110 protein-coding genes and 1 pseudogene (2 of these 111 cut by a window edge) are annotated in these 111,667 nt (G+C 71.4%); 45 read left to right on the forward strand and 66 right to left on the reverse strand.

Going from position 1 to position 111,667, the window contains the following annotated elements:
- The 3 genes from G569_RS0108125 to G569_RS0108135 all read left to right on the forward strand — a co-directional run.
- Positions 1–656, forward strand: the 3' portion of a protein-coding gene (locus G569_RS0108125; RefSeq protein WP_028063043.1) for an NAD(P)-dependent oxidoreductase. The gene continues 169 nt to the left of window position 1, outside the view; the window shows 656 of its 825 coding nt (coding positions 170–825); its start codon lies beyond the left edge, outside the window; the stop codon is at positions 654–656.
- The gene (locus tag G569_RS0108130; protein ID WP_028063044.1) at positions 635–1,174 is read left to right on the forward strand and encodes a nicotinamidase; all 540 of its coding nucleotides are present in this window, start codon (positions 635–637) and stop codon (positions 1,172–1,174) included. The genes G569_RS0108125 and G569_RS0108130 overlap by 22 nt, the downstream gene beginning before the upstream one ends.
- Positions 1,175–1,241: 67 nt before the next feature.
- Complete coding sequence (locus G569_RS0108135; protein ID WP_037495295.1) at positions 1,242–1,862, forward strand: protein-L-isoaspartate(D-aspartate) O-methyltransferase; 621 nt, start codon at positions 1,242–1,244, stop codon at positions 1,860–1,862.
- Between the two features lie 15 nt (positions 1,863–1,877).
- On the opposite strand, the gene G569_RS0108140 is transcribed toward G569_RS0108135, so the two are convergent.
- Positions 1,878–2,420 (reverse strand): TetR/AcrR family transcriptional regulator, encoded by a 543-nt coding sequence (locus G569_RS0108140; RefSeq protein ID WP_028063046.1) that lies wholly within the window; start codon positions 2,418–2,420, stop codon positions 1,878–1,880.
- An 11-nt stretch (positions 2,421–2,431) separates the two neighbouring features.
- On the reverse strand, positions 2,432–3,775 hold the full coding sequence (locus tag G569_RS46575; protein ID WP_053226035.1) for an MFS transporter: 1,344 nt from the start codon (positions 3,773–3,775) through the stop codon (positions 2,432–2,434).
- A 172-nt stretch (positions 3,776–3,947) separates the two neighbouring features.
- On the opposite strand from G569_RS46575, the gene G569_RS46580 reads away from it, so the two are divergent.
- Positions 3,948–4,493 carry an RNA polymerase sigma factor gene (locus tag G569_RS46580; protein ID WP_053226036.1) on the forward strand — a complete coding sequence of 182 codons (546 nt, stop codon included), beginning with the start codon at positions 3,948–3,950 and terminating at the stop codon, positions 4,491–4,493.
- The gene (locus G569_RS0108155; protein ID WP_028063047.1) at positions 4,490–5,143 is read left to right on the forward strand and encodes a hypothetical protein; all 654 of its coding nucleotides are present in this window, start codon (positions 4,490–4,492) and stop codon (positions 5,141–5,143) included. Before G569_RS46580 ends, G569_RS0108155 begins: the two co-directional genes overlap by 4 nt.
- Here G569_RS0108155 and G569_RS0108160 read toward each other — a convergent pair.
- A complete protein-coding gene (locus tag G569_RS0108160) occupies positions 5,140–6,156 on the reverse strand; it encodes a hypothetical protein (protein ID WP_028063048.1) in 1,017 nt (338 codons plus the stop codon). The genes G569_RS0108155 and G569_RS0108160 overlap by 4 nt on opposite strands.
- On the reverse strand, positions 6,157–6,759 hold the full coding sequence (locus G569_RS0108165; protein WP_157591896.1) for a hypothetical protein: 603 nt from the start codon (positions 6,757–6,759) through the stop codon (positions 6,157–6,159).
- A gap of 70 nt (positions 6,760–6,829) precedes the next feature.
- Here G569_RS0108165 and G569_RS0108170 point away from each other — a divergent pair, with 70 nt between their 5' ends.
- The 5 genes from G569_RS0108170 to G569_RS46590 are packed head-to-tail and all read left to right on the forward strand — an operon-like array spanning position 6,830 to position 12,872.
- A complete protein-coding gene (locus G569_RS0108170; RefSeq protein WP_028063050.1) occupies positions 6,830–7,966 on the forward strand; it encodes an aminotransferase class V-fold PLP-dependent enzyme in 1,137 nt (378 codons plus the stop codon).
- A 44-nt stretch (positions 7,967–8,010) separates the two neighbouring features.
- A complete protein-coding gene (locus G569_RS0108175; RefSeq protein ID WP_028063051.1) occupies positions 8,011–10,788 on the forward strand; it encodes an aconitate hydratase in 2,778 nt (925 codons plus the stop codon).
- A 60-nt stretch (positions 10,789–10,848) separates the two neighbouring features.
- Positions 10,849–11,340 (forward strand): RNA polymerase sigma factor, encoded by a 492-nt coding sequence (locus tag G569_RS46585; RefSeq protein ID WP_169542098.1) that lies wholly within the window; start codon positions 10,849–10,851, stop codon positions 11,338–11,340.
- Positions 11,337–12,161, forward strand: a complete 825-nt coding sequence (locus G569_RS0108185) for a hypothetical protein (protein ID WP_028063052.1) — start codon at positions 11,337–11,339, stop codon at positions 12,159–12,161. Before G569_RS46585 ends, G569_RS0108185 begins: the two co-directional genes overlap by 4 nt.
- A 30-nt stretch (positions 12,162–12,191) precedes the next feature.
- Positions 12,192–12,872 (forward strand): SDR family oxidoreductase, encoded by a 681-nt coding sequence (locus tag G569_RS46590; protein WP_053226038.1) that lies wholly within the window; start codon positions 12,192–12,194, stop codon positions 12,870–12,872.
- Here G569_RS46590 and G569_RS57500 read toward each other — a convergent pair.
- The 6 genes from G569_RS57500 to G569_RS0108220 all read right to left on the reverse strand — a co-directional run bounded on the left by G569_RS57500 (position 12,833) and on the right by G569_RS0108220 (position 18,535).
- A complete protein-coding gene (locus G569_RS57500; protein ID WP_157591898.1) occupies positions 12,833–14,431 on the reverse strand; it encodes a L,D-transpeptidase family protein in 1,599 nt (532 codons plus the stop codon). The two genes, G569_RS46590 and G569_RS57500, sit on opposite strands and share 40 nt — an antisense overlap.
- 34 nt (positions 14,432–14,465) lie before the next feature.
- Complete coding sequence (locus G569_RS57505; RefSeq protein ID WP_028063053.1) at positions 14,466–15,044, reverse strand: hypothetical protein; 579 nt, start codon at positions 15,042–15,044, stop codon at positions 14,466–14,468.
- Complete coding sequence (locus G569_RS64505) at positions 15,041–16,399, reverse strand: hypothetical protein (RefSeq protein ID WP_028063054.1); 1,359 nt, start codon at positions 16,397–16,399, stop codon at positions 15,041–15,043. The genes G569_RS57505 and G569_RS64505 overlap by 4 nt, the downstream gene beginning before the upstream one ends.
- A gap of 79 nt (positions 16,400–16,478) precedes the next feature.
- A complete protein-coding gene (locus tag G569_RS0108210) occupies positions 16,479–17,117 on the reverse strand; it encodes a response regulator (protein WP_028063055.1) in 639 nt (212 codons plus the stop codon).
- Positions 17,102–18,049 carry a HAMP domain-containing sensor histidine kinase gene (locus G569_RS0108215; protein ID WP_028063056.1) on the reverse strand — a complete coding sequence of 316 codons (948 nt, stop codon included), beginning with the start codon at positions 18,047–18,049 and terminating at the stop codon, positions 17,102–17,104. The genes G569_RS0108210 and G569_RS0108215 overlap by 16 nt, the downstream gene beginning before the upstream one ends.
- A 54-nt stretch (positions 18,050–18,103) precedes the next feature.
- Complete coding sequence (locus tag G569_RS0108220) at positions 18,104–18,535, reverse strand: universal stress protein (RefSeq protein ID WP_028063057.1); 432 nt, start codon at positions 18,533–18,535, stop codon at positions 18,104–18,106.
- Between the two features lie 77 nt (positions 18,536–18,612).
- On the opposite strand from G569_RS0108220, the gene G569_RS0108225 reads away from it, so the two are divergent.
- Both G569_RS0108225 and G569_RS46605 read left to right on the forward strand, forming a co-directional pair.
- Positions 18,613–19,668: a M42 family metallopeptidase gene (locus G569_RS0108225; RefSeq protein ID WP_037495302.1), complete on the forward strand. Its 1,056-nt coding sequence runs from the start codon at positions 18,613–18,615 to the stop codon at positions 19,666–19,668.
- Positions 19,665–20,345, forward strand: a complete 681-nt coding sequence (locus G569_RS46605) for a haloacid dehalogenase-like hydrolase (RefSeq protein WP_064750291.1) — start codon at positions 19,665–19,667, stop codon at positions 20,343–20,345. Before G569_RS0108225 ends, G569_RS46605 begins: the two co-directional genes overlap by 4 nt.
- Here the strand turns inward: G569_RS46605 and G569_RS0108235 are convergent.
- The 9 genes from G569_RS0108235 to ettA all read right to left on the reverse strand — a co-directional run bounded on the left by G569_RS0108235 (position 20,329) and on the right by ettA (position 35,233).
- Positions 20,329–22,287 carry a gamma-glutamyltransferase family protein gene (locus G569_RS0108235; protein WP_169542099.1) on the reverse strand — a complete coding sequence of 653 codons (1,959 nt, stop codon included), beginning with the start codon at positions 22,285–22,287 and terminating at the stop codon, positions 20,329–20,331. The two genes, G569_RS46605 and G569_RS0108235, sit on opposite strands and share 17 nt — an antisense overlap.
- Positions 22,288–22,358: 71 nt before the next feature.
- On the reverse strand, positions 22,359–23,789 hold the full coding sequence (locus G569_RS0108240) for a hypothetical protein (protein WP_028063060.1): 1,431 nt from the start codon (positions 23,787–23,789) through the stop codon (positions 22,359–22,361).
- On the reverse strand, positions 23,783–24,352 hold the full coding sequence (locus G569_RS0108245) for a hypothetical protein (RefSeq protein WP_028063061.1): 570 nt from the start codon (positions 24,350–24,352) through the stop codon (positions 23,783–23,785). The genes G569_RS0108240 and G569_RS0108245 overlap by 7 nt, the downstream gene beginning before the upstream one ends.
- Positions 24,349–25,212, reverse strand: a complete 864-nt coding sequence (locus tag G569_RS46610; RefSeq protein ID WP_037495305.1) for a MauE/DoxX family redox-associated membrane protein — start codon at positions 25,210–25,212, stop codon at positions 24,349–24,351. The genes G569_RS0108245 and G569_RS46610 overlap by 4 nt, the downstream gene beginning before the upstream one ends.
- A 52-nt stretch (positions 25,213–25,264) precedes the next feature.
- Positions 25,265–27,367, reverse strand: a complete 2,103-nt coding sequence (locus tag G569_RS64510; RefSeq protein ID WP_037495308.1) for a MopE-related protein — start codon at positions 27,365–27,367, stop codon at positions 25,265–25,267.
- Positions 27,368–27,473: 106 nt separating this feature from the next.
- The gene (locus G569_RS0108260; protein ID WP_084284473.1) at positions 27,474–29,675 is read right to left on the reverse strand and encodes a MopE-related protein; all 2,202 of its coding nucleotides are present in this window, start codon (positions 29,673–29,675) and stop codon (positions 27,474–27,476) included.
- A gap of 108 nt (positions 29,676–29,783) precedes the next feature.
- Entirely contained in the window at positions 29,784–31,973 is a 2,190-nt protein-coding gene (locus tag G569_RS0108265) for a MopE-related protein (RefSeq protein WP_084284475.1), read from the reverse strand.
- Positions 31,974–32,089: 116 nt separating this feature from the next.
- Entirely contained in the window at positions 32,090–33,535 is a 1,446-nt protein-coding gene (locus G569_RS0108270; RefSeq protein WP_028063065.1) for a COG1361 family protein, read from the reverse strand.
- Between the two features lie 42 nt (positions 33,536–33,577).
- Entirely contained in the window at positions 33,578–35,233 is a 1,656-nt protein-coding gene (ettA, locus tag G569_RS0108275; protein ID WP_028063066.1) for an energy-dependent translational throttle protein EttA, read from the reverse strand.
- A 104-nt stretch (positions 35,234–35,337) separates the two neighbouring features.
- Here ettA and G569_RS0108280 point away from each other — a divergent pair, with 104 nt between their 5' ends.
- The 3 genes from G569_RS0108280 to G569_RS0108290 are packed head-to-tail and all read left to right on the forward strand — an operon-like array spanning position 35,338 to position 37,734.
- Complete coding sequence (locus tag G569_RS0108280) at positions 35,338–36,063, forward strand: gamma-glutamyl-gamma-aminobutyrate hydrolase family protein (RefSeq protein WP_028063067.1); 726 nt, start codon at positions 35,338–35,340, stop codon at positions 36,061–36,063.
- A gap of 13 nt (positions 36,064–36,076) precedes the next feature.
- Positions 36,077–36,958: an ABC transporter ATP-binding protein gene (locus G569_RS0108285; protein WP_245602448.1), complete on the forward strand. Its 882-nt coding sequence runs from the start codon at positions 36,077–36,079 to the stop codon at positions 36,956–36,958.
- Entirely contained in the window at positions 36,955–37,734 is a 780-nt protein-coding gene (locus tag G569_RS0108290) for an ABC transporter permease (protein ID WP_028063069.1), read from the forward strand. Before G569_RS0108285 ends, G569_RS0108290 begins: the two co-directional genes overlap by 4 nt.
- Here G569_RS0108290 and G569_RS0108295 read toward each other — a convergent pair.
- Both G569_RS0108295 and G569_RS0108300 read right to left on the reverse strand, forming a co-directional pair.
- Positions 37,731–38,435 (reverse strand): ABC transporter permease, encoded by a 705-nt coding sequence (locus tag G569_RS0108295; protein WP_028063070.1) that lies wholly within the window; start codon positions 38,433–38,435, stop codon positions 37,731–37,733. The genes G569_RS0108290 and G569_RS0108295 overlap by 4 nt on opposite strands.
- Positions 38,432–39,304 carry an ABC transporter ATP-binding protein gene (locus G569_RS0108300; RefSeq protein ID WP_037495314.1) on the reverse strand — a complete coding sequence of 291 codons (873 nt, stop codon included), beginning with the start codon at positions 39,302–39,304 and terminating at the stop codon, positions 38,432–38,434. Before G569_RS0108300 ends, G569_RS0108295 begins: the two co-directional genes overlap by 4 nt.
- 113 nt (positions 39,305–39,417) lie before the next feature.
- On the opposite strand from G569_RS0108300, the gene G569_RS57515 reads away from it, so the two are divergent.
- Together G569_RS57515 and G569_RS46620 are read left to right on the forward strand one after the other, a co-directional pair.
- Complete coding sequence (locus G569_RS57515; RefSeq protein WP_053226043.1) at positions 39,418–40,557, forward strand: sensor histidine kinase; 1,140 nt, start codon at positions 39,418–39,420, stop codon at positions 40,555–40,557.
- Positions 40,554–41,155: pseudogene (locus G569_RS46620) on the forward strand (response regulator transcription factor). Before G569_RS57515 ends, G569_RS46620 begins: the two are co-directional and overlap by 4 nt.
- Here G569_RS46620 and G569_RS0108315 read toward each other — a convergent pair.
- Entirely contained in the window at positions 41,152–42,501 is a 1,350-nt protein-coding gene (locus G569_RS0108315) for an HD-GYP domain-containing protein (protein ID WP_028063072.1), read from the reverse strand. The pseudogene G569_RS46620 and the gene G569_RS0108315 sit on opposite strands and share 4 nt — an antisense overlap.
- Positions 42,502–42,975: 474 nt before the next feature.
- Here G569_RS0108315 and G569_RS0108320 point away from each other — a divergent pair, with 474 nt between their 5' ends.
- Positions 42,976–44,217 carry a J domain-containing protein gene (locus G569_RS0108320; protein ID WP_028063073.1) on the forward strand — a complete coding sequence of 414 codons (1,242 nt, stop codon included), beginning with the start codon at positions 42,976–42,978 and terminating at the stop codon, positions 44,215–44,217.
- Positions 44,218–44,221: 4 nt separating this feature from the next.
- On the opposite strand, the gene G569_RS46625 is transcribed toward G569_RS0108320, so the two are convergent.
- The gene (locus G569_RS46625; protein ID WP_053226044.1) at positions 44,222–45,607 is read right to left on the reverse strand and encodes an MDR family MFS transporter; all 1,386 of its coding nucleotides are present in this window, start codon (positions 45,605–45,607) and stop codon (positions 44,222–44,224) included.
- An 83-nt stretch (positions 45,608–45,690) separates the two neighbouring features.
- Here G569_RS46625 and G569_RS0108330 point away from each other — a divergent pair, with 83 nt between their 5' ends.
- On the forward strand, positions 45,691–46,221 hold the full coding sequence (locus G569_RS0108330) for a DUF3455 domain-containing protein (RefSeq protein ID WP_169542100.1): 531 nt from the start codon (positions 45,691–45,693) through the stop codon (positions 46,219–46,221).
- Here the strand turns inward: G569_RS0108330 and G569_RS0108335 are convergent.
- Positions 46,200–47,606, reverse strand: coding sequence for an FUSC family protein (locus tag G569_RS0108335; RefSeq protein WP_157591899.1), 1,407 nt, complete (start codon positions 47,604–47,606; stop codon positions 46,200–46,202). The two genes, G569_RS0108330 and G569_RS0108335, sit on opposite strands and share 22 nt — an antisense overlap.
- 19 nt (positions 47,607–47,625) lie before the next feature.
- Between G569_RS0108335 and G569_RS0108340 the strand changes: the two genes are divergently transcribed.
- From G569_RS0108340 to G569_RS0108350, 3 genes are read left to right on the forward strand one after another with little or no spacing between them, the layout of a single operon-like run.
- Positions 47,626–48,078 carry a MarR family winged helix-turn-helix transcriptional regulator gene (locus tag G569_RS0108340; protein WP_028063076.1) on the forward strand — a complete coding sequence of 151 codons (453 nt, stop codon included), beginning with the start codon at positions 47,626–47,628 and terminating at the stop codon, positions 48,076–48,078.
- 37 nt (positions 48,079–48,115) lie between these two features.
- Positions 48,116–48,622: a toxin-antitoxin system HicB family antitoxin gene (locus G569_RS0108345; RefSeq protein WP_028063077.1), complete on the forward strand. Its 507-nt coding sequence runs from the start codon at positions 48,116–48,118 to the stop codon at positions 48,620–48,622.
- 14 nt (positions 48,623–48,636) lie between these two features.
- Positions 48,637–49,497 carry a DUF4097 family beta strand repeat-containing protein gene (locus G569_RS0108350; RefSeq protein WP_028063078.1) on the forward strand — a complete coding sequence of 287 codons (861 nt, stop codon included), beginning with the start codon at positions 48,637–48,639 and terminating at the stop codon, positions 49,495–49,497.
- 149 nt (positions 49,498–49,646) lie between these two features.
- Here G569_RS0108350 and G569_RS0108355 read toward each other — a convergent pair whose 3' ends face one another.
- Complete coding sequence (locus G569_RS0108355; protein ID WP_084284483.1) at positions 49,647–50,087, reverse strand: Na-translocating system protein MpsC family protein; 441 nt, start codon at positions 50,085–50,087, stop codon at positions 49,647–49,649.
- A gap of 228 nt (positions 50,088–50,315) precedes the next feature.
- On the opposite strand from G569_RS0108355, the gene G569_RS46630 reads away from it, so the two are divergent.
- Both G569_RS46630 and G569_RS0108365 read left to right on the forward strand, forming a co-directional pair.
- Positions 50,316–51,110 carry a sigma-70 family RNA polymerase sigma factor gene (locus G569_RS46630; protein ID WP_053226046.1) on the forward strand — a complete coding sequence of 265 codons (795 nt, stop codon included), beginning with the start codon at positions 50,316–50,318 and terminating at the stop codon, positions 51,108–51,110.
- A gap of 4 nt (positions 51,111–51,114) precedes the next feature.
- On the forward strand, positions 51,115–51,627 hold the full coding sequence (locus G569_RS0108365) for a hypothetical protein (RefSeq protein WP_028063080.1): 513 nt from the start codon (positions 51,115–51,117) through the stop codon (positions 51,625–51,627).
- A gap of 15 nt (positions 51,628–51,642) precedes the next feature.
- Here the strand turns inward: G569_RS0108365 and G569_RS0108370 are convergent, their stop codons facing one another.
- Positions 51,643–52,671 (reverse strand): YciE/YciF ferroxidase family protein, encoded by a 1,029-nt coding sequence (locus tag G569_RS0108370; RefSeq protein ID WP_028063081.1) that lies wholly within the window; start codon positions 52,669–52,671, stop codon positions 51,643–51,645.
- 148 nt (positions 52,672–52,819) lie between these two features.
- Positions 52,820–54,262: a wax ester/triacylglycerol synthase family O-acyltransferase gene (locus G569_RS0108380; RefSeq protein WP_028063082.1), complete on the reverse strand. Its 1,443-nt coding sequence runs from the start codon at positions 54,260–54,262 to the stop codon at positions 52,820–52,822.
- A 119-nt stretch (positions 54,263–54,381) separates the two neighbouring features.
- Here G569_RS0108380 and nucS point away from each other — a divergent pair, with 119 nt between their 5' ends.
- Positions 54,382–55,050, forward strand: a complete 669-nt coding sequence (gene nucS, locus G569_RS0108385) for an endonuclease NucS (RefSeq protein WP_028063083.1) — start codon at positions 54,382–54,384, stop codon at positions 55,048–55,050.
- A 31-nt stretch (positions 55,051–55,081) separates the two neighbouring features.
- Here nucS and G569_RS0108390 read toward each other — a convergent pair whose 3' ends face one another.
- From G569_RS0108390 to G569_RS65895, 5 genes are all read right to left on the reverse strand, one after another.
- Positions 55,082–55,501 (reverse strand): secondary thiamine-phosphate synthase enzyme YjbQ, encoded by a 420-nt coding sequence (locus G569_RS0108390; protein ID WP_028063084.1) that lies wholly within the window; start codon positions 55,499–55,501, stop codon positions 55,082–55,084.
- Between the two features lie 15 nt (positions 55,502–55,516).
- Positions 55,517–55,927: a hypothetical protein gene (locus tag G569_RS0108395; protein WP_028063085.1), complete on the reverse strand. Its 411-nt coding sequence runs from the start codon at positions 55,925–55,927 to the stop codon at positions 55,517–55,519.
- A 114-nt stretch (positions 55,928–56,041) separates the two neighbouring features.
- Positions 56,042–57,049, reverse strand: a complete 1,008-nt coding sequence (locus G569_RS0108400) for a glycosyltransferase family 4 protein (RefSeq protein ID WP_028063086.1) — start codon at positions 57,047–57,049, stop codon at positions 56,042–56,044.
- The gene (locus G569_RS46635; protein WP_157591900.1) at positions 57,046–59,238 is read right to left on the reverse strand and encodes a glycosyltransferase; all 2,193 of its coding nucleotides are present in this window, start codon (positions 59,236–59,238) and stop codon (positions 57,046–57,048) included. Before G569_RS46635 ends, G569_RS0108400 begins: the two co-directional genes overlap by 4 nt.
- Before the next feature lie 81 nt (positions 59,239–59,319).
- The gene (locus tag G569_RS65895; protein ID WP_306764997.1) at positions 59,320–59,454 is read right to left on the reverse strand and encodes a hypothetical protein; all 135 of its coding nucleotides are present in this window, start codon (positions 59,452–59,454) and stop codon (positions 59,320–59,322) included.
- Positions 59,455–59,808: 354 nt separating this feature from the next.
- Here G569_RS65895 and G569_RS46640 point away from each other — a divergent pair, with 354 nt between their 5' ends.
- From G569_RS46640 to G569_RS0108425, 3 genes are all read left to right on the forward strand, one after another.
- A complete protein-coding gene (locus G569_RS46640; protein ID WP_245602450.1) occupies positions 59,809–60,672 on the forward strand; it encodes an acyl-CoA desaturase in 864 nt (287 codons plus the stop codon).
- Positions 60,673–60,811: 139 nt separating this feature from the next.
- Entirely contained in the window at positions 60,812–61,015 is a 204-nt protein-coding gene (locus tag G569_RS0108420; RefSeq protein ID WP_157591901.1) for a hypothetical protein, read from the forward strand.
- 3 nt (positions 61,016–61,018) lie between these two features.
- Positions 61,019–61,288 (forward strand): hypothetical protein, encoded by a 270-nt coding sequence (locus G569_RS0108425; protein WP_028063088.1) that lies wholly within the window; start codon positions 61,019–61,021, stop codon positions 61,286–61,288.
- 20 nt (positions 61,289–61,308) lie between these two features.
- Here G569_RS0108425 and G569_RS0108430 read toward each other — a convergent pair whose 3' ends face one another.
- The 4 genes from G569_RS0108430 to G569_RS0108445 form a co-directional block, all read right to left on the reverse strand.
- The gene (locus G569_RS0108430) at positions 61,309–61,578 is read right to left on the reverse strand and encodes a hypothetical protein (RefSeq protein WP_028063089.1); all 270 of its coding nucleotides are present in this window, start codon (positions 61,576–61,578) and stop codon (positions 61,309–61,311) included.
- A gap of 18 nt (positions 61,579–61,596) precedes the next feature.
- On the reverse strand, positions 61,597–61,794 hold the full coding sequence (locus tag G569_RS0108435) for a hypothetical protein (RefSeq protein ID WP_157591902.1): 198 nt from the start codon (positions 61,792–61,794) through the stop codon (positions 61,597–61,599).
- Positions 61,795–61,887: 93 nt separating this feature from the next.
- Positions 61,888–62,421 (reverse strand): hypothetical protein, encoded by a 534-nt coding sequence (locus G569_RS57520; RefSeq protein ID WP_028063091.1) that lies wholly within the window; start codon positions 62,419–62,421, stop codon positions 61,888–61,890.
- 12 nt (positions 62,422–62,433) lie between these two features.
- Positions 62,434–62,709: an MGMT family protein gene (locus G569_RS0108445; protein WP_028063302.1), complete on the reverse strand. Its 276-nt coding sequence runs from the start codon at positions 62,707–62,709 to the stop codon at positions 62,434–62,436.
- 15 nt (positions 62,710–62,724) lie between these two features.
- Here G569_RS0108445 and G569_RS46655 point away from each other — a divergent pair, with 15 nt between their 5' ends.
- Positions 62,725–63,585 carry a DUF1028 domain-containing protein gene (locus G569_RS46655; RefSeq protein ID WP_053226049.1) on the forward strand — a complete coding sequence of 287 codons (861 nt, stop codon included), beginning with the start codon at positions 62,725–62,727 and terminating at the stop codon, positions 63,583–63,585.
- On the opposite strand, the gene G569_RS0108455 is transcribed toward G569_RS46655, so the two are convergent.
- The 5 genes from G569_RS0108455 to G569_RS0108480 are packed head-to-tail and all read right to left on the reverse strand — an operon-like array spanning position 63,538 to position 71,231.
- Entirely contained in the window at positions 63,538–65,121 is a 1,584-nt protein-coding gene (locus G569_RS0108455) for a hypothetical protein (protein WP_157591903.1), read from the reverse strand. The genes G569_RS46655 and G569_RS0108455 overlap by 48 nt on opposite strands.
- 41 nt (positions 65,122–65,162) lie before the next feature.
- Entirely contained in the window at positions 65,163–65,909 is a 747-nt protein-coding gene (locus G569_RS0108465; protein WP_028063094.1) for a hypothetical protein, read from the reverse strand.
- Positions 65,910–65,969: 60 nt separating this feature from the next.
- Complete coding sequence (locus G569_RS0108470; RefSeq protein WP_028063095.1) at positions 65,970–70,256, reverse strand: multifunctional oxoglutarate decarboxylase/oxoglutarate dehydrogenase thiamine pyrophosphate-binding subunit/dihydrolipoyllysine-residue succinyltransferase subunit; 4,287 nt, start codon at positions 70,254–70,256, stop codon at positions 65,970–65,972.
- A gap of 9 nt (positions 70,257–70,265) precedes the next feature.
- A complete protein-coding gene (locus G569_RS0108475; protein ID WP_028063096.1) occupies positions 70,266–70,574 on the reverse strand; it encodes a hypothetical protein in 309 nt (102 codons plus the stop codon).
- A 3-nt stretch (positions 70,575–70,577) separates the two neighbouring features.
- Positions 70,578–71,231, reverse strand: a complete 654-nt coding sequence (locus G569_RS0108480; protein WP_245602451.1) for an NUDIX domain-containing protein — start codon at positions 71,229–71,231, stop codon at positions 70,578–70,580.
- 28 nt (positions 71,232–71,259) lie between these two features.
- Here G569_RS0108480 and G569_RS0108485 point away from each other — a divergent pair, with 28 nt between their 5' ends.
- From G569_RS0108485 to G569_RS0108495, 3 genes are all read left to right on the forward strand, one after another.
- Positions 71,260–71,601 (forward strand): hypothetical protein, encoded by a 342-nt coding sequence (locus tag G569_RS0108485; protein WP_157591904.1) that lies wholly within the window; start codon positions 71,260–71,262, stop codon positions 71,599–71,601.
- Between the two features lie 154 nt (positions 71,602–71,755).
- Positions 71,756–73,279 (forward strand): APC family permease, encoded by a 1,524-nt coding sequence (locus G569_RS46660; protein ID WP_053226050.1) that lies wholly within the window; start codon positions 71,756–71,758, stop codon positions 73,277–73,279.
- A gap of 67 nt (positions 73,280–73,346) precedes the next feature.
- Entirely contained in the window at positions 73,347–75,278 is a 1,932-nt protein-coding gene (locus tag G569_RS0108495; RefSeq protein ID WP_028063099.1) for a primary-amine oxidase, read from the forward strand.
- Here the strand turns inward: G569_RS0108495 and G569_RS0108500 are convergent.
- Genes G569_RS0108500 through G569_RS57525 form a run of 3 tightly spaced genes read right to left on the reverse strand, consistent with a single transcriptional unit; the run spans position 75,266 to position 78,088 of the window.
- On the reverse strand, positions 75,266–76,639 hold the full coding sequence (locus G569_RS0108500) for an ABC1 kinase family protein (RefSeq protein WP_028063100.1): 1,374 nt from the start codon (positions 76,637–76,639) through the stop codon (positions 75,266–75,268). The two genes, G569_RS0108495 and G569_RS0108500, sit on opposite strands and share 13 nt — an antisense overlap.
- The gene (locus G569_RS62355; RefSeq protein WP_028063101.1) at positions 76,639–77,343 is read right to left on the reverse strand and encodes a hypothetical protein; all 705 of its coding nucleotides are present in this window, start codon (positions 77,341–77,343) and stop codon (positions 76,639–76,641) included. The genes G569_RS0108500 and G569_RS62355 overlap by 1 nt, the downstream gene beginning before the upstream one ends.
- A gap of 10 nt (positions 77,344–77,353) precedes the next feature.
- Positions 77,354–78,088 (reverse strand): MBL fold metallo-hydrolase, encoded by a 735-nt coding sequence (locus G569_RS57525; protein ID WP_053226051.1) that lies wholly within the window; start codon positions 78,086–78,088, stop codon positions 77,354–77,356.
- A gap of 26 nt (positions 78,089–78,114) precedes the next feature.
- Here G569_RS57525 and G569_RS0108515 point away from each other — a divergent pair, with 26 nt between their 5' ends.
- On the forward strand, positions 78,115–78,489 hold the full coding sequence (locus G569_RS0108515) for a VOC family protein (protein ID WP_028063102.1): 375 nt from the start codon (positions 78,115–78,117) through the stop codon (positions 78,487–78,489).
- A gap of 2 nt (positions 78,490–78,491) precedes the next feature.
- Positions 78,492–79,994, forward strand: coding sequence for a Ppx/GppA phosphatase family protein (locus G569_RS0108520; protein ID WP_028063103.1), 1,503 nt, complete (start codon positions 78,492–78,494; stop codon positions 79,992–79,994).
- Here G569_RS0108520 and G569_RS0108525 read toward each other — a convergent pair.
- The 4 genes from G569_RS0108525 to G569_RS0108540 are packed head-to-tail and all read right to left on the reverse strand — an operon-like array spanning position 79,943 to position 83,949.
- Entirely contained in the window at positions 79,943–80,503 is a 561-nt protein-coding gene (locus G569_RS0108525; RefSeq protein WP_028063104.1) for a hypothetical protein, read from the reverse strand. The two genes, G569_RS0108520 and G569_RS0108525, sit on opposite strands and share 52 nt — an antisense overlap.
- Positions 80,504–80,510: 7 nt before the next feature.
- Complete coding sequence (locus G569_RS0108530; RefSeq protein WP_028063105.1) at positions 80,511–81,011, reverse strand: DUF1349 domain-containing protein; 501 nt, start codon at positions 81,009–81,011, stop codon at positions 80,511–80,513.
- Positions 81,012–82,424, reverse strand: a complete 1,413-nt coding sequence (pyk, locus tag G569_RS0108535) for a pyruvate kinase (protein WP_028063106.1) — start codon at positions 82,422–82,424, stop codon at positions 81,012–81,014.
- Positions 82,425–82,446: 22 nt separating this feature from the next.
- Positions 82,447–83,949, reverse strand: a complete 1,503-nt coding sequence (locus G569_RS0108540) for a hypothetical protein (RefSeq protein ID WP_028063107.1) — start codon at positions 83,947–83,949, stop codon at positions 82,447–82,449.
- Positions 83,950–84,025: 76 nt separating this feature from the next.
- Here G569_RS0108540 and G569_RS0108545 point away from each other — a divergent pair, with 76 nt between their 5' ends.
- Positions 84,026–84,979: a YihY/virulence factor BrkB family protein gene (locus G569_RS0108545; RefSeq protein WP_028063108.1), complete on the forward strand. Its 954-nt coding sequence runs from the start codon at positions 84,026–84,028 to the stop codon at positions 84,977–84,979.
- On the opposite strand, the gene G569_RS57530 is transcribed toward G569_RS0108545, so the two are convergent.
- Positions 84,976–85,842: a polysaccharide deacetylase family protein gene (locus G569_RS57530; protein WP_157591905.1), complete on the reverse strand. Its 867-nt coding sequence runs from the start codon at positions 85,840–85,842 to the stop codon at positions 84,976–84,978. The two genes, G569_RS0108545 and G569_RS57530, sit on opposite strands and share 4 nt — an antisense overlap.
- Before the next feature lie 193 nt (positions 85,843–86,035).
- The gene (locus tag G569_RS57535) at positions 86,036–87,436 is read right to left on the reverse strand and encodes a calcium-binding protein (RefSeq protein WP_157591906.1); all 1,401 of its coding nucleotides are present in this window, start codon (positions 87,434–87,436) and stop codon (positions 86,036–86,038) included.
- 59 nt (positions 87,437–87,495) lie between these two features.
- On the opposite strand from G569_RS57535, the gene G569_RS0108560 reads away from it, so the two are divergent.
- The 3 genes from G569_RS0108560 to G569_RS0108570 are packed head-to-tail and all read left to right on the forward strand — an operon-like array spanning position 87,496 to position 91,836.
- Positions 87,496–90,483: an ATP-binding protein gene (locus G569_RS0108560; RefSeq protein ID WP_028063109.1), complete on the forward strand. Its 2,988-nt coding sequence runs from the start codon at positions 87,496–87,498 to the stop codon at positions 90,481–90,483.
- A gap of 4 nt (positions 90,484–90,487) precedes the next feature.
- Positions 90,488–91,036 (forward strand): RNA polymerase sigma factor, encoded by a 549-nt coding sequence (locus tag G569_RS46680; protein ID WP_053226054.1) that lies wholly within the window; start codon positions 90,488–90,490, stop codon positions 91,034–91,036.
- On the forward strand, positions 91,033–91,836 hold the full coding sequence (locus G569_RS0108570; protein WP_157591907.1) for a hypothetical protein: 804 nt from the start codon (positions 91,033–91,035) through the stop codon (positions 91,834–91,836). Before G569_RS46680 ends, G569_RS0108570 begins: the two co-directional genes overlap by 4 nt.
- Here G569_RS0108570 and G569_RS46685 read toward each other — a convergent pair.
- Genes G569_RS46685 through G569_RS62360 form a run of 3 tightly spaced genes read right to left on the reverse strand, consistent with a single transcriptional unit; the run spans position 91,790 to position 94,160 of the window.
- The gene (locus G569_RS46685; protein ID WP_064750292.1) at positions 91,790–92,704 is read right to left on the reverse strand and encodes a carcinine hydrolase/isopenicillin-N N-acyltransferase family protein; all 915 of its coding nucleotides are present in this window, start codon (positions 92,702–92,704) and stop codon (positions 91,790–91,792) included. The two genes, G569_RS0108570 and G569_RS46685, sit on opposite strands and share 47 nt — an antisense overlap.
- 29 nt (positions 92,705–92,733) lie before the next feature.
- The gene (locus G569_RS0108580; protein ID WP_028063111.1) at positions 92,734–93,810 is read right to left on the reverse strand and encodes an aminopeptidase; all 1,077 of its coding nucleotides are present in this window, start codon (positions 93,808–93,810) and stop codon (positions 92,734–92,736) included.
- Positions 93,807–94,160, reverse strand: coding sequence for a hypothetical protein (locus G569_RS62360; RefSeq protein ID WP_028063112.1), 354 nt, complete (start codon positions 94,158–94,160; stop codon positions 93,807–93,809). The genes G569_RS0108580 and G569_RS62360 overlap by 4 nt, the downstream gene beginning before the upstream one ends.
- Positions 94,161–94,185: 25 nt before the next feature.
- Here G569_RS62360 and G569_RS0108590 point away from each other — a divergent pair, with 25 nt between their 5' ends.
- Both G569_RS0108590 and metF read left to right on the forward strand, forming a co-directional pair.
- Positions 94,186–95,178 (forward strand): MBL fold metallo-hydrolase, encoded by a 993-nt coding sequence (locus G569_RS0108590; RefSeq protein ID WP_028063113.1) that lies wholly within the window; start codon positions 94,186–94,188, stop codon positions 95,176–95,178.
- A 10-nt stretch (positions 95,179–95,188) separates the two neighbouring features.
- Complete coding sequence (metF, locus tag G569_RS0108595; RefSeq protein ID WP_028063114.1) at positions 95,189–96,097, forward strand: methylenetetrahydrofolate reductase [NAD(P)H]; 909 nt, start codon at positions 95,189–95,191, stop codon at positions 96,095–96,097.
- Here metF and G569_RS0108600 read toward each other — a convergent pair.
- Genes G569_RS0108600 through G569_RS0108610 form a run of 3 tightly spaced genes read right to left on the reverse strand, consistent with a single transcriptional unit; the run spans position 96,087 to position 98,774 of the window.
- Positions 96,087–97,073 (reverse strand): hypothetical protein, encoded by a 987-nt coding sequence (locus G569_RS0108600; RefSeq protein WP_028063115.1) that lies wholly within the window; start codon positions 97,071–97,073, stop codon positions 96,087–96,089. The two genes, metF and G569_RS0108600, sit on opposite strands and share 11 nt — an antisense overlap.
- 39 nt (positions 97,074–97,112) lie before the next feature.
- Entirely contained in the window at positions 97,113–98,432 is a 1,320-nt protein-coding gene (locus tag G569_RS0108605) for a GGDEF domain-containing protein (protein ID WP_084284494.1), read from the reverse strand.
- A gap of 45 nt (positions 98,433–98,477) precedes the next feature.
- A complete protein-coding gene (locus G569_RS0108610; protein ID WP_157591909.1) occupies positions 98,478–98,774 on the reverse strand; it encodes a hypothetical protein in 297 nt (98 codons plus the stop codon).
- Between the two features lie 49 nt (positions 98,775–98,823).
- Between G569_RS0108610 and G569_RS46690 the strand changes: the two genes are divergently transcribed.
- Positions 98,824–99,474, forward strand: coding sequence for a M48 family metallopeptidase (locus tag G569_RS46690; RefSeq protein ID WP_053226056.1), 651 nt, complete (start codon positions 98,824–98,826; stop codon positions 99,472–99,474).
- Here the strand turns inward: G569_RS46690 and G569_RS0108620 are convergent.
- On the reverse strand, positions 99,443–99,787 hold the full coding sequence (locus tag G569_RS0108620) for a hypothetical protein (RefSeq protein WP_028063118.1): 345 nt from the start codon (positions 99,785–99,787) through the stop codon (positions 99,443–99,445). The two genes, G569_RS46690 and G569_RS0108620, sit on opposite strands and share 32 nt — an antisense overlap.
- A complete protein-coding gene (locus G569_RS0108625) occupies positions 99,784–100,185 on the reverse strand; it encodes a hypothetical protein (RefSeq protein WP_053226057.1) in 402 nt (133 codons plus the stop codon). The genes G569_RS0108620 and G569_RS0108625 overlap by 4 nt, the downstream gene beginning before the upstream one ends.
- Before the next feature lie 104 nt (positions 100,186–100,289).
- Here G569_RS0108625 and G569_RS0108630 point away from each other — a divergent pair, with 104 nt between their 5' ends.
- Positions 100,290–101,861 carry a CHAP domain-containing protein gene (locus G569_RS0108630; protein WP_028063120.1) on the forward strand — a complete coding sequence of 524 codons (1,572 nt, stop codon included), beginning with the start codon at positions 100,290–100,292 and terminating at the stop codon, positions 101,859–101,861.
- Here G569_RS0108630 and G569_RS0108635 read toward each other — a convergent pair.
- The 6 genes from G569_RS0108635 to G569_RS0108660 all read right to left on the reverse strand — a co-directional run bounded on the left by G569_RS0108635 (position 101,798) and on the right by G569_RS0108660 (position 106,516).
- Positions 101,798–103,060 carry a GAF domain-containing protein gene (locus tag G569_RS0108635; RefSeq protein WP_028063121.1) on the reverse strand — a complete coding sequence of 421 codons (1,263 nt, stop codon included), beginning with the start codon at positions 103,058–103,060 and terminating at the stop codon, positions 101,798–101,800. The genes G569_RS0108630 and G569_RS0108635 overlap by 64 nt on opposite strands.
- A 44-nt stretch (positions 103,061–103,104) precedes the next feature.
- Positions 103,105–103,596: a GNAT family N-acetyltransferase gene (locus G569_RS0108640; RefSeq protein ID WP_028063122.1), complete on the reverse strand. Its 492-nt coding sequence runs from the start codon at positions 103,594–103,596 to the stop codon at positions 103,105–103,107.
- Between the two features lie 57 nt (positions 103,597–103,653).
- Complete coding sequence (locus tag G569_RS0108645; RefSeq protein WP_245602452.1) at positions 103,654–104,982, reverse strand: citrate synthase; 1,329 nt, start codon at positions 104,980–104,982, stop codon at positions 103,654–103,656.
- Positions 104,983–105,051: 69 nt separating this feature from the next.
- Positions 105,052–105,267, reverse strand: coding sequence for a hypothetical protein (locus tag G569_RS0108650; RefSeq protein WP_028063124.1), 216 nt, complete (start codon positions 105,265–105,267; stop codon positions 105,052–105,054).
- Between the two features lie 16 nt (positions 105,268–105,283).
- Entirely contained in the window at positions 105,284–105,556 is a 273-nt protein-coding gene (locus tag G569_RS0108655) for a hypothetical protein (RefSeq protein ID WP_028063125.1), read from the reverse strand.
- A gap of 24 nt (positions 105,557–105,580) precedes the next feature.
- Positions 105,581–106,516: a PfkB family carbohydrate kinase gene (locus G569_RS0108660; RefSeq protein WP_028063126.1), complete on the reverse strand. Its 936-nt coding sequence runs from the start codon at positions 106,514–106,516 to the stop codon at positions 105,581–105,583.
- Between the two features lie 38 nt (positions 106,517–106,554).
- Here G569_RS0108660 and G569_RS46695 point away from each other — a divergent pair, with 38 nt between their 5' ends.
- Positions 106,555–107,973 carry a DEAD/DEAH box helicase gene (locus G569_RS46695; RefSeq protein ID WP_037495335.1) on the forward strand — a complete coding sequence of 473 codons (1,419 nt, stop codon included), beginning with the start codon at positions 106,555–106,557 and terminating at the stop codon, positions 107,971–107,973.
- Positions 107,974–107,985: 12 nt separating this feature from the next.
- On the forward strand, positions 107,986–108,441 hold the full coding sequence (locus G569_RS46700) for a peptidylprolyl isomerase (RefSeq protein WP_053226058.1): 456 nt from the start codon (positions 107,986–107,988) through the stop codon (positions 108,439–108,441).
- Here G569_RS46700 and G569_RS0108675 read toward each other — a convergent pair.
- Complete coding sequence (locus G569_RS0108675; protein ID WP_028063127.1) at positions 108,434–109,282, reverse strand: TolB-like translocation protein; 849 nt, start codon at positions 109,280–109,282, stop codon at positions 108,434–108,436. The two genes, G569_RS46700 and G569_RS0108675, sit on opposite strands and share 8 nt — an antisense overlap.
- Positions 109,283–109,862: 580 nt before the next feature.
- On the opposite strand from G569_RS0108675, the gene G569_RS0108680 reads away from it, so the two are divergent.
- Positions 109,863–111,347: an aldehyde dehydrogenase family protein gene (locus tag G569_RS0108680; RefSeq protein ID WP_028063128.1), complete on the forward strand. Its 1,485-nt coding sequence runs from the start codon at positions 109,863–109,865 to the stop codon at positions 111,345–111,347.
- On the opposite strand, the gene G569_RS46705 is transcribed toward G569_RS0108680, so the two are convergent.
- Positions 111,344–111,667, reverse strand: partial view of an RNA polymerase sigma factor gene (locus tag G569_RS46705; protein WP_169542101.1) — the 3' portion only. Its footprint extends 162 nt past the window's final position; only the last 324 of its 486 coding nucleotides appear in the window; its start codon lies beyond the right edge, outside the window; it ends in the stop codon at positions 111,344–111,346. The genes G569_RS0108680 and G569_RS46705 overlap by 4 nt on opposite strands.

Below are 111,667 nucleotides of genomic sequence, written 5' to 3' on the forward strand. Positions count from 1 at the left end.
TCGTCACGATGCTCGCCGACGGGCCGACGGTCGCGAGGGTCATGGAGGGCATCGAGCTCAAAGACGACCAGCTCTGGTGGCAGGCGAGCACGGTCGGCGTGGACTGGATCGCCAAGCTCGGCGACCGGCTCGTCGACGGGCCGGTGCTCGGCACGCGCAAGCCGGCCGAGGACGGCGCGCTGACCGTGCTGGCGTCAGGCCCTGGCCGCGAGCAGTTGCAGGACGTCTTCGAGCCCGTGTCCGCGAAGGTCGTCGACCTCGGCGACGAGATCGGCACGGGCACGCGGATGAAGCTGGTGCTCAACACGTGGGTGCTGGCGCTCGTCGAGGGCCTCGCGCAGACGATCGCGCTCGCCGAAGGGCTGAAGATCGACCCGGAGCAGTTCCTGGAGATCATCAGCGGCGGGTTGATGGACACGCCCTACGCGCACATGAAGGGGCGGCAGATGATCGACCGGTCCTTCGAGCCGAGCTTCCCCCTGGCGCTGGCCGCCAAGGACGCCGGGCTGGTCGCGGAGGCCGCGAAGGCGGCGGGTCTCGAGCTCCCGCTGCCGGGGTTGATCCGGGACCAGATGGGCAAGGCCGTCGAGGCAGGCCACGGTGATCGGGACCTGGCCGCTACGTTCCTGGCCTCATGGCTCGAGCGCTCCTCATAATCGACTTCCAGAACGACTTCACTCCCGGCGGCGCCCTGGCGGTGAGCGAAGGTGACACGATCGCCCCGAAGATCAACGCGCTCGCCGCCTCCGGCGACTATGACCTCGTCATCGCCACCCGCGACTGGCATCCCGCCGACCACGGCTCCTTCCAGGCGCAGGGCGGGATCTGGCCCGTCCATTGCGTCGCGGGCACGCAGGGCGCTCAGCTGCATCCCGATCTCGACCGCACGAAGATCGACATCACCGTCGACAAGGGCCAGGCGGTCGACACCAACGGCTACAGCGGCTTCGAGGGGACCGACCTCGAAGAGATCCTGCGCGAGCGCGGGGTCACCCAGGTCACGGTCGTGGGCCTGGCCACGGACTACTGCGTGAAGAACACGGCGCTGGACGCACTCAAGGCCGGCTTGGAGGTGACCGTGGACTCGACGGCCGCCCGCGGCGTCGAGGTGCAGCCGGGCGACTCCGAGGCCGCGCTGGCCGAGGTACGCGCCGCCGGCGGCGTGATCGTATGACTCGGAGCCTGATGACAGGCCGCCGAGGCACCATGCGCAGGTTTCAGGCATCCCGGGGGTGGCAGCGATGAGCAAGCGCTTCGGCCCTGATCACCTGATCGCGCAGCTCCGCGCCCACGTCTCCGACGAGCGCGTGCTGGAGGCGATGCGCTCGGTCCCGCGCGACCTCTTCGTCCCCGACGAGCTCGCCGGCGAGGCGTGGGACAACGTCCCGCTGCCGATCGGCGCCGGCCAGACGATCTCCCAGCCGCTGGTCGTCGCCCGCATGCTCGAGCAGCTCGAGCTCAAGGGCGGCGAGCGCATCCTCGACGTCGGCACCGGCTCCGGCTACCACGCCGCGCTGCTCGCCCACCTCGGCTCCCACGTCTGGTCGGTCGAACGCCACCGCGACCTCTCCGACCAGGCCAAGCGCAACCTCGAGAAGGCCGGGATCCACAACGTCACGCTGATCGTGGGCGACGGCGCCCGCGGCCTGCCGGAGACCGCCCCGTTCGACGCGATCAACGTCGCCGCCGCCGCGGGACACGACATCCCGCAGGCGCTGGTCGACCAACTCGGCCGCGGCGGCCGCCTGATCGTCCCCGTGCAGACGGGCGACCAGCGCCTCTGGCTCGTGCACCACACGCCGGGCGGGCGCTTCGAGCGCACGGGCCTCGAACGCGTCCGCTTCGTGCCGCTCGTTTCCTAAAGGGGCCTGACCCCTTTAGGTTGTGAAGAGCTTCGGGACCGCGCGGCGGAGCGTCGCGGCGGCCGCGGCCTCGTCGAGGCGTCCCGCCGCCACGTCGTCCGCCGCGGCGTGCATCAGGGCGAGGAACCAGGTGGCGGGGACGTCGCGATCGAAGTCGCCGCGCTCGAGCAGGGCGTTCAAGCGCGCCAGCACCGGGCCGTGGAAGTCGTGCAGTGCCGCGCGCGACGGCGAGACGGCCGCCAGCGCCTCGAGCACGCGGGCGTGGCGGGCGACGGACGTCCACCACGCCTGGATGAGCCGGTCCAGAGCCTCGGCGGGCGGGCCGGATTCGGGGTCGGCGGCGTCAATGGCGGTGAGCGTCTGCTCCAGCGCGCGGTCCGCGACGGCCTCGAGGAGGTCGTCGCGGGACGGGAAGTGGGCGTAGATCGTCTGGCGGACGACGCCGGCGGCCTTGGCGATCTCGCCCAGGCCCGCGTCGGGACGGTCGGCCAGGACGAGCACGGCCGCGTCGAGGATCGCCGCGATGTTGCGTTCGGCATCGGCGCGGCGCCTGGTCACAGCCGGCCAACTTAGTGCACGAACGCCGTCGCGCTTCCGGGGGCGACGTCGGCGCGGCGCACGCCGACGAGCGCGAGCAGCGCCGCGGCCACGCAGAACACGCCCGCCGCGTTGAAGGCGTCGCCGCCGTTGAGCGCGATCGTGGAGAGCACCGGCAGGACGAGGGCGATGCCGATCTCGTGCGCGGTGCTCATCAGCCCGGAGACCAGCCCGGCCTCCTCATGGCCGACGCCCGACAAGCCGGTGATGAAGATCCCCGACGCGGCGAGGCCGATCCCGAGGTCGAGCAGGAGCAGGCCGGGGAGCACGTCCGCGACGTAGCTGCCGTCCGCCGGCAGGCCGCTCAGCAGCAGCGCTCCGCCCGCGCCGAGCGTCATCCCGCTCGCGAGCACGCCCTTGGCGCCGAGGTGGGCGATCAGATGCCGGCCGCCGTGGGCGGCGAGCACCAGCAGGACGGCGCCCGGGAGGAACTCGAGCCCGGTGCGCAGCGCGGAGTGGCCGAGCGTCTCCTGGAGGTAGACGGTGAGGAAGAAGAACGAGGAGAGGACCGTGCCCATCCCGACGACCATGAGCGCGAGCGCCACGACGGTCGGGCGGCGACGCAGCACACGCAGCGGGACGAGCGGTGCCGCCGCGCGTCGCTCGACGCCCACGAACGCGGCCAAACCGAGGGCGGCGAGCGCGAACAGCCCGAGCGTCTGCACCGAGATCCACCCTGCGTCGGGGGTCTCGACGAGCGCATAGATCAGCGCGACGAGGCCGGCCGTCGCCAGTGCGGCGCCGAGCACGTCGATGCGCCCGCCCACGGGCGTGTCGCGAGCGATCACCCGGCGCGCGAGCACCCCCACGACGATCCCCACCGGCACGTTGACGAGGAAGATCGCCCGCCAGTCGAAGAGCTCGGTCAGCGCGCCACCGACCAGCACGCCGACGGCGCCGCCGCTCGCGGCGACCGCCGCCCATGCCGCCAGCGCGCGGTGGCGCTCCGGGCCCTCGGGGTGCAGCGTGGTCACCAGCGACAGCGCCGCGGGGGAGAGCATCGCGGCGCCGACGCCTTGCGCCACCCGCGCGACGATCAGCATGGCGGGCGAGCCGCTCAGCGCTGCTCCCAGAGAGGCCGCGGTGAACACGCTCAGGCCGAGGAAGAACATGCGCCGCCGTCCGAACAGGTCGGCGGCGCGGCCGCCGAGCAGCAGCAGCCCGCCGAACGCGAGCGTGTACGCGGTGATCACCCACTGGAGATCGCCGGCCGCCAGGCCGAGATCGTGCTGCATCGACGGCAGCGCGATGTTCACCACCGTGATGTCGAGGATGACCATGAACTGGGCCGCGCAAAGGAGGAGCAGCGCCCGCATCGGGACCTCCGAACTCGAAGAACACTTACAGTGCTGTCCAAGTTAGCGAGATTGGACAGCACTGTCAAATTTCGCGCTGGTCACAGCGTGGGCGCCTTGCGGCTCTTGGTGAGTGGGGCCGATGGAGCAGCGGATACGTCACAAAGGTCGTTCGGTTCCTGTAAGGGGACCAATGGAGGACTGGTCCGACGAGCAGCTGCTGGCGGCGACGCCCGACGCGCCGTCGGCGTTCGCGGTCTTCTACCGCCGGCACGAGGGCGCGGTGTTGGGGTACTTCATGCGGCGCGCGAACAACGCGGAGCTCGCGGCGGACCTGACCGCGGAGACGTTCGCGGCGGCGCTGCTCGGCGCGAAGCGCTACCGCCCCGACCGGGGCGAGGGGCTCGCGTGGCTGTACGGGATCGCGCGGCACCGGTTGATGCGCTCGATCGAGCAGGGCCAGGTGGAGGACCGGGCGCGGCGCAAGCTGGCGCTGCCGCGGCTCGTGATCGACGACGACATGAGCGAGCGGATCGAGCGCCTCGGCGCGGAGGAGCGGGCGCTCGAGCTGCTCGAGCAGCTCCCGCCGGACCAGGCGGACGCGGTGCGCGCGCGGGTGCTCGAGCAGCGCTCCTACAAGGAGATCGCCGCGAGCGTGCGGGTCTCCGAGGCGGTCGTGCGCAAGCGGGTGAGCCGCGGGCTGCTGGCCCTGCGCGGGCTGGCGAAGGAGCGCTCGTGACGACCCTGCCCGCGCTCGAGGCCGCGCTCGACGAGGCCGCGCACCGGCTCTACGGCGCACGTCGCCGCCGCCGTCCGCGGCTGCACGCGGTCCTGACGCTCCCGGCCGCGGCGGCGTGCGCCGCCGCGCTCGTCCTCGCCCTGCCGGGCCGGGCCGGCGACGCCGCCCAGACCGGTCCCCCGCAGCCGGTGGTGCCGCCCGAGACGCTCGCGCTGTCGGCGGCCCTGGTGGCCGCACCCGACGCGCCCGAGTTCCAGATCGGCGACCCGGTCGTCGCCCACGCCGACCTGCCCGCGATCGCCGACGGCTACGAGGACGAGACCCCGTACCCGCCCGGCCACCGGGACACGTTCGACTGGCTCTCCACCGCCCAGGGTCCCTACGACATGGCCAGCGTCAACTCTGCGCGCGAGGTCCGCAGCCTGGTCGAGTTCAGGGCGGCGTGCATCTGGCTGCGCTTCTGGCTCGACAGCGACGGCGCCGCCCGCGAGGCCGCCGGCGCGATCCTCACCGACGCACCGAAGTGGCCGATGCTGCGCAAGCACCCCGGCAACTGGGCCGACGTCCCGCGAGCGCTCGGTGACCCGGTCGCGCTCACGGCCCAATACGAGAACGACTGCTCGCCCTGGCGCGACACCCAGGGCGGCTAGCCCCGCCCCGGCCAGGTGAAGTGGCGGCCGTGCAGATCGGCGACGCCGTAGGGCGGGTCGGCACCCGCTTTGAAGTACATGAGCAGCGACGGCTTCCCGTCGCCTGCGAACGAGTCGTTGAGCAGGACGTATTGCACGTCGGCGAGCTTCTGCTCGAGCACCTTGTTCGCCGTGCGCGCCATCCGGTCGATCGCCTCCGGCTCGATCTGCTCCCACGTGACCGAGGCGGTGGGCGCGCCGGTCTTGGCCGCCAGGTTGCGACCCGTGAGCTGGGCGTCGTAGCCGTAGTCGAGTGTCAGCGTCCGCCCGCCGGTGTCCAGGCCGAAGCTGACGCGATCGGGCCGGATGTCGAAGCCGGTCACGCGCGCGTCGGCCGGCGCCTCCTTCCGCGCCGCCGCGATCACCTTCTCGAGGTTCTCGGCCCGCAGCAGCGAGTCCGGTGTGGCGCCGATCCCGACCGGGTTCGGCTCGCCTGAGAGCCGCAGGCCACCGCCGTCGAGGTTGGCGATGAACGCGTCGGGCTCGCCGCCGTCCATGTCGACGTTCCACTCGCGGTTGTTGCTCTGGAAGTTCAAGGTCTCGACGAGCGCCCGCGCCTGCTTCTGCGCCTCGCGCACCATCACGTCGATCGCGGCCGGATCGAGCTTGGACACCGGCATCCAGGCCCGCAGGTCGGCTTTGTCGCCATCGGTGGCGCGCGAGCGCCCGGACGCGTCGATCTGGACGTTGCGTTCGATGTCGCCCACCTTCCCCGTGGCGTTGGCGGCGGTTCGCTCCACGCGCAGGTAGGAGATCCGGCCGTCGGGTCCGAGCTCGCGCTTCAAAGCCGCGACCACGAGCGCGAAGTTCTTGGACTCGAACAGGTCTCCGCCGCCGGGCGAGATCGTGGCGCCGTCGCCGAAGCCGAAGTCGTCCGTCTGGTCCTTCGGTCCGACGGCCTGCATGGCCACGAACGCGCCGTAGCAGCCCGCCAGGGCCGCCACCAGGCCCACGAGATAGGCGATGAACCGCATCTAGAGCTCCGCCAGGATCTGGTTGCGGCGTTCCTTGTAGGTCGCCTCGTCGAGCAGCCCGGACTCCTTGAGCTGATCGAGCTGGCGGAGCCGTGAGGCGATGTCGTCGGCGCTCTGCTTCGACGTCTTCGCCCAGGTCGGCGGCGGCCCGGCGAACGACACCGGCGGCTCCGTCATGACCTGCGCGGGCGCCCGGCGGCGGCGCTGCTCGCGCGCGACCGGACCGGGGAACGAGAGGACGGCCAGCGGCGCCAGGACCGCGATCACGATCTCCAGGCCGGGGCGGGAGTCGTCGTCGTTGAGGTCGACGATCCCCAGCACGACACCGGCGACGATCGCGATGACCCCCGCGAAGACCAGCCGCGCGACCACGCCGAGGCCGACGGAGGCGATGCCGGCGCCGATCAGCGCGACGAACGTCCCGAGGATCATCAGCATGATCATCGGGCCGAAACCGGTCGGGCAGGGCGGCCCGAACGAGCGCCCGTACGAGTCGGACCCGCAGTTGCCCATTTGGATCGCCTGCGCGATCCCGTAGACGAGGAACGTCAACCCGCCGGCGAAGAGGAGGTAGCCGACGCCCGTGCGCACGATCACTCTCATGAGGGAGCGATCCTCTTGGACGGAGCCCCCGGTGCGCAAGTAACCCGGAAGTCGAGGTTAAGGTCGGTCGATGGAGGTCACCCGCAAGCAGCTGCTCGCCGGGGGTGCGGCGCTGGCGCTCGCGGGCTGTGGGGCCAAGAAGGCGGAGAAGCCACAGGCCGGGCTCGACCCCGCGTACCGGCACTTCGACGCCTTCCTGTTCGCCGCGCACGACAAGCCCGTCCGCGACGCGATCGAGCGTCACCGCCGCGGGCTTGACGCCGGCGCGGCCGTCTACCTGCACGAGCACCAGGGCGAGTTCGAGCGCGCCGTCGCCGAGGCCGCCGCTCAGCACCTCGGGGCCGGGGCGAGCGAGCTGGCCTTCACGGACTCGACCACGATGGGCCTCGGGCTCGTGTACTCCGGTCTGCTGGAACCGGGCGACGAGGTCCTCACCACCACCCACGACCACTACGCGACCTACGAGGCCCTGCGGCTCGCGGGGGCGCGCGTCCACCGCGTCGCGCTCTACGACGACCCCGCGCAAGCGGGCGCCGACGAGATGCTCAGCCGGCTCACCGCGGCCATCACCCCCCGCACGAAGGTCGTCGCGCTGACCTGGGTGCACTCGAGCACGGGCGTTCGCATCCCGATCGAACAGCTCGACGTGGAGCCGATCCTGGTCGTCGACGGCGTCCACGGCCTCGCCGCCACCACGCCGCGCAAGGTCGGCGACATCTTCATCGCCGGCACCCACAAATGGCTCGGCGGACCCCGCGGCACGGGTCTGGTCTGGACGGAGGACTGGAGCCGGATCAAGGGCACGATCCCGAGCTTCGCCTTCAGCAGTGACCCCGGCCCGCGCTTCACCCCAGGCGGCTGGCACTCGTTCGAGCATCGCTGGGCGCTCGACGCGGCCTTCGGCGCCTGGCCGGAGGACGCTCCGCAGCGGATCGCGACGCTCGCCACCCGGCTCAAGGACGGCCTGGCGGAGCTCCCGAACGTCCGCCTGGTCACGCCGCGCGACCCCGCGGTCAGCGCCGGGATCGTCTGCTTCGAGGTCGACGGGATGGACGCGTCGACCGTCGTCGACCGTCTCGAAGCGCAGCGGATCCGCGCGTCGGTGACCCCGTACGCCGTCGAGTACGCGCGGCTCGGCACCTCGCTGCACGTGGACGCGGCCGACGTCGATGCAGCCGTGAGCTCAGTGAAAGCGCTTCGGGGGTAGGCTCAGAGGCACTTAATCCCACTCCGTCATCGGAGCTGAAATCAGTGTCTGAAAATTCCTTTGGCGCTCGTGCCGACCTCGAGGTCGGCGGGCGCTCCTATGAGATCTACCGGCTCGACGCCCTCCAGGAGAAGTTCGACGTCGCGAGGCTGCCGTTCTCCCTGAAGATCCTGCTCGAGAACCTGCTGCGCAACGAGGACGGCGTGGCCGTCCGCAAGGAGGACATCGAGGCGCTCGCCACCTGGGACCACAAGGCGGAGCCCTCCAAGGAGATCGGCTTCACGCCGGCCCGCGTGGTCATGCAGGATTTCACCGGCGTGCCCGCGGTGGTCGACCTCGCCGCGATGCGCGACGCGATGGCCGAGCTGGGCGGCGACCCGTCCAAGATCAACCCGCTGGTCCCGGCCGAGCTGGTCATCGACCACTCGGTCCAGGTCGACGCCTTCGGCACCCGCGACGCGTTTCGCATCAACGCCGAGCGCGAGTTCGAGCGCAACGAGGAGCGCTACGGCTTCCTGCGCTGGGGCCAGACGGCGTTCGAGGGCTTCGTCGTCGTCCCCCCGGACGTCGGCATCGTCCACCAGGTCAACCTCGAGTACCTCGCCCGCGTGGTCTTCGAGAACGAGGGCGTGCTCTACCCGGACACGCTCGTCGGCACGGACTCGCACACGACGATGATCAACGGCGTCGGCGTGCTCGGCTGGGGCGTCGGCGGCATCGAGGCCGAGGCCGCGATGCTCGGCCAGGCGATGTCGATGCTCATCCCGCGCGTGGTCGGCTTCAAGCTCGGCGGGAACCTGCCCGAGGGCGCGACTGCCACCGACCTGGTCCTCACCGTCACGCAGAAGCTGCGCGAGCACGGCGTCGTCGGCAAGTTCGTCGAGTTCTACGGGCCGGGCATCCCGAACCTCCCGCTCGCCGACCGCGCGACGATCGGCAACATGAGCCCGGAGTTCGGCTCGACCTGCGCGATCTTCCCGATCGACGCGGAGACGATCCGCTACCTCGAGTTCACCGGCCGCTCGAAGGAGCGCATCGAGATCGTCGAGGCCTACGCGAAGGCCCAGGGCCTTTGGCACGACGAGAACAGCGAGGAGCCGACGTACTCCGAGACGCTCGAGCTCGACCTCGGCGACGTCGTCCCGTCGCTGGCCGGCCCGAAGCGCCCGCAGGACCGCGTCTCGCTGACCGAGTCCAAGTCGGCGTTCCGCGGCGCGCTCGAGGACATCCTGCCCGAGCCGGAGCCCGCGACCGGCGTCGACGAGGAGGGCGAGGAGTCCTTCCCGGCGTCCGACGCGCCCGCCCACAACGGCAACGGCTCCGGCACCGACACCTCCGAGGCGCCGCACGACGGCACCCGCGTGCAGGTCGCCGAGCGCCTCTCCCACGCCGTCCCGCTGACGATGGCCGACGGCACCGAGACCGAGCTCGACCACGGCCACGTGGTCATCGCCGCGATCACGTCGTGCACGAACACGTCGAACCCGTCGGTGATGATCGCCGCCGGCCTGCTGGCCCAGAAGGCGGCCGCGCGCGGTCTGAAGTCCAAGCCGTGGGTGAAGACGTCGCTCGCGCCGGGCTCGAAGGTCGTCATGGAGTACTACGACAAGGCCGGCCTGGTCGACTCGCTCGAGTCGCTCGGCTTCCACCTCGTCGGCTACGGCTGCACGACCTGCATCGGCAACTCCGGCCCGCTGCCGGACGAGGTCTCGAGCATCGTCAACGCCGAGGACCTCGCCGTGGTGAGCGTCTTGAGCGGCAACCGCAACTTCGAGGGCCGGATCAACCCGGACGTGAAGATGAACTACCTCGCGTCGCCGCCGCTCGTCGTGGCGTACGCGCTCGCCGGGACGATGGACATCGACCTCACCGACGACCCGCTCGGGCAGGACGAGTCGGGCGCGGACGTCTACCTCAAGGACATCTGGCCCTCCGCCGAGGAGGTCGCCCGCGTCGTCGAGGAGTCCGTGCACGAGGAGATGTTCCGGTCCTCGTACGAGGGCGTGTTCGAGGGCGACGAGGCCTGGCGCGGCCTCGACATCCCCGAGGGCGACCGCTTCGCGTGGGACGAGCGCTCGACGTACGTCCGCCGCCCGTCGTTCCTCGAGGACATCCCGAAGGAGCCGGTGGCGCCGGAGGACATCGAGGGCGCACGCGTCCTCGCCAAGCTCGGCGACTCCGTGACCACCGACCACATCTCCCCGGCGGGCGCGATCAAGAAGGGCACGCCGGCGGCGCTCTACCTCAACGAGAACCGCGTCGAGCAGCGCGACTTCAACTCCTACGGCTCGCGCCGCGGCAACCACGAGGTGATGGTCCGCGGCACGTTCGCCAACATCCGCCTGCGCAACCAGATGGCGCCCGGCACCGAGGGTGGCTTCACCCGGCACATGCCGGACGGCGAGGAGATGTCGATCTACGACGCCTCGATCAAGTACATCGAGGACGAGGTCCCGCTGATCGTCCTGGCGGGCAAGGAGTACGGCTCCGGCTCGTCACGCGACTGGGCGGCCAAGGGCACGAAGCTGCTCGGCGTGCGCGCCGTCATCGCCGAGTCCTACGAGCGCATCCACCGCTCGAACCTGGTCGGCATGGGCGTGCTCCCGCTGCAGTTCAAGGACGGCGAGAACGCCGAGTCCCTCGGCCTGACCGGCGAGGAGTCCTACTCGATCGTCGGCATCGACGGCGGCGAGGCCAAGGAGGTGACGGTGCGCGCCGACGACAAGGAGTTCACGGCGCGGGTGCGCATCGACACGCCCAAGGAGGTCCTGTACTACCAGCACGGCGGCATCCTGCCGTTCGTGCTGCGCTCGCTCCTGTAGAACCTAAAGGGGCCTGACCCCTTTAGGTTGCGAATGGGCTCCTCGCGACCAAGACATGGTGTGAGCCCACCTGATCGCTTCGAGGCCATGTACCGCGCCCACTACGGCGCGGTCCTGGCCTACACCCGGCGGCGCACCTCTCCCGCGGATGCGGAGGAGGTCGCCGCCGAGGTGTTCACCGTGGCGCTGCGCCGGCACTCGGAGTTACGCGACCCGGTCCTGCCGTGGTTGCTCGTGGTCGCCCGCAACGCGCTGGCCAACCGCGCGCGTTCGCGCGAGCGGGCGCTGGCCAAGACCGAGGCCGCCGCTCACGTGACGGCGCACCACGCGCCCGACCACGCGGAGCTGCTGGGGGAGCGCGATGCCCTGCTGCGCGCGCTCGCGACGCTCTCCGAAGACGACCAGGAAGCGCTGCGGCTGGTCGCCTGGGACGACCTGCCGCTCGACCAGGCCGCCCGCGTCGCCGGCGTGTCCGCGCCTGCCTTCCGCATGCGCCTGACCCGCGCGCGCCGCCGCCTCGCGGCCGCACTGACCCCGGTGGAGACGACATGACCGACGAACTGCTCGACCGCATGCGCGCGCTCGACCCCGCGCGCGACACCGACCTCACGCCGCCCGACGAGCTGCTGTCGGCGCTGCTGGCCGACTTCCCGGAGCCACGCCGGCGTCGCCGCTTCATGCTCGCCCTCCCAGCCGGCGCGCTCGCCGCCGCGGCGGCCGCGGTGATCGCCTTCACCGGTGGCTCGACCCCCGACCTGGCGGCGCAGGCCTACGCGCAGACCAGCCAGGCCCGCGACATCCTCTACGTCCGCGCCCGCGTCGTCAGCCAGTTCGGCTCGGACCGCCTCGAGATGACGCGGGAGAACTGGCTGTACCGCGATCGCGCGCGCCGCCACGATGACGTCGGCGCCAAGGGCTGGAGCGACATGGTGCTCCGCCCCGACGGCTCGGTGCGCTTCCGCAATCGCGACGGTCAGGACGTCGTCAGCACCGACGCCGACGGCCCGGACGCCCAGAGCTGGCACCAGCAGCTGCAGCAGAACTTCGTCGCCGAGTTCCGCCGCAACTACCAGAAGGGCACGCTCGACCCCGCGGGGACGGCCGAGTTCGCCGGCAGGCGCGCGCAGGTCTACGTCGTCGACACGTCCGGCGTGGCGCCCGCGGTCCCTCGCTTCAAGATCCGTGAAGGCACCTGGACCGACCACCGCGAGTTCTTCATCGACGCCGACGACGGCACGCCGCTGGGCTCGATCCAGGAGTCGACCACCAAGACGCCGGGACAGCCGGCGATGACCTCGCGGGTGGTGGAGACCGTGGAGGCGATCGAGCACCTCGAGCCCACGCCGGAGAACCTCGCGAAATTGAGCCGGTGAGTTCGGTCATGCCGGGCCGTCTAACCCGGCATGACCACTTCGATCGTGACCGGGGCGAGCCGTGGGCTCGGCCTCGGCATCGCGCGGCGGCTCGTCGCCGCCGGGCATGACGTCATCGCCGCCGCGCGGACGGCGCCGGAGGTCGACGGCGCGCGCAACGTCGCCGCCGACATCACGAACGCGGACGACATCCGCGCGCTCGTCGAGCTCGCCGGCGACGTCGGCCTGCTCGTCAACAACGCGGCGGCGCTGCCGGTCCTGGACCCGCTCCAGGACCTGACCCTCGAGCGCTTCGTCCGCGGCTTCGAGGTCGACGTCTTCGGCACGCTGGCGCTGACACAGGCCGCGGTGCCGCGACTGGCGGGCGGGACCGTGGTGAACCTCATCTCGGCGCGGTTCGGCATCCCCGTTGGCGCCGCGCACCTGTCGATCTCGCCGGCGCAGGCGGCGCTCACCTCGCTCACCCGCAACCTCGCCGCGGTCCTCGCGCCCGCGATCGCCGTCCATGGGCTCGCCCCGTACATCACCCCGGCGGGCGCGGTCGGGCGGACGGCGGCGCCGGCGCTGGGCATCACCTTCGACGACGGCTTCCTCACCGCCGAGCAGGTCGGCGACGCGGTCCTGGCGGTGGCGGGCGAGCGCGAGAGCGCGCTCTGGACCGTCGACGCGACTCAGCTCTCGATGGTGACGAGCGTGCCGATCGGCGTGTAGGGATAGATCTTGGCCGCCGCCGCGAGCGGCAGCTCGACGCAGCCGACGCTCTGCGGCGTGCCGAAGGAGGCGCGGTCGAAGGCGTGCAGGGCGTCGCCGCCGTTGAAGTAGCTGACCCACTTGATGCCTGGGTCGCTGTAGTGCGAGCCGTCCGGGTTGGTGCCGCTCATCGTGGTCTCGGCGAGGTGCTCGAAGACCGGGAACGTGCCGAGATCGGTGGGCGCGGCGGCGACGCCGGTGTTGCCGGGCGAGCTGAAGATCTCCTTGCCGTTGTGCCAGAGATGGGCGACCTGCGGGCGCGAGTCGCGGTGCACGAACACGTAGTTGTAGCCGCCCGTGTGGGACGTCTTGCCGTCGACGGCGTCGGCCAGCAGCGCCTTCCACAGGTCGGGGCCGGGGAGGCCGTCGACGGTCAGGTGGTGCTCGTCCTGGAACATCATGATCGCGCCGCTGACGATCACGTTGCCGGTCTCGGGCTTCCACTGCTTCTTCAGCTCGGACGGCGTGTTGTCGAAGCGCCACGGGAAGTCGCCCTTGGGCGGGTCGGCGGCGGCGCTCTGCTGCGCGCGGACCGTCTGCGCGACGGCCGGGCCGTCGAACTTCACCGGCAGGTAGCCCTCGTCGGCCAGCAACTGGATCAGGCGCAGCGGCGAGGCGGGCGGGATCTTCCAGGTGACGGTGCGACCGGTCTTCAGGCCGCGGCCGGCGCTGTCGGCGACCGCGGCCGTGTGCGGCAGCGTCAGCTTGACGTCGCTGCCCAACGACGGCCCGGAGCCGGACGGCGTGAAGACGTACGTGTGGCCGTCGGGGTGCTTCCAGCGGCCGGCGACGCTGACCTTAGGCTGGGCGGCCTTGGCGGAGAACGTGACGCGCACCTGGTCACCCGGATCCAGGCGCCCGCCGGGCGCCGGGTTCACGAGCGCCACCGGACGCTTGGCGGGCGGGAAGTAGTGCACGGTCACGGGATCGCCGAGCTTCTCCCACGGACGCGCGGCTACTGCGACGCGCACCGTCCCCGCCCTGGCCTTCTCGGGCAGCTTGAGCGACGGCCCGGTCCCGCGGGCGGTGTGACCGGCGTACGACACGCGGGCGACCGGCTCGCTGAACGTCACCGGGACCGCCCCACCCGCCGGTTTGGTCACCCACGTCGAGGTCACCTTGGCCAGCGGCGCCATCACCGTGATGCGCTTGGTCGCGGTCTTGCCCAGCAGCCAGGCGTTCCAGCCCGGCCGGCGGATGGTGACGACGACCGTGACCTTGGTGCCGGGCGCGATCCGGTTGCGCGGCGTGAGCTTCTCGCCCGCACCGGTCAGCGCGACCGGCCGGCCTTCCGGGTCGGTGCCGTGGGCGCGCACCAGGCCGCCGCCGAACAGCTGGATCTCGTACCCCGCGAGCGCCTGCGGGTCAGGCGAGAGGGTGAGGCCCGACAGCTCGAGCACGGCGGTGAGGGCGAGCGCCACGACGGCGATGACGGCAAAGACGGCGACGACGGGCCAGCGGCGACGGCGGTGCGGCCGGCGTTTCCGGGCAGCCGGAGCTGGGGCGAGTCCGAGGGCCACGCACCCAAAGTAGGCGACGCGGATGAGAGCGTTCTCACAAAGCGGCGAGCTGCGAGCGCGCGATCGCCTGCAGACCCTCGTCCGGATCCTGCTGGAGCGCTTCGATCCGCCCGCGTGCGGCCGGCTCGCCCGCGTCGGCCAGGAACAGCAGCTGCTTGGCCGCGATCGTCCGCAGGACCCGGTTGTCGGAGTCCAGCGCGCCGTACACCGTGGCCGCGGCAGAGGGGTCCCCGAGCCGCGCCAACTCGCCGGCGGCCTGGATCGCGCCCGGCGCGCCCGCCCACGGGATCGCCGCCACCCGCGCCAGCTCGCGCTTGCCCTCGCTTGGGTCGAGCTTGGCCAGCCCGGCGGCCGCGTGGACCGCCAGCAGGTCGTCGGGGGAGGCCGCGAGCTCGCGCAGCCGCGGCAACGAATCTTGCAGCCCGCGCGCGCCCGCGAGCCGGGCGGCGGCGCCGACCAACAGCTCCGACGGCGAGTCCAGCAGCCGCTGCACCGACGCGTCGTCGTCCGGGCGTCCGTTCGCGGTCAACAACCGCTCCGCCCACGCGTCCTCGCGGTCCCGGTACGGGACGTCGCCGGGGGTCTCGGGGATCTCCAGCTCGGCGTCGCTCACGTGTACGTGCCCGCGTCGCCCTTGGTCTTGATCGAGTTCGCCCGTGCGCGGTACGCGGGGGCGCCGGCGCCGTACGCGCGAACCTCGGCGGGCTCGCCCATGCCGGCGACGATGGTCCGCACCACGCGGGCGGGGATCTGGTCGACCAGCGCCTGCACGCCGGCGACGTCGGTCGCCGTCTGCGAGGAGATCCAGGACACGGCGGAGGTCGCCGCTCCGGGGCCCTGGCTGCGCACGTCGTTGGCGTGGAACAGCTCGTGGGTCTGCGTCAGGTCGTTGGCCCAGAACTGCGTTCGCGGCGGGCGGCCGCCGCTGCTCGACATGTTCGGCGTCAGGTCGGTCGACACCGTGTTGTAGTTGGCGGCGGTGATGTCCGAGTCGGCGTCGCCCGAGATATCGGTGCGCCCGAGCGATTGGACGCCCCACTTGATCCGGTTCTCGATCGTGCCGCGCACCTGGTAGACGCTGGCGGTGAGCGTGATCGTGATCCCGGTCACGCGCACGTCGCCGAACCGGCAGATGCCGAACGCGTTGCCGGGCGGCGTCTCGCCGCCGACGACCGTGCCGTTGTACGGGATGATCCCGGCGATCGAGTCGCACGCGTGGATGTGCTCGAGCTCGGGCTTGACGATGTCCGGGATCGTGATGACCTGGCCGTCCGCCGGGCCCGCTGCGGCGCCGCCGGCCGCTGCGGCGGCGGAAGCCGCGCCGCCCGCGGGAGCGGCTGCCGCCGGGGCCGGAGCCGCGGCCCCGGCCGGCGCCGCGCCGCCTGGGGCGGCGTTCGCCGCGGCGGCCGCGCTCCCGGCGCCCGGCGTGGCCTGCTCGCCCGCCGGCGGAGCAGGGGCCGCGCCCGGCGCGGCACCGGCCTCGGGCACCTCGGCGGGCGTCGAGGGCTCGGAGCCCTCGGCGCGGTCCGAGGAGGCCGCGACGGGGATCGGCGGCGCCGCCGGGATCGGCCCGCGGCCGATCCCGATGTCCATCGAGAAGCTGTTGCGCTGGACGATCTCGCCGCCCGCGATCTCGCGCCCCTTGTCGAACTTCTCGCCGCCGTCGAACGCCGCGGCGGGCATCACGTCATGGCCGCAGCCGGGGCCGCACACGTGGGCCTGGCGCGCCAGCGTGTGCCCGCAGCCCGGCCCGCAGACGTGCGCGTCCATCATCCGCAGCACGGCGGCGTTCCCGGCGCCGGCTTGGAGCGCGCGCATCGTCGCGGCGCGGCCGTCGAGTCCCGAGCGCGCGAGCGAGGCGAAGGAGATGGGACCGGACGGCAGCGCCGTCCCGAACGCGGGCGCGGCCGCGGCGACGGCGGGCGTCTCGGGTGCGATCTCGGCCGTCGTGTCGCGCTGCGGCTCCATCAGTCCTCCTCACCGGGAAGTCGTCGGGCGGGAGCCTACGCGACCCTCGCCACCCGGCAAGGGCGAAAGGGGCAGACGATCAGGCTTCGATCAGCCCGTGGCGGATCGCCCAGCGGGTGATCTGCACGCGGTCGCGCATCCCGAGCTTGGCGAGGATGTTCTCGCGGTGACGTTCGACCGTCCGCGGGCTGATCACCAGCAGCGACGCGATCTGCTCGGTCGTGTGCGCCTCGGCGATCAGCTTGACCACCTCGCGCTCGCGCGGGGTGAGCGGGCTCTCGACGTCGTCCAGGTGGGCGCGCATCAGCGTCCGGATCGTCGGGGGCGAGAGGAACGGCTCGCCGCGCATCGCCGCGCGGCAGGCGTCGACCAGCTCCTTGTCGGCCACGGTCTTGAGCACGTAGCCCGACGCTCCGGCCTTCAGCGCCTGGAAGCAGAACTCCTCGACGTCATGCATCGAGAGCATCAGGATCCGCATGTCCGGACGGTGACGCAGCAGCTCGCGGGCGGCGTCGAGGCCCGTGCGCTTGGGCATCGCGACGTCGATCACGGCGAGGTCGACCGGCTCGCGCAGCCCGCGCTCGACGGCCTCGATCCCGTCGCCCGCCTCGGCCACCACGGTCAGGTCCGGCTGCGCCTCGAGCACCATGCGCAGGCCGCGCCGCACGACCGTGTGGTCGTCGGCGAGCAGGATCTTCGTCTTCAGCGGTACGGCCACAGGTCCAACCTCACTTCGGTTCCACGTTCGGGCAGCGCGCGCACCCGCAGGCGACCGCCCGCGAGCAGCGCGCGCTCCCGCATCCCGCCGACTCCGCCGTCCGTGGCATCCGCGTGGAGCGCCGGGATCCCCACCCCGTCGTCGGAGATGCGCAGCACGACCGCGCCGTCCTCCTCCTCGAGCTCCATCCGCGCCATCCCTGCGCGGGCGTGGCGAGCGACGTTGGTGAGACTCTCCTGCGCCACGCGGTAGACGGCGAGATCCTGGTCGGGGCTGAGGACCGGCAGGTCCGGCGGCAGGGAATGCCGCACGCGCAGCCCCGTGAAGCTGTTGGCGAGCGTCGTCAGCGCGCTGCGCAGGCCGAGCTCCTCCAGGGCGCCCGGCCGCAGCCCGCGCGCGATCTCGCGCACCTGCTCGACACCGGCGCGCGCCGCCTCCTGGACCTCCGCGAGGTCCTCCCCAAGGTCGGCCGGCGCGCGCCGGTGGATCTCCTCCAGAGCCAGGACGACGCCCGTGAGCGTCTGCCCGACCTGGTCGTGCAACTCGCGGGCGACGCGCACGCGCTCGGCCTCGGTGGCCGCGAGCGCGCGGCGCGCGCTGCCCTGGCGCTCGGCCTCGAGCCGGTCCAGCATCTCGTTGAAGGCCTCGGCGAGCTCGCCCACCTCGGCGGCGGGCTTGCGCATCGACACGCGGCGGCCGGGATCGTGCGGGTCGACGCGCCGCATCGTCCCGGTCAGGCGCTCGAGCGGGACGAAGATCCGGCGCAGCAGCACCACGTTGAGCCCGATCACCAGCGCGGTTCCCGCGATCAGCACCTCGATCTCGGCCGCCGTCGGCGCCGCGCTGACGCTCGCAGGGCTGATCGCGAGCACCACGACGGCGCCGACGAGCAGTGCGGCATTGACGATTACGACGCGCCAGAACAACGACATGACCTCCCAGTCTGGTTCGCGCGCGCCGGCCTTTCGATCCGGGCGGCTCCCCAATTAGGGGGTGGGGCTGACCACCACCGGGGTCTTGGCCGTCTGCAGGAACCCGCGATCGAACGCGGGCCGCGAGACCGGCTCGGCCGCCGGGTCCGCCTGCGGGCCGACGATCATCACGGGGCAGTTGGCGCGCTTGGCCACGCGGCGGGCGACGCTGGCCCGCCAGCGCAGGGCGCGCGTGCCGAGGACGATCAGCGCGGCGTCGTGGCCGTCGGCGACCGCGAGGATGCGCTGGACGGCCGGTCCGTGCTCGACGACGCGGAGGGTCTCGTCGCCGTCGGCGTGGAAGGCGGGGACGTTGGCGCCCCAGTGGCTTGAGGAGACGTGGGTGAGGAGCAGCGGCGCCCCGGCGCGCTGTGCGGCGGCCTTGGCGGCGGTCATCACCGTGGTCCCGGCTTCGGTGTCGTCGACACCACAGAGGACAACGCTCATACGCCTCAGCATGCGTCGCGTTTGCAGGGGACTCCATGGGGAGCGCTCCCCACTTCGGCGCTAGCATCCTGCGCTCCATGGCGCTGCCAGAGACCCTCCACAAGCTCCTGACCGCGGCGGGTCCGTCGGGGTATGAGCAGGCCCCGGCCGCGGTCTTCCGCGAGGCCGCGGGCGCGTTCGCCGAGGTCACGTACGACACGGTCGGTTCGACCGTCGCTCGCGTGGCCGGAACCGGCGAAGGCCGGTCGGTCGCGATCGTCGGGCACATCGACGAGATCGGCCTCATCGTGCACCACATCGACGACGACGGGTTCCTCTGGTTCACCGGCGTCGGCGGGTGGGACCCGATCATCCTCGTCGGCCAGCGGGTCGCGATCTCCACCCGCTCCGGGACCGTCCCGGGCGTCGTCGGCAAGAAGCCGATCCACCTGATGAAGGACGAGGACCGCAAGCGCGTCCCGCAGCTGAAGGACCTGCACATCGACATCGGCGCCAAGGACGGCGATGAGGCGCGCTCGCTCGTGCGCGTCGGCGACGTCGCGGTGATCGACGCGCAGCCGGTCGAGTTCCCCAACAACCGCTTCGTCTCGCGCTCGATGGACAACCGCATCGGCTGCTACGTCGCGCTCGAGGCCGCGCGGATCGTGGCCGAGGCGGGTGGTGCGCCCGGCGACGTCTACGCGCTGGCCGTGGCGCAGGAGGAGATCACCTTCGGCGGCGCCCGCACGTCCGCGTTCTCGCTGAACCCGGACGTGGCGATCGCGGTCGACGTGACCTTCGCCACCGACCAGCCCGGCCTGCCGGAGTCCGAGCTCGGCCGGCACAAGTTCGGCACGGGGCCGGTGCTCACGCGCGGGTCGACCCTCGATCCGACGGTCTTCGAGCTGCTCTATGACACGGCCGAGGCACTGAGCATCCCGTTCACCGTGACCGCCTCGGCGCGGGCCACGGGCACGGACGCGGACGCGTTCCACATCGCCCGCGCCGGCATCCCGTCGACCGTCGTCTCGGTGCCGCTGCGCTACATGCACTCCGCGGTCGAGATGGTCCAGCTCGACGACATCGTGAACGCCGCGAGGCTGATCGCGGAGTTCACGCTGCGCCTGCCTGCGGACACAGACTTCAAGCGCTGACGCTCCTTCTTCTCTTCGACATCGACGGGACGCTCCTGCAGCGGGCGTCCGTCGAGCACGGCCGCGCGCTGCGCGAGGCGGCGGGTGCGGTGCACGGGGTCACGCTCGACGGCGTCGTCGACTACGCGGGGCGCACCGACGCCGCGATCACCCGCGACCTCCTGACGCTCGCGGGCGTGGGCGGCGAGGCGATCGACGCGCGCTGGGAGGAGGTCAAGACCGCGGCTGCCGAGGTCTACGCGCGGCTCTGCCCGCCGGACCTGAGCGCGCTCGTGGCGCCGGGGATGAAGGAGCTGCTCGCGGAGCTCTCCGCCCGCACGCAGGACTTCCGGCTCTCGCTCGTCACCGGCAACCTCGAGCCGATCGCGCGGATGAAGCTCGGCCGCGCCGGCGTCGGGCACTACTTCGAGGCGCTGCGCGGCGGGTTCGGCTCCGACGACGAGGACCGCGGGCGGCTGCCGGCGATCGCGCGCGGCCGTGCCTCCGACCCGCCCTGGCCGCGCGAGCGGACCGTCGTGATCGGCGACACCCCGCACGACATCTCCTGCGCCCGCGTGGACGAGGTCCGCGTGGCCGCGGTCGCGACCGGGCCGTTCGCGGTGACCGAGCTGGCGGACGCGGACGCCGTCGTCGACGACGCCCACGCCCTGCTGCCCGTGCTCAGCGACTGGGTCTGACGACCGCCGCGGAGCCGCCGCCGCGGCGCACCGGCTCGGCGACCGCGATGAAGCTCAGATCGCCGCCATGGCCGCCGCCGCGGCCGTGCCGCGAGGACGTCCGGGCGCGGCCGGCGCCGGGATCGCCGTTGCCCGGGTCGTCGTCATCGCCACCGTGGCCGCCGTGGTCGTGGCCGCCACCGCCGTGGTGCCCGCCGTGGCCGCCATGGTCGTGGTCGCCGCCGTGATCGTGGCCACCGCCGTGATCGTGGCCACCGCCGTGGCCCGGCTTGCCGCCGTTCACGAACTCGATGCCGGTCGCGGCGCCGATCTCGTCACCCGCGGGTGCGCGGTAGGCCTCCTTGTAGGTGTTGAGCAGCGTCTGGCCCTCGGGCGAGTTCACGAACGCGGACTCGGCCTCGGTCGTGGCCGAGTTGCGCTGCGAGGCTCGCGGCGCGGCGACCGCGTCGGCCAGCGACATCTGCAGATCGATCCGGTTGACGATCGTCTGCAGGACGGTCGTGATGATCGACGCGCCGCCGGGCGAGCCGATCGTGAAGAACGGCTTGCCGTCCTTGGTCACGATCGTCGGGGCGATCGAGGACCGCGGGCGCTTGCCGCCGTCGGCGCGGTTGGGCGCGGTGATGGAAGCGGTGTCGAAGTCCGTCAGCTCGTTGTTGAGCAGGAAGCCGTAGCCGGGGACGACGATCCCGTTGCCGCCGGTCTGCTCGATCGTGAACGTGTAGCTGACGATGTTGCCGCTGGAGTCGGCGACGCTGACGTGGGTGGTCGAGCCGACCTTGTCCACCGTCGCCGAGCTGCCGGGCACGGGAGCGCCCGGCGGGGTGCCGTTCGGGACCGGGCCGGCAGGGGCGGTCGGACCGATCAGCGCCGCGCGCTGGGCGGTGTAGGTCGGGTCGAGCAGGCCGGCGACCGGATTGGTCACGAACGCCGGGTCGCCGAGCCACGCGTTGCGGTCGGCGTAGGCCAGGCGCGAGGCCTCGAGGTAGTTGTAGAGGACCCCGGCCTTGTCGGTCGCCGGCGGGCGCGCCTGCATGATCTGCAGCGCCTCCTGGCTCGTCGTCCCGCCTGAGGACGGCGGCGCCATGCCGTTGATCACGTAGCCGCGGTACGTGCTCGTGACCGGGTCGCGGCGGATCACCTTGTAGCTCTTGAGGTCGGACGCCTGGAGCAGGCCGGGGCGCCACGTGTGGTCGGCGGTCGGCGCCAGCGGCGGGTTCTGCGCCGCCTTGACGATCGCGTCGCCGATCGCGCCCTTGTAGAACGTCCGCTCGGTGCCGAAGCGGCCGAGCAGCTCGTACGTCTTGGCCAGGTCCGGGTTCGTGATCGTCGTGCCGACGTCGCGCGGGGTGCCGTCCGCGTCGAGGTAGATCGCCGCCGTCGAGGGGACGTCGTCGAAGTACGGCGCGTTCGGCGCGGTCTGGTTGAAGAACGTCGGGTCGACGGTGAAGCCCTTGCGGGCGACGCCCGCGCCGTAGCTCAGCGCACGGCCCAGCGAGTAGGTGCCGTAGCGGCGCAGGACGTACTCCCACAGAGCGGGCGTGCCGGGCACGCCGACGCTCAGGCCGCTGTAGCGGTTGATCGGGAACTGCGCGTCGGTCGGCGGCTTGCCGTCGATGAAGAACGAGTCCGGCTTCATCGTCGCCGGCGCCGTCTCGCGCGAGTCGAAGGTCGTGATCTTCCCGCTGCGCCCGTCGCGGATCGTCATGAATCCGCCGCCGCCGATGCCGCAGCTGTATGGCTCGACGACGCCGAGCACGCTCGCCGCGGCGATCGCGGCGTCGAAGGCGTTGCCGCCCCGGCGGAGCACGTCGATCGCGGCGTTGGTGGCGAGCGGGTCCACGCTCGCCGCCGCGCCGCCTGTGCCGGTGGCGGTCGGCTGCTTGTCCTGCGCACGCGCCGCGGGCGCCGACAGCGCCACGACCGCCATGGCCGCCCCCACTGGCAGCCAACGTAGTGCCTTCATGGTTCCTCCCAGTTGCCTGCGGGTCGAGTACCCCCTGGGGGAAGCGGCTAAAGATCGATTCGGAGGATCTCGGCGGTGGGGTTCGCGCCGCGTAGCTGGCGGACGCGGGTGACGTAGACCGCGGTGTCCGCGGCCGCGGTCGTGGTCAGCGTGTCGTGGACGCCCTTCGGCGGCCGCTCCCAGAGCGGCTTGTTGATGTGACCCTCGGCGGGGAAGCGCCCGGCCTCATGGCCCGAGTCACGGCGCGCGGTCGGCGTCGTCCCGTACAGGGCGCGGTCGCCGGAGACCTTGCCCGGGGCGAACGGGCCCGTCATGACCTGTTGACGCTTGTACGTCGCGCGCACATAGAACAGGCGACCGCCGAGCACCGACGGCCCGCGCAGCTCGGCCCGCGCCTCGCGCCGCAGGACCGTGCGCGTCCCGGTCGACAGGTCGTAGGTCTCGAGCCGCCCGCCGGCCTCGAACACCAGGATGCTGCCGGCCAGGCTCGGCCTGCCGACGTTGCCGAGCACGACCGCGGTCGGGGTCGCGGGCTGCGTGGGGTCCAGCGACGCGACGTACAGCGCGCCCGCCGCGCGCCATGCGACCCAGTACGTCGACACCGCGAGCGCGTCCGCGCCCGCGGCGGGGATCGTGGCGATGCCGTCGACGACGACGTTCGCCCCCACGATGTAGGCCAGCCGGCCGCCGCCGATGGCGGGATGGTTACCGGGCAGCGGCAGGACGCCGGCGGGCCCGCGGAGCTCCCCGTTCGCGCCTGGCTTGTGGAGCGCCTGGACCGCGCCGTCGACGCTGGGGTCGCTGTAGCCGACCGCCGTGACCTTGACCGCCGCTTGCGCGGGCGTGACGGCGAGGGCGAGCGCCGTGACCGTCAGCGCGAGCGCGTCGAGGAACCTGAGGCTGCGCAGGATGCGCGGGCGCTCGGCCATCGCCGCGTGCAGGCTCCCGCCGTTGGAAGGCGCCAGCGCGATCACCGGCAGCGCCCGCCCGGCGCCGAACGCGAGCCCGATCAGCACGCCGGTCAGCGGGTCGCCGAGCGCGACGCTGATCCCCGCGAGCGCCCACACGGCGAAGCTGAGGATGAAGGTCGTGAAGCCGAGCCCGAGCAGCACCCCGTACAGGCCCGCGGCGAGCGGCACCGGCATGACGCGGCGCCACGACTCCGGCACCTGCCGGCGCACCTGCGGCAGGATGCGCGCGCCGCGCGCCTCGAGCGCCGCGGCCGCCAGCGCGATCGCCGCGGCGACGAACGGCGCGTTCGCCCCGAGCTCGCGCCCGAGTAGCGCCAGCCCGCCGAACGTGACGACGCCGCCGACGAGCGCGCCGATCGCGAACGTCGCACACGCGATCGCGGTTGTCCGCAGTCGCCCCGCGTAGCCCTGCGGCGCGAGCGTCTCGACCATCGAGAACCCGCACGGCGACCACGCGCCCGTCACACCCGCGACGACCGCGGCGGCGACCACGATCGCGTTCAGCATTTGACCTTCGTGTCGTAGTACATGACGCAGAAGACCTTGCGGCCGTGGTAGCAGTAGCCCGTCAGCGCCTTGTCGCCGTTGACGCGATGCTTGACATAGCCGCAGCAGTCGACGAGCTTGCGCACCTTCCCGCCGCAGCAGCGGTACCAGGCGCCGTCGATGTGCGGCTTGAAGCCGTACTCGACCGCGGTCGCGTCGCACACGCGGGTGCGGGTCGCGTTGGGGAGCGGGGTGCCGTCGGCGTCGACGAGCACGTTGCCGTCCTCGTCGACCGGTGCGCCGGTGGCGTCGATGTAGCGGCCGAGGTCGTCGACCGGGCGTCCGTCGCGCGCCTTCAGCGGCAGGCCCTTGGCGTCGATCCGCGGGAGCCCGGTGGGGTGGTGGCAGCTGTCGGTCGTGTAGATGTGGCCGCAGAAGTGGTAGGCCTCGGCCTCGCCGGGCGCGACGAGGGAACCGACCGTGCGCGCGCCCGCGACGCCCATCACGGCTGCGCCGACGCGCGCCAGGAAGCCGCGCCGCGAGCTCGACTCGGCGACCGTGTCGGCGAGCTTTCCGCCGTTCATGCGCGGACCATGCGGCGCTCGGCGGCGGCGAGGACGGACTCGAGTTGCGCGCCGGTGTTGAACGTCCCCTTGGCCAGCACCGTCCCATCGCCGTCGAGGGCGACCGCGTACGGGCTGCCGGGGACGTCGGCGGCGGCCCACGCGTCGGCGTCGGCGACCTCGTCGAACCGCCGCAGGAGCACGCTCGGGTGGCGGCCGAACGCGTCGATCGCGGGCGACAGGACGCGGCACATGCCGCAGCCCTCGGAGGTGAAGACCGCGAGCCCGATCCGGCCCGGGCCGGCCGGGACGAGCGTCAGCCGCGCGCCGATCTCCGGTCCCTCGTGGTCGACCTCGAGCGCGCCCTTCGGGGCGACCGAGAGCCGCAGCATGCCGACCTCCCGCGCCAGCGCCAGCACGACGACCGCCAGGGCGATCAGGCCGAGGAACGCGACTGTGAGGCCGATCGCCAGCCATTCCTCGGTCGTCGGCTCGGTGCGCGGGAGCAGCGGCGCGAGCGCGAGCGCGGCGGCCAGCGCCGCGGCGCGGCCCGCCGAGGCCCTGCCGACCGTGCCCTTCGCTCCGAAGCACCCGCACGGCGCTCCGGTGCGCCCGCTGAGGATCGCGCCGACCTGGGCCGCGGTCGCCCCGGCCAGGAGCAGCGCGGCCGCGTTCGCGGCGAGCACGCTGCCCGCCGCGACTCCGACACCGAGGACGATCTCCGCCCCGCTCACGCCCGCCCACACCGCGTACGCCGCGCGCGGGTCGCGGAGGCCGTACGTGGCCAGCGCGGCCCGCGCCTGCGCGCCGCCCGCGAGCTTCAGCGCGGCGGCAGCGATCAGCGTGAGCCCCAGGGCGAGGCAGACGACGACGGAGACCATTGACCGCCGCGAAGCTAACAGGATCGGCGCGGGAGCCGACGCCGGTTCACCCTCACGTGCAGGTCTGGCGCACCCTCGTCTCCCCCGCCTTGACGCAGTACGGCACCGTCGTCGGGATCTTGCCCTTCTTGAGCACGAGCCGCGCGACCTTCGTGTTGAAGTTCGGCGCGCTCACCCAGACCTCGATCGTCTGCCCGGCGCGGAAGCGCCGCTGCGACTTCGAGAGCGAGCTGATGATGGTCGAGGCGCCCTTCTTGACCTTGCCCGCCTTCAGCGCCTTCGAGCGGAACGGGCAGCTCTTGCCCTTGCAGTAGATCCTGGCCTTCCAGCCCTTGGGGAACGCCTGTGTGACCTGCAGCGTCGTCAACGTCAACCGCGTGCCCTTGACGTCCCACTTGCTGACCACGCCGGAGGAGAGCGTCGGGAACGGCTCCGCCAGCCCGTCGCAGTTCTCGTCGAGGTTGTTGCCCTTGATCTCGGTGGCGCCGGGACGGATCGCGGCGTTGTCGTCGTTGCAATCGACGCCGGCGTTGAAGCCGTCGCGGTCCTTGTCGATCCCGGCCGGGTTCAGGGACGGCGAGACGACGTTGACCCGCACCGTCGCCGGCGGGCTGGCGACCCCGCGCGCCGGCGTCACGGCGCGGTAGGTGAAGGAGTCCACGCCCAGGAAGTTGCCGAACGGGTTGAAGAACACGGTGCTGTTGACGATCTCGCCGACCTGGCCGGCGGCGGGCGCGCCCACCTTCTCGATCGTCATCGTGTCGCCGTTGACGTCCGAGCAGTTGAGCAGGATCGACAGCGCGGTGTTCGCGGTCGTCGTCACGTCGACCGACTCGCACTGCGGCGCGAAGTCGCGAGTCAGCGTCGCGAGCATGCCGTAGTAGCTGGTCACGTAGACGTGCGGGGCGACCGGGTCGGTCGCGATCCGCATCCATTGGTCGGACACGAGCCCGAGGGTGAGGCACTGGCCTCCGCTGCCCGTCGCGGTGATGCAGCCGCGCGGACCCGGCCGCTGGGTCAGGGCGCTGGTCTCGGGGTCGCGCTTGAACGCCACCAGCGACTGAGAGCCGGCGCCCGCGGCGAGGACCTCGCTCCCGTCGGGTGTCACAGCGATGTCCCGGACGCTGGCCAGGCCCGCGGTCACCGGGGTGCAGCCGGGTGAGGCGCCGTAGCAGCCGGCCGCGACCAGCCGGCCGGAGGCCTCGCGCCGATACGCGGTCATTCCCGCCTCGCCGCCGACGTAGACCGAGTCGCCGCCCCGGGAGACCGTGGCGATGTAGCTGGTCGCCAGTCCGTCGTTGCCGTCGATGCAGCGCTGACCCGCGGTGCCGCTGGTTCCGTTCGAGCTGATGCAGGAGCCGGGCTGCTGCATCAGCGTCCCGTTGCCGGGATTGCGATTGAAGGTCGTGACCCCGCCAGGGGCCGTGAAGGCGACGTACACCTGCGATCCGTCGGGCGAGACCGCGGTCTTCCACCCGTCGCCGGCGAGGCCGTCCACGTTCGTGCAGTCGGCGACGTCGTTCTCGTTGAAGCAGCCGTCGAAGCGGGGCTTCTGCACGATCGTCGCGTTCTCCGTGCGGTCGAGCACCGCGAGGCCGTTGTTGCCGCGCACGTACACGTTGTGGCTGTCAGGGCTGACCGCCACGCTCTGGACCGACTGGCCGCCGGTCAGCGGCGTGCAGCCGGCCCCGGCACCGACGCAGTTGATGTATTGCAGGCCACCTGACGACGGCGTGCGCAGGAAGTTGAGGAGCGCGCCGTTGACCGTCGCCAGATAGACGTTCAACCCGTCCGGGCTGACCGCGACGTCCACCGCCCAATTGGGGTTGTCCGTGCCACCGACCTTCGTGCACGCCGCGCCGGAGTTCGTGGCGACGAAGCAGGCCTCGCTGCCGGGTCGCACCGACAGCACGCCCGTGCGCGGATTGCGGTCATAGATCTGCAACCCGGTGAAGGCGCCCGCGATTCCCACGCCCGCGTAGGCGTGGTTGCCGTCCGGGCTGATCGCGATTCCCACCGGGTTCGACGGCAGCCCCGCTGGGCAGCCGGCAAACGCCGTCTGTGCGAGGCACGCGTCGATGAACAGATCGCCGTCGGCGGCCCTCGCCTGGCTCGCACCCGTGCTCGCGATCACTGCGACGACCGCCGCTGCCACGGCGAGTCGCCTCCTACTCGAACCCCACATCAGCCCTCCGGATCCTTCCGCGCTAGCTCAGCCCCGGCGAGGACGGTACTGGCGCAGTTCGAAAAACGTCAAGCGTTCAGTTGCAGGTCTTCTTCGGCTTGGACTCGCCGGGGAGGACGCAGAACGGCTGCGTTGTGGGGATCTTGCCCTTTTTGAGCACGAGCCGCGCGACCTTCGTGTTGAAGCTCGGCGCGCTCACCCACACCTCGACGGTTTGTCCGGCCCGGAACTTCCGCTGCGCCTTGCTGAGCGACGAGATGATCGTCGACGCGCTCTTGGAGACCTTGCCCGCCTTGAGGTCCTTGGACTTGAACGGGCACTTGGAGCCCTTGCAGAAGATCCTCGCCTTCCAGCCCTTCGGGAAGACCTGCGTGACCTGCAGCGCGGTCAGCGTCAGGCTCGAGCCCTTCACGTCCCACTTGCTCGCGACGCCCGAGGTCAGGGTCGGGAACGGGTCGGCGAACCCGTCGCAGTTCTCGTCGATCCGGTTGCCCTTGATCTCGATCGCGCCCGGCCGGATCGCCGCGTTGTTGTCGTTGCAGTCCTGGCCGGCGAAGAAGCCGTCCTTGTCGGCGTCGATCCCGCCCGGGTTCGGCACCTGCGTCGGCGGCGGGTCGACGACGTTGAGCGTCGCCGTCGCGAGGTTCGAGGTCTGCGGCGGCGCCGTCGCGCGATACGTGAACGTGTCCGGGCCGACGTAGCCGCCGAACGGGTTGTAGAAGACCAGCCCGCCGGGATGGTCGATCGCGCCCAGGTTCGCCTTCCCCGGCGGATTCGGGACGGCGTAGGTCATCGGGTCGCCGTTGCGGTCCGAGCAGTTGAACGAGAACGCGAGCGAGGTGTCGCGGGTCACGGTCACGGACTGGTCCGGGCAGATCGGCGGGAAGTCGCGCTTGACGGTGACCGCCGCGCCCGAGCCGTCCTCGGACGTGCCGTACAGGTGATTCGCGCCGGCGAAGGTGACGTGGCCGTCGCCCTGGAGCGCGGTGTTGAGGACACAGCCCCCGGTCGCGGTCGTGACCGTGTTGTTGTCGAGCGCCGCGCCCGTGGTCGACACGCAGACCTCGTTGGTCGAGGTCCGCTGGGAGAGGTCGCCGGTCGCGGTGTTGCGGGCGAGCATCGTCAGGCCCTTGGGCACGGTCTCGATGCTGCCCACGAGGTCCTCCCCGTCCGGGGCGAGCGCGAGGTAGGTGAGCCCGGTGACGTTCTTGCCGGCGCTGCAGCCGCCGTTCCCGAGGTCGTTCACGCAGCTCCGGAAGGTCAGCAGGCCACCGTCGCCGCGGGTGAAGACCACCGGCCCCGCGGTCGTCGACACATACACGTGCCGGCCGTCCTGGCTCGCGAGCGCGGCGGCCGCGCCGGCCAGGCGCGCCATCACGGTGCACCCTCCCGCCGACGTGGTCCCGAAGCAGCTCTGGTTGCCGGGCTGCTGGCTGAGCGCGCCGTGGTTGACGCCGCCGTCGGTGTTGCGATCGAGCGTCACGACGATCGAAGCGCCGGCCGAGTACAGATTGGCGCCGTCCGGCGAGACCGAGAACTGGCGACCGCCGCTCGCGATCGCCGCCGACGTCGCGCAGTTCGCCGTCACCGCCGCGGTGATGCAGCCTGCGGTCGTGGTCAGCTGCGTGAGGTCGCCGTTCGCGGCGCGGTTGAACGTGGCGATCGTGCCGCTCGGCCCCGCATAGACCGTGCGCTGGTCCGGGCTGATGACGACGTCCCGTGCCCCGGTCAGCCCGCGCCCGGTCGTGCACCGGCCAGCGACGTTGTTCGACGCTCCATTCGAGCTGAAGCACTGTGCCCACGTCAACGAGCCGTTGCCGTCGCGACGGAACGTCGCGAGTGAGCCGTTCGCCACCGTCTTGTCGTCGTTGTAGTTCCACGACGCGACGTAGACGGACTTGCCGTCCTCACTGACCGCGATGCCGTCCGGGTTGTGCAACCCGCCTCTCACGCCCGTGCAGGTCGCGGTCGTCGTCGCCTCGTGCACGCAACCCGCGGCGGCGGCGCGCCGCGTCAGCGCCCCGGTGTCGGGGTTGCGGTCGAAGATCAGCACGGTGTCCGCGTTGAACGCCGTCCCGTACGCCGTCCTCCCGTCGGGCGCGACCGCGATGTTCCTCAGCCCACCCGCATCCGCGATCGTCGTGCACCCGGTCAACGCCGTCGCCCGCACACACGACATCCCCACCGGCCGCCAACTGTCCGCGAGGGCGAACGCGGGGACCAGGAAGCCGGCCCCGAGCACGACAAGAAGAACGAGACCACCCCTGACCAGCTTCATTGCGCCGGGACCGTAACCGGGCGCTTTAGCGCCCGCAAGCCCGATAGACGGACGGACGATGACGCCGAACGTCGCGGGCGCCGACCGAAGTCAGCGCCCAGACCTCGCTCAACTGCAGGTCTTTTGCACCTTCGACTCGCCGGGCTTGACGCAGAACGGCTGCGTCGTCGGGATCTTCCCCTTCTTCAGCACGAGCCGCGCGACCTTCGTGTTGAAGCTCGGCGCGCTCACCCACACCTCGAGCGTCTGCCCCGCCCGGAACTTCCGCTGCTTCTTGCTCAGCGACGTGATCACCGTCGAAGCACCCTTCGACACCTTGCCGGCCTTCAGGTCCTTGGACTTGAACGGGCACTTCGACCCCTTGCAGAAGATCTTCACCTTCCACCCCTTGGGGAACACCTGCGTGACCTGCAGCGCGGTCAACGTCAGGTTCGACCCCTTCACGTCCCACTTGCTCGCGACACCCGACGTCAACGTCGGGAACGGCTCCGCCAACCCGTCGCAGTTCTCGTCGAGGTTGTTGCCCTTGACTTCGATCGCCCCGGGCCGGATCGCGGCGTTGTTGTCGTTGCAGTCCTGGCCGGCGAAGAACCCGTCCTTGTCCGCATCGATACCGCCGGCCACAACCACCTGCCCACCCCCAGGCGGCGCAGGCGGAGGCCCAGCCACGTTGAGGCTCACCGTCGCCGTGTTGGAGACGACGTTGGGCCGCGTCGGAGTCGTCGCCCGGAAGGTGAATGAGTCGGCCCCGGTGAATCCGTTGAACGGGCTGTAGAACAGACTCGCGTTGTTGATCTCCCCGAGCAGGCCGGCGGCAGGCGCTCCGACCTTCTCGTACGAGAGGGCATCTCCATTCACATCAGTGCACGACAGCGGCACCGAGAGCGCCGTGTTGAATGCGACGTCGACGTTCGACGACTGGCAGACGGGCGCGAAGTCCCGATCGAACACGGCCACAGCGCCGGTCTGATTCGACCCCGCGTACAGGTTCAGGCCATCGTCCGCGACAGCGACCCCCGCGTACCCGGTCCCCGCGAACGGCGCGAACGTCTCGCAGAGTCCGCCGAGTCCGGTCGCGTGGACGCAACCCCGCGTGCCTGGACGCTGGGTCAGCGTCCCGTTGGCATTCCGTTGGAGGAAGGCGATGCCGCTGATGGAGTGCGAGACCAACTCGCTTCCATCCTTCGTGAATGCGAGGTTCACCGCATATTGGCCGACCGCTCGGCCATCCTTGCATCCACCTTCGGCGTTCTCGGTGACGCAGTCGAGGGTCGAGAGAAGCCCCGTCTCGAGGTTGCGTGAGAACGCGAAGACCCCGGCAGTGGCGCCGAGGTAGATGTATCGCCCGCTTGGGTCGATCGTGACCGCCAAGCCGTTCCCCATCGCGTCGTTCCCGTCCTTGCAAGTGTTGGCGACACCACTGGTCGAGCCGTCGGTGGTGATACAGCCGCCATCGGTCCCGACGCGCTGGAGAAGGCTGCCGTCAGAGAGGCGATCGAAGGTCGAAACGCCCCCGGGGCTCTGGATCGGGACGTACAACTGCTTCCCGTTGTCGTCCATGGCTAGTTCGAACCCGTTGCTACCGAGTCCGACGACGTCCTTGCACGTCGCGACCGCGGATTCGGTCAGGCAGCCGAGATCTCCGTTCTTCTGCGTCAGGGCCCCTGTGTCGACGTTCCGGTCGAACACGGCTAGACCGTCTGTGCCACGCACGTACGTCGAGCGCCCATCGGGTGACACGAGAACCGAGAAGAAGGTCGAGAGTCCGCGGACAGGAGTGCATCCCGGCACGCCGCCGAAGCATCCCGCGGCGCCCGCCTTCTGTGTCACCGCGCCAGTCGCCGCATTGCGATCGAACACCAGCAACGCATTCTGCGACGCCGAGTAGAGGTTCTTCCCTGCGCGGTCGATGGTCATGTTGTACGAGAACCCGGACCCCGTCACACCCGTGGTGCACTGCCCACTGTTGCCCGTCGTCGTCACGCAGGATCGTTGAGACAGCTTGCCGGTGGCCGGATCGACCGCATAGACAAGAACGCCGCTGCCGGCGGTTCCGGAACCCCACAGACCGACGTACAGGAAGTTGTTGTCCGGCGACAACGTGACGGCAAAGTTGTTGCTGCCCACTGTGCCCGCCGGACACGGGGCTGTGACCACACGCGCGAAACAGGAGTTGAAGTAGGCGTCTCCCTCGGCGGCATTGGAAGCTGCCGGGAGAGCAAGGCCGAGCAGCGTCGACGCTAGGGCGATTGCGAACGCCGCAGCCAACCTCCTCCGGAATGGGGTCGTGCTCGTCATCGCTCCTCCTGAGTCCTTCCGCGTCAGCGCCGTCCGTTCTGGATAGCGACGCTATCCGGGGGGTTTTCGCGCCGTCAACCCCGGATGGGCAGGTCACCCCACTGACTGGACGAGTGTTAGGTCACACAGGGGGTGCGGGTGCGGGAGTTTGGCGCGAGGCAGCGTTCGGTGATCGAGGGGCGGCGGTTGGCGCGGACCGTGAGGGTCTTGACCATGCCGAAGGCGCCGGGTTTGGTGACGGTCACCGTGAGGACCGTGCCGGCGCGCAGGGGCTTGCGGATGAATGGCTTGAGGGAGAGGACGCGCGGGGCGTTGGGCTTGGTGAACAGGCGAGTGGGGCAGCGTCGGCCCTTGCAGCGGACTTCGACGGTGGCGCCGGACGGGGTGCCCTTGACCTGGAGGCGGGTGAAGGTCGTGGATCGGGCCGCGGAGGGGAAGTCGAAGGCGATCGTGACCGCGATGCGGCTCGGGGGCGCCGCAAATGGCGGCGGCGGGACGAGAGCCGGAGCCGGCGTCGGCGCGGCGGGGGGCGACTGGGTGGGCGGGGCGAGGACCGTGATCGTGCCCGTGTTCGACCGGGTCAGTGGCGTGCCGTTGACGCCGGCGTTCGCCGAGCCGGTCAGCGTGACGCGGTAGTCACCGGGCGGCGTGCCGGGTGGGACGGTGACGGACACGGACGCCGCGGCGGTGCCGTTGGGCGGGACGACCAGCGTTCCCGGCACCGAGGCGGAGGCGGACGGCACCGAGGTGGTCGCGGACAGCGAGAGCGCACGGGCGCCGAGGCCGGCTCCGTCGGCGTTGCGGACCGCAAACCCGAGCGTCGCGGTCTCGCCGGGCGACACGGTTGCGGCATCGTCCGGGGGCGACACGCCGATGTCGCTCACGGCCTTGGTCAGATCCGAGGCGACGCCCCCGGCGAAGCCGGGCGAGTCGAAGCAGAGCGTGTGCGTCGTGTCGTTGCAGTTCACCGCCGCGGCGGGGCTCGCGCCCCCTGGGCCGGTGGCGCGGAAGCCGACCATCGGACGCCACCGGTACGGTCCGGCGAACGGCGCGCCGCCGGCACCGGGCGGAAGCGTGAACTCCGGCCGCAGCGAGGTGGTCCGGTCACCGGCGACCAGCGGGTCGAACGATGTCTCCGAGGAGAGGTAGCCCTCCCAGTGGAAGCCGGAAGCAGGCGGGAACGACTTTCCGAGCGCCGCGGTGTAGTCCGCATTGCGCGACATCGTCAGCTGCCCGTCCAGGCTGATGAAGCTCGCGGGCCCGACGCTGCCGTTCGGCACGCGGTAGCCGACCAGCAGCTGGCCGCGGCCGGCACCCTGCTCGTCGCCGTCGAAGCCGCCGTCGGGCTCGGCGGTCCCCTCGAACCCGCCGCGGACGGTCGGGTTGCACGAGCCGTAGGTGTCCTTGTCGCGGTCGGACACGCAGACGTCGACCAGGAGGGTCACGAACCCCGGCAGGCGGGTCTGCAGGGCGACCTGCTGTTTGATCGCCACGCACCCGCTGGACAACGCGGCGAGCGCACCGACGACGAGGACCAGCAGCAGTGAACGGGGTCGTGGCATCCCCCGCAAAGACGCGCCCGAGGGCGCGCCTATTCCTGACGCCTAAGCGCGGGTGAGCTTCTTGTAGGAGATGCGGTGCGGGCGGTCGGCCTCGGCGCCGAGGCGCTGGTGGCGGTGCTCCTCGTACGCCTCGAAGTTGCCCTCGAACCAGACGACCTGACTATCTCCCTCGAACGCCAGCACGTGGGTGGCGACGCGGTCGAGGAACCAGCGATCATGGGAGATGATCACCGCGCAGCCCGGGAAGGCGAGCAGCGCCTCCTCCAACGCACGCAGCGTGTCGACGTCCAGGTCGTTGGTGGGCTCGTCGAGGAGCAGCACGTTGCCGCCGCGGCGCAGCAGCTTCGCCAGGTGCACGCGGTTGCGCTCACCGCCGGAGAGCACGCCGACCTTGCGCTGCTGGTCGGAGCCCTTGAAGTTGAAGCCCGCGACGTACGCACGCGAGTTCAGCTCGCGGTCGCCGACCTTGATCGAGTCGTAGCCCTCGGAGATCTCTTCCCAGACGTTCTTCTCGGGATCGAGAGCGTCGCGGGACTGGTCGACGTAGGCCAGGTCGACGGTCTCGCCGAGCTTCAACGTCCCCGAGTCCGGCTTCTCCTCGCCCACGAGCATCCGGAAGAGCGTGGTCTTGCCCGCGCCGTTGGGCCCGATCACGCCGACGATCCCGGCCGGCGGGAGCGTAAACGAGAGATCCTCGATCAGGAGCCGGTCGCCGAAGCCCTTCTTCAGGTTCGCGACCTCGATCACCGTGCCGCCGAGCCGCTGCCCGGACGGGATGTGGATCTGGACCTCGTCGAGCTTCGCGTTGCGCTCCTCGGCCAACAGGGCCTCGTAGCGGTTCAGGCGAGCGCGCGACTTGGTGCGGCGGCCCTTGGGGTTGGTCCGCACCCACTCGAGCTCCTGCTTCAAGGTCCGCTGGCGGGCGCTCTCGGACTTCTCCTCGACCTCGAGCCGCTTCTGCTTCTGCTCGAGCCACGAGGAGTAGTTGCCCTTGAACGGGATCCCCATCCCGCGGTCGAGCTCGAGGATCCAGCCCGCGACGTTGTCGAGGAAGTAGCGATCGTGGGTGACGGCCACGATCGTGCCCTTGTAGTCCGCCAGGTGCTGCTCGAGCCACGCCACGGACTCGGCGTCCAGGTGGTTGGTGGGCTCGTCGAGCAACAGCAGGTCGGGAGCCGACAGCAGCAGGCGGGCCAGCGCCACGCGGCGCTTCTCGCCGCCGCTCAAGGACGTCACGTCGGCGTCGCCCGGCGGACAGCGCAGCGCGTCCATCGCCTGGTCGAGCATCGAGTCGAGCTCCCAGGCGTTGGCGGCGTCGATCTTGTCCTGGATGCGCGCGAACTCGTCCGCGGTCTCGTCGGAGTAGTTCATGGACAGCTCGTTGAAGCGGTCCAGCAGGTCGCGCAACTCCCGGACGCCGTCCTCGACGTTCCCGCGCACGTCCTTGGACTCGTCGAGCTGGGGCTCCTGTGACAAGAGCCCCACCGAAGCGCCCGGCGCCAGCGCCGCCTCGCCCCGGTAGTCCTTGTCGATCCCGGCCATGATCCGCAGCAACGTGGACTTGCCCGTGCCGTTGAGGCCCAGCACGCCGATCTTGGCGCCGGGGTAGAAGCTGAGATTGATGTCCTTGAGGACCGTCTTGTCCGGAGGGTGAGTCCGGCTCAGCTTGTACATCGAGTAGATGTATTCGCCTGCCATCGCGCCAGGCAGCATAGAAACCCGACCGTCGGGCGAATTCCGTCCTTAACAACTTGGACCATTGGTGGGTGCGGAATGTGGCAAGCACTGCCGATGATTCGGGCATGCGCCCCCTCATTGGCGTCACCACCTCGGAAATGCGGCCCAGCCGCCTTGCGACCACGCGCCGTCACGGCGAGCCTGCACACCCCGAGATGGCCTTGGGGATGACGTATCTCCGCACGCTCGACGCCGCCGGCGCGATCCCCGTCGTCCTGCCGCCGGTCGGCACGGACCACCTGCTTCCGCTGATCGAGCGCCTGGACGGCATCTGCCTGTCCGGGGGTCCTGACCTGGACCCCGGGGCGTACGGCGCGGACGAGCGGCACGTCGAGCTCGGGCCGACCGAGCCGAGCCTCGACGCCTTCGAGCTGAGCCTCCTGAAGCTCGCGCTCCCGCGCGGGCTGCCGATCCTGGCGATCTGCCGCGGCAGCCAGGCGCTCAACGTCGCCTGCGGCGGCACGCTGCACCAGCACGTCCCGGGCCACCGGCAGACCGAACTGGCGACGGAGGCCACGCACGAGGTGGAGATCGCGCCCCATACGCGCCTGCACCGCATGGTTCGAACCCGGACGCTGGGCGTGAACTCGTTCCACCACCAGGCGGTCGACCAGCTCGGCGAGGGCCTGCGGATCGCCGCGACGGCGCCTGACGGCACGATCGAGGCCATCGAGGGTGACGGCTTCGTCGTCGGCGTCCAGTGGCACGCCGAGACGATGGTGGCGCATATGCCGCTGTTCGAGGCCCTGGTTACGGCGGCTTCCCGTACCGAACTGCGCGCCGCCGCGTGACACTCTGGAGGGCGTGTCGGCCCTCACGTTGCGCGGCGTCGTCAAGCGCTTCGGCGATCTCACCGCTGTAAATCACCTGGATCTGGACGTCCCGGAAGGGACGTGCGTCGGCCTGCTCGGCCCCAACGGCGCGGGCAAGTCGACCACGATGCGGCTGCTGACCGCACAGGCGATCCCGGACGAGGGCGAGATCGTGATCCTCGGCCATCGGCTGCCGAAGGAGTCCAAGGTGGCGCGGGCGGCATGCGGCGTCGTGCCGCAGCTCGACAACCTCGACATCACGCTGACGGTCGAGCAGAACCTGCTCGTGTTCGCGCACCTGTACCGGGTCGAGCGCGGGGAGCGAAGGGCGGCGATCGAGCGCGCGCTCGCCATCGCGAACCTCACCGACCGCCGCGACACGAAGGTCGACAAGCTCTCCGGCGGCATGCGCCGGCGCCTGCTGATCGCGCGCGGCCTCGTGCACCGGCCGCGGCTCGTGCTGCTCGACGAGCCGACCGTCGGCCTGGACCCGCAGGTCCGCCAGGAGCTGTGGGCGCTGATCGACCTGCTGCGCAGCGAAGGCACGAGCATCCTGATGTCGACGCACTACATCGAGGAGGCCGAGCGCCTCTGCGACAGCGTGACGATCATGTCCCACGGCAGCGCGGTGGCCACGGGCCACCCGCGTGAGCTGGTCGCCGAGCACGCGGGCGCCGAGGCCGTCGAGATCTACGGGCCGCCGGCCAAGCTGGCCGAGGTCGAGCGCCAGGCGCGCGAGTCCGGCCTGAAGACGCGCCGGACCGGCACGAGCGTGTCCGTGCTCGGCGCCAACGGCAACGCCCCCGAGGGCGAGCGCCGGCCGACGAACCTCGAGGACGTCTTCGTGCTCCTGACCGGCGAGGAGATCGCATGAGCAGCAAGATCGGCCGCCTCGAGCGGCCGGCCCTGATGGGCGTCCTCGTCCGCGAGATCATCAACTTCAGCTCGTTCTGGCGTTCGAGCACCTTCAGCGCGACCGTCGAGCCGACGGTCTACCTGCTGGCGTTCGGGTTCGGCATCGGCAGCCTGGTCTCGAGCATCAACGGCCTCGACTACGTCGACTACGTCGGCACGGGCACCGTCGCCACCGCGGTGCTGTTCTCCAGCGCCTTCCCCGGCATGTTCGGGACCTTCGTCAAGTACAAGTTCCAGCGCACCTACGACGCGATCCTCGCCGCGCCCGTGGACACCGAGGAGCTGGTCACGGCCGAGGCGATGTGGATCGGCATCCGCGCCGGCACGTACGGCTGCGCGCCGATGATCGTCGCGATGTTCTTCGGCCTGGACCCGAGCTTCGGGATGCTGCTCGTCCCGTTCATCGGCTTCATCGCGGGCTTCGGCTGGGCCAACTTCGGCATCGCCGTCGCCGCGCGCATGCAATCGATCGACAACTTCAGCTACGTGATCAGCGCCGTGCTGACGCCGCTGTTCCTGGTCGCGGGCACGTTCTTCCCGATCGAAGGCCTGCCCGAGTGGGCCCAGGTGGTCGCGCAGATCAACCCGCTCTACCACCTGGTCCAGCTCGTGCGTGACGCGGTGATCTTCGGCCTCGGGGCCGCCGATCTCGTGCACCTCGGGGTGCTGATCGCGTTCGGCCTGCTGACGTGGCGGCTCGCCGTCCGCTGGCTCGCCGGCCGGCTGATCGACTAGCTCCGAGGCTCCCAGCGGAAGAAGCGGCGGGCGACGAGCGCGCCCGCCGCGGTCCAGCCCACCAGCGCCGCGCACGCCAGCAGCGGCATGCCGCCGCCGTCCCACGCGCCGCGGGTGAGCGCGGCGAGCGCCCCGCCCGGCGCGAGCACCTTCAGGACGGTCACGCCCTCGGCCGAGATCGCCCACGTCGCCCCCGCGATCGCGGCGAAGAAGAACGGCGTGATCGTGATCTGGGCGAGCTCGGCGCTCGCCGTGAACGCGGCGGTCGCCAACGCGATCGTCGCCGACATCGCCGCGCCGAGCACGAGCGCGGGCACGAGCAGCCACGGCCGGGGCGGCAGTGGGGCGCCGAACGCCACCGTGCACAGGACCAGGATCGCCGTCTGCGCCAACGCGAGCACGAACAGCGGCGCGAGCAGGCCCGTGAGGATCTCGGCGTCGCTCAGCTCCCCGCTGCGGAGTCGTTTCAACACGAGCTGGCGTTTGCGCGCCGCCAGCGAGGTGGTCGCCGTCGCGTAGACGCAGAACAGCAGCATCAGCACGAGCTGCATCGCGACGATGTTGCCCCAGGCTCCGTCGGTGTTGGTCGAGGCGAGGAAGACCCCGATCAAGAGCGGGAGCAGCAGCCCGGTCGCGGCGACGAGCCGGTTGCGGACGAGGATCCGGGCCTCGGCGCGCGCCAGGGTCAGGACGCGATTCATGCCGTCACCTCACGGAAGGCGTCCTCGAGCGAGCCGCAGCGGGCGTGCAGGCGCTCGAGCGTCACCTGCTCGCGGTCCGCCCAGGCCAGCAGGCGGCCCAGATCCGCCTGCAGGTCGTGGGTCTCGAGGATCACCTCGCCGAGCCGGCCCTCCACCCGCAGGGCCGCCAGCTCCGGCGGCAGCGCGACCTCGCGGAACGCGATCCGCGACGGGAGCCCCGCGGCGACCTCTCCGAGCGTCCCGTGGACGGCGAAGGCGCCGTCGCGCATGATCGCGACGCGATCCGCCAGCGCCTCCGCCTCCTCGAGATAGTGGGTCGTCAGCAGCACGGTCGTCCCGCGCGCCACCAGGTCCGACACGACCGCCCACGTGCGCCGGCGCGACTCGGGGTCCAGTCCGGTCGTCGGCTCATCCAGCAAGAGCAGCTCGGGGTCGCCGTGGATCGCCAGCGCCACCTCGAGCCGCCGCTGCTCGCCACCCGAGAGCTGCTCGACGCGCACGTCGCGCTTGCCCGTCAGCTCCAGCCGGTCCAGATCGGCCGCGACGTCCCCGCGCCGGCTGCCCAGCGCCGCCCACAGCTCAGCGGTCTCGCGCACGGTCAGCTCGCCCGCGAAGCCGCCCGTCTGGAGCATGATCCCGATCCGCGGGCGGACGGCGTCGCGCTCGCGCAGCGGGTCGTGGCCGAGCACCCGCACGTGTCCGCCGAACGGCCGGTGGTGGCCTTCGAGCGTCTCGACCGTCGTCGTCTTGCCCGCGCCGTTGGCGCCGAGCAGGGCGAACACCTCACCGCGCTCGACGCCGAACGAGACGCCGTCGACAGCCACGTGGTCGGCATACCGGCATTCCAATGCTTGGACTTCGATCACCATGCCGCCAGCCTCGCGGCGCGTCGTCGCGCCGGCTAGTGGCCGTGCGTCACCGGATCGTGTGCAGGTGTCATGACCTGCGCGGTAGGTGTCAGCCGACGGGCTAGATTCACCCCGTGGAAGGGACCGAAGCCGGCCTGCGCCTGATGCGGCGGGTGACCCAGTGGACGCTGATCGGCGTGGCGGCGCTGGCGATCCTCCTGCCGGCGGGCGATCTCGTCACCCGCGATCTCCCGCTTCCCGCGCTCGCCGGGCTCGCCGCCGGCCTGGCCTTCGTCGGCGTCGTCGAGTGGCGGCTGATGCTGGCGGGGATGGCGGGCTTCGAGGGCGTCACGCCGCCGGTGTGGCGCGTGGGCGCCGCCGCTGCGGTCGGGCTCGTTCTGTGGGGCGCGGCCGGCGCGGACGACCCCGCGCACTGGATGTGGGCGCTGCCGTTCGCGTCAGTCGTCGCCGGCTTCGCGTTCACGGTGCCCAGCCGGCGGCGCTACCTCGTCGTCGCGGGCGGGATCGCGGCGAGCTTCGTGGTCGGGTTCGCCGCGAGCGGCAACCCGTGGGCGGGCGTGTCCGGCGCATTGTGGGTCTTCACCTGCGCGCTGACGTGTGTCGCCCAGGTGTGGATCTGGGACGTGACGTTGCGTCTGGACCGGGCGCGCAAGGCCGAGGGCGAGGTCGCCGTGCTGCGCGAGCGGCTGCGGTTCGCCGGCGACCTGCACGACATCCAGGGCCACCAGTTGCAGGCGATCGCGCTCAAGGCTCAACTCGCGGCGCGGCTGATCGGCGTCGACGACGACCTCGCCCGCCGCCACGCGAACGACGCCCACGCGCTGGCGCTCGAGGCGCTTGAGGAGACGCGCGAGCTGGTGCAGGGCTACCGGCGCGTCGGGCTCGCGACCGAACTCGCGAACGCGGTGGGCATCCTCAAGGCCGCGGGCGTCGCCGCCGCGGTCGAGGGCACGCCTGAGGCCGTCCCGGTCGCGCTGCAGCCGCTGTTCGGCTCGCTGGTGCGCGAGGGGGCGACGAACCTGCTCCGTCATACGGTCGCCGAACGCTGCGAGATCGCGGTCGAGCGGGAGGGCGACGACGTCGTCGTCCGGATGGCCGACGACGGCGTGGCGCGGGCGCCGAGCGATGGCGACGGAAGCGGCGTCGCCGGGCTGCGGGAGCGCTTCGCCGCCGTCGGCGGGCGCGTCGACGCCGCGCCGCTGGCCGCCGGCGGCTTCGTCCTGACCGGCCGCGCGCCGCATCGGATCGCATGATCCGTCTGCTGCTGGCCGACGACGAGGACCTCGTCCGCGAGGCGCTCGCGACGCTGCTCGAGCTCGAGCCCGACTTCAAGGTCGTCGCGCAGGCGGGCGACGGCGAACGCGCGGTGGAGCTCGCCGCCGAGTACCAGCCGGACCTCGTCGTCCTCGACCTCGAGATGCCGGGGCTGGACGGCGTCGCCGCCGCGAGTCGCATCCTCGCGGCTCGCCGCGTCCCGGTCGTCCTGCTCACCCGCCACGCCCGCCCGGGCGTCCTGCGCCGCGCCCTCGCGGCCGGCGCCCGCGCGTTCGTCCCCAAGACCACGCCCGCGGATCGGCTCGCCCGCATCCTCCGCGACGTCCACGCCGGCGGCCGCTACGTCGACTCCGAGATCGCCGCGACCGCGCTCACCGAGGGCGCCTGCCCGCTGTCGGACCGCGGCTCGACGTCCTCCGCCACGTCCGTGACGGCGCCAGCGCGACGGCGATCGCCGAGCGCGTCCATCTCGCGCCCGGAACGGTGCGCAACTACATCTCCGCCGCGATGACCAAGCTCAACGCTCCCACCCGCGCCGAGGCGGCGCGGATTGCGTATGAAGAAGGGTGGATCTAGACCGGGGGACCCATGACGAAGGGCCCGTCGAGCACGCCGCGGACGCGACGCTGGACCTGCAGCTCGGTCTCGAGGTCGGCGATGTGGCCGAGGTGCTCGCTCTGGCGCCCGCGCAGCACCTGGGTGGCGAACAGCCACACGAGGCGCCCGTCGAGCTGGGTCCCGGCGACGTGGCGCAGCTCGGCCTCGGCCTCGGCCGCGGACATCTGCAGCCGGTAGGAGTCCGGCGCCGTCAACACGTCGTAGACCTCGGCCACGGCGAGGATGCGGGCGGTCATCGGGATGCTCTCGGCGGCGAGGCCGTCGGGGTAGCCGCGGCCGTCGATGCGCTCGTGGTGGGCGAGCACGGCGGCGGCGACCTCGCCCATGCCCTCGACGCGCAGCAGCAGCCGGGCGCCGTCGGCCGGGTGGCGCTCGATCAGGCGGCGCTCGGCCGGGTGCAGCTCCGAGCGGCCGATCAGGATGTGGTCCGGCAGCGCTTCCTTGCCGAGGTCGTGGACCAGGCCGGCGGTGTGGACGATCGCCTGCTCGCGCTCGGAGAGCCCGGCGGCGCGGGCGAGCTCGTGCGCGTAGTGCGCGACCGCCGCGGCGTGGCGGGCGGCCGACGGGTCGCGCAGCGCCAACGTCTCCAGCAGAAGCCCGAGCATCCCCTCGTGACGCACATCCAGCTGGTCGGTGCGTCGCTCGATCTCCTCGGAGTGCATCTGTCCTTCCAACAGCGCCCGCAGGAGCAGCTGGTAGACGCCGAGGGCGAGCGCGAACAGGCCGATGATCGCGGCGCCGTAGACCTCGAACCCGTAGACCGCCATCGCGGTCATCACGGCGGAGGCGATCTCCCACGGCAGCACCGGGATGAAGACCGTGCGCAGCATCTCGATCAGCGAGCCGCCGCGCAGCAGCCGCGTGTGGCCGGCGATCATCAGGAAGTTCAGGGCGTTCGCCGCGAGGAAGACACCGAAGACCGCGACCGCGAACCCGCCGGGGTCGATCCCGGCCTGCTTGAGCGAGTGCAGCGCGAGGCCGCCGAGCAACGGGAACGTCGTGTACGTCAGGAGGTTGTTCAGCAGGTAGGTGCCGCGCACGCGGCGGCGGGTGGAGTCCACCAGCGCCGAGGCGAGGCCCAGCGCCGCGGCCGGCGCGGGGCCGAGCAGCGCCATCGCCAGCACCAGGCCCGTGAACGAGCCGCCGATCCGGAAGCGCTTCGCGTCGAGCACGAGGATGTCCGAGCCGAGCACAAGCAGCGCGATCAGGCCCGTGAGCTCGATCGGCGTCCACTGCGCCTCGTCGGAGACGAGCACCGTCACGGCCAGCGCGAGCACCAGGAGCACGGCCTGGCCGATCGCCATCACCCGTCTGCGCCCAGCAAAAGGAACCCCGCCAGTGGGGGCACGGGTCCGTGCCGGGGCCGGTGCGTCGGCACCAGCTGCCGCCCTCACGACCGAGAGCGACCATATGACCAGCCCCAACCAGACGACGAGTGCGATCCAGACGATCACAAGGAGCAACTTAGTGCGTACCCGTGTGAAAGCGCAATCAGGCCCAGGCCTTAGTTGAGGTTCGGGCATGTTCCGGGACGCGAAAAGTCTTTTGTGCCTTATGTCGCATAAGGTCTCGACTTGCGGGTAATCAGGGCAGTGGCGAGGGTCAGCTCGTCGCTGGATACGCCAACGACCGACAGGGGGGTCACCATGGGTTGGCGGAACTAGTTCCGGGACATGCCGTGCCGGCCCGGCGGGCTGTGTAGGGGCCGCCGGGCCGGCAGCACCAAGAGTGCGCTGTACACACGCGTGTTACCGCCTGCTCGGTACCGTAAGAGGGTCATGCCGCAGGTGCTGGACATCGAACAGGCCGTGCTCCTCCTGGAGCTCGATCCACCGTTCGACAAGCGCGACGTCCAGCTCGCCCGCCGCAAGCTGGCCAAGCGCTGGCACCCGGACATCGCACCGCCCGGGAAGCAGCACGAGCACGAGCGCCATCTGAAGGCGATCAACGAGGCCGCCGATCAGCTGTCGGCGATCGCCGAGGAGTCGCGCGGGGGCAAGGTCTCCAAGAACGCGGTCAAGGTCGCCGCGGCGGCGGCGCGCAAGCGCCGCGCCGAGGAAGGCGCCCGCGCGTACGCGGAGGAGCAGCGCCAGCGGGCCCAGAACGCCGAGCAGCGCAAGCACGACCCCTTCGGTTCGCGCGTGCCCGACCACTCAGTGGTGCACCGCTACGCCCGCTGTCTCTCCTACCCCGAGTGGGGCGTCGGGAGCGTCAACGGCATCTATTTCACCGGTGGGGGCGACGACGTCCAGCAGTGGGCGCGGGTGTCGTTCAATGTCGGGATTCGCACCGTGCCCGCCGGTTCGCTGCAGTTCGTCGACTTCTCCAAGCCCGACCCGGGCGCCGAGCGGGTGGCGCGGTTCATGACCGCCGCCAAGCACGCGCTCGCCGAGGGGGACTTCAAGCTCGCCGCCCGCCGCCTGGTCTTCGCGCGCGACGCCGAGCCCGGCAACCCCGCGGTGCTGCGGCTGATGACGCTCGCGTTCTGGCAGGCGGGCGACTACAGCGCGGCCGCGCGCTCCGTGCGCGACTGGATTCGCTCCGAGCCCGAACGCCCCGCCCCGTACCGCTACGCCGCGCGCATCTACGAGAGCATGGGGTCGCTGTCGCAGGCCGTCGACGCCGCCGAGCGCGAGACCCAGCACGCGCCCAATGACGGCACCGCCTGGGAGCGCCTGGGCCGGCTGCGGCTGCGCCGCTTCGATCGCGAGGGAGCGCGCGAGGCGCTCGAACGCGCCCGCGCGACCGAGCCGTCCGTCGAGGGCCTGCTGGATCTCGCGCTGGTCGCGAACCTCTCCGGGGACACCGGTGCCGAGGTCAGCGCGTGCGAGCAGGCGACGGTGCTCGCGCCCGACTCCGAGGTCGCCTGGGCGCGGCTCGCCCATGCGCTGGCGCGCACGGATCGGATCAGCGACTGCCTCGAGGCATGTGAGCGCGCACTCAAGCTCGCCGATGACCCGGAGGTCCGCGACCTGCGCGAACAGGTCGCCCGTCTCACCCCACGCGAGCTCGCCGCCTGAGTCCTTAGTGCGACGTCCGGAGCTCGTGCTCCGGGAGCAGGAACGACAGCACCACGATCAGCGCCGCGAGCGGCACGATGGCCACGAACACGGCGTGGGTCGCGTGTTCGAGGCCGCCGGCGACGAGCCGCGCGGTCAGCAGCGCGCCGAGGCCGGCGACGGCGAGGCTGCCGCCCATCGACCGGAAGAACTGGATCGCGGCCGTCGCGACGCCGATCTCGGTCATCGAGACCCGGTTCTGGGTCGCGATCACGAAGGTCTGGAACATCGTGCCCATGCCGAGGCCGACGATCGTGAGGTCGAGCGTGACGAGCACTCGCGAGCTGTCGCCGTCGAGCAGCGTGAGCAGGATGCAGCCGACGAGCACGAGGATCGAGCCGACGATCGGGAAGACCTTGTAGCGGCCGGTGTTGGAGATGTACCGGCCGGACGCGAAGCTCGCGGCCACCCAGCCGAAGCTGAGCGGGATCAGCACCACGCCGGACGAGGTGGCCGAGGAGCCGAGCACGCGCTGGACGTAGACCGGGACGTAGATCGTGATCCCGAACAGCACGCCGCCGATCAGCAACGCGGCGGCGGTCGAGACGCTGAACGTCCGGCCGCGGAAGAGGTCGAGCGGCAGGAGCGGCTCTCTCGCGTGGCGCTCGAGCAGGGCGAACACGGCGAGGCCGACGATCCCGATCGCGCCGGCGGCGAGCACCTGCGCCGAGTTCCACGCGTAGCTCGTCCCGCCCCAGGCGGCGGCGAGCAGGATCGCGGTCACGCCGACGCTGAGCGCGGCCGCGCCCGCGTAGTCGATGCTGTGCTCGCGCGGGACGTGCTGGATGTGCATCGTCTTCACGACGACGGCCAGCGCGAGGATGCCCAGCGGCAGGTTGATGAAGAAGATCCAGCGCCAGCTCGCGCTGTCGGTGAGCGTCCCGCCGAGCAGCGGTCCGGCGATCGCCGCGGTCGCCCACATCGCGCCGATGTAGCCCTGGTAGCGGCCGCGCTCGCGCGGGCTGAAGAGGTCGGCGATCGCCGCCTGGCTGAGCGGGATCAGGCCACCGGCGCCGACCCCCTGCAGGGCGCGGAAGGCGATCAGCTGCCCCATCGACTGCGCGAACCCGCAGAGCGCGGAGCCGACCAGGAAGATCGTGATCGCGACGACGAACAGGCGCCGGCGCCCGTAGAGGTCGCTCAGCTTGCCGTAGAGCGGGACGGTGACCGTGGTCGACAGCAGGTACGCGGTGACGACCCAGCTGAGGTCGTCGAACCCGTTGAGGTCGTCGGCGATCTCGGGCAGCGCGGTGGCGACGATCGTCTGGTCGAGCGCGCTCAGCAGCGTGGCGAGCATGATCGCCCCGAACGCGACCAGGATCTGCCGCTGCGACCGAGTTTCGGTGGTCATCGAACCACCGAGGGTAGCCCGGGGCAAAGATAGGGGGCGTTTCCCTATTTACGCGGGGTCAGAACGTCGCCAACCTCGGCGTGGTGAAGATCCTCCCCACCCTCATCGGCGCCGTCGTCCTGGCCGGCGCCCTCACCTCCACCGCCGGCGCGACCTCCTACCCGGTGCTGCCGCCGAAGGTTCCCGCCGAGATCCAGCCCGAGGCGGGCAACGTGCCGTTCGAGGTCGGCCACGCGCTCGGCGTGCAGATCTACCAGTGCAACGGCACCGCGTGGACCTTCGTCGAGCCGAAGGCCGTGCTCGTCACCAACCGCCTGCAGATCATCAACCACTTCGCCGGGCCGACCTGGCAGCACCAGGACGGCAGCTCGGTCGTCGGCGCGCTCGTCAAGCCGGTCACGGTCGACCCGAAGTCGATCCCGTGGCTGCTGCTCTCGGCCAAGACGACGACGGCCGGCAAGTTCGGCAACCGGCTGACGCAGACGACGTTCATCCAGCGCATCAACACGCGTGGTGGTCTCGCGCCCGACGCCTCGACGTGCACCGCGGCCAACGCGGGCGCCAAGAAGGAGATCCCCTACACGGCGGACTACTACTTCTGGCGCAAGGCCTGAAGCGCCGCGTCCAACTCCAGCAGCGCATGATCGAACGCGTCGTCCGGCTCCGGCCAGGCGGCGCGTTCGTCGTATTCGAACGGCCTTCCCGCGTTCGCCCGCCGCAGCGCGCCGACGTCGCGGGCGAGTTGGCCGAGCCGGCGTCGCGCCCGGGCCCGCCGCTCGTGCGCCGCCGCCGCGATCGTCCTTGCCGGGGCGAGACAGGCGTGCATCGCCTCGATCGCCTGCGCGCGGCGGATCGTGCGCAGCGGCGGCGCGATCTGCTCGAGCGCGTCGACCGCGCCGTCGAACCGGTGCGCCGCGCCGTCGTGGCCCGCGAGCACGTCGCTGAGTGCAGCGAGCGCGTCCGCCAGCCGCCGGCGCAGCACGTCGCTCGTCCGGACCGGCAGGACGAGCCACGAGACGGCGACGCCGATCGCCGCGCCGAGCAGGATCCCGACGAGCCGCTCGCCGAGCGCGCCGGTGACGCCGAAGTACCCGTTGAGCAGCGCGAGCACGGCGGTGATCCCCGCCGCCCAGTACGCGTAGCTGAGCGTCCGCAACAGCACCGCCACGCCGAGCACGACGAAGATCGCGACCACGGTCGCGGGTGAGCCCGCGCGGATGTGGCCGGCGACCGCGGTCGCCGCCGCCGTCCCGCCGAGCGCGCCGACGAGCCTGAGCCCGCTCTTGTGCACGACGTCGCCCCGCCCACGGTTCCCGCTGCACACGATGAACGCGGTCAGCACGACCCAACTCCAGTGGGTGGGGAAGAGCGCCCGCCCGAGCGCGAACGCCACCGCGAGCGCAAGCGCCATCTGCACGGCCATCCTCGTGCTCGCCAAACCTAAAGGCGGCCTGGCCCTCTTTAGATTCGCGGGCGCGGTGCGAGGTGCCGAATGCCGCGCTCGGCCTGGGTTCTCGTCGCCCAAACCTAAAGGCGGCCTGCTCCTCTTTAAGTTCGTCCAGGCCAGGGCGATGAGGGCGATCACCGGTGCCCAGAGGGTTGGGTCGCCGCCGCCGACGGCGGGCGTGGTGAGGAGGGCGATGAACGGGAGGGCGACGAGGGTGCCGGCGCGGGCCGCTGCGGGGCCGAAGCGGCGGAGGTAGATCGAGCCGCCGATCGCGGCGACGAAGAGGGCGTCGCCCGCGTCGGGGTGTGAGATCAGCAGGTGGCCGACGCCGCTCGCCGCGATCGCGACCAGCGGGAGGACGACGAGCGTGCGGACGCGATGGGCGCGGTCGGTGCCGCGTTGGGTCCGGTCGAGTGTGAGCGTCAACACGACCGCCAGGACCATCAGCTGCGCGTGCTGGTGGGTGAGGTGGGCGAGCAGCAGCGCGGTGCCGTACGCGCCGAGGACGGCGAGCATCGTGCCCGCGGCGGCCTTCGGATCAATCCTACGCACAACGTACGATTGAGCGGCCATGAGCAGTGAGTCTAGCGCTAAAGATGTACGCGAAGACGTAGTATCCGACCTGCGGCGTGGGACTCTGCGCCTCGCGCGCCGGCTGCGCGCCGAGCGTCCCGCGGGTGCGCTGAGCAACAACAAGGTGCGCGTCCTCGCCCACCTGCGCCACGCCGGACCGAGCACGCCGGGCGCGATCGCCGAGGCCGAGGCGCAGCGTCCGCAATCGCTCACACGCGTCTTCACGGAGCTCGAGCGCGCGGGGCTGATCATCCGCACCCGCTCGACCGAGGACCGCCGCGCGAGCGTGCTGGCGATCACGCGCGACGGTCTCGACGCGCTCGCCGCCGACATGGCGGACCGCGACGCCTGGCTGCGTGAAGCGCTCGCCGCCGACCTCACCGAGGCGGAGGTGCAGTTGCTCGCGATCGCGGGCCGGCTGATGGATCGCATCGCCTCGGCACCACGATGATGTTGACATGGCACCAAAGTGATGCCACAATGGTGCCATGGACCTTGGCCGATACGTCGAGAACATTCATGACCAACTGACCGCGACGGCCGCCACCGGCAGCGATGAAGCCCGTGCGCTGGCCGAGCGTCTCGTCGCACCGCTGGACGCGGCGCTGCGGCTGGCCCTGCAGGACGCGCTGGCGGCCGCTGCCGAGGAGATCACGGTCGAGCTCGCTCCGGGCTCCGTCGAGCTGCGCCTGCGCGGCCGTGAGCCGGAGTTCGTCGTCACCCCGCCACCGGCCGAGGTCGCACCGGAGCCCGAAGAGGCGCCCGCGTGGACCCCGCCCGCCGAGGACGACGACGGCGGCGTCACCCGCATCAACCTGCGCATGCCCGACCGCCTCAAGGCCCGCGTCGAGCAGGCCGCGGCCGCCGAAGGCCTCTCCGTCAACAGCTGGCTCGTCCGCGCGGCCTCCGCCGCCGTCGAGCGCCCCGCCCCCGACCCGCGCCGCGCTTCGCGCACGCCGCACAGCGGCCAGCGCTTCACGGGCTGGGCGCGCTGAAAGGACCCGAACCCATGCCTTCCTTCGATACCCCTGGCCCCATCACCCTCGCGCTCGAGATCGGCGTCGGCGACGTCCGCATCGTCGCCTCCGAGCGCACCGACACCGTCGTCGACGTCCGTCCGAGCGATCCCGCGAAGCCGGGGGACGTGACGGCGGCCGAGCAGGCGCGCGTCGAGCTCACCGGCGGCCGGCTGCTGATCAAGTCCGCGAAGACGTGGCGCCGCTACACGCCGCGCGGCGGTGCCGAGTCGATCGATGTCGAGATCGCGCTGCCCGAGGGCTCGCAGCTGCGGGCCGAGATCGCCCTCGCCACGGTGCACGCCACGGGCCGGCTCGGCGAGTGCCGGATCGACAACGGCTTCGGCGACGTCGCGCTCGACGAGACCGGTCCGCTCGAGGTCAAGACCGGCGGCGGCGAGATCAGCGTCGAGCACGTCGGCGGCGACGCGAACGTCAAGACCGGCACCGGCGCGATCCGGATCGGCGACGTCGACGGCGCCGCGGTGGTCAAGAACTCCAACGGCGACACCACGCTCGGCGACGTCGGCGGCGACCTGCGCGTCTCGAACGCCAACGGGCGCATCGCGGTCGGCGCCGTCGGCGGGACCGCGGTCGTCAAGACCGCCAACGGCGACATCGAGCTCGCCGAGGTCGTGCGCGGCTCCATCGTCGCCACGACCGCGGCCGGCAAGGTCGCCGTCGGTGTCCGCGAGGGCGTCGCCGCGTACCTGGACCTGAACACGGGCTTCGGCGCTGTCAACAGCGCCCTCGAGGCGACCGGTGCGCCCGGGGCGGGAGAGGACACCGTCGAGGTCAAGGTCCGCAGCGGGTTCGGCGACATCACGATCCGCCGGTCGGTGGTCACGACGTGACGGACGCCGTCAAGAACCGATGACTGCTGTTGCCGGCGCCGCGGCGCCGGCAAGGAAGTCACGCGCCGTTGCCAGGCGTGTCGAGGCGTCGGACCTCGACGCATGCCCTCCACCTGGGACTCTACCCCTGCGCGTGAGGCTGCGGTCGCTCAATCAGGTGAGCGGTCGCTGACCGGAGCGGAGACCGGCTCGGCGGACAGCATCTCATGGTCCGAGAGGAGGTCGGTCGGGCTCAGGACGAACACCTCGCAGATCATGTCCGGGTCCTGTTGGTTGCCGCTCATGAACCCGACCACAGCACGGCCCGTGGCGTGTTCGACGACCGCGGTGAAGCGCTCGCGCATGACCTCTTGGAACTCCATGCGCTGCGCGATCACGGCGTGTCCGCGGCCGCCATCGAGCAGCGTCTGTTCCACGCGCGTGAAGCCACCGCGCAGGAGGCAGACCACCAGGTCGTCGTAGTAGTAGGTCTTGGCTTGCGACGGGCCGCGGCCGTAGTACTCCTTCAGCAGGGCGACCATGCCGTCGGAGACTGCCGTGAGTACGTCGCCGTGCGTGCCGTGCAGACTTTGTGTGTCGTCGTCAGGCATCCGTGTCCGGAGCCTACTGGCCCGTGCCGGCCGCTTTGATACGGCCAACGCGCCAACAGCGCGCGCAGACGCACTCGACGACTCGGCTCGACGCCCGTGCAGCCCTTAGACTTCCGACGAGGGCATTGCACGGCGCGATCGGGATTCCCCGGTATCGCCGTCTGACTTCTGAATCGGCGTCGAGCGGTTTCGGAGGTCCGTGCTTTGTCTGCCTTCACATCGAATCCCGTGGTCGCGACCCAAGACACCGCGGAGCGGGAGAACTGGCATCGGACGGCTCGCGCCGGCGAGCAACGGCTGTTCGCGCGGCTGGCCGCCGAACACAGTCCTGCGGCGCGCGACGCGATCATGGAGCAGTTCATGCCGCTCGCCCGCAAGCTGGCGCGACGCTACCGCAACGTCGAGGACATCGAAGACCTCGAGCAGATCGCCGCGATCGGACTCATGAAAGCGATCGACCGCTTTGACCCCGAGCGCGGTCTGGCGTTCTCTTCGTTCGCCTTTCCGACCATCCTGGGCGAGCTCAAGCGCCACCTCCGTGATCGTGGCTGGTCGGTTCGGCCGCCGCGCGACATCCAAGAGCTCGTCGCACGTGTCGAGCAGTCGGCGAACCGGCTCGCATCAGACCTGGGGCGCTCCCCCACCGTCGGCGAGATCGCCGAGCACGTCGGGAACACGGTCGAGCAGGTCCTTGAAGCGATGGGGGCCGCGAACGCGCGCCATGCCGCTTCACTCGATCAACCCCGCGACGCCGACGGCCCCGGCAGCCGCGGAATGGAGATCGCGATCGACGACCCCGGCTTCGCGGCCATCGAGAACGCGGTGCTGGTCAACAGCCTGATGCATGACCTCACCCAGCGCGAGCTGGTGGTCTTGCATCTTCGCTTCCGCGAGGACCTCACGCAGGTGCGCATCGCCGAGATGGTCGGTCTCTCGCAGATGCATGTCTCGCGGATGATCCGCAGAGCCATCGAGAAACTGCAGGCGGCAGCGATGCCGGCGACGACCATCGAGCAGCCGTAAGCCTGTGTCCGTCCTGCACCCTCAGGCGCCGTCCGGCGATCGCTTCGCCGGCATCTGCGAACGCCTGGGCCTCGAAGACCCGGACCTGTTCGCGCCGCGTCGCGCCGCGGTCCTGTCGGCGTTCGAAGCCGTAGCGCGGCTGAACGCCTCACAACTTCGGACGATCATCCGCGCGCAACGGCCGCGGGTCACGATCCGAGCGCCGGACCACTCCGTGACCCTCAACCGCGAGTTGAGGACTGCTCTGAGCTGTTTGCGCGAAGAGGCCCGCGAGCAGGGCCGCCTGGTCGCGCTCGGCCAGGCGTGGGCGGGCTCGAACCAGCTGATCGCCCTCATGACGATGCGCCGTCCCGTTGTCACCCAGGTCGTCGCCAGCGCCGTCGCAGGCGAGGTCCTCTGCCGACTGCTCGACGATGTCCAACCGCGCCGGGTGCTCAGCCGCGAGGACGAGGATCTCCTGCGCCATCCGTGGCGTCAGGCACACCCCCTCCCCGCGTATTTCCGCGCCCGGCGCTAGGCGGGCGGCCTGCGATCAGGCGTTGGCGAGCTCGCGCTCGGCGGCGTTGAGCACGCCGGTGCGGTTCTTGTGCGCGCGCTCGTAGGTGCGGACCTGCTGGACGCGCTCGTCATCGCCTTCGGAGAGGACGGCGACGATGTCGGACGCCGTCAGCTCGTCGTATCCGGGCCACGGCTCGTCGCCGCGCAGTGAGGCGACGCGGTTCGTGACCGTGGTGCGGTCCTGGTTCTTGCGCTCGTACGCGTCGACCTTCGCCAGGTCGACCTGCGAGAGCTCGGTGAGCCGCTCGACGATCTCCTGCGCGGTGAGCGAGTCATAGCGGGCGATCGCGAGATCGCTCTCGGACGCGACGGCGCCCTTGATCTCGCCTTCGGCGCGGGCGACGCCCGGCACCTTGCGAGCCTGGCGCGCGGTGCGCTTGGCCGCCTTGGCCGTCGTCTTGGCGGCGTCCTTGGTCGCCTCGCCGGCGTCGCGGACCGCGTCCGCGGCGCCCGTCGTGGTGACGTCGTAGGACGGCTGGTCCTTGAACTCGGCACGCACGACGGCGTCGGTCAGCTTCGGGATCTCGCGCTGGACGCGGGCGAGCATCTTCTCCTCGTCGGCCAGGATCGAGGCGGCCAGCCGGGCCGTCTGCGTGTCCCCGACGGACGACGCGAGCCGCTCGAGCGCCATGTAGGTGGCGATCTCCAGCGCTTCGCTCGAGTACGCGTCCTTGCTGTTCTTGAGCACCTTCTCCTCGCCGCCGGAACCGCGCAGGAGGTTGAACGGCGTCTTGCCGAGGGCCACGACCTGGCCGGCGGCGGTCCCGACCAGTCCGACGACGGCGGTCAGCGGGTTGGATCCCTGACCTAGCGCCTTCAGGCGCTGGCCGACGCGGTTCGCGTGGTCGCGAGTCTGGTCGAGGTGGGTCTCGAGCGCGGTGCGATACTCGCCGCGCGGGGTCATCGCGATCTGCGCTTGCAGCTCGCGCACCAGCGCGTGCTCCATCTCATGCGCCTCGTTGAGGTACTGCACGACCTTCTGCTGCTGCTTGGACTCACTCATGAGTCGTCCTTCCGAAGTCTGGGGCGTGGATCTTGCGGACGGCGACCGTGAGGATCGTCACGTACAGCCATGCCGGCGACGACGAGGTCACCGGCGTTCGCAAAGAGAGAAGCGCGGCGAGGTGCTCGTGCGCTTCCTCGTCCAAGCCTTACCGGGACGGTGGACCGTCAAACGCGCGTTCGCCCTCTGTGTCCTCGCTCACAGCGAACGCATGTTCCTGCGCGACCACCGGGATACGCCCGAGCTGGTGCAACTCGGCCGCGATCAAGGCCGGGAGCTCCCGCACCTCGGGTAGCGCGTCCGGGTCGGCGTAGCAACCGAAGAAGAGCTCCTGGCGGTAACGCACCATTCCGATCGCGAGCGCATGCCCCTGGGCGATGGGTACGACGGAATAGACCTCTTCGAGCCCGCATCCCAGGAGGTAGAGCGAGCCTCTCGGGGCCGGCGACTGCGACACGGTCAGATTGAACTGCCGCGGCGCGGCCATCGCCTTGGCGGCCGGCGATCGCAGCGGTGCGGGCAGCAGTCCCGCCGCCCGATAGAGCGTCCGCGTGCCCATCGGCCGGTCCGTCTCCTTGAGCCGTTGGGTCTGCTCGCGCACCCAGTGCAGTCGGTCCAGGGGTGAGTCCAGATGGACGGGCAGCGCGATCGTGATCATGGAGATCTGGTTGCCGGCGGCGGTGTCGCCGTGGCGGCGCATGCTCACGGGAACCATCGCCTTCAACGGTCTGAGCGGCGGCTGGTCGCCGTTTGGATGCAGGAGCGTTCGCACCGCGCCGGCGACGGCGGTGAGGCCGACGTCGTTGAGGGTGCCGCCGGCGCGTCGCGCGGCTCGGAGCTCGTCGCGCCGTGCGTGGTAGCCGACCAGCGTGCGACGCGCGCCGATCGGGACGTTGAGCGCGCTCGGGGGCGCCGGTGACAGGGCCTCCTCGGCGGCCGCGCCCAGCACGCGCCTGGCGTCGCGGAGCGCGTTGGACGCGGTCGTCTGCGCGTGTGCGGCGGCGCTCGCCCCGGTGCGCAGCGCGCCCACGCCATCGGCGAACCCTCGCGTGACCGCGTCGAGCGCCCAACCGACTCGACCCGGTCGCCCTTCGGGCTGCCAGGGGACCGCATCCTGCGACGCCAGGTCGGGCTCGGCGTCGAGGATCAGGCTGACGATCTGCAGCGCGGCCAGTCCATCGACGAGCGCGTGATGGATCTTGCCCACCATCCCCACCCGTCCGTCCTCGAGCTGAGGAACCAGGAAGATCTGCCAGAGCGGCCGCGACCGGTCCAACGGCGCGGAGAGGACCGCCGAGCGCAAGGCCTCGAAGCTCGCGCCGCTGACCCGGTCGTCGGGCGGCGTCAGCTCCACGATGTGAGCCCGGAGGTCGAAATCGACGTCGTCGATCCACCGGGGCTCGGACAGACCCAAGGGCGACGGGTCCAGCCGCCAGCGACACCACGGCACCTCGTGCAGCCGTCCGGCCGCCCGCTCGCGAAGCGCCTCGACCGACGGGCGAGGACGGCCGGATGGCGCCGCGAACACCGCGCTGAATCCGACGTGCATGTGCGACCGCGCGGACTCCAGGCGCAGGAACGAGCCGTCCAATGGGGACAGACGCCTGCCGTGCTCTGCCTCGGAGGCGTTGGCTATTGAAGACGGTTCCGTTCGAGACAGGGTAGACCCCGGGCATCGGTGTCCGGGCGACCGCGTACCCTCGACCGGGTATGCGCCTGATCGTCGCCCGCTGCTCCGTCGACTACACCGGCCGCCTGACCGCACACCTGCCGGAGGCGCTCCGCCTGATCATGCTCAAGGCCGACGGATCTGTGCTCGTCCACGCCGACGCGGGCGGCTACAAGCCGCTCAACTGGATGACGCCGCCGACGGCCGTGATCGAGGAGGGCGACACGATCACCGTGCGCAAGGTCAAGGGCGATGACGCCCTGGAGATCACGCTGCACGAGGTCGTCTCCGACGTCACCCACGTGATGGACTTCGACGCCGATCGCCTGTCGAAGGACGGCGTCGAGGCCGATCTCCAGGTCGCGCTGGCCGAGGCGCCGCACTTCTGCGGCGAGGGTTTCCGCCTGGTGCGCCGCGAGTGGCCGACCGACATCGGCCCCGTCGACCTCATGTGCCGCGACTCAGCCGACGGGTGGGTCGCGGTCGAGATCAAGCGCGTCGGCACGATCGACGCCGTCGAGCAGCTCTCTCGCTACCTCGAGCGCATCCGCCAGGACCCCGGCAAGGCCGACTGCCGCGGCGTCCTCGCCGCCCAGAGCGTCAAGCCGCAGGCTCGCGTCCTGGCCGAGTCGCGCGGCCTGTCCTGGGTCGAAGTGGATCTGGCAGAGCTGCGCGGCGAGCGCGAACCCGCGCTGACCCTGTTCGCGTAAGCATCGCGGCGGGCCGCTCCGATCAGAACGTTCATTCGCCGTTGAGGGTGAGGATGAGCGAGCGGGCGCCGCCGCGGTCGCGGTGCTCGCACAGGTAGATGCCTTGCCAGGTGCCGACGGCGAGTCCACCGCCGCTGACCGGGATCGTCAAAGAGGGGCCGAGCAGCGAGGCCTTGATGTGGGCGGGCATGTCGTCGTCACCCTCGAGGGTGTGCGTCCAGTAGCGGGCGCCCTCGGGGACGGCCTCGTTGAACCAGGTCTCGAAGTCGTCGCGCACGTCCGGCGAGGCGTTCTCGTTCAACGTCAGCGAGGCCGACGTGTGGCGGATGAAGACGTGCAGCAGCCCGGCCCGCAGCGAGCGCAGCTCGGGCAGCGCCTCCAGGACGTCGCGCGTGATCAGGTGAAAGCCGCGTGGACGCGGGCGCAGAGTGATCTCTCGCTGGACCCACATGCGGGCCTACGGTACCTAGCCGCGCAGGCCGCGGATCCAGGGTCGATCGCGGTCCGTCGCGACGTTGTCGTCGAGCGAGAGCCGCAGGCCCTCGGGAAGTTCCGGCGTCGGCCGGACCGACGCGGTGAAGGCGGACGCGGCCTCGGTGAGCGAGTGCGCCCGCCCGGCTGCGCCACGCGTCGACGCCCGCTGGGTCCTCGCCGGCGCGGGTCGCTCACGTCGAGGCGGGAGAGCGGCCTGGACCGGCGGCTCGGCGGGGGCGACCGGCTGCGCGGTCCGCACGCGCGCACCGGCCTCGTGGTTCTCGAGATCCGCGGCGCGGCCGCCGACCTCTCTCAGCATCCGGTCGCGCTCCGCCGATGGTGGGAGGCGCGTGAGCTGATCTCGTAGCGCTCGCAGCTGCTTGAGCCGGTCGCGATCGTCCATGGCGCCTTCCCTGTCGATACCCGTCCAGTCCGTATCGGCACGTCAGGCGCGGAGCTTTAGCCCGCGCGCTGGAGTTGGCGCGTCGGCAACACAGCAGCTCGTGGCGTCTGCGGCCTATCGGTCACGCAGCACGCGCTCGTAGACGGCCAGGTAGTCGTCCACCATGCGGTCGGCCGAGAAGCGTCGCTCGGCGGTCTGACGGCAGACCGCACGGTCGAAGCGCTGCGCGCGGTCGACACCGGCGACGGCCTCGTCGACGGTGTCGGCGAGGACCCCCGTCACACCGTCTTCGATGAGCTCCGGCATCGATCCGCGGGCGCGGGCGACGACGGGCGTCCCGCAGAGCATGGACTCCACGACCGCGAGGCCGAACGGCTCCGCGAACGCGACCGGGTGCAGGAGACATGCGGCGCCGCCCAGAACCTCGGCGCGCTCGGCCGGACCGACCGATCCGAGATATCGCACGGCGTCGCCGTCGATGTGCGGTTCGATCTCCTCGGCGAAGTAGCGCTCGTCCTGCACCGGGCCGCACAGGGTCAACCGCCGGCCGGAGGCCCGGGCGATCTCGATCGCACGGGCCGTGCCCTTGTCAGGGTGGATTCGCCCGAGGCAGACGAGCCCGTCGCCAGAGGTGTGGGAGAACGGGAGCGTCGCGACGTCGACACCATGATGGACGGTTGCGACGTACTCCAGCGCGTCCGCACGGTCGGCGTCGGAGATGGAGACGAACGCGCTCCGCGAGCGCAGGTAGGCCGGCAGGATCCGCGGTGACGAGAACCCGTGGATCGTGGTGACCATCGGTGTTGCGGACAGGCTCGCGAACGCCAGCGGCAGCCAGTCGAGGTGATTGTGGATCAGGTCGAAGTCCGCCGAGCGCCTGAGTGCGTGGGCGACGTGGAGCGCCTCCCACACGCGACCGTCGAGCTCGCGGTCCTCCTCGTACGGGCGTGCGCAGACGCCGTCGAGCTGTGCGGAGGTGATCGAGTCGAGCGTGGCGAACAGCGTCACGTCGACGCCGCGGCGCGCCAACCCGTCGGCGAGCAGCCCGGTCACCGCCTCCCACGGGCCGTAGGCGCGCGGAGGGGTGCGCCACGCGATCGGCCCGAGCAGCGCAAGTCTCATCCCGGCAACGTGACCTGAAGGCCGGCGGCGTCGAGCGCGTGCAGCGCTTGCAGATACGCGAGCGTCGACTCGGCGCCCTCGTTGCCGTTGACCGCCGTCGCTCCAAGGCCGTCATGGCAGCCGCCGGTGGCGAAGTCGTAGACGGACAGCCGCAGGCGGTTGCGGCCCAGGAACCACTCGAAGGCCCGAACCGCGTCGCGGCCACACGCCGGGTCGCCGGTCACGACGAAGGCTTCTACCTCGGCTTCGACGAGCGCGGCCGCATCGAGCGGCTGCTCGTCTCCGTCGCCGGGACGTGGCTGCCCGCGCCGGCGACCGTGGTGTCCGACCAGCTGGAGCCACTCGCCGTCGATGTTGCACTCACGGGCGTACCACTTCAGCGCCCGCACGCCCTCGCTGATCAGGTCCGCGTCGCCCAGGCGGGCGCCCGCGGCGATCAACGCCTGCGGCAGCCGGGCGTTGTCGTAGGTCAGGGCGTCCTCGGACCAGTACCAGGCCTCGGTCGCGTTGGCCCGCTGCAGGTCGACCAGCCTTCCGGCGAGCGTCCGCAGGACGTCGGTTGCCGCGTCGCCCAGCTCGTCGTCGCCGGCACGTGCCAGCCCGATCGTCGCGAAGGCGATGGAGCGCGGCCAGCGCAGCTCGAGCAGCGCGGTCAGCATCTCCTGGAGCAGCTCCACGCTCGGCCGGCGAACGGCGTCCCCCGTGCTCGCCGCGATGACCTCGCCGAGCGCCCAGGCGGCGCGGCCGAGGTGATCCCCGGCATGCGGCGCGTCCAGCCAGCGGCGGTCGTAGGACATGAAGTTGCGCATGCCGCGTGCCTCCGAGCTCCACGCGTGACGCAGGAAGCCGAGGCTCCGGGCCAGCATGCGGTGATGGCTCTCGGCGCCGGTCGTCCGCGCCAGCCCGAGCGCGACGATCGCCAGGCGTGCGAGGTCGTCGGTGCAGTAGCCCGAGCCGCGCTGCGGCACCGCGCCGTCGGCGTGCTGGATGATGCCGACGTCGTCGACCATCGTCAGCAGGTGCGACAGCCGGGCGCGAGGCAGGGTCGCCGCGAGCGCGAGCCGCGGGGCGCTCGGGGGGCCGAGCGCGATGGCTTCGCTCAGCACATCCGCGGTCTGCCGGCCGACCTCGGGCCAGGCGAGCCGGGCGCCGACGGTCCGGGCCTCGGCGCGCGTGCGCTGCAGCCGGTCCGGGTCGTCGAGCAGGCTCGTGACCGCCGACGCGAGCGCGGCGGGATCGTCGAAGTCGACGAGCACGCCGGCGCCCGAACCGAGGAGATCCTCCGCGTAGTAGTACGGCGTGGAGACGGTGGCGCAGCCCGCGACGACCGCGAACGTCAGCGCGCCCGACACGATCTGCTCGCGCGACCGGTACGGCGTCAGGTAGATCGTCGTGTCGGCGAGCATCTCCGCCAGGTCGTCCAGCTCGAGGAAGCGATCGTCGAACACCACGTGCTCGGTCAGGCCGAGGTCGCGCGTCAGCCGTTCGAGCGAGATCCGGTATTCCTCGCCGTGCAGCTTGGCGACCTCGGGATGGGTCCGTCCGGCGATCACGTACAGCGCCGTCGGGTGCCGGGCGATGATCGCGGGCATGGCCGCGATCGCGACCTCGATTCCCTTGCCGGGCGAAATGAGACCGAAGGTCGAGAGCACGTGACGATCGGTTCTCGGACCGTTCGCCCGGACGCCGGGAAGCAGCTCTGGCGGGCCGCCGTGCGGCACCACGCGGACCCGCTCCGGTGGCGCGAGACGCGCCGCGATGATCATCCGGCGCGCCGTCTCGGTGAACACGCAGATGAGCGTCGCGAGACCGCAGAGCGCCCGCAGCGTCTCGGCTTGGCGGACCGACGGCGCCGACAGGACCGTGTGCAGCGTGAGGACGATCGGCTGCCGGACGCCGGCGGCCAGCGACAAGATGTGCGCGCCGTCGTCGCCGCCGAAGATCCCGTACTCGTGCTGGATGATGACGACATCGTCACCGCGACGCTCCAGCACGCGCGCGGCTGCCGCGTAGTCGCCGCGCTGGTCCTGGCGGATCCGGGTGACGACCTCGCCCGGACCCTCGACCACCTCATCCCGGACGATGGCCGCGATGTCGATCGCGGACACGCCGTCGGCGCCGAGCAACGCGTCACGGAGGTCTCGCGAGAACGTCCCGATCCCGCAGATGCGGGGCGGGTAGGTCGACACGACCCCGACACGGATCGCCGTCGCCGGCGCGGTCGCGTCTCGGGGAACGTGTGCGGGCCGAGCGGCGCCGGCGATCACCGATTAGGAGACGCGCTTGGTGACGGGCTCGGGCTCGACGGCCACGGGCCCGGGAGCGGGGGCCGGGGCCGGGGCGGGTTCCTCGCGCCCGATCGCGCGCTTGAACAGTTCGGTGATCCGGGTGATGGGTGAAGCCATGGTTGGCTGCTTTCTCGCTCCGTCCGAAGGCAGTCGCCGGAAAGACGGAGCACGAGGTCCCGGCGAGGCCGCAGGGCTCGGGGCCCCGCGCCACTCACCATGACAGGTGACGCGTGCGGGCGGAACGGACCTCCGGGCCAGGCGTCGTCGATTGACGAACGGGGTAACGTCAACTGTGGAGGGCACCATCGTGCGGTCGGCCGCTTCGGGCCGGCACCACCATCTGACTTCCGGCGCTCCCAATTCCATCCCTCCGGAGGTCGTATGCCCCAGTCACTCTCCAGCGCGGTCGCGACTCCGCGGTCGGAGACTCCGGAGACCGTTCCCATCACGAACGAGACGTCCGAGCGGATCGTGAGGACGATCGTCGTCGGACTCCCGCCGGCCGCGCTGCTGTGCGCGGGCTGGCTCGCGTGGGGCGGAACGCTGCATTGGCAGGATCTCGTGGTGCTGGCGATCACTTACACGCTCTCGGGATTGGGCGTGACCGTCGGGTTCCATCGCCTGTTCACGCACCGCAGCTTCAAGACGACACGCTGGGTGCGCGCCGTCCTGGCGATCCTCGGCTCGACATCGGTTGAGGGACCGGTGATCGAGTGGGTCGCCACACACCGCAAGCACCACAACTTCTCCGACCGCCCCGGCGATCCGCACAGCCCGCACGTCGACCAGGCGGATGGGTGGCGCGGCGCGGTTCGCGGGCTCGTGCACGCGCACATCGGTTGGATGTTCCGCGGCAAGGACATGGCCAACCCGCGGCGCTACGCGCGCGATCTGCTCGCCGACCGGGACCTGCGGGTGATCAGCCGCCTGTTCCCGCTCTGGGTCGTGCTCGGGCTGGCCTTGCCGTTCGGCTTGGGCCTCGCGCTGACGGGCACGCTCGTCGGCGGCCTCACCGGGCTGCTGTGGGGCGGTGCGGTGCGGGTGCTCCTGCTGCACCACGCCACGTTCTGCATCAACTCCCTGTGTCACTTCTTCGGCCGGCGGCCGTTCGCGACCGGCGACGAGTCCCGCAACCTGGCCTGGCTGGCTCCGATCGCGTTCGGCGAGGCCTGGCACAACAACCACCACGCCTTTCCGACGTCGGCGCGGCACGGACTCGGGCGCTGGCAGATCGACCCCAGCGCTTGGCTCATCGTCGGTCTCGAGCGCTGCCGCCTTGCCTGGGACGTCGTCCGGATCAGCCCCACCGGCCAAGAGGCCAAGCGGGTCCGATGAATCCGCTACCGTCACTCCGACGGCGTGCACCGGTTCGAAGCCTCGAAGCGGCTGACCGCGCGGCGTCGAGAGAGGCGAGCATGGCTCATTCGGAGTGTTTGGCCCGCAGGGCGCGCGTGCGGCGACCACACGCGGGGCGATGATGGTTCGGCCGACGTTCCTCGCCAGGCTCGAAGACGGGCCGCTCAACGGCACCAAGGTCGTGGTCGAGTCGCTCGAAGGCCGTCCGCCGCTGACGCTCGATCTGCCGAGCGTGGACGGCGGCGCAGCGTGTCGGTACTGCCTCGAAGGCCTGGTCCAGAGCGGCGACTCGGCGACCTACACCTTCCTCTACCGCGTGTGATCGATGCGCTTCTTGCGTCGCAGGAGGAAACCCGTCCCGGCGCCATCCGCGCCCGAGGCACGCCGCCCGCTTCCGGCCGCTCCCGTCGCGCTCGCCCCGGATCTCACCGAGCTCGAGGACCAGGCCCGCTATCACCGCGACCGGGTCGCGCTCTATCGCGCCCGGATGCACGGTTCGCAGCCGACCAGCGTCGGGCGGCTCGAAGAGCTCGAACGCGCCTCAGCCGCGGCGGACGAGCGCTTGCGCACCGCCCGGCGAGTGGGCCACGTGTAGACGCGATCGGAACGCCGCGCTCATCCCATCACGATCGGTTGATCGGTCTCGGCGCGAATCGCCCACGCGATCCGCGACCGGCGTGAGCTCTCGTCGGCGACCTCGATCTGGAACAGCGGGTGGCCGAGCCGGATGAGCTCGGCGCAGGCCGCCGCCATGCGCTCCTCGCGGATCGCCGGCCAGGATGCGATCAGCCCCGGGCTGGTGGGATGCTCCTCAGCCCGCTTGTACAGCGCTCGAACCAGCTCGGACAGCGCGGCTTCGCTGAACTCGTTGCGACCACTGGGCATCGCGAGGGACCCTGGTGGCTACTCGCCGGCGTGGCGGTCGGCGCGCGCCGCGCGCTCGAGCCGCCGCGCCGCACGGGTCACGTGCTCCGTGCCGCGGCGCCGGATCAGCAGCGCCCGCTCGGCGGCGATGCCTTCGGCGGTCGTGGCCGAATCACGGCCCTGTCGTGGAGGTTCCGCCTGCTTGGTGGCAGCGCGAAGGTGCTTGGACTGACTCATCGAGTCGTCCTCCAAATCTTTCGAGGATCAAAACGCTCGCCTGGCTCGGACGCGGGTCTTCAGCGGTGGCACGAGCTACGAGCGCTTCGAATACTACCGGTCGCGGCTCAAGGAGCGCGCAACCGAACGGGCGACCTGCTCGCGTGAACGAGCCCCGACCGCCCCGGTGATCGCTTCGCGCCAGCGATCGTCGTCGACCGGGTCGACGTCGTCGAGCCCGAGGTCGCGAAGCAGCGCCGCGCGGTCGAGGTGGCCGGCGATCTCCTCGGCCCGCCGCCGCGCCGCGACGTGCTGCGCTCGGTGCAGCGGGGTGCGACCCTCGCTCGCCGACAGGCTCAGGAGATCCGCGGCGACCAGCGGGACCGCCCGCCGGGCGCATTTCTCCCACGGGGCGTCGGCCGCCGAGTCCACGACGACCTGGCGCACGACGCGCCAGCCCGCGTGATGGGACTCGCAGCGGGTGACGAGGAAGTTCGCGAGCGCGTCGGCGAGGATCTGCGCGTCGGGCTCGGAGCCGTACGTGTCGAGGTGGCGAAGGGCCGCGCCGACGTGGCGACCATCCTGGACGGCGCGGGCGAGCTCGCGCGCGCCGCGCCGCGGGCGCCAACGGGTATCGGTGCGTGTCAAGTCACCATCAGCCTAGGGGATGCGCGCGACTCGCATGTCCACCTTGTCTCCGCGGAACGGCACGCCCTCCTCTTCGAGCAACGCGCGTTGACGCTCGCCCTTGGCGAGTGAGCCGTCGGCGCGCACGATCCGCCACCACGGCACGTCCTCATGCGTCGATGCCAGCACCGTGCCGGCGAAGCGCGGCGCGCCGGGGGAGACGTCCCCGTACGCCCGGACGAAGCCCTCGGGCGTCGCTCGCACCCGCTCGAGCACGTCGTCGCGCCTACTGTGTGAACGATGCGCCATGGGACCTATTCAATCGTGGCCCTCGATCCGACCACCGGTGAGCTCGGGGTCGCGGTGCAGTCGCACTGGTTCAGCGTCGGCCCGCTGTGCGCGTGGGCGCGGGCGGGGATCGGCGCCGTCGCGACGCAGTCGGTGGTCGAGCCGGCCTACGGACCGAACGCGCTCGACCGGCTCGCGGACGGCGACGGGTCGGCCGATGCGCTCCAAGCGCTGCTCGCCGTCGACCCGCTCGCCCACGTCCGCCAGGTCGCGGTGATCGACGTCCGGGGCGCGATCGCCGCCCATACCGGCGAGGGCTGCATCGCCCATGCCGCCCACGTGGTCGGCGAGCACCATTGCGCGCAGGCCAACATGATGGCCCGCGACACCGTCCCGCAGGCGATGTCCGACGCCTTCACCGGGGCCACGGGCCCGCTCCGCGACCGCCTGCTGCGCGCCTTGGAGGCCGCCGAGGGCGAAGGCGGGGACATCCGCGGCCGCCAGTCGGCGGCGATGGTCGTGGTCCCCGCCGACGGCGAGCCCTGGCGCCGCACGATCGACCTGCGCGTCGAGGACCACGCGGCCCCGCTCGAGGAGCTGCGCCGGCTCCTCGTCCTTCAGCGGGCATACGAGCTCGCCGGCGCCGCCGACGAGCTCCTCGCCGCAGGCCGCGCCGACGAGGCGGGCCTCCTCTACCGCCAGGCGGCCGAGCTCGCCCCGGACTCGGACGAGCTCCTCTTCTGGTCGGGTCTCGCGCTTGCGCAAGCGGGTGACCTCAACGCCGGTGTCGCCGCGGTGCGCAGCGCCGCCGGGGAGAACCCGAACTGGCTGGTCCTCCTCGAGCGGCTCTCACCGGAATTCGCCCCGGCGGGAGCCGCCGTGCGCGCCGCCCTGTAGCCGCAGCCACGCGCTCGTGCCGACCGCGAACGGATAGCCCGCCTGAGCCGGCACGACGGCGCGGAAGCGGGCCTTCGTGCGCCGATAGGACGTCGCGAAACGCCCGTCGAGGCCGGCGCGCGCGGTCCCGATGGTCGTCCAGCGCGAGCCGGCCACGCTCCTCTCGATCCTCACGATCAGCCCGCCTACGGGTATGCGGCCGCCGCGAACCGCCCCGGACAACCGCACGCGGGTCGCGCGCAGCGTCACGCGCGGGCGGACCTGCAGCTCGAGCGGGACGGTCGAGAGGAACCTCGTGGCCTCGGAGTCGGCGAAGTACCCCAGCCGCAGCGCGCGCGACGGTCCTCTGGGGACCTCGAACGTCACGGTCCCGTCGGCTGTCGTCCGGCCCGACGCCACCGCGCTCCAGACGGCGGTGCCGGACACGCGTTGCAGGAGCGAGACCACGGCGCCGCCGATCGGCCCCGAGGCGTTCACCAGCCTCCCCTCGATCGTCGGCATCTGTGGGAAGGTCGTCGTCACGGCGAGCGCCCGGCGGTTCCCAGGGCGCGTGAACAGGCCCGTGAGCCCGGCCGTCCGACTCGCTCCGGAGCCGTTCGGCACGTACCCGGCACGATCCCCGAGCGGGTTGGACAACCCCGCGACACCACCCAGGTCAAAACGCCGCCGGGTGGGATCCGAGAGCACCTCGATCTGCCCGCGGTAGAGCGATCGCTTGTTGCCGGCGGCGTCCTCCACGATCGCCTCGACCAGGTGCGAGCCCGGGACCAGCGCGTTCAGGTCGAACGCGATCCGCCCCGCGACCTCCGGCCGGCAGGGCACGACGTAGTCGAACTCATAGTCCGATCCCGCGCCGGGCATCGCGTCGCGGCACCGACCGTCATTGGAGTCGGGGACCTCTTGGACGACGGTGGCGCCGTCCACGATCAGCCACTGCCGATAGATCCCACTGCCGCCGTCGGACGCGTGGTACGTCAGATCCGCGACGCCCCAGACCGGCTGCCCGCTGACGAGCGAGCCACCCACGTCACCGACCCGAGGATCGCGGTCGTCGAGCAACGTGATCGTCGCGGCCTCGACCGTCGCGCCGTCCGGCCCGGCGCAGGCGAGCTCGTGGCACTCGACGCTGAGCGAGATCCCACCGCCGGCCAGACCGGCGGCGCTGACGACCTGCGGCGACTCACACGGGGTCAGGCGATCGCAGATGTCCCGAATGTGGTCGGTCGGGCTGTCGAGCCGGAAGACCGCCGACGCGATCGACACGGAACGCCGAACGCTGAACCCGACGAGCGACAGCTCGGGGTTGGACTCCGACCAGCTCAGCGACGCGGAGAAGCCCGGCGGCGCGAGGTCGACGCGGCACGACGTCGCCGACCACCCATCGGACGGTGCCAACGACCCATCGGGCCGCTGGCAGGCGAACTGCTGGTAGGTCCCGGCGTGGGCGGGAGCAGGCGTGGCGAGCAGACACAGGCCCACCAAAAGGGCGCGGCCCGCATTCAGCGGGCCGCGCGACACGTATCTGAAGTGCGGCATGCCTCTGATAGGCATGCCGCAAAGAAGTTCGCCCCCTTAGATCAGCAGATGACCTGCAGGTGGAACGACGTGGGTGCGGTCGCGTTGACGACGACCTTCGTGGGATCGCTGGCCGCCTGCACGGCGAGGGCCTGCGGGGTCGGGCCGACCGGGGTCGCCGTGTAGGAGCACTTGCTGACGTCCTTGGCGAACGTGACCGTGTAGTCGTTGCCGGTCTGCGAGACGTTCTGGCCGGTGCCGACGCCACGACCGGTCGCGGTGGTGTTCCCGTTCGTCACGATCGCGGTGAAGAACCCGTTCGTGATCGAGTCCTGCGTCGTCTTGAGGTCGGCGGCGGAGGCGAAGTCGGCGGCCTCCTTGCCGTCGACGCGGTCGGCGTTCAGGCCGGTGGCGACGCCCGTGGCGTTGGTGGTGAACGGTGCGCCGGTCGTCGAGCCGGTCTCGATGCGCCCGCCCTCGGGGCCGACGGTGTTGAACTCGAAGGCGCGGCCGCCCTTGAGGTTGACGGACTTGATGCAGGGCTCGTTGCCTGTGGCGGAGCGGCAGCCGTAGATGGCGCCACCACCGTCGCCGTCCTTCTTGTTGGACTGGCGGGTGCCGTAGGTGGAGTTGTTGGCGATGATCTCGGTCTCGGTGCTGAGGGCGAGCGCGGGGTTGCTCGAGGGGTTGCGCTTGCCGAGCAGCAGGTTCCGGCCTTCGCCGAAGCCCATGGCGACGGAGGGAACACCGATCGCGAGGATGAGAGAGCAGACGATCGCGGCGCGACCGGAGAAACGGAGCTTCTTCATGCACCTTGCGACACCAGCCCCGCAACAGAGTTGCGGGGCTGCAAGGCGTCTGTCAGGCAGCTACCGCTCGCCCGGCTGCTTGGTGGGATTCACCGAAACCGGCACCGAGAGATCGAGCGCGGTGCGGATGATCCGCGTCTGCTCGACGGTGTGGGCGGCGGGGTAACCCTCGCCCGGCGAGGCGCGCTCCGGCCGGCCGACGTACCCGAACTCGATCTCCGTCGGGAGGATCTGGAGCAGTCGGGGCGACATGTGCGCGCGGGCGCCCATGTTGCGCGGCTCCTCCTGGACCCACACGACCTCGCGCAGGTTCGGGTAGCGCTTGACCTCCTCGAGGATCTGCGCCTGCGGGAACGGATACAAGAGCTCGACGCGGGTGATCGCGACGCCCTCGTTGTTCTCGCGGGTCGCGTGGCCCTTGAGGTCGTAGTAGATCTTGCCGGTGCAGAGCACGAGGCGGTGCACCTTCTCCTCGTCGATCCGCGGCTCCGCCAGCACGGGGAAGAAGCGCGAGTCCGCGAGGTGCTCGATCCGCGACGTCGCCTGCGGCAGGCGCAGGAGCGACTTCGGGGTCATGATCACCAGCGGGCGCTGCTTGGCCACACGCGCCTGACGGCGCAGCAGGTGGAAGTACTGCGCCGGGGTCGTGAGGTTGGCGACGCGGATGTTGCCCTCGGCGGCCAGCATCAGGAAGCGCTCCAGGCGACCGGAGGAGTGCTCCGGACCCGAGCCCTCGTAGCCGTGCGGCAGCAGCAGCGTCAGACGCGTGGTCTGGCCCCACTTCGACAGCGCGGAGACGATGAACTGGTCGATGATCACCTGGGCCGAGTTCACGAAGTCGCCGAACTGGGCCTCCCAGAGCACGAGCGTCTCCGGCGCCTCCATCGAGTAGCCGTACTCGAAGCCGAGGCAAGCGATCTCGCTCAACGGCGAGTTGTGCAGCTCCATCGGCGCCAGCGCGCCCGGCAGCGACTGGATCGGCGAGATCCGCTGACCGGTCTTCGGGTCGTGCAGCACCAGGTGACGCTGGGAGAACGTGCCGCGCTCGGCGTCCTGGCCGGTGAGACGCACCGGCGTGCCCTCGGTCAACAGCGACGCGTACGCGAGCGTCTCGGCCTGGGCCCAGTCGATCCCGCCCTCGGGCCCGACGGCCGTGCGTCGGCGCTCGAGCTGCTTGATCAGCTTCGGGTGGACCGTGAAGCCGTCCGGCACGCGCAGCAGCTCGTCGTTGAGCGTCTGCAGGCGCTCGGTCGAGACCGCCGTCTTGACCTCGGGGGAGGCCGAGCGGTCGAGTTCGTAGCCGCCGGTCGGCTGCTCGTCGCCCGCGCCCGCCAACTGCTCCTTGAGCTCGCGATGGCGCCGCGCGAGGTCGTCCCAGATCTCCGTCTGGATCTGGTCGGACTCGTCCTGCGTGAGCGTGCCGTCGTTGACGAGCAGCGCCGCGAACAGCTCACGCACCGGCTTCTTGGCCTTGATCTTGGCCGTCATCTCGGGCTGCGTGTACGCGGGCTCGTCGGCCTCGTTGTGGCCGTAACGGCGGTAACCGATCAGGTCGATCAGGACGTCGTGGCCGAACTCCTGGCGGAACGCGAACGCGAGCCGCACGGCGGTGACGCAGGCGGCGACGTCGTCGGCGTTGACGTGGAAGATCGGGACGTCGAAGCCCTTCGCGAGGTCCGAGGACCAGCGCGTGGAGCGCGAGTCGTCCGGGTCGGTGGTGAAGCCGACCTGGTTGTTGGTGATCAGGTGCAGCGTGCCGCCGACGGTGTAGCCGTCCAGCGCCTGCAGGTTGAACGTCTCCGCCACCACGCCCTGGCCGGGGAAGGCGGCGTCGCCGTGGAGGATCACCGGCATCGCGGCGTTGGTGTCGAGCGTCGCGTGCGTGCCCTGACGCGAGGTCTGGACCGCGCGGGTCGCGCCCTCGACGACCGGGCCGACGTACTCGAGATGCGACGGGTTGGACTCCAGCCGGACCAGGACGCTCTCCTGCTCGCCGCACTGGTAGGTGCCCTGGGCGCCGTGGTGGTACTTGACGTCGCCGGTGCCGCCCTGGGGGATCGTGGTCACGGCCTCGATCGAGGACGCGCCCTCGAACTCGCGGAAGATCGTCTCGTACGCGCGGCCCAGGTTGTGGGCGAGCACGTTGAGCCGGCCGCGGTGGGCCATGCCGATGACGACCTCGCGCGCGCCCTCGGCGGCGGCGAGCTGGATCATCTCGTCGAGCATCGGGACGGTCATGTCCAGACCCTCGATCGAGAACTGCTTCTGGCCCAGGTAGGCCTTGTGCATGAAGCGCTCGAAGGAGTCCACCTGGGTCAGGCGACGCAGCAGCGCGACCTTCTCCTCGGGACCGAGCGGCTTGCGGAACGCGCCGGTCTCGATCTTCTCGCGCAACCAGACGCGCTGGCGGTGCGAGGCGATGTGCTCGATCTCGTAGGCGATCGTGCCGCAGTACGTCTCGCGCAGGTTCGGCAGGACGTCGGCCAGCGTCTCGCCCGGCACGCCCACGCGCAGGATCGAGGCCGGGATCTTGGCCATGATCTCGGGCGTCAGCTTCAGCGGCTCGGGGTCGAGCGCGGGGTCGCCCTCGGGCTCGGAGCCGAGCGGGTCCAGCCGCGCGGCCAGGTGGCCGTGCGTGCGGTGCGCCTTGATCAGCGACATCGCGGCCTGGACGGCCTGCAGCAGCTCGAGGTTCGGCTCGGCGGCGACGGCGGGAGCGGGAGCGGTGACCTCGGCCGGGGCCGGAGCCGCGGCGCTGACCGGCGTCGGCGCGGTCGGGGCCGGGCCGAGATCCGCGCCCAGGTCGGAGAAGACCTGCTCGTAGAAGCCGTGCTCGCCCTGGAGGTACGCCTCGACCACCTGCAGGAACTGGCCGGACTCGGCGCCCTGGATGATGCGATGGTCGTAGGTCGACGTCATCGTCATCACCTTCTCGGCGCCGATCGTGGCGCCGATGGCGGCGAGGCCGGGCGGGTACGCGATCGAGCCGGTGGCGACGATCGTGCCCTGGCCGTTCATCAGCCGCGGGACGGAGGCGATCGTGCCGATGCCGCCCGGGTTGGTGAGCGAGACGTTGGCGCCCTGCAGATCGTCCGCGGTGAGCTTGTTCTCACGCGCCTTGGTGATCAGCACGCCGAAGGCGTCCAGGAACTGCGGGAACGTGAGCCGGCCCGCGTCCTTGATCACGGGCACCATCAGCGTGCGCCCGCCGCCCTTCTTCTCGACGTCGACCGCGATGCCGAGGTTGACGCCGCCGTCGTCGAGCACGTGCGGCTTGCCGTCGATCTCGGCGAAGTGGAACGCCATCACCGGCATCTGCTCGGTCGCCGCGCGCGCGATCGCGAACGCGATCAGGTGCGTGAAGGAGACCTTGTGACCCGCGGCCTTGAGCTGCTTGCGGCGCGCGTCGAGGTTGGTGACGGTGATCGTGCGGAACGAGGTCGCGGTCGGGATCTGCCGCGACTCGTCCATGTAGCGCGCGAGCATCGCGCTCGCGCCCTTGAGCAGGGTCTGCTTGCCGCCCGTGGGCGCGGGTGCGGCCGCCGGTGCGGCGGCGCCGTTCTTCTGGAACGCGAGGACGTCGGCCTTGCCGATGCGCCCGTCCGGGCCGGTGCCCTTCACACGCGCGAGATCGACGCCCTCCGCCGCGGCGACGCGCTGCGCGACCGGCGTGACCTTCAGGCCCTCCGGGGTGCGGATCGTCTCGGTGTCGCCGAGCGAAGGAGTCTCGGTCGGCTGAGGGTCAGTGGATTTGAGGTCGGATGATCGGGGTGGGGCGGAGGGGCTGCCCTGCCTCGTCATCTTCGCGATGACTTGCCCGACCGTGACGGTGTCGCCTGCGTCGGCGAGCACCTCGGTCAGCGTGCCGGAAGTGGGCGCGGGGACCTCCGCGTCCACCTTGTCGGTGGAGATCTCGACGATCGTCTCGTCTTCGGCGACCGAGTCCCCGGGCTGCTTGGCCCACTCGAGAATCGTGCCCTCGGAGACGGACTCGCCCATCGCCGGCATCTCGATCTCGATCACGGTCGCCTCGGCGGAGGGCGCCTCAGGCGCCTCGTCGGCCGGCTCGTCCGCGGTGATCGCGGGACCGGATCCGTTCGTCGGGGCGATCTCGGCCAGCACGCTGCCGACCCCGACCGTGTCGCCCTCTGCGGCGTGGATCTTGACCACGGTGCCGCTCACGGGGGCGGGCACTTCCGCATCGACCTTGTCGGTCGAGATCTCGACGAGTGTCTCGTCTTCCGAGATCTCCTCGCCTTCCTGTTTATGCCACTCCAGGATGGAGCCCTCGGAGACCGAGTCGCCCATCGGGGGCATGACCACTTCCACGGTGGTGTTCACTGCCATATCAGGGTCCTAGACCATATCGCTTTCGAAGGTGCCTGCAGGGGAAACTGCACGCCGCTCCGCGTAGATGAAACCTGCGGTTCCCGCGAAGGGACCGACGCCACCGACGACCGCGACCATGACCCCGAGCCACAGGGGGATCACGCGACGCCGGACGGCATCCACGCAGAGCAACGACATGACGATCCAGCCGATTCCGTGCGCCCAGCCGAGCACGTACTTGGTGCTGTCCATCCCACCGACTATCGCCACGATCAGGAGCGCGGTGTAGATCGCGGAGTGCGTGAAGGACAGATACTTGAGCGTGCGGAAGCTCACGGGCTAGCCACTAGCTAACAACGTTGCCATCCGCCGAAGTTGCGGATGTGATTCTTCGGGCCAATCGGCAGGGTCCCGGGGCCACCACGCGTGGGCGTCGTGCTCATGGTCACGGGTGACCTCGGCGCCGGGCGGAAGCCATGCCTGACCGATCAACATCGCCATGTCGCCTGGGGTGGCGATGAGCGCTTCGACGGCCAGTCGTTCGGGTTCCACGGACCACTCTTCGGCAAGTTCGCGCCCGAGCGCAAGTGCCGGATCCTCGCCTGCATCAACGGCTCCGCCCGCACCGAGCGCCCAGACGCCCGCCCACGTCGCCACCCACGCCGCGCGCCGGCCGGCCAGCCAGCGACCTTCCGAGTCGCGAACGACGCACAGGACCGACAGCGCGCCGGAGGCGTCCTCGCGCAGCAGCCGGAGCGCCCAGCGCATCTCCTGCAGCTCGAGCCGGAGCTCCCCATTAACAACGGTGAAGCTCTGCAAGCGTCCTGCCAGACCGTCGTGCGAGGGCGAGGAACGGGCCTTCAATTCGGCGATCGCCTCGTCGGCGGCGGCGACCTTGTCGGCACTCGGTTCGTACGGCGTGACGCTCCACGTCGAGGTCACCCGCTCGACGGGCCAGGGACCGCGCGCGAGGATGCCGGGCGTGTAGGGCAAGACGTCTCTGAGGGTAACCTCAATACCCATGAGCGTCGAAGCCTCCGGCAAGAACATGGGCGTGATCTATCGCGCCAAGGAGACGCACGACAAGACCTGTCCCTGGGGCGGCAAGGCCAATCGTGTCGTGATGTCGTATTTCGACATCGAACGCCTCGGCTGGGAGGAGGGCGATGTCATCGCCGGCCTGGTCATCGAGGGCGACGCGAAGATGACGACGATGACCATCCGCGTGAAGTGCGACGCCGAGCCGGACGAGCCCAAGCAGGAATCCGAAGAGGTCGACGAGGTCGTCGAGGCCGTGTCCGAGCGCGAGCTCGTGACCGTCAGCCCTGGCGGCGACGAAGTCCACAAGCCCTCCTGGAATTGAATTGAAGGCGGGACATCCCCTCCGCCCCACCCCGATCATCCGACCTCAAGGCTGCGTAGGCCCGTCGGTCCAGTGGATCTGGACCGCGAAGCCCTCCCCGGAGAACGTTTGACGCGGTCTCCTGCCTGACGTTCCTCGTCACGCAGGAGGTCGCATGTCGCAGGTCATTGCCGCACCAGCCGCCGTCGCCGCGGGCCCGCCCCAGCACGGCACCCTCGCCAAGGACGCCCTCGGGTTGCCCGCGGTGCTGTTCTGCATCGTCACCGGAGCGGCCCCGCTCGCCGCGATGATGTTCAACGTCCCGGTCGCGGTGTCGGGCGGCGGCTACGCGGTCCCGGCGGCGTTCCTGGTCGCCACGATCGCGTTGACGATCTTCTCGACCGGCTACATCGAGATGTCGCAGCGGGTCACGTCGACCGGCGGCTTCTACACGTTCATCTCGCGTGGCCTCGGCAACGTGCTCGGCCTTGGGTCCGGGATCCTGATCGCGCTCTGTTACGTGATCTTCGCGGCGGCGGTGACCGGCGTGCTGGGCTACTTCGCGTCGACCACGATCGACGACTGGTTCGGCGTCAACCTGCCCGCGTACGTCTACATGTTCGGCGCGCTGGCGCTGATGACGGGCTTCGCGTGGTTCCACATCGAGCTGACCGCGCGGATCCTCGGCGTCGCGCTGATCGCCGAGGTGCTGGCGCTGGTGGCGATGTGCATCGGGATCATCGCCACCGGCGGCCCTGACGGCTACAGCGCGGCGCCGCTGAACCCGGCCAACATCTTCGACAACGACGCGGCGCTGAAGGTGTTCGGCGCGGCGGCGGCCGGCGTCGCGCTGTTCGGCGCGTTCTGGTCGTGGGTCGGCTTCGAGATGGCGCCCAACTACGCGGAGGAGTCGCGCGAGCCGCACCGGATCGCCAAGGCCGCGACCTACGGCAGCGTGATCGGCCTCGGGCTCTTCTACATCTTCGTCTCGTACATGTTCGTCACCGGCTGGGGCCTGACCGGCTCCGCCCAGGCCGTGGCCGACCAGTTCGAGGGCAAGTACGCCTCGGCCTTCTACCCGCTGACGGACAAGTACGTGGGCAGCGGGCTGACGACGATCCTCCAGCTGCTGATCGTCACCAGCTCGTTCGCGTGCGCGATGGCCTTCTACAACACCGGCGCCCGGTACCTGTTCGCGCTCGCCCGCGAAGGCGTGCTCCCCCGCGCGCTCGGTCGGACGCACGCCAAGCGCCACGGCCCGGTCGTCGCGGCGATGGTCGTGACCGCGATCGTCGGCCTCTACATGCTCGGCTTCGTGATCATGGACTCGTCCACGGAGGCGGCGCTGCTCAAGCTCGGGACATGGACGCCGCTGCTCGGCGTGCTCGGCATCCTCGCCGTCCAGGGCATCTGCTCGGTGGCGATCATCCGCTTCTTCCTGACCGAGGCGCGCGACGGCTTCCACTGGTTCAAGACGCTCGTCGCCCCGGTCATCGGCGCGCTCGCGATGGCGGGCGCCTGCTACCTGCTGATCGCCAACCGCGCCGTGCTCTCCGGCGCCGGCGACTCGCTCTTCATCAAGGCGATCCCGTTCGTGGTGCTGGCGGTCTTCGTCGCGGGCATGGCGCTCGCGCTGGTGCTGCCGAAGACGACCTACGCGAAGATCGGCCGCTTCAGCCGGGAGGAGATCCCCGCATGAGCACGACCCCGGCAACCGTCCGCCTCGGCACCGACCTTTCGATTTCGGGGATTCCGGGGGTGGCACGGTGAGCACGCTCGACGCACCGCCCGTCCTGCACCCGCTCGAACCGCTCTCCCCCGATGAGATCAGCGCGGCCTCCTCGATCCTGAAGGCCGAGAAGGCCCTCAACGGCACCGCCCGGTTCGTCTTCATCTCGCTCCACGAGCCGCCGAAGGCGTCGGTGCAAGCCGGCGAGGCCGTCCCGCGCGAGGCGTTCGTCGTGCTCTACGAGAAGGCCGAGCGCAAGACCTACGAGGCCGTCGTATCGCTGACGGACGAGGCCGTCGTCTCGTTCACCCACATCGAGGGCGTCCAGCCGCCGGTGACCTTCGAGGAGTTCATGGCCTGCGAGGCGGTCGTGCAGGCGAACCCCGACTGGCAGGCGGCGATGCGCCTGCGCGGGGTGACCGACTTCAGCCTCGCGATGATCGACCCCTGGGCCGCGGGCTACTCCGGCCCGGAGGACGATCCGGCCGCCCGCCGGATCGTCCGCCCGCTGACGTGGCTGCGCGCCGCGCCCGGCGAGCACGGGTACGCGCGGCCGATCGAGGGCCTGGTCGTCGTCGTCGACCTCGACGCGATGGAGGTGGTCGAGGTCGCCGACCACGGCGTCGTCTCGCTCCCCACCAGCTCGGGCAACTACGACCCGGAGGGCATCACCGCGGCGGACAACGTCCCGTCCTTCGCAGCGCCGCGGGCGGACCTGAAGCCGATCGAGATCACCCAGCCCGAGGGCGCCTCCTTCGTGGTCGAGGGCCACGGCGTCGCCTGGCAGAAATGGAACGTGCGGGTCGGCTTCACGCCGCGCGAGGGGCTCGTCCTGCACGAGATCGCCTACGACGGGCGGCCGATCGTCTACCGCGCGTCGCTGGCGGAGATGTACGTCCCCTACGGCGATCCCGCGCCCACCCACCGCTTCAAGAACGTCTTCGACCAGGGCGAGTACGGCGTCGGCTGGCTGGCCAACCCGCTCACGCTCGGCTGCGACTGCGTCGGCGAGATCCACTACTTCGACGGCGTCGTCAACGACCAGGACGGCGGGCCGATGACGATCCCGAACGCCGTGTGCATGCACGAGGAGGACTACGGGATCGGCTGGAAGCACACCGACTTCCGCACGGAGGAGGTCGAGGTGCGGCGGCTGCGGCGGCTCGTGATCTCCAGCATCGCCACCGTCGGCAACTACGAGTACGGGTACTTCTGGTACCTCTACACCGACGGCTCGATCGAGTACGAGGTCAAGCTCACGGGCGTGATCTCGACCGGCGCGGTCGAGCCGGGCACCAAGCCCAAGCACGGCACGCTCGTCGCCCCGGGCCTGTACGGCCCGCACCATCAGCACTTCTTCTGCGTGCGGCTGGACATGGCGGTCGACGGCAACGCGAACACGGTCGTGCAGGTCGACTCCGAGCCGCTCCCGTGGGGGCCGGAGAACCCGACCGGGACGGCGTGGGTGACCAAGCGGACGCCGCTCACGAGCGAGTCGCACGCCACGGGCAAGATCGACCCGCTGCGCGGGCGCTTCTGGCGGATCGAGAACCCGAACGAGGTCTCGGCGCTCGGCGACCCCGTCGCCTACAAGCTCGTCCCCGGCGAGAACGTCGCGCCGATGTACGCGCCGGACTCGCGCTTCGCCAACCGGGCGGGGTTCACGCGGGAGCACGTGTGGGTGACGGCGTACGACCCGGCCGAGCGCTTCGCGGCCGGTGACTACCCCAACCAGCACCCGGGCGGCGACGGCGTCGCGCGCTACGTCGAGGCCGACCGGCCGACCGAGAACACGGACGTCGTGCTCTGGTACACGTTCGGCGCCCACCACGTGGTCCGCCCGGAGGACTGGCCGGTGATGCCGGTCACCCACATCGGCTTCAAGCTCAAGCCCGCCGGCTTCTTCGCCGGCAACCCGGCGCTCGACATGCCGCGATCAGCGCCGAAGCACCACTGTCACTGCGAGTAGAAGCGCGTCTCCTCGACACCCAACGGCGTCACCGGGTCGTCCCCGTACATCCATTCGCGGGCGATCCGGTGCCAGTTGGCGGTGGCGCGCAGCTGGCCGAGCACGGCGAGCGTGAGCATCTCGACGCGACGGCCGAAGATGTGGTCGGCCGGGAGCGTCTCGTGGCGCATCTGGCCGAAGTGCTCGGAGCGGGGGTCCGACATGTCGATCATCACCTGCGTCGCGATCTCCGGCTCGAGCGTCAGCGTCTCGTCGGTCAGGTACCACCAGGTCGCGTCCAGGAACTGTGAGAGCAGCTTGTCCGGCCGGAACCTGTCCGGCTGCTTGAGCAGCCCGCCCTCGGCCCAGATCTCCCACAGTCGCTGCGCGTCGCCCTCGTGGCCGGCGCGCTGGGTCTCGAGCTCGAGCTCGATCAGGTTGCGCGGCATGACCTTGAACAGCCCGAAGTCCAGGAACGCGACACGGCCGTCGGCCATCAGCAGGAAGTTCCCGGGGTGCGGATCGCCGCTGAACTGCCGGTGGCGGTACATGCAGCCGAAGTAGAAGCGGAAGACGATCTCGCCGACCCGGTCGCGCGTGGCCTGATCGGCCTCCTTGACGCTGTCGAAGCCGGCGCCGGCCACGAAGTCGCTCACCATCACCTTCTCGCGCGAGAGGCTGGTCACCACGTCGGGGACCACGATGAACGGGTGGCGCCTGAAGATCCGCGCCAGCGCGCGCTGATTCTGCGCCTCGAGCTCGTAGTCGAGCTCGTCGTAGATGCGGGCGCGGATCTCGTCGGCCGTGTTCTTGACGTCCAGCCCGGGCGCGATCCGCTTCATCAGCCGCAGGATGATCCCGAGGTTCTGCATGTCCGCCCGCACCGCGGCGGCGACGCCTGGGTACTGGACCTTGACCGCCACCACCCGCCCGTCGTGCAGCCGCGCGCGGTAGACCTGCCCGATCGACGCCGCCGCGATCGGCTCCTCGTCGAACTCCGCGAACGTCTCCCCCAACTTCTCGTCCAGCTCGGACTCGATCACCTTGCGCATGTCGTCGAAGCGCACCTTCGGCGCCGCGTCGCGCAGCGCGCCCAGCTTGCGCTGGAACTCCTCGCGGTGCTCCTCCGGGACCAGCCCGACGTCGAGGAAGCTCATCACCTGCCCGAGCTTCATCGCCGCGCCCTTCATCGTCCCCAGCGCCGTGACGATCTGCTCGGCGGCCTCCAGGTGGCGCCGCTCCAACGCCGCGCTGCGCCCCTCCTCGGAGCGGGCGAGGTTGGTCGCGTGGGTGCCGAGCTGGCGTGCCGCCTGACCGGCGGCGAGGCTCGACACCCGCGCGGTGCGGGCGATCCGCGAGGTGGGGATGCGGTCCTTGGCCACTAAGGCGTCGGCGTCGGCACAGGCGTGCCCTCCGTCGAGGGTGCCGGGGTCGGCGAGGCCTGCAGCGGCGAGATGGTCGCGGTGGGCGTCGCGCTCGCGGTGGCCGTGGCGGTCGGCGTCGCGCTCTCGGTCGCGCTCGGCGTGGGCGTCTCGGTGCCCTCTTCGGTGGCGGTGGGCGTGGCCGTCGGCGTCGCGGTCGCCTTGCTCGACTTCCCGCCCAGGAGGCCGGTCGAGCGGTGCGTGTTGCCGATCTGATGGCCGAACACCGCAAGCTCGGAGGCCGTCACGACGGCCGCGCCGATCACGGCGGCGAGCAGGCCGGTGACGATCGCGAGCCGCCACGGGAAGCGGCGGCCCGGCTTCTCGTCCTCATACAGACCGAAGGGGTCGTCGCGGCGCGGCGGGAGCTGCTCCGGGCCGTCGCCGCGGGCGCCGACGCCTGTCGGCTGCGGGGAGCGCACCGCCGCGCCCGTGGCGGAGCGGCGCGTCACGCGCGGTGCGGCCGCCGTGATCACCTTGGCAGGGCGATTGAGCGCCTCCGAGACGATCGCGACGATGATCGGGGTGATGGCGGTGGCGATCAGCGAGCCTCGTTCCCAGAACATCGGGACGACGATGGCGGCCGCAACGGCCGCGAGGCTCGAGATCACGAGGGTCTGGACCGAGAGCGTGCTCGGCCCTTTCGGTTCCGTCTCGCGACTCACCCCACCGACGTTAGCGCTCGACCCGCGAGCCGGGAACGATGTCGTCGCGGCCGTCGGGCCAGCGCACCCACGCCTTGTGGCCGCCGTCGTAGTCTGGGCCCCAGAGCACCAGCGTCGCGGGCTCGCCGAGCGCGGTGCACTTCTCGTCGCCCTCGGGATCCAGGCCCCGCCAGATGCGCACGAACGGGTTGTTCTCGAGCTCGTCCGCGACCGTGCTGGGGTCGGTGTGGCCGGGACGGATGACCGTCTCGCCGGGCAGCGTGAGGATCACGTCCATGATCGAGCGCTTGATGTCGCCGAAGTTCGTCGAGCCGGGCGCGCGGACGCCGCCGACCGAGCCCTTGAAGAGCGTGTCGCCGGTGAAGAGCTCCTTGTCGTCGACCAGCAGGTTGAGCATGCCGGCGGTGTGGCCGGGCGTGTGCAGGGCCTTGACCGTCAACCCGCCGATCTCGAGCTCGTCGCCGGGGTTCAGGTCGCCGGTCGTGCCGGGGACGCGCTCCTCGGGGTGGGCGAGCACGGCGGCGGCGGGCCAGTGCGCGATGGCGTCGCCGAGCGCGTCGATGTGATCCCCGTGGTGGTGGGTGAGGAGGATGTGAGTCACGGTGAGGTTGTCCTCGGCCGCCTTGGCCAGGAGCGGGTCCAGCGGGCCGCCGGCGTCGACCAGGAAGGCGTCGCTGTTCGGCCCGGCGGCGACGAGGTACGTGTTGGTCAGCCAGCCATCACTCATTGAGCGCTCGACGATCATGGCCATGACGGTACCCTCGCGGCGTCATGGAACTCATCCATACCTGTTACCGGATCGGTGAGATCGACCGCTCCGTCGCCTTCTATGAGGCGCTCGGATTCGAGGAGCGCCGCCGGATGCCGATCCGCGAAGAGGCGATCAACGTGTTCATGGGCCTGCCGGGCGACGGCGACCGGCTCGAGCTGACCTACAACCACGGCGTCGATTCGTACGAGCTCGGCACCGGGTACAACCACATCGCTTTGACCGTCGACGACATCGAGGCCACGCTGGCGCGGCTCGGCGAGCAGGGCATCGAGCCCGAGAAGCCGCCGTACCGCGTGCGCGAGGGCGGCTCGCTGATCGCGTTCGTTCGCGATCCGGACGGCTACCGCATCGAATTGATCGAGAAGCACGCTTAGCCATGGCCGAGTCTCGGCTCGCCGTCATCGACTGCGGGTCGAACTCGTTCCGGCTGGTCGTCTTCACCTACACCGACTCGTGGTGGAAGCGCACGGACGAGATCCACGAGTCCGTGCGCGTGGGTGAGGGGCTGGACGCGACCGGGGAGCTCGGCGAGGCGCCGATGGAGCGCGCGCTCGAGACGCTGGAGCTCTACGCGCACTTCTGCAAGGCGACCGGGATCGACCAGGTCCGCGCGGTCGGCACGTCGGCGATCCGCGACGCGGTCAATCAGAAGGCGTTCCTGAAGGCCGCCAAGAAGCGCACCGGGCTCGACCTCGAGGTGCTCTCGGGCGAGCAGGAGGCGCACTACGGCTACCTGGCGGCCGTCAACACCACGACGCTCTCCCAGGGCGTCGTGCTCGACCTCGGCGGCGGCTCGATGCAGCTCACGCGCGTCGAGGGCCGCGAGACGATCGACGGGCGCTCGTGGCCGCTGGGGGCCGTCCGGATGACGGAACGCTTCATGCCCGACGGCGGCAAGGCCAAGCGCAAGCAGATGAAGGCGCTTCGCGATCACGTCGCGAAGGAGATCGACCACGCGTCGTGGGTGGACGAGGGCGGGCGGCTGACCGGCATCGGCGGCACGGTCCGCAACCTCGCCGCGGCCGCGCAGCTCGCCGCCGGGCTGCCGTCCTACGGGATCCAGGGCTACCGCATCACGCGCGACGCGCTCGGCGAGCTGATCGACACCTTCGCCGAGCTGCCGCCCGAGGAACGCGGCGACGTCCCCGGCATCAAGCTCGCGCGGGCGGACCTGATCCTGGCCGGCGCGCTGGTGATCGACACCGTCATGGAGTGCGGCGGCTTCGGGATGATCGAGGCGACCGACGCCGGTCTGCGCGAGGGCGTGTTCTTCGAGACGCTGCTCGGCGACCCGCCGCTGGTCGCCGACGTCCGCAAGGCCACCGTGCGCAACCTCGCCGCGCAATACGACGCCGACTTCCCCCATGTCGAGCACGTCGCGACGCTCGCGCTCGAGCTCTGGGACGCGCTCGCCGCCGCCGGGCTGCACCGCGGCGACCCGAAGGAGCGCGAGTTGCTGTGGGCGACCGCGATGCTCCACGACATCGGCACCGCGGTCGACTACGACGACCACCACAAGCACTCGCGCTACCTGATCCTGAGCGCCGGCATGCCGGGCTACTCGCCGCGGGAGATGGCGTTGATCGGCCAGGCCGCTCGCTACCACCGCAAGGGCAACCCCGTGCTGGGGGAGTTCGGGGCGCTCGCGCGGCCGGGCGACGAGGAGCTGTTGAACCGGATCGCCGCAGCCGTGCGGATCGCCGAGCAGCTCGAACGCTCACGTGACCAGGCCGTCTCGGCCTGCCACGTGGAGGTCACGAACGGCCGCGTCCAGCTGCACCTGCGCGCCATCGAGGACGTCACGATCGCCCGCTGGGCGACCGAGCGTCAGGGCGACGTCTTCCGCAAGGCGTTCGGGCGCGAGCTGAGCGTCAGCTGACCGCGCTTGGAGAGCTCGTAGCCGATCTCGAGGGAGATCGTGAGGCCGAGCTCCTTGAGCTTGCGGACGTCGCGCTTGAACGGCGCGGTCTCGCGGCCGAACTCGATGGCGAGGTCCGGCGCGCGCTTTCCCGGGTTGTCCGCGATCGCCTGCAGGTACTCGTACGTCCATTCGCCCATCCGGTCGAGCTTCGCGAACACCGCGTCGTCGGGCGGGAGCTCGCGCAGCGCGATCCGCGGGTCCGGCCCCGCGAGGTGCAGCGCGATGCGGTACAGGTCGCCCTCGCGGCCCGCGAACGAGTCGAGGAGGTGCTGGGCGTCGCGGTACCCCGCCGCCCGCGCGTCCTTGTTCGTCGGCCTCTTCACGCGATCGATCGCGGTCAGCTCGATCACGCCGATCCGCGTGCGCTGCGTGCCGCCGACCACCGCGCGCGGCTTCGTCCAGCGCCGGAACGCGAGCGTGATGCGCCCCGCCTCGATCCCCTCCAGATCGGCGGGCCGGAACAACATAAAGGGGTCAGGCCCCTTTAAGTTCGCGGAAGCGGGCGGTGAAGCCCGGGCCCTTCGGGGCGGCGCACATCGGTCCGCTCATGCACGGCCCGCCGGGGAACGGGGCCAGCCGCACCGGCTGCGGACCGCAGGAGATCTGGACGCTGTCGTGGTCGCGGACCGCGCTGATCTCGTACCAGCCGTCGGCGTCCGGCTCCGGCGCGGGCTGCTGGGACCAGTCGCTCACGCCGTTGGTCACGACGACGGAGAGCCACAGCTGCCCGTCGAGCTCCAGCCCGCACTTGATCCAGTGCTCGGCGTCGGCGTAGAGCATCAGCCCGGCCTGGTCGTATTGGTCCTTGAAGTCGCCCTTGAAGCGCAGCGCGAGCTGGCCCGTGTCGGCGAAGTGGCCGTTGTCGTGCACGAACCCGTAGTGGGTCGTACGCCAGAAGTCGGTGTCGTGCTCAGCGACCACGGTCAGGTCAGACGCGTCGCCCGACCACTCCCGTGGTTCGTTGAGCCACTTCATCTAAACCTCTTGGATCTGCAGCAGCGAGGTCGTTCCCGGCTTGCCGCTCGGCAGGCCGGCGGTGATGCCGACGCGGTCGCCCGGCTTGCACCAGCCGAGCTCGACGACGCGCTTGGCGGCGGCCGCGATCAGTTCCTCGGTGACCTCGTAACGGCGCATCGAGGCGGCCTGGACGCCCCACATCAGCCCGCAGCGGCGGACGGTCTCGCGACCCGGGGAGAGCGCGTAGATCGGCACCGTGGGGCGGTGGGCGGAGATCAGGCGGGCGGAGCGACCTGACAGCGTCGGGCAGACGAGCGCGGCGAGGTTGAGCTCGTGCGCGGCGCGGGTCGCCGTGTAGGCCAGCGTGTACGCCGGGTCGCGGCGGTCGCGGCGCACCCGCCGCTCGTTCCACTCGCGATACGGCGCGGTCTGCTCGGTGCGCTTGGCGATCGAGGCGAGCATCGCGACCGACTCGACCGGCCACGCGCCGACCGCGCTCTCCTGCGAGAGCATCACGGCGTCGGTGCCGTCGAGGATCGCGTTGGCGACGTCGGTGACCTCGGCGCGGGTGGGGCGCGAGGAGGCGACCATCGAGTCGAGCATCTGCGTGGCGGTGATCACCGGGCGGGCGAGCGCGCCCGAGAGCCCGATGATCTGCTTCTGCACGATCGGCACTTCCTCGATCGGCAGCTCGATGCCGAGGTCGCCGCGGGCGACCATCACGCAGTCGGCGGCGCGCACGATCTCCTCCGCGCGCTGGACCGCCTGCGGCTTCTCGATCTTCGCCACCAGCGGCAGCCGCGTGTGCTTGCGCAGCTGGACGATCTCCTCGGCGCGCCGGACGAAGCTCAGCGCGACGATGTCGACCCCGATCCGCTCGCCGGTGCGCACGTGCTCGAGGTCCTCCTCGGGCACCGCGGGCAGCGCCGCGGTCTCGCCCGGGATGTTCAGGCCCTGGCGCGAGGAGACGGCGCCGCCGATCTCGACCACCGCGTCGATCTCGCCGGAGTCAGGACGGACGGCGTTGACCTTCAGGCGCACGGCGCCGTCGGCGAGGTACATGATCTCGCCGGCGTCGACGGTCGAGGCCAGGCCGGCGTAGGTGATGAACAGCCGCGAGGCGTCGCCCTCACCGCCGTTGGTCCCGCAGACGAAGGTGGTCGTGTCGCCGGGCTTGAACTCCACGACGCCGTCGCGGAGCTTGCCGATCCGGAGCTTGGGCCCCGGGAGGTCCTGCAGGATCGCGACCTGGCGGCCGGCGCGACCGGCGGCGTCGCGGACCCGGCGCGCGGTTTCCGCGTGCTCGTCCGCGCTGCCGTGGGAGAAGTTCAACCGGGCGACGTCCATCCCGGCCTCGACCATGCGGACGAGGACCTCCGGGTCCCGCGACGCGGGCCCGATGGTGGCGACAATCTTCGTGCGGCGCTGCATCAGCGCCGCACGTTATAGAGCGCTAGCTCCCGACCACGTATTGCGGGAGCGTGAATGTCTGGTACAGCGTCGGATAGTTCGCGCTGTAGCGCACCCGGCTGCGGAACCGGAACGTGTAGACCCGGTCCGTGCGCGGGGCGTTGAGCGTGACCTTGAAGGCGCCGCTGGACGACGGCTTGACGCGCGCGACGACGCTCTCCTTCCCGCATGAGACCTGGCGGGTGACGGTGACGGTCTGGATCGGGGTCGCCAACGGGCGCGAGATGCGGCCGCTCAGGGTGACCTTGCGCCCGCCCGCCTTTCGGGTGCCGGTGACGATCATCCGCCGGTCGAGCTTGAGCGCCAGCGACTTCTCCTTGCCGATGTAGGCGCGGTAGCGGGCGGCGTTGGTGTGCCGCAGCGAGGCGGGCGGGAGCTTGACGTAGCTCGTGAACAGGCCGGACTTGGAGACCTTCAGCCGCGCCACGGCGCGCTTGTCCCACAGCGAGCGGATCGTGACCGCCCGGCCGGCGAAGCGGCGCGGATCGGCGGCGCCCTGCAGGAAGACGCGCCCGTTCTTGGAGACGACGTCGATCAGCGTCAGCTTGCGGGTCGTGCAGCCGGGGTTGGGGCTGAGGCCCAGGGCGGCCGCGGCGAGCGAGCCGCAGCTGACGCCGGTCGCGTCCACCGTCGCCTCGCCGATGACCGCGTTCAGGAGCTGCGTGCCCCCGACCTCGATGTCGACCGTCAGCGCCTGTCGCGTGAGCTTGTCGCCGCTACGGGACTGGGCGCCTGGCGTGGTGCGCACGCGGAGCGCGAGCGCCGGGATCTCGGCGTTGGGCAGCAGATCGAGGATCGGCTGGAGCGTCGCCTGCAGCACGGCGACGTCGACTCCCGCGGGCGCGACGACCTTCGCGAGGTCGATGTTCGACGGGTCGATCGACTGCGAGTCGAGCGTGAAGTCGCGGTCGACCGCGTCATTGGTCCCGAGCTTGGTGCCGAGAACCGACAGCTCGCCGATCTGCGAGGTGCCGACGAGGGCGGGCGAGCCGGCCTGGCAGCTCGCGCTCGCGTCGGCCGTCAGACCCTTGATGGAGAGCAGCGGGCCGGCGGGCGCGATCAGGGCGGCCAGCGCGGGCCGGATGTCGACCTTGCCGACGCCGGGGACGTCGAGGACGCCGCCGCCGGGCAGTGCCGAGAGCTCGGGGACCGGCAGGGCGGGCAGCGGGAGCGCGACGTCGAGCGCTCCGACGCCGGCGCTGGCGGTGGCGATCTGCGACAGCGGCTCGGTCCCGGTCACGTTCGTGCGGGCGTAGAGCGCGCCGCCGGTGAACGGCAACGGGGTCGCGGGAAGCGCGCCGCCGTTCTCGGTCGGCGCGCAGGCGGCCGCCCCGCGGTTGGCGGTGACCGGCTCCTGGGCGGGGGCGGTGGCGACGGTGAGGCGCAGCGCGCTCGCGTCGCACTGGAAAGCGGCGGCGTGCGCGGCAGAGGGGACGAGCACGGCGAGCAGGAGCGCGCCGAGGACGAGCGGGGCGGAGCGGTGCATGCGCGCATGAACGCCAACGCGTCAGAGAACTGGCGGTGACGCGCCCGGTTGCCTGCGATCCGGGTAGGCCAAGCCCATGGCCCACGCCGCATCCGCCCCAGCGCGCAACGTCCCCGACCAACCCACCGACCTCCCGAAGGAAGCCTTCCCGGCGATCCTCAAGCGCACGGTCAAGCAATTCTCGGAGGACCAGTTGCCGACGTGGGCGGCGGCGCTGACGTACTTCGGCGTGCTCTCGCTGTTCCCGATGCTGCTCGCGCTCGTGTCGCTGCTCGGGGTGATCGGCCCGTCGGCCACGCAGCCGCTGCTCGACAACCTCTCATCCGTCGCACCCGGGCCGGCCAAGGACATCCTCACCAACGTCCTCACCAGCCTCGAGTCCAACCAGGGGGGTTCGACGGTCGCACTGATCGTCGGCCTCGCCATCGCGATCTGGTCGGCCTCGGGGTACATCGGGGCCTTCATGGACGCGTCCAACAACGTCTGGGACGCGCCCGAGGGACGCCCGATCTGGAAGAAGATCCCGGTCCGCCTCGCTGTGACCGTGGTCCTCCTGATCCTCCTGACGGCGACCGCCCTCGCCGTCGTCTTCACCGGCCCCGTGGCGCAGAAGGCGGGCGACGTCATCGGCCTCGGCAGCACGTTCGTCAGCGTCTGGAACATCGCGAAGTGGCCGATCCTGCTGCTGATCGTCTCCTTCATGATCTCGCTGCTGTATTGGGCGTGCCCGAACGTCAAGCAGCCGGGCTTCCCGTGGGTGACGCCCGGCGGGCTGCTGGCGGTCGTGCTCTGGCTCGGCGCGTCGGCGCTGTTCGCGCTCTACGTCTCCAACTTCTCCTCCTACAACAAGACCTACGGCTCGCTCGGCGGCGTGATCGTGTTCCTCACCTGGCTGTGGATCACGAACATCATCGTGCTGCTCGGCGCCGAGCTGAACTCCGAGATGGAGCGCAGCCGCCAGATCCGCGCGGGCCATCCGCCTGACGAGGAGCCGTACCTGCCGCTGCGCGAAGAGCCGAAGGAGGCCTAACCGGCGCCCACGCCCAGCTTCGGCTGGGTCCGCGGCGGCGGCGCGTCCTTGAGCAGTTGCGGGACGCTGACGAGCGTGTAGTGGTGCCGGCGCAGGCCGAGCACGATGCGCGGCAGCGCCTCGATCGTCTGCGAGCGGTCGCCGCCCGCGTCGTGCAGGAGGACGATCGCGCCGGGCGTCGCGTCGGTCAGCACGCGGTTGACGATCGCGTCGACCCCGGGGCGCTCGTAGTCCTTGCTGTCGACGCTCCAGAGCACCATCGTCATGCCGCGCTCGCGCAGCAGGTCGAGCGTGGTCGCGTCGTAAGCGCCGTACGGCGGGCGGAAGAGCGTGGGACGCGGGTTGCCGGCGGCGGTCAGGATCGCCGTGTCGCCGTCGATCTCCTTGGCCTGGTCGGCGCGGCTGAGGCGGTCGAGGCGGCGGTGGTTGAGCGTGTGGACGCCGACGGTGACCAGCGGCTCGCGGCGGGTGACCTCCTCGGCGTCGGTGAAGTAGTGCTCGGTCCCACCGACCTGGAAGAACGTGCCGGGGGCGTGCAGCCGCTTGAGCGTGCGGACGACCTCGGCGGTGTACGGGCCAGGGCCGTCGTCGAACGTCAGCGCGATCTCGCGTTCGCGCTTGCCGGCGCGGGCGACGTAGGGGATGCGTGCGGTGCGCTCGGTGCGCGGGAAGATGCGGGGGCGCTTGAAGATCGCCAGCGCGGGCGCGGGGGCCGGCTCACCGCCGCTCCCGCTGGTGATCGCGACGATCCCGAGGGTGAGCACGGTCGCGAGCACCGCGGACGCGACGGCGCGTCGCCGCAGGTGTGCCTGCCGGCGGCGGCGGCGCCGGGCCACCAGGCTGTCCTGCGAGTGAGGCTTCATGGACGTCAACTCCAAGTTGCCTCATCGGGCCCGTTTTGTGACCCCTTGAACGCGATCTGTCAGGACCTACGGCTCGCGCACGACCCCCGGACCCGTAGGCCGACGAATCCCACTCGCCAGGAAATCCCACTCGCGAGGGAGCCAGCGGACTCGCGGCTCCAGCACCGCGATCGCTTGCGTCCGTGCATCGGCGTCACCGGCGGGGCAGCGTGACATTCCGCACCAGTTCGCTCGGCGCCGTGCCCGTGCTCGGCTTGAACGCGATCCGCAGCGTGAGCCTGCGCGCCTTGCCCGCCGCCTTCACCGACACCTTCACCTCGCCCGCGGCCGACACGGTCCGCGAAGCGGCGCCGACGCGCTTGCGCCCCGCGAACGCCCGCACCCGCAGCACGCCCGCCCCGGGCGCCGACGCGCGAACGGCGATCCGCCGCCGCCGGTCCGCCTTGGCGGCCAGCAGCTTGAACTCCGGCGCCGTCGTCGCCGTGGTCGGGGGCGGCGCCGACGCGACGCCGTCCGTGCCCTCGCACTGGTCGGACTTGAACACCGAGTCGCCGATGATGTCGTTCGCGTCGGCGACCACGGCGTCGGTGCCCGGCCCGCAGTTGATCTCCTCGCGATTGCCGTCGCGCGCCTCGATCCGGTCCTGCCCGCTCGCGCACGAGTAGGCGATGCAGGCGCCCACGTCGTCGCCCCAGAAGCGGTCGACGCCCTGCCCGCCGACGAGCACGTCGTCGCCGTCGTCGCCGCCGAGGATGTCCTGGCCGTCACCGCCGTCCAGACGATCGTTGCCCGTGCCGCCGGCGAGGTGGTCGTCGCTGCCGAGGCCGGTCAGCGTGTCGTCGCCCTCGCCGCCGTAGAGCACGTTGCGGTACGCGTTGCCGGTGAGGATGTCGGACCCGTGCCCGCCGATGATCCCGCCGATGTCGACCCCGATGTCGTCCCCCTCGCCGGGCGCGCCGTCGTTCGCGATCCCGTCATTGCTGAGTGAGAGGTTCTCGCTGCGGCCCTCGTAGGTGAGCCAGTCGCCTCCGCCGCCGCCGATGTACGTGTCCGCGCCGTGGGTGAGCTCCTCCTCCTCGCAGCTGCACGGGACGCCCTCGAGGTAGTCGTCGCCGGGGCCGCCGTCGAGGACGTCGTCGCCGTCCTGCCCCATCAGCGTGTCGGTGCCGACGCCGCCGCGCAGCACGTCGTTGCCGCCCTCGCCGAAGATCGGCGTGTCGTTGCCGTTGCCGGCGTCGACCGTGCTGGGCCCGTCCCAATCCCAGTAGGAGTCGTCGCGGTCGCCGAGGTCGGCGACGACGGAGGTCGGAAGCGGGCAGCGGGCGGTGTCGCCCGTGAACTGGTCGACGCTGGCCAGGAAGCACCCGCCGGCCACCGACGTGATGTGCGCGCCGCTGTCCCACACCTGCAGGCAGGGCGCCGCGATGGTGTCGCAGTTGGACTGGTAGGGCGTGACGGAGACGAGGACCTTGTTGGCCTCGCCTGGCGCGGCCGTGTAGGTCACGGTCGAGCCTGAGGAGGAGATCACAGCGGCACCGGCGGGGGAAGCGGGGAGGAGCGCCAGGGCCGCGACTGCGATGGGGAGGATTCGCATTCGCGGGACCGTCTGCGAATCACCTCAACGAAATCTGAACGGCGCGGTATGGTCGCGCCGTGGTGCTTGCGCTTTGTGGCGAGCTGCGCCTCGAGATCGACGGCGTGCGCCGCGAGCGGGAGCTCCCGGGGCGACTCGGCCGCATCCTGCTCGCCTATCTCGCGCTGAACCGCGACCGTGCGGTCACCCGCGACGAGCTGATCGACGCGCTCTGGCCCGACGAGGCGCCCGACAACCCCGGCGCGACGCTCAGCACGCTGCTCTCGGCGTTGCGGCGCGTGCTCGGACCGGACGCGATCCGAGGCCGCGGCGAGCTGCGGCTCGTGGTGCCGGGCCTCCGGGTCGACGTCGAGCAGACCGAGGACCTGGAGATGCTCGAGCGCGAGCTGCTTCCCGGGTTCGACGCGCCCTGGGCGGACGAGCGCCGGCGCGAGCTCGAGGTGCACCGGCTCGCCGCGCTCGAGGTGCTCGCGCGCGAGCCGGAGACCGCCTACGAGGCGAGCCGCCGCCTCGTCGCGCTCGCGCCCTACCGCGAATCCGGCTACGCGCTGCTGATGGCCGCACAGGAGGCGCAGGGGAACGTCGCCGAGGCGCTGCAGACCTTCGAGCGCCTGCGCACGCTGCTGCGCGACGAGCTCGGCACGGTCCCGTCGGCCGAGCTGCGCGCGGTCCACGCCCGCCTGCTCGCCCCCACGCCGGCGCTCCCGCCGGTGCTCGAGCGGATCGCCGCGCGCCGTTTCGTCGGCCGCGCCGAACTGCTCGCGCTGCTGCACGAGCGCCTCGCGCGCCGCGACCGACGCTTCCTGTTGATCGCCGGCGAACCCGGGATCGGCAAGACGAGCCTGATCGCCGCGTTCGCCCGCGGGGCGGGCGCGACGGTGCTCTACGGCCGCTCCGACGAGGACGGACTGACGCCGTACGGGCCGTTCGCGGAGCTGGTCGCGGAGGCGATGGATGACGCCGTCGGCAACGGCTTCGAGCGCTACCGGCTCTTCGAGGGCGTCGTCGCGCGGCTCGCGCGCCTGTCACCCCTGGTTGTCGCCTGCGACGACCTGCACTGGGCGGACCGGCCGACGCTCCAGCTCCTCCGCCACCTGGCGCGCGCGCCGGAGCCGCGGTCGCTGCTGCTCGTCGGCGCGTACCGGCCGGCGGAGGCGGGGCCCGGGCTGCGCGAGCTGATCGCCGACCTGCGCCGCGAGCACGTCTACGAGGAGCATGCGCTCGGCGGGCTCGACGCGGGCGAGGCCGCGGCGCTGCTGGAAGGGATGCGCCCGCCGCTGGTGCGCCGCCTGCACGAGCTGAGCGGCGGGAACCCGCTGTTCCTCGACGAGCTCCGGCGGGCGGGTGGGATCGAGGTGACGGAGGGGATCAAGGCGGTCGTCCTGCGGCGCGTCGCGCGGCTCGGGGAGCCGGCGCTCGAGGCGTTGACGCTCGCGGCCGTCGCCGGCGAGACGTTCACGAGCGCGCTCCTCGGCGACGCGGCGCTCGACGTCATCGACGCCGCGCTCGCCGACGGGCTGCTCGTGCCCGCCGACGCGCCCGACCGGCTCGCGTTCGCCCACGCCCTGATCCGCCAGACGCTCTACGAGAGCCTGAGCCCGCCGCGCCGCGTGCACATCCACCGGCTCGTGGCCGAGCGGCTGGAGACGCTTCCCCGCCGCGATCCCGCCGAGCTCGCCCACCACTACTTCCGCGCTCGTCATCTCTCCGGTCCCGAGCCGGTGATCCGCTACGCCCGCGAGGCCGCCGCGCGCGCCTCGGCCTCACTGGCGTGGGAGGACGAGGCGGCGCATCTGGAGCGCGCGCTCGAGGCCGAGCCGGCGGAGATCGCGGAGCGGATCGAGCTGCTGCTCGCGCTGGGAGAGGCGCGTATGAAGAGCGGCCTGACCGCGGGGCGTACGGCGTTCGCGGAGGCCGCGAAGCTCGCCCGCGGGCGCTCGCCCGAACAGCTCGCGCGTGCCGCGATCGGCTACCCCGGCCGCTACTACGAGGCCGGCGTGATCGACGCCGAGCTGATCGAGATGCTGCGCGAGGCGCTCGGCGGGCTGGACGACGGCGCGTTGCGCTGCCGTGTGCTCGCGCGCCTCGCCGAGGCCCTGCACTTCGCCGGCGAGCTCGACGCGGCGTTGCGTCTCTCCGAGGAGGCACTGGCGATGGCGCGGGCGCTCGGAGACGACGGCGTGCTCGCGACCGCGCTGACCGCGCGGGAGATCACGTTGCTGTTCGTCGCCCACGTCGATGAGCGGATCATGCTCGGCCGCGAGGTGCTCGCGCTGGCCGACCGCACGCACGATCCGGGGCTGGAGCTGCAGGCGCTGCACGCGCGGATCTTCGACCGGCTCACGCGCGGCGAGCTGCTCGGCGCGCGACAGGACCTCGCCCGCATGGAGTCGGTCGCCCGCGTGATGCGGGAGCCGCTCTACCTCCACTTCGCCGTCGGGTGGACGTGCGTGTTCGCGCAGTTCGACGGGCGCCTGGAGGACGCCGAGCGGCTCGCGCTGGAGTCCTACGAGTTGCGGCGCCGGCTCGAGACCCGTGACGCCGAGGCTGTGCTCGCCGCCCAGCTGTTCATGATCCGGCGCGCGCAGGGGCGGGTCGGCGAGCTCGGGCAGGCGGTGCTCGACGCCATCGAGCGGCACCCGGCGCTGGCGGTGTGGCGGACGGCGATCCCGCTGCTGCACCTCGCGGCGGGTGACGACGCGCGGGCGCGGGCCGCACTCGCCGCGATCGACCCGGACGCGATCCCGCGCGACTTCTTCTGGCTCACCGCGATGACGCTATTGAGCGAGGCGAGCGCCGCGCTGGCCGCGCCTGAACGCCTCTACGAGGCGCTCCTGCCCTACGAGTCACGGTGGATGCAGGTCGGCTACGCGGCGGGAGACGGCCCGGTGGCCCGCTCGCTCGGCCTGCTCGCCGCCGCCCGCGGGGAGACCGAGCGCGCCCGCGAGCACCTCGCCCGCGCGCTCGCCCTGAGCGCCGGCGCCCCCGCGTTCGAGGCCCGCGCCCGCGCCGATCTGTCACGGCTCGGGGAGCCCGCGCAACGATGAAGGTGTGAGGCGCAATGACCGCAAGCTGCTCAAGCGGATCGCCGCCGGGGACGACGTCGCCTTCGCGACGTTCTACCGCGCGCACCTGAACCCCGTCGTCGCGTTCTTCCGCCGGCGGGTGCCGGACGGTGAGCTGGCGTTCGACCTCGCGGCGGAGACGTTCGCGGTCGTCGCCGCGCGGGCGGACACCTTCGACGGCAGCGGCGAGCCGGTCGCCTGGCTGTACGGCATCGCCCGCAACAAGCTGCGCGAGTCGCTGCGGCGCGGACGGGTCGAGGACGAGGCGCGTCGCGCCCTCGGGCTGCCGGCGGTCGCGCTGGAGGACACGGATCTCGAGCGCGTCGAGGAACGCGCGGCGGCGGGCGGGCCGGCGCTCGATCGCGCCCTGGCTTCGCTCTCCGAGCCGATCCGCGCCGCGCTGCTCGCCCGCGTCGTCGACGAGCGCGACTACGACGAGATCGCGGCCCAGCTCGACTGCTCCGAGCAACTGGTGCGCCAACGCGTCCACCGCGGCCTGGCCCGGCTGCGCGCGGGCCTGGAGGGGGAACGATGAACGACGCCTTCGACGATCTCGAACGCGACCTTCGGGCTGCTGTGCGCGCGCGGCGTCGGCGGCGGGTGCCCACCGCTCCGCTGCTGGGGGCGCTCGTCGTGCTGGCGCTCGGCGGCGGCGGTGCGGTGGCGGCGACCCAGATCGGGGGCGACGCGCACGTCGAGCGTGACGGGACCACACTGGCCGAGCGCGCCGCGGAGGCCGTCAAGCGGGTTCCCGGTTGCCGGCCGGCCCACGGCCGTGTGGCGAACACGGGTCCGGTGCTGCCGGCGATCACGCGCGCCCTCCCCGCCCTTCGCGGAAGGGACATGACGCTCGCGATGGGCAGCGGGATCCACGTCCGCGTGCGGGTCCGCAACGGCCCGGGTCCGATCGCCAAGGCCGACCCGGGTGCGTGTCTGGACGCGCGGCGGGCCAAGGTGCGTGCGCTGTCCGCGGGCCGGCCCGTCGAGGTCCGGACCGCGGCCGAGCGCGCCGTCGTGAGGATGCGCGACACCGCGCCCGGGGTTCAGATGCTGTCGGTCGACGTCCGGCTGCCTCCCGGCGAGGGCGGTTTTGGCACCGGCTTCCGGCTGCGACCGGGCGACGCCGTTCCGACCGGGGTCATCGACACCAGCGGGCGCCTCTCGCTCGGCATCGCCGACCCGCGCGCGGTCCGGGTTCGCGTGGGCTCGCGCACGGCGCCCGTCGTCGACGGTCTCTACGTGCTCGCCGCGCGTGGCACGGTGACCGAGCTCGCGGCCGACGGCTCCGTCATACGCCGAACGTCAGCGTCCGGCCGCCGTACTTCTGGCCCATGACGATGTGCAGCTTGCGGGCGCGCAGGTCGTAGGCGGCCGACCAGCGGGTGATCGGCTGGCGGACCCGCCGCAGCAGCGCGATCGTCGAGGCCGGGGTGAGTCGCCCGCGGGCCGCGCCGAGCGCCTGTGCCGCGGTGCGGTAGCGGTGATCGGCGCCGCGGGCGCCGGTGAGGACGAAGTTCGTCATCGCCTGCCACGGACGGCGGCCGCGCTCGATCACCCGCGTCCGCCCGCCCACGTACTCGACGACCGCGCTCGCCCCGCCCGCGTCGGCGACGAGGTAGTGCAGGGGCGGGCCGCCGCTGAAGTCCGGCGAGGCCTCACGGAAGAGCTTCACCGCCTCGGCGACGTTCGCCGCACGGTCGAGCACCAGCCGCATCACGCCGAGCGAGCCGACGCGGCGCCCACGCCCCGGCTCCGCGTTCGGGACGGCCGCCATCGCGACCGCGAGGCCGCGCTCGTTCATCCCGTCGAACGGCAGCCGCGACGCGTCCTTCAGGCCCGCCGCGGAGATCCCGTCGAGGTGCTTTCGATCGAACCCGAGATACGAGATGTCGACCACCGAGACCGACCGGTAGGCGCCCGGCGGGCGATGGTGGAGCACCAGCGCGGGCTCGTCGTGGAAGTCGAAGTTGCGGCCCATGATCGGCTCCCCGCCCGCGCCGAAGAACACCGTGCAGGCCCAACCGGACGTGTCGACGGAGGCCTCGAGCGTCGGCGTCGGCGCGGTGTCGGTCAGCTCGTAGAGCGGGTAATCGTCGACCTTGCGCAGCTCAGGCGCCGGCGCCGCGGCGGTGCCGCCGCAACCGGCCAGCACCGCCGCGATGAGCACCCACCGCCACACGACCACCGATCGTCGCGCGGCCATGCGCCGCGCGAAAGGGCGGCTGCGCTCTCTCAGGTGCGGAACGATCCGTCGACGAGCAGCGGTTCGCCGTCGACCGACAGCGTCCCGCCCGCGCGGAGGTCGCAGATCAGGTCCCAGTGCACGACGGACTCGTTCGTTCCGCCGGTCTCCGGATAGGAGCGTCCGAGCGCGAGGTGCACGGTGCCGCCGATCTTCTCGTCGAACAGGATCGCGCCGATCGGGCGGTCGATGCCGAAGTTGGTGCCGATGCCGAGCTCGCCGAGGAAACGCGCGCCCGGGTCCGTCTCCAGGGTCGCCTGGAGATACGCGTCGCCGCGCTCGGCCTTCGCGTTCACCACGCGTCCCTCGCGGAACTCGAGCGTGACGTCCTCGACGACCACGCCGCGCGGCGCGGTCGGGATCGTGAAGCGCACGACGCCTTCCGCGGACGTCTCGTGCGGGCCGGTGAAGACCTCGCCGGAGGGCATGTTGCGCTTGCCGTCGGAGTTGACCCAGGTCCGGCCCTCGACGTTGAGCCGCAGGTCGGTGCCGGGGCCCTCGATGTGGATCTCGCGCCCCGGCGCCAGCCGCTCGATCAGCCCGGCCTGGAACGCGCGCAGCTCGCCCCACGCGGCGACCGGGTCGTCACGGTCCAGGAAGAGCGCCCGCTCGACGAACTCCTCGAGCTCCAACGTCCCCATCCCGGCCTGCTGGGCGGCGGCGGGGGTCGGCCACAGCGTGATCGCCCAGCGCTTGGTCATGCGGATCTCGCGCAGTGGTGCCTGCGCCCGCGCCCAGCGCGCCATCCGCGCCGGATCGACCGAGGCGAGCGCGTTGGCGTTGCCGGTGGCCTCGATCCGCAGGGTCGCGTCGATCTCGCGCAGCGCCGCGAGCTCCGCCGACGGGACGGAGTCCAGCTGCGTATCCGTGATCGCGCGCCAGAACTGCTCGGACTGGCCCGGAAGCGTCACGTCCAGCAGCGGCCACGCGCCGCGCTGGAGCACCGACCGCTGCAGCGCCAGCAGCAGCGGCGCCGCCAGCGTCGAGGACGCGATCGCGATCTGCTGCCCCTCCTGGACCTCGAGGCAGTAGTCGGTCAGCAGCGCAGCGAAACCCTCGACGTTCACGGTGCCTCCATGTCCGGGAAGTGCTCGGCGAGATGCTCACGCAGGACGCCGCGGATCCAGCGCCGCTCCTCGGCCGAAGCGAAGCGATAGCGCCCGAGCAGCTCCTTCTGGCGCGTGATCGGCTCCGCCCCCGAGATGTCCCAGCGCACGGCCAGGCGCTCGAACAGGAACTCGACCGCGCGCTGCCACGCGTCCTCCTGGGAGAGGATGTTCCCGCCCGCGACCTCGGCGTACTGGGCACGGGTGGCGGGCGTCAGCGCACCGCGCAGGACGAGCACCGAGCCGTGCTCGTCGCGGTACTCGGATTCAGGCGCGCGGATCTTCTCGCGGCGGCGGCCCTTCTTCGCCATCGCTGGGACGGTAGCGTCCCCGCCCGTGCGGGACCGCAAGCCCACCAGAACACGTGACCACGGCCGCGGCGAACGCGTGCTGTCCGGGATCTGGCGCCTGCGCCTGCCGCTCGAGCTGCCCAACGTCCCGCACTGCAACGCGTGGGCGCTGCGGGCGGGCGACGGGATCGTGCTCGTCGACACCGGCATGCACGACCGCGACTCGATGGGGAACCTCGAGCGTGCGCTCGGCGAGGCCGGCTTCAAGATCCGCGACATCAAGCTCGTGGTGATCACCCACGCCCACATCGACCACTGCGGGCAGGCGCCGCCGATCGCCCACCGCGCCGGCTGCGAGGTGTGGATGCACCCGAACTGGAAACTGCACGCCGAGCACCCGCCGGACCTCGACGAGACGATCGAGGTCGCGCTGCTCAGCGGCGTGCCGGAGGAGCCGCTCGAGCGCTGGGCCCAGAAGCGGCGCGGCCAGGGGACCGGCCAGGCCGGGACGCTCTCCAGCGACCGCGACCTCGTCCCCGGCGTCACGATCGAGACCGACGCCGGCGTCTGGAACGTGATCGAGACCCCCGGCCACGCACCGTCGCACGTCTGCCTGCACCAGCCCGAGCAGCGCCTGCTGATCTCCGGCGACCACCTGCTCGGCCGCGTGTCGCAGTACTTCGACATCGGCTACACGCCGGACCCGGTGGGGGAGTTCCTGCACTCGCTCGACGTCACCGAGGCGCTCGACGCCCGGCTCGCGCTCGCCGGCCACGCCCGGCCGTTCACCGAGGTCCCCGGCCACATCCAGGCCAACCGCGACCTGATCGCGCGCAACCTCGACGCCGTCCGCGCCTCGCTCGACGGCGGTGAGCGCACCGCGTACGAGACCGCGCGGGCCGTCTACGGGGAGCAGTTCACCGAGGAATTGGCCAGCTGGCAGATGACGATGACGACCGCCTGGCTGACCCATCTCGAGCGTCTCGGCGAGGTCGAGAAGACCGCCGGCGACGTCGAGCACTGGCACATCGCCTCATAAACTCGACGCGATGCGTATCGACGAGCGGATCGCGAGCGGGGCCGAGCCGGCCTTCTCGTTCGAGTTCTTCCCGCCCAAGACCGACGAGGGCGAGGCCAACCTGGCCGCCGCGCTCACCGAGCTCGCGCGGCTGGAGCCGACGTTCGTCTCGGTGACCTACGGCGCCGGCGGCACGGCCGCCCAGCGAGGCAAGACGATCGACATCGTCAGCCGCATCAAGGCCGACCACGGCCTGGAGGCGATGGCGCACTTCACCTGCGTCGGCGCGTCGGTGGACGAGCTGCGCACCGTGCTGGACCGGATGCGCGACGCCGGGATCGAGAACGTGCTCGCGCTGCGCGGCGATCCGCCCGCCGGCGTGGACGCGTCCGACTGGACCGCGGCCGAGGGCGGCCTGCGCTACTCGCGCGAGCTGATCGAGCTGATCCGCGCGGACTACGACTTCGCGGTCGGCGCCGCGTGCTTCCCGGAGGTCCACCTCGCGGCCGAGTCGGCGGACACGGACCTCAAGTACACCCGCGAGAAGGTCGACGCGGGCGCGAAGTTCCTGATCACCCAGCTGTTCTTCGACAACCAGCTCTACTACGACTTCGTCGCCCGCTCCCGCGAGGCCGGCATCGACGTCCCGATCATCCCGGGCATCATGCCGATCACCAACGTCGCCCAGATCCGCCGCTTCACGCAGATGTGCGGCGCGTCGATCCCGGCCGGCCTGCTGCGCGAGCTCGAGCTGCGCTCGCACGAGCCCGACGCGGTCGCGGACTTCGGCGTCGCCTACGCGACGATGCAGTGCGCCGACCTGCTCGCGAACGGCGCACCGGGCATCCACTTCTACACGCTCAACCGCTCGCCCTCGACGCGGGCGATCCTGAGCGCGCTGCGCTGCATGGCGCCCTGGCGCCGCGCGGTCATCGCCTAGTCAGATACAGCGCGCCCTTGCGGGCGGTGACGAACTGCAGGACGCCCGGCTTCGCCGTCCACACCGGCACGGCGGAGTCCGAGGCGAAGCGGGGCTTGGCGAACGTGCCGCCGGCGCCGCGGACGGCGGTGTAGGACTTGTTGAAGTTGCGGCGGAAGACGAGCACCTGCTTGCCGGAGCTCCAGGTGAACAGCTGCGGGTTCCGGCACGCGGTCCCGCACAACTTCACCACGTCCGCCCCGACGCGGACGGTGCGCGAGCCGTCGGCGAGCCAGACGCGCGGGTCGCTCGCGGGCGGGGCCGGCGGTGCGATCGCACTGAACGTCGCGCCGTTGCTCTGAGCGGCGCCGGTCGCGTGGCCGGGTTGGACGTCCGGGCCCTCGCTCGGAGGGCCCCAGCTCACCACCGCAGTGCCGTCGGCGGCGATCGGCGAGATCGACAACCCCGGCATGCGTTCGCCGGAGGCGAGCAGCTGCTGCGCGGCCGAGAACTCCTCGCCCGGGGTTCGGACCGTCGCGAGCACCGCGCCCGTGGGCGTCGCGGCCGTGATCACGACTGTGCCGGACGTGTTCGCGGAGAGGTCCCAGCCGGGGTGGTCGATGTCGCCCTCCCAGACCGTCTCGACCCCGGACAGCACGGCGTGCGCGGCCCCGATCTTCCCCGTCCGGTCCCACGTGCGCACGTAGACCGCGGTGGTGGTGTCCCACGCGACCAGGCCCGCGCCGTTCTCGAGCTGCGCGAAGCGGACGGCGTTCGGGCGCAGGCCGGCGAGCGTCGCGGTGTGCCAGCGCGTGCCGCGCACGGCGAGCCGCGCGCCGTCGGCGTTCGACACCGCCACGGCCACCCGCTGGCCTTGACCGGAGGACGCGACCACGGACCCCGCCTTGAGCGGGACGCGATCGTCGGCCCGGGCCGACGGGGTCAGGAAAGTCAGAGCGATGACGCTCACCGCGAGTGCTTGCAATCCGTTGCGCATATGTGATCCAAACGTAGCCGCGCGGCGCGGGTTGCGGGATTACGGTGTCGTGCGGCGGACGCGCGGGAGGTCGCGGTCGGCGGCCTCGATCAGGTCCATCACGTCGGCTCCGTCACTCGCCACCGCGGCACCGACGGAGAGGCCGACCGGCGGGTCGGCCGTGACCAGCTCGACCGGCAGCGCGGCCTCGACGTCCTCGGCCATCGCGGTCGCCGCGGCGCGGCCGAGATCCTCGCTCCCGGCGACCCAGACGCCGAACTCGTCGCCGCCGAGCCGGCCCGCGAGGCCGTGGCGGGCGAGGACGCGGGCGACCTCGGTCAGGACGAGGTCGCCGGAGCGGTGGCCGTGGGCATCGTTGACGCTCTTGAACGCGTCGACGTCGCAGATCAGCAGCGAGCCCTGCGTCCCGGCGTCGAGCTCGCGGCGGACGGCGTCGATCCAGCTGCGCCGGTTGTGCAGGCCGGTCAGGTCGTCGGTGTGGGCGACCGCCTCGAGGCGGCCGACGGCCTCGCTGAGGTCCCCCGCGGCGCCGGTGGGGGCGACGCCGGCGCGCTCGGCGACGTCGTCGAGCAACTCGGTCCCGGCGTCGAGCTTCTCCAGCGCGATGCCCAGCAGCGTGCGGTCGACGTCGTTGCCCGCCAGCAGGTGCGCGACGGCGTCGGCGATCTGGACGCAGGCCGCCTCGCGGGTCGGTGAGGCGAGGCCGGTCGGGCCGCCATGGTGGTAGGCGATCGCCTTCGTGACGGCGTCGTCGGGCTCGGTGAGGCCGACCAGGAGCGCTCCCGCGGCGGCGTGGTCGAGGCCGAGGCGCTTGCGCTCGAGCGCGGCGCGGGCGGCGCCGACGGGCTCCTCGGCCGCGATCTCCTCCAGCGCGACGACGCCGAACGCGGCGGGCATCAGCAGCTTGCCGACGTCGTGCAGCAGCCCGGCGAGGTGGGCGGTGTCGGTGTGGGCGCCGCGCAGCTCGGCGGTCGTGTACGCGTAGGCGGCGACGGTGACGGCGTGGACGTGCAGCTGGCCGCGGCTCAGGTGCGCGCCGCCCGGGAAGCGCTCGAGGAAGCGGTAGGTGGCCGCCTCCAGCGCGATCCGCACGAGGGCGCGGCGGCCCAGCAGCGTGACCGCCTGACGGATCGTGCGGGCGCGGATCGGGCGTGCGTTGGCGGCGGAGTTGGCGTAGCGGAGGAGGTTGGCGGCGAATGCCTCGTCGGACTCGATCACCGCGACGAGGTCGCTCGTCGTCCCGTTCGGGTCATCGGCCAGCGTGCGGATGCGCGCCACGGTCCCGCCGAGCACGGGGAGCGGGCCGATCCGCCGGAGGGCGTCGTGCACGCGCGTATCGGGCTTGGAGAATCGGGGCATCCGCGTACGTCATCGGCGTTCGCGCGGGCGTGGTTGAGCGCCCGCTTACGGGCCGGTTCTTGGTGTGCTGGGCTCGATGTCGAGGGCGTGGGCCACCTGGGGATGGCCGTCCTGTTGCCAGGCCACGTCGACCTGGTCGTTGCGTCTGTAGGTCCCGATACCCCATGCGCCCCAGAACCAGCGCCAGAAGCCGAGCTTTCCCTCCTTGATCAGCTCCCGCGAGAAGACCAGCGCGCCGCCGGCGACCCGGTAATCGCGGCCGAGCTCCTGCGGGACGCCGTTCACGAAGACGGTGAACGGCTCGCGCACGCCAGGGGGTAGGGGGACTCGTGACTCCTCCATGAGCGCCTGATCATCGCATCCGAGCGGCGCTCTACCCTCGTGGGCCGCCGTGTCCGTGCCGTATCGCATCCGTCGCTCCGATCGCGCCCGGCGCATCCGGGTCAGCGTCGGCAACGACGGCGAGGTCGAGGTGGTGCTGCCGAAGCGCTCGCCCGAGCGTCACGCGGAGGAGGCGGTCAAGCAGCTGGGGCCGTGGATCGAGCGGCGCCGGCGCGCGGTCGCGCGCGCCGTCTCCGAGATGAGGCGCGCGCCCGGGACGGTGCCCTACCTCGGCGAGACCCTGCGCCTCGTGCCCGACGCGGCCCGCACGCGGGTGCACCGGCGCGGCGACACGCTGTTCGTGCCCGCCCACGGCATGGAGGAGGCGCTCGAGCGCTGGTATCGGGCCCGGGCCCGCGAGGAGGTCGCCGTGCGGCTGGACGCGGCGGTCGCGCGGTACGGGACCTCGTACACGACGCTGACGATCCGCGGCCAGCGGACCCGCTGGGCCTCGCGCTCCTCGTCAGGCGGGATGTCGTTCAACTGGCGGCTGCTGCTCGCCCCGCCCGAGATCCTCGACTACGTGGTCGAGCACGAGGTCGCCCACATCGAGATCATGGACCACTCGGCGCGCTTCTGGAGGCTGCTCGCGTCACGCTCGCCGCGCTGGCGCGAGCACGCGGCGTGGCTCAAGCGCTACGGGTCGACTCTGACTCTGTAACGGCGCGCCGGAGCGCGTCGAGCGGGCTCTCGCCGCGCTCGGGCTCGATCACTGCGCGGCGCAGCCGACCCGTCCACGCCACCGCGGTCCCGTCGCCGTGGACGTCGAGCCCCGCCCGCACGCCATCGCCCTTGAGCTCGATCCGCAACGCGACGAGGTCGCCCGGCTCGTAGCGCCGGCTCACGAACTCCACGGCGTTGCGCCGCGTCGCCGTGGTCGCGTACGCCTCGAGGGTGTCGAGCGCCTCCGTGAGCGTGTCGCGCGTGGCCTTCTCGACCTGCGGGCCGCGCCGGACCGTCAGCCGGTAACTCACCGGACCTCGGCCAGGAGCGCCTTGACCCGGTCCCAGCGCTCGATCTCGCAGCCGTCCGTGCGGCTGAAGGTCGCGTTGATCTCCTCGCCCCGGATCGTGCCCTTGATCGTGGCCTCCTCCGGCCCGCCGTAGATCTGCGTGCACGCGACGTTCCCGTCGGTCGGCCGGATGTCCGCCGCCGAGATGCCCGCCGCGGCCCCGCAGGCCTGGCTGTCGGTCGGCTTCGCGCATTTGAGCTCGAGCACCTGCGGCTCCTGCCCGCCCTTTCCCCCGTCGCGATCCACGGTCACGGTGAGGTTCGCGAGCTCGCCGGTCGGCCCGCCGGCCTGCGACGGCTCGTCGGACCCGCACCCGGCAAGGGCGGCGGCGAGGACGAGGGCCAGCGCGGCGCGACGCATGAGGCTCAGGGTAGTGGTCCATCCGTCCAGCGCCACTTGCGGCGCGCTCGGCGGTTCACATAGGGTTCCCTGACTGTTCTCGCGATCTGATCGGTGGTACTGCCTTGCCGACCGTACTTCGCCGTCCGAGTGTCGTCTGCGTCCTGCTGGGCGTCGGGTTCCTGGTCACGTCCGCCGCGCCCGCGCGTGCCGCCGACGGCGTCTCGATCCGCACCAACGACTCCTCGAAGCGCCTCGTGGCCTCCAAGCGCGCGCGGCTGGTGGCCGAGGTCCCAGGGCGCACCTACTGCCGCCTGCGGCTCACGCACGCGGGCGCGCCGACGGCGTCGAGCTCGGTGCGCAAGGCCGTCGCCGGGATCGCGCGGTTCACCTGGCGCGTGGGTGGCGGGGTCGCGAACGGGCGCTGGAAGGCGACCGTGTCCTGCGCGTCCAACCCGCGCTCGCTCGCCCGCGGCAACGGCCGCTCGGCGACGATCACGCTGCGCGCCACCCACGGCGGGCGCCACGGTCGCGCGGTCCGCGGGCGGGTGGGGGTCGTGTTCCTGATCGCGCCGGAGGAGGCTGACGGCCGCGGCGCCGGCGCGGCGACCTACCAGCGCAAGGGCACGCTGCTGATCCGCGGCGGCGACTGGCTCTCAGGGCAGGGCGTCGACGTCTTCTCCAACGGCAACCCGAACGTCGACGGCTACAGCGGCGTGTATCAGTGCGTCGAGCTCGTCAAACGGCTGCTGAAGGCACGCGGATGGAGCACCCCGTTCTACGGCGACGCGCACCAGTACCTCGACCACGCGCCGGGTGAGTTCTTCGACAAGCATCGCGGCGGCGACGGGTACCGCCCGGTCCCGGGAGACGTCCTCGTCTGGGGCGGCGGCCTCGGCGGCTGGGGGCACGTGGCGATCGTCGAGGGCGTCAACGGCGGGTCGGTGTTCTTCGTCGAGCAGAACGCCTCGGCCACGGGCCGCGGCAGCCTGCCGATCGACGCCGCCGGCAACGTCGCCAAGCGCGGCTCGGCCTCGAGCTACTTCATCGGCACCCTGCACGCGAAGAAGAACACGCTCGGCCAGGCGCCGCCCGCGCCCACCGGCCCGAAGCCGAGCGACTACGCGGGGCACATCGTCCAGTGGGACGGTGACCGCGCCGGCCAGAAGGCGGCCTGGCTCGTCGGCCCGGATCTCAAGCGCCGGTGGATCCCGACGACCGAGATCTACGGCTGCCTCAAGGACGCGGGCCATCCGGGCCCGGACGTCCTCTCCGGGGCGATGCTCGACCAGCTCCCGGACCTCAATGGCGAGTGGGCGACCTGCACCCGCCCGACGCCGACCGTGACCCCGACCCCGTCGACACCCACACCCGTGACCCCGACGGTCACACCCACGCCGACCCCACCGACCACACCCGTACCGCAACCGTGGGTCAACTTGGCCAAGGGCGCTTCCGCCCAAGGCCGGTCCGGCTGTTCCTCGGCCGCCTGCAAGATGATGGTCGTGAGCTTCGGCAACTTCAGCCCGGGCCCGCACACCGTCACGTGTCGCGCCGGCAACGGCGACGAGGGCGGCTGGATCTCCTACACCCGCAGCGGCAGCAGCGACTCCTACGCGTACTGCTACTACGGCTACCCCGGGCGCAGCGTCTGGGTGACCGTCGACGGCATCGGCTCCAACACCGTCGTGTGGTGAGGCTCGCCCCAGCCGAGCGCGCCCATGGCGCCACCGGACGCGTCGCGTGAGAGCGACCAGCGCCAGCTGATGCCTTCCGTGTCGGCCATCCGCACCGTCTCGCCTGCCAACAGCGCGGCGTAGGCGGCGCGGGCGGCCGCGCGCTCGGGCTCGGGGACGGTGACCGCGAACCAGTCGCGGCCGACGAGGTCGTCCTCGTCGAAGCCGAAGGCGGCGCACGCGGTGCCGTTGGCGATCTCGACGCGGCCGTCCGCGTCCAGCGCGACGACCAGGGCGGCGGCGCCGTCGAACGCCCGGCGCGCCCGCGCGCGGACGCGGCGGCGGGCGAAGTACGCGGCGAGCTGGCCGCCGACCGTGGCGAACAGCGCCGAGACCTCGGCGTTGGGCTCGCGGGCGTCGCCGGCGTAGAGCTCGATCACGCCCACGCACTCGTCGCCGAGCGCGATCGGGAAGGCCGCGGCGGTGACGAGGCCCGCGCGCACCGCCTCGGCGGGGAGGTCGCCGACCCAGACCGGGCGGCGGAACGCCCAGACGCGGCCGGCGAGGCCCTGGCCCGCGGCGTAGGTCTGCTCGTGGGTCGCGCTCGCGAGCTCGGCGACCCCGCCGCGGGCGCCCGGCGCCGTCCACAGCGACGTGCAGCGCAGGACCGCGCCGTCCGGGCGCCAGACGACGCCGAAGCTCCACCCGAGCGCGGTCCCGAGCGTGGTCAGGACGCGATCGCAGAGCGCGCTCGGCTCAAGGCCCGCCGCCAGGTGGTCGGCGATCGCCTGTTGCGCGCCGAGGAGCTTGTGGGCGCCGCCGACGCGGCGGCGCATCCGCGCCTGTTCGAGCTCGCGCGTCAGCACGGCCGGCAGCTGGGCGATGTCGGGGACGCTCGGGACGCCGCTCGGGAGCCCGCGCAGGATCGCGGAGAGCTCACCCGGCCGCATGCGCGGCGAGACGGCGAGGAATGGGAGGTGCGGGTCGGCGAGCCGGACCATCTCGAGCGCCTTGCGCGACGGGACCGCCAGGGGACCGTCGCCGCCGTAGAGCACCGCGTCCCACCCGCGCCGCTGCAGGGCGGCGGACAGCGCCTCCGGACCCTGGACGGGGACGGAACGTGCGGTCCAGCCCGCGTCGTCGAGCACCCGGGTCAGCTGCGCGGCGTGGCCGGCGGGAACGTCGACGAGCAGCGCGCTGATGCTTCTGTGGCGGCTCACTCCTGAGTGCATCGGCGGCCACTCGGGACCGCTTGAGCAAACGCTTAGGCAGCCAGACGAGTGACGATCTCGCGCACGCCGTGCGAGAGGTCGTCGACCACGAAGTCCGGGCTGACGCCCTTGAGGATCCGCAGCGCGGGGCGGTTGTCGGCGAGCATCGTGCCGGCGATCCGCGTCACGCCCTCGGCCGCCGCGGCCTTGGCCAGGCGGCGGGCGAGCCACGACCCCAGGCCGAGCCCCTGCCACTCGTCCCAGACGAGGATCGCGATGTCGGCCGTGTCCGGAGCGGTCTTGACGACGCGCCCGGTCGCGACCAGCGTGTCGCCGATCACGGCCACGTACGCGATGTGGTCATGACCGTCGACCTCGGTGAGGTAGGTCAGCTCGGCGTCGGAGAAGCGGACCTTCGGGGAGAGGAAGCGCTTGAACGCGGCCTCCGGGCTGAGCCGGCGCAGGCCCTCGACCAGCAGGCGCTTGTCATCCGGCTCGATCGGCCGGATCGTGACCAGCGTGCCGTCGAGCAGGTAGTGGAGCATGCGTTGCATGATGCAACGCACACTCCACCGTTGTCAGTACGGCTGGCTCTACTTGGGTTAACGCTGCTCGATCGGGACGTATTCCAGCTCGCGGTTGCCCGTGTAGATCTGCCGCGGGCGGGCGATCTTCTGCTCGGAGTCGTCGATCATCTCGAGCCACTGGGAGATCCAGCCGGACGTCCGCGGGATCGCGAACAGCACCGTGAACATGCCCACCGGCATGTGCAGCGCCTCGTAGATCAGGCCCGAGTAGAAGTCGACGTTGGGGTACAGCTTGCGCTTGACGAAGTACTCGTCCTCGAGCGCGATCTTCTCGAGCTCGAGCGCGATCTCCAGCAGCGGGTTGACGCCCGTGACCTCGAAGACGTCGTCGCAGGCCTTCTTGATGATCTTCGCGCGCGGGTCGTAGTTCTTGTAGACCCGGTGCCCGAAGCCCATCAGGCGCTCCTTGCCCTCCTTCACGCCGGCGATGAAGTCGGGGATGTTCTCCTTGCGCTCGATGCGCCGCAGCATCCGCAGCACCTGCTCGTTGGCGCCGCCGTGGAGCGGGCCGTAGAGCGCGGCGATGCCGGCCGCGACCGCCGAGTACGGGTCGACCTGCGAGGAGCCGACCGCGCGGACGGCGCTCGTCGAACAGTTCTGCTCGTGGTCGGCGTGGAGGATGAAGAGGACGTCCAGCGCCCGCTCGAGCCGAGGATCGGGCTGGTACTTCAGCTCGGTCATCTTGAACAGCATCGAGAGGAAGTTGCCGGGGTAGGCGAGGTCGTTGTCCGGATAGACGTACGGCTGCCCCATGTTGTGGCGGTAGGCGAACGCCGCCAGCGTCGGCATCTTCGCGATCAGGCGGATGATCTGGAGGTACCGGGTCTCCGGGTCCTTGATCTGGTTGGCGTCCGGGTAGAACGTCGACAGCGCGCCGACCGAGGCCAGCAGCATCCCCATCGGGTGCGCGTCGTACCGGAAGCCCTGCATGAAGCTGCGGACGTTCTCGTGCACGAACGTGTGGATCGTGATCTCGTGCGTCCACTCGTCGAGCTGCTTCTGATTGGGCAGGTTCCCGTGTACGAGCAGATAAGCGACTTCGAGGTAGGTCGACTTCTCGGCCAGCTGCTCGATCGGATACCCGCGGTACTCCAGGATGCCCTTTTCGCCATCCAGGTAGGTGATCGCCGACCGGCAGGACGCCGTGTTCATGAAGGCCGGGTCATAGGTCATGACCCCGAAGTCGTCCTCGTTGACCTTGATGTTCCGCAGCGCGGTCGCGCGTACGGTCCCGTCCTCGATCGGCACCTCGTACGACTTGCCGGTCCGGTTGTCGGTGATCGTCAGTGAATCGGAGGCCGTGGCCACGCCACCGCCGTTCTCGCTCTGCTCCTCAGTACCCACGTGCGCTCCTCTGAAGGGGGAGGTCAAATCTCTGCCTCCCATTGTGGCGGGAGGGTCGCGAGACGCGCGTTACGCCGTGATGACCGCGGTGAACATCGTCCCCGCGACGAGCAGCGCGCCAACCAGCATGATGGCGCGTGCCGCGCCCTTCGTGGCCGGGAACGTCTCGTGGCGAACGGTTCCCACCGCCGACAGGATCAACGCGAACGCCACCAGGACGCTGGCGAGGATGTAGAACGGCGTCTTGGAGGGCTCGGCGGCCTCTTCGGCGAGGAGCAGCAACATGGCGGGCGGGAAGCTATCAGCGGTGGAGCTCGCGCGCACGACCGGCGGCCGTCACCGAGCGGATGCGCGGCGGCGGCGTCGCGACGCGCGCGCCGCACGTGGGTCCGCCGCGACGGGGCGGGCGTGGACGGCGCGGGCGTGGATGCGGCCGGCGCGGGCGCGGCGAGCCGCCGTCGATCCTCACGTCGTCGGTGTCCGTCCCCTGCTTGACCGCCCACCACACGATGTAGCAAGCGGCCAGGATCGGCAGCTTCAGGAAGACGAACAGGTACAGCATCGTCCAGCCCACGAGCTGGATGCTACGCCGATGTGCTCAGACGCGGAGCGGTACCGGTGTTGCATCGAACACCGTGACGCGTTGCAACTCGGACACGCGCTCGTTGACCTCGTCGGCCGTGAGCGTCTGCATGCGCTCGGTGCCGAACGCCTCGACGTTGAAGGACGCCAGCGCCGTGCCGTACGCCATCGCGCGGCGCAGCAATTCGTCGGTGATCTCCTCGTCGGCGTGCGCGGCGACGTAGCCCATGAACCCGCCCGCGAACGTGTCGCCCGCGCCGGTCGGATCCACGACATCGGCGGTCGGGTACGCCGGCAGGCCGAAGACGCCCTCGGGCGTGTACATCGCCGAGCCGTACTCACCCTGCTTGACCACGACGACCTTGGGGCCGAGGTCCATCACCGCGCGCGCGGCGCGGACGAGGTTCGGCTCGTCGGTGAGCTGCTTGACCTCGCCGTCGTTGACGATCAGGCAGTCGACGGTCTTGATCGTCTTGATCAGCGACTCGTGCGCGATGTCGATCCAGAGGTTCATCGTGTCCAGCGCGCTGAAGCGGGCGCCGGTGCACTGCTCGCGGACCGCGCGCTGCAGGTCGGGCTGGATGTTCGCCAGGAACAGGACGTCCGCGTCCCTGGAGGCCTGGCTGAGCTTGGGCTCGAAGTCGGCGAAGACGTTCAGGTCGGTCTGCAGCGTGTGGCGGATGTTGACGTCGCGCTCGTAGCGGCCCGCCCAGAAGAACGTCTTGCCGCCGGGGACGTGCTCGACGTCGTCGGTGATCACGCCGCGGTTGTGCAGGACGGCGTACTCCTCCTCGCTGAAGTCGTCGCCCACAGGCCCGACCACGCGGGTCTCGGCGAGGAACGAGGAGGCGAGCGAGAAGTGCACGGCGGCGCCGCCCAGGAGGCGATCGCGCTTGCCGGCCTCGGTCTCGACGGCGTCAAAGGCGATGGATCCGACCACGGTGAGCGACATAAGGCGCGAGAGAGTAGCGCTACCGTGCTAGGGCGAAAATGACGACTTTCGCCGAGCTCGGGCTGTCCGAGCCGATTCTGCAGGCCCTCCAAGACGTCGGCTACGAAACGCCGAGCCCCATCCAGGAGCAGGGCATCCCGCCGCTGCTGGAGGGCCGGGACGTAATCGGCCAGGCGCAGACCGGAACGGGCAAGACGGCCGCGTTCGGGCTGCCGCTGATGGAGTTCGTGGACCCGACCGAGCAAGAGGTCCAGGCGCTCGTGCTCACCCCGACGCGCGAGCTGTGCATCCAGGTCACCCAAGCGCTGCGGGCCTACGGGGCGCGCAAGGGGATCGACCCGGTGGCGGTCTTCGGCGGCGCGCCGATCCGCACCCAGCAGGCGCAGCTGCGCCAAGGGGGGCAGGTCGTGGTCGGCACGGTCGGCCGCGTGCTCGACCTGATCAGCCGGCACTCGCTGGTCCTGCACTCGACGCGGTACATCGTGCTCGACGAGGCCGACGAGATGCTGGACCTCGGCTTCCTCGAGGACGTCGAGAAGATCCTCAGCCTCGCGCCCGGCAGCCGGCAGACGGCGCTGTTCAGCGCGACGATGCCGACCGAGATCCGCAAGCTCGCCGAGCGCCACCTCTACGACCCCGTCACCGTGAAGGTCAAGGCCGCGACGCTGACGATCGACACGGTCGAGCAGTTCTACCTGGAGACCCGGGGGCAGGACAAGGTCGACTCGCTGGTCCGCGTGCTGCAGGCCGAGAAGCCCAAGCAGGCGATCGTCTTCTCGCGCACGAAGATCCGCACCGAGCAGCTCTACCGTACGCTGCGCGACAAGGGCATGAACGTCAAGGCGCTGCACGGCGACATGAGCCAGGGCGCGCGCGACGGCGTGATGATCTCCTTCAAGGGCGGTCGCGTGCCGATCCTCGTCGCCACCGACGTCGCCGCCCGCGGTCTCGACATCTCGACCGTGACGCACGTCGTGAACTTCGACGTCCCGACCTCGCCCGACGTCTATGTGCACCGCATCGGCCGCACGGGCCGCGTCGGGCGCTCCGGCCGCGCGATCACCTTCGTCGAGCCGCGCCAGCGGCGCGAGCTGGAGGCGATCGAGAACCACGCGTCGACCAAGATCGCCCCGTGGACCGAGGGCGCCCACATCGCCCCCGAGCGCGCGTCCGAGCCGCGTCCCCGCCGCCACCGCAAGCCGCACGACGAGATCGTCACCAACGGCGGCGGCTACACGAAGCTGATCGCGACCGCCGGGCGCCACGAGGGCGTCGAGGCCAAGGACCTGATCGCGGCGATGACCGCGAGCGGGCTCGACGGCGAGGCGATCCGCAACGTCCGCATTCTCGAGCGCTTCGCTCTGGTGGAGATCCCGGCCGACGCCGTGACCAAGATCATCGAGCGTGTGACAGAAGTGCAAGGCCACCCCGTGGCCCTGGAACCGATCCGCAACTGAGGAGGCCCGCCAATGTCCGTGGCGACGATGAGCACCAACCACGGTGACATCACGATCGAGCTGTATGACGAGGACGCTCCCAAGACCGTCGAGAACTTCAAGAAGCTGGCCGCCGACGGGTTCTACGACGGCCTGTCCTTCCACCGGATCATCAAGGACTTCATGATCCAGGGCGGCTGCCCGCAGGGCACCGGCACCGGCGGTCCCGGCTACACGTTCGAGGACGAGATCAACCAGCACAAGCTCGTCCGCGGCTCGCTGGCGATGGCCAACGCCGGCCCGAACACGAACGGCTCGCAGTTCTTCATCGTCACGCTCGACTCGACGCCCTGGCTCGACGGCAAGCACACGAACTTCGGTCAGGTCACCGACGGCATGGACGTGGTCGACAAGCTCGAGGGCCTGCCGACCGACGGCCGCGACAAGCCTCGCGAAGAGGCCAAGATCACCAAGCTGACGATCACCTGAACCGCAGCTGGTCGCGCTCGATGACGCAGGGCGCGGTCGCGCCCTCGTCGTCGAGGCAGTCCCCGAAGTGCTGCGTCACCCAGTAGGACGTCCCCGCCGCCTGGGCGAACCCGCCCAGGTCGAGCGGCACCGAGGCCGTCGTCAGCTTCCCCGCCTTGTACCGGTAGGCGACCCCGTGACCCGGGCAGCCCGACGGGTCGCCTGAGCAGACCTGCGCGAAGTACAGCGCGCCGCCGTCGAACGAGAGCCCGACGAAGGACCGGCTGGCCTCGCCGATGGCGACCTTGCGGAGGAGGCGCCGGCGCGACCCGTCGAGCTCCTGGAGCCAGACCTGCGTGTTGTCGGCGACGGTGCCGCCGTTGAGCGTGAGCGCCAGCTCGCCGCCGAACAGGTTGATCTCGACGATGCGTCCGCGCGGGGTGGGCACGCGCTCGGCCTTCTGGCCGAGCACCGCGGTGTACACGCGGTCCCGGCCCTCGATCCAGGCCAGCCGGTTGCCCCAGATGACGGGCGAGTGGGCGGCGTCGTGGGTGGTGTGCAGCCGCCGCCGCGAGCCGCCGGCCGGGTCGATCGAGTAGATCGCCCGCGTCTGCGCGACGATCACGATCGGCTTGCCATCCGGCCCGCGCGACACGTCGGCCTCCAGCGGACGGCGGTCCTCGGCGGCCAGCGCGTGCACGCCGCTCTTGTCGGCGAGCTGGAGCGTGAACGTCTTCGTGTTGGGCGGCGCGGTGCTGAACACCGCCTGGTCGCGGTAGGCACGGACGGGTGTGGGGAGGGAGGACTGACCGATCGGCGCCACGGCGAGCGCGGCGACGGCCAGGGACGACAGGAGGGGCATCTGCCCATCCTCTGCGGGTCGCGGTGCCGCCGCGGTCCACCAAGGGTGGGTTCGAGGTCACCCGTTCTTTGTGGGGCGCCCCGGCCCCGTCGGTCGTGCCGCCATCCAGCACGGCGTCTGGCCGTGCTGACTCGCCGCGGCGTGCAGGGAGACCGTCAAGTTACGGTCCACGGAGACCGTGCGAGATCGGTTGTGGTCGCTTTCGGCGGCGGTGGCGCTTATCGACCGAAAGCGCGCTGTTCGAGCTGGCGCGTTGGTGGGGGTGTTCGACGTTCCGCCCTCGTACAGGGGCGAAACGTAGGCCACCCCCCCGCGGAGTGCAGATGGACGTTCCTCAGGCCGATCGCGGCAGCCAGGGGCGGATAGGGGTGTCCAGTACCACGATCTGTAACTGTCGGTCTCCCTTAGATCCGGCTGCGAGAGCGGGAGCCGATAGACGCGCTCGACGAAGGCGAGAGGACCCGCTGGCTCTCCTCCCCCTCCCCCTCAGTGCTAGGCCGTTCCCCGAATACCGGCACGGCTACACAACGCCGCACCCGCCCACCGATGCCACGGCAAGAGCCAACCCTAAACTCCCTACATGGCCACGATCCCCGTCGAGAACCCAGCCACCGGCGCGACGATCAAAGAGGTCGCCGCGACCGGGCCGGAGGACGTCGCCGCGCTCGTGGCGCGTGCTCGCTCAGCCCAGCCGGGCTGGGAGGCGCTCGGCTACGAAGGCCGCGGCCGGATCCTCAAACGCGCGCAGAAATGGCTGATCGAACACGCTGACGAGGTCGCGGACACGATCTGCAGCGAGACGGGCAAGACGCGCGAGGACGCGATGCTGGTTGAGGTCGCCTACGGCGCGAACGCGCTTGGGTTTTGGGCGAAGAAAGCGCCCAAATGGCTTGCGGACGAGAAGGTCCGCACCTTCAACCCCTTCGTCCTGGGCCGTCGCATGGTCGTCCGCTATCGGCCGCTCGGCGTCGTCGGCGTGATCGGGCCCTGGAACTACCCGCTCGTCAACTCCGTAGGGGACGCCATCCCAGCGCTCGCCGCGGGGAATGCCGTCATCGTCAAGCCATCCGAGGTGACGCCGCTCACCTCTTTGTTGTTCGAGCGTGGGCTCCATGAGAGTGGCCTCCCTGAGAGTGTCTTCCAGGTCGCCGTCGGAACTGGTGAGACCGGTGCGGCGCTGATCGACGAAGTGGACATGGTCATGTTCACCGGCTCGACCCGGACGGGTCGGAAGGTGATGGAACGGGCCGCGCAGATGCTGACCCCGGTCTCGCTCGAGCTCGGGGGCAAGGACCCGATGATCGTGCTGGCCGACGCCGACCTCGAGCGAGCGGCCAACGCCGCGGTCTACTACTCGATGCAGAACGGCGGCCAGACCTGCATCTCGATCGAGCGTGTCTACGTCGAGGCGCCCGTCTACGACGAGTTCGTCGCCAAGGTCACCGAGAAGGCCGCGCAGCTGCGTCAGGGTCCCCCGAACGGCGCGGGCTCGATCGACGTCGGCGCCATGACGTTCCCACCGCAGCTCGACATCGTCGAAAAGCACGTCCAGCAGGCCCGCGACGCGGGCGCGCGGGTCACCACCGGCGGACACGCCCGCGAAGGCGCCGGCCGCTTCTACGAGCCGACCGTCCTCGCTGACGTCGACCACTCGATGACAGCGATGACCGAAGAGACCTTCGGGCCAACGCTGCCGGTGATGAAGGTCGCGGACGCCGAGGAGGCGATCCGCCAGGCCAACGACTCGCCGTACGGCCTCGGCGCCGCCGTGTTCACGAAGGACCTGGCCAAGGGGGAGCGGGTGGCGCGGCGGATCGACGCGGGCGCCGTCTGCGTCAACGACGCCGCGCTGAACTACCTGGCGCTGGAACTGCCGATGGGCGGCTGGAAGGACTCGGGTCTGGGCGTACGCCACGGCCCGGCGGGCCTGCGCAAGTACACCCACCAGCAGGCGCTCATGGTCACGCGCTTCGCGCCCAAGCGGGAGATCCATTACTTCCCGTACAACGCGAAGGTCACCGGGTTGATCACGCGCGGCATCAAGCTCTTCTGGGGCAGGGGTTAGGCCGCCGCCGACGTCGGCGCCCAGCCGGCCTGCGTGAGCTCCTCGCGCAGGCGCCGGCGGGCGCGGTGCTGGAGGGCGTGGACGGCATCGATCGAGCGGCCGAGCCGCTCCGCGACCTCGCCCGGCGTGAGCCCGGCGATCAGCCGCAGCACCATCACCTGACGCTGGTCGGCGGGGAGCGCCTCGAGCGCCGAGCGGAGGTCGTCCAGGCGCTCGTGGGCGTGCAGCTCGGTCCGCGCGGAGGCGGGAACCTCGGCCAGCGGGACGGAACGCTGCGCTCGCAGATAGTCGAGCGCAGCGTTCCGGGCCACCCGCAGCAG

Source organism: Solirubrobacter soli DSM 22325 (assembly GCF_000423665.1).
Lineage (GTDB): Bacteria > Actinomycetota > Thermoleophilia > Solirubrobacterales > Solirubrobacteraceae > Solirubrobacter > Solirubrobacter soli.

What these genes read in the sequence shown, in the direction of transcription:
- G569_RS0108130 (WP_028063044.1), top strand. Translation starts at nt 635, where the DNA reads ATGGCTCGAGCGCTCCTCATAATCGACTTCCAGAACGACTTCACTCCC.
- G569_RS0108135 (WP_037495295.1), top strand. Translation starts at nt 1,242, where the DNA reads ATGAGCAAGCGCTTCGGCCCTGATCACCTGATCGCGCAGCTCCGCGCC.
- G569_RS46575 (WP_053226035.1), bottom strand. Translation starts at nt 3,775, where the DNA reads ATGCGGGCGCTGCTCCTCCTTTGCGCGGCCCAGTTCATGGTCATCCTC.
- G569_RS46580 (WP_053226036.1), top strand. Translation starts at nt 3,948, where the DNA reads ATGGAGGACTGGTCCGACGAGCAGCTGCTGGCGGCGACGCCCGACGCG.
- G569_RS0108160 (WP_028063048.1), bottom strand. Translation starts at nt 6,156, where the DNA reads ATGCGGTTCATCGCCTATCTCGTGGGCCTGGTGGCGGCCCTGGCGGGC.
- G569_RS0108165 (WP_157591896.1), bottom strand. Translation starts at nt 6,759, where the DNA reads ATGAGAGTGATCGTGCGCACGGGCGTCGGCTACCTCCTCTTCGCCGGC.
- G569_RS0108170 (WP_028063050.1), top strand. Translation starts at nt 6,830, where the DNA reads ATGGAGGTCACCCGCAAGCAGCTGCTCGCCGGGGGTGCGGCGCTGGCG.
- G569_RS0108185 (WP_028063052.1), top strand. Translation starts at nt 11,337, where the DNA reads ATGACCGACGAACTGCTCGACCGCATGCGCGCGCTCGACCCCGCGCGC.
- G569_RS46590 (WP_053226038.1), top strand. Translation starts at nt 12,192, where the DNA reads ATGACCACTTCGATCGTGACCGGGGCGAGCCGTGGGCTCGGCCTCGGC.
- G569_RS64505 (WP_028063054.1), bottom strand. Translation starts at nt 16,399, where the DNA reads ATGGAGCCGCAGCGCGACACGACGGCCGAGATCGCACCCGAGACGCCC.
- G569_RS0108215 (WP_028063056.1), bottom strand. Translation starts at nt 18,049, where the DNA reads ATGTCGTTGTTCTGGCGCGTCGTAATCGTCAATGCCGCACTGCTCGTC.
- G569_RS0108220 (WP_028063057.1), bottom strand. Translation starts at nt 18,535, where the DNA reads ATGAGCGTTGTCCTCTGTGGTGTCGACGACACCGAAGCCGGGACCACG.
- G569_RS0108225 (WP_037495302.1), top strand. Translation starts at nt 18,613, where the DNA reads ATGGCGCTGCCAGAGACCCTCCACAAGCTCCTGACCGCGGCGGGTCCG.
- G569_RS0108240 (WP_028063060.1), bottom strand. Translation starts at nt 23,789, where the DNA reads ATGCTGAACGCGATCGTGGTCGCCGCCGCGGTCGTCGCGGGTGTGACG.
- G569_RS0108245 (WP_028063061.1), bottom strand. Translation starts at nt 24,352, where the DNA reads ATGAACGGCGGAAAGCTCGCCGACACGGTCGCCGAGTCGAGCTCGCGG.
- G569_RS46610 (WP_037495305.1), bottom strand. Translation starts at nt 25,212, where the DNA reads ATGGTCTCCGTCGTCGTCTGCCTCGCCCTGGGGCTCACGCTGATCGCT.
- G569_RS0108260 (WP_084284473.1), bottom strand. Translation starts at nt 29,675, where the DNA reads ATGAAGCTGGTCAGGGGTGGTCTCGTTCTTCTTGTCGTGCTCGGGGCC.
- G569_RS0108265 (WP_084284475.1), bottom strand. Translation starts at nt 31,973, where the DNA reads ATGACGAGCACGACCCCATTCCGGAGGAGGTTGGCTGCGGCGTTCGCA.
- G569_RS0108270 (WP_028063065.1), bottom strand. Translation starts at nt 33,535, where the DNA reads ATGCCACGACCCCGTTCACTGCTGCTGGTCCTCGTCGTCGGTGCGCTC.
- ettA (WP_028063066.1), bottom strand. Translation starts at nt 35,233, where the DNA reads ATGGCAGGCGAATACATCTACTCGATGTACAAGCTGAGCCGGACTCAC.
- G569_RS0108280 (WP_028063067.1), top strand. Translation starts at nt 35,338, where the DNA reads ATGCGCCCCCTCATTGGCGTCACCACCTCGGAAATGCGGCCCAGCCGC.
- G569_RS0108290 (WP_028063069.1), top strand. Translation starts at nt 36,955, where the DNA reads ATGAGCAGCAAGATCGGCCGCCTCGAGCGGCCGGCCCTGATGGGCGTC.
- G569_RS0108295 (WP_028063070.1), bottom strand. Translation starts at nt 38,435, where the DNA reads ATGAATCGCGTCCTGACCCTGGCGCGCGCCGAGGCCCGGATCCTCGTC.
- G569_RS0108300 (WP_037495314.1), bottom strand. Translation starts at nt 39,304, where the DNA reads ATGGTGATCGAAGTCCAAGCATTGGAATGCCGGTATGCCGACCACGTG.
- G569_RS0108315 (WP_028063072.1), bottom strand. Translation starts at nt 42,501, where the DNA reads ATGGCGATCGGCCAGGCCGTGCTCCTGGTGCTCGCGCTGGCCGTGACG.
- G569_RS0108320 (WP_028063073.1), top strand. Translation starts at nt 42,976, where the DNA reads ATGCCGCAGGTGCTGGACATCGAACAGGCCGTGCTCCTCCTGGAGCTC.
- G569_RS46625 (WP_053226044.1), bottom strand. Translation starts at nt 45,607, where the DNA reads ATGACCACCGAAACTCGGTCGCAGCGGCAGATCCTGGTCGCGTTCGGG.
- G569_RS0108340 (WP_028063076.1), top strand. Translation starts at nt 47,626, where the DNA reads ATGAGCAGTGAGTCTAGCGCTAAAGATGTACGCGAAGACGTAGTATCC.
- G569_RS0108345 (WP_028063077.1), top strand. Translation starts at nt 48,116, where the DNA reads ATGGACCTTGGCCGATACGTCGAGAACATTCATGACCAACTGACCGCG.
- G569_RS0108350 (WP_028063078.1), top strand. Translation starts at nt 48,637, where the DNA reads ATGCCTTCCTTCGATACCCCTGGCCCCATCACCCTCGCGCTCGAGATC.
- G569_RS0108355 (WP_084284483.1), bottom strand. Translation starts at nt 50,087, where the DNA reads ATGCCTGACGACGACACACAAAGTCTGCACGGCACGCACGGCGACGTA.
- G569_RS0108370 (WP_028063081.1), bottom strand. Translation starts at nt 52,671, where the DNA reads ATGAGTGAGTCCAAGCAGCAGCAGAAGGTCGTGCAGTACCTCAACGAG.
- nucS (WP_028063083.1), top strand. Translation starts at nt 54,382, where the DNA reads ATGCGCCTGATCGTCGCCCGCTGCTCCGTCGACTACACCGGCCGCCTG.
- G569_RS0108390 (WP_028063084.1), bottom strand. Translation starts at nt 55,501, where the DNA reads ATGTGGGTCCAGCGAGAGATCACTCTGCGCCCGCGTCCACGCGGCTTT.
- G569_RS0108395 (WP_028063085.1), bottom strand. Translation starts at nt 55,927, where the DNA reads ATGGACGATCGCGACCGGCTCAAGCAGCTGCGAGCGCTACGAGATCAG.
- G569_RS0108400 (WP_028063086.1), bottom strand. Translation starts at nt 57,049, where the DNA reads ATGAGACTTGCGCTGCTCGGGCCGATCGCGTGGCGCACCCCTCCGCGC.
- G569_RS65895 (WP_306764997.1), bottom strand. Translation starts at nt 59,454, where the DNA reads ATGGCTTCACCCATCACCCGGATCACCGAACTGTTCAAGCGCGCGATC.
- G569_RS0108420 (WP_157591901.1), top strand. Translation starts at nt 60,812, where the DNA reads ATGATGGTTCGGCCGACGTTCCTCGCCAGGCTCGAAGACGGGCCGCTC.
- G569_RS0108425 (WP_028063088.1), top strand. Translation starts at nt 61,019, where the DNA reads ATGCGCTTCTTGCGTCGCAGGAGGAAACCCGTCCCGGCGCCATCCGCG.
- G569_RS0108430 (WP_028063089.1), bottom strand. Translation starts at nt 61,578, where the DNA reads ATGCCCAGTGGTCGCAACGAGTTCAGCGAAGCCGCGCTGTCCGAGCTG.
- G569_RS0108435 (WP_157591902.1), bottom strand. Translation starts at nt 61,794, where the DNA reads ATGAGTCAGTCCAAGCACCTTCGCGCTGCCACCAAGCAGGCGGAACCT.
- G569_RS0108445 (WP_028063302.1), bottom strand. Translation starts at nt 62,709, where the DNA reads ATGGCGCATCGTTCACACAGTAGGCGCGACGACGTGCTCGAGCGGGTG.
- G569_RS0108455 (WP_157591903.1), bottom strand. Translation starts at nt 65,121, where the DNA reads ATGCCGCACTTCAGATACGTGTCGCGCGGCCCGCTGAATGCGGGCCGC.
- G569_RS0108465 (WP_028063094.1), bottom strand. Translation starts at nt 65,909, where the DNA reads ATGAAGAAGCTCCGTTTCTCCGGTCGCGCCGCGATCGTCTGCTCTCTC.
- G569_RS0108470 (WP_028063095.1), bottom strand. Translation starts at nt 70,256, where the DNA reads ATGGCAGTGAACACCACCGTGGAAGTGGTCATGCCCCCGATGGGCGAC.
- G569_RS0108485 (WP_157591904.1), top strand. Translation starts at nt 71,260, where the DNA reads ATGAGCGTCGAAGCCTCCGGCAAGAACATGGGCGTGATCTATCGCGCC.
- G569_RS46660 (WP_053226050.1), top strand. Translation starts at nt 71,756, where the DNA reads ATGTCGCAGGTCATTGCCGCACCAGCCGCCGTCGCCGCGGGCCCGCCC.
- G569_RS57525 (WP_053226051.1), bottom strand. Translation starts at nt 78,088, where the DNA reads ATGATCGTCGAGCGCTCAATGAGTGATGGCTGGCTGACCAACACGTAC.
- G569_RS0108515 (WP_028063102.1), top strand. Translation starts at nt 78,115, where the DNA reads ATGGAACTCATCCATACCTGTTACCGGATCGGTGAGATCGACCGCTCC.
- G569_RS0108520 (WP_028063103.1), top strand. Translation starts at nt 78,492, where the DNA reads ATGGCCGAGTCTCGGCTCGCCGTCATCGACTGCGGGTCGAACTCGTTC.
- G569_RS0108525 (WP_028063104.1), bottom strand. Translation starts at nt 80,503, where the DNA reads ATGTTGTTCCGGCCCGCCGATCTGGAGGGGATCGAGGCGGGGCGCATC.
- G569_RS0108530 (WP_028063105.1), bottom strand. Translation starts at nt 81,011, where the DNA reads ATGAAGTGGCTCAACGAACCACGGGAGTGGTCGGGCGACGCGTCTGAC.
- pyk (WP_028063106.1), bottom strand. Translation starts at nt 82,424, where the DNA reads ATGCAGCGCCGCACGAAGATTGTCGCCACCATCGGGCCCGCGTCGCGG.
- G569_RS0108540 (WP_028063107.1), bottom strand. Translation starts at nt 83,949, where the DNA reads ATGCACCGCTCCGCCCCGCTCGTCCTCGGCGCGCTCCTGCTCGCCGTG.
- G569_RS0108545 (WP_028063108.1), top strand. Translation starts at nt 84,026, where the DNA reads ATGGCCCACGCCGCATCCGCCCCAGCGCGCAACGTCCCCGACCAACCC.
- G569_RS57530 (WP_157591905.1), bottom strand. Translation starts at nt 85,842, where the DNA reads ATGAAGCCTCACTCGCAGGACAGCCTGGTGGCCCGGCGCCGCCGCCGC.
- G569_RS57535 (WP_157591906.1), bottom strand. Translation starts at nt 87,436, where the DNA reads ATGCGAATCCTCCCCATCGCAGTCGCGGCCCTGGCGCTCCTCCCCGCT.
- G569_RS0108570 (WP_157591907.1), top strand. Translation starts at nt 91,033, where the DNA reads ATGAACGACGCCTTCGACGATCTCGAACGCGACCTTCGGGCTGCTGTG.
- G569_RS46685 (WP_064750292.1), bottom strand. Translation starts at nt 92,704, where the DNA reads ATGGCCGCGCGACGATCGGTGGTCGTGTGGCGGTGGGTGCTCATCGCG.
- G569_RS62360 (WP_028063112.1), bottom strand. Translation starts at nt 94,160, where the DNA reads ATGGCGAAGAAGGGCCGCCGCCGCGAGAAGATCCGCGCGCCTGAATCC.
- metF (WP_028063114.1), top strand. Translation starts at nt 95,189, where the DNA reads ATGCGTATCGACGAGCGGATCGCGAGCGGGGCCGAGCCGGCCTTCTCG.
- G569_RS0108600 (WP_028063115.1), bottom strand. Translation starts at nt 97,073, where the DNA reads ATGCGCAACGGATTGCAAGCACTCGCGGTGAGCGTCATCGCTCTGACT.
- G569_RS0108605 (WP_084284494.1), bottom strand. Translation starts at nt 98,432, where the DNA reads ATGCCCCGATTCTCCAAGCCCGATACGCGCGTGCACGACGCCCTCCGG.
- G569_RS0108610 (WP_157591909.1), bottom strand. Translation starts at nt 98,774, where the DNA reads ATGGAGGAGTCACGAGTCCCCCTACCCCCTGGCGTGCGCGAGCCGTTC.
- G569_RS0108625 (WP_053226057.1), bottom strand. Translation starts at nt 100,185, where the DNA reads ATGCGTCGCGCCGCGCTGGCCCTCGTCCTCGCCGCCGCCCTTGCCGGG.
- G569_RS0108640 (WP_028063122.1), bottom strand. Translation starts at nt 103,596, where the DNA reads ATGCTCCACTACCTGCTCGACGGCACGCTGGTCACGATCCGGCCGATC.
- G569_RS0108650 (WP_028063124.1), bottom strand. Translation starts at nt 105,267, where the DNA reads ATGTTGCTGCTCCTCGCCGAAGAGGCCGCCGAGCCCTCCAAGACGCCG.
- G569_RS0108660 (WP_028063126.1), bottom strand. Translation starts at nt 106,516, where the DNA reads ATGTCGCTCACCGTGGTCGGATCCATCGCCTTTGACGCCGTCGAGACC.
- G569_RS46695 (WP_037495335.1), top strand. Translation starts at nt 106,555, where the DNA reads ATGACGACTTTCGCCGAGCTCGGGCTGTCCGAGCCGATTCTGCAGGCC.
- G569_RS46700 (WP_053226058.1), top strand. Translation starts at nt 107,986, where the DNA reads ATGTCCGTGGCGACGATGAGCACCAACCACGGTGACATCACGATCGAG.
- G569_RS0108675 (WP_028063127.1), bottom strand. Translation starts at nt 109,282, where the DNA reads ATGCCCCTCCTGTCGTCCCTGGCCGTCGCCGCGCTCGCCGTGGCGCCG.
- G569_RS0108680 (WP_028063128.1), top strand. Translation starts at nt 109,863, where the DNA reads ATGGCCACGATCCCCGTCGAGAACCCAGCCACCGGCGCGACGATCAAA.